We start from the raw sequence: 86668 nt of genomic DNA, 5'->3' as shown, positions 1-86668 counted from the left end.
CAGCACCAACGCTATGTGCCCGCAGAACCGGTGTGAAGGCTTTGTTCAGGGCGAACGGGTTAGTTGCACAGGTCGCGATGGGGAGCCCACAGCTTTGACGCTAACATGGCGCTGACGGCCGTGCTGCACCCGGCGCATGTCGCTGTCCACAGAAATATGTCGCAATCCGATCCATCACTTTTGCAATAGCGGCGACTACTCGCGCATTGTCAAAGGATGGGACCTCGCGGCTTGGCGGTTCCCTCCTGCGGCTTTGCACACAAAACCCAGGGAGAAAGACCATGAAGCGCATCATCGGCATTCTGGCCGCGACCACCGCCATCGCGGGCTTCGCGGCCACGGCAAACGCGCAAGAGTGCGGAGAGCTGACCATCGCCAGCATGAACTGGCAAAGCGCCGAGCTTGCCGCCGCTGTCGACCAGTTCATCCTGAACAACGGCTATGGGTGCAGCGCTGAAATCATCCAGGGGGACACCGTGCCGACCATCACCTCGATGGTGGAAAAAGGCGATCCGCAGATTGCGCCAGAAGGCTGGATCGATCTGGTCCCCGAAGTCGTGCAGGCGGGTCTGGCCGAGGGCAAGATCATTGGCGGCGCCAAGATCCTGTCGGATGGTGCCGTGCAGGGGTGGTGGATTCCGAAATACATCTCTGACGCCAATCCCGACATCAAGACGATCGAAGATGCGCTGAAGCACCCCGAACTGTTCCCCGATCCTGAAGATGCTGCGAAGGGCGCCGTTCACAATGGCCCGCAGGGCTGGGGTGGCACGGTCGTGACCTCGCAACTTTACAAGGCCTATGGCGCCGAGGCGGCTGGCTTCACTCTGGTTGATACCGGGTCCGCCGCGGGGCTGGATGGGTCGATCGCCGCAGCCTATGAACGCCAGCAAGGTTGGGTGGGCTACTACTGGGCCCCGACGGCACTGCTGGGCAAATACGAGATGGTCAAGCTTGAACACGGCGCAACGCTCGACATGGCCGAATGGAAGGCCTGCACCTCGAACGCGGATTGCGCCGAGCCGAAGAAGAACGACTGGCCGAAAGACACTGTCCAGACGCTGATCGCCAAGCCCTTCGCCGATGTCGCCCCGGCACCGGTGCTTGACTATCTGAACAAGCGGTCCTGGAGCAATGCCACGGTCAACGGTGTCATGGCGTGGATGAGCGACAATCAGGCCACTGGCGAAGACGGTGCGCGTCACTTCCTGCAAGAGAATGAAGCGCTCTGGCTGGACTGGGTCTCGCCCGAGGCCGCAGAAAAGATCAAGGCCGCCCTCTGATCGGCAGATCGCCTGATGGGGGGGCTGCTGCTGCGCCCCCTCGTCTTCGTGGCTGCTCAGGCGGCCCCCCCTCCCTGACCAAATTCGGATCCGAGACATATGGACTGGCTGACCCAGTTCCCCCAGATGGATGACAACCGTCTGCGGGACATCAAGAAGATCATCGACGAAGCCTTTCGCGGCTTCACGCGCGCCTATGGCGACAGCATCGAAACCCTGTTCGAACCACTCCGCATCTTCATGGTGCAGGCGGAGCGTTTCATGACCGGTACCCCCTGGATCATTGTCTTCGCCCTGATCATCGGCGTGGCATGGCTGGGCAGCCGGAACCCCAAGGTCGTGGCGGCCACTGCCGTGACCATGCTGCTGATCGGCTATTTCGGCATGTGGGAAGACACGATGAAGACCATCTCGATGATCTTCGTCTGCACCGTGATCTCGATCGCCGTCGGCATTCCGCTGGGCATCGCCATGGCGCGCTGGAACCGGATGCAGGCCATCGTGAACCCTGTTCTCGACGTGATGCAGACCATGCCGAGCTTCGTCTACCTGATTCCGGTCGTCATGCTGCTGGGAATCGGCAAGGTGCCGGGCCTGATCGCCGTCGTGATCTATGCCATGCCGCCGGTCATCCGTCTGACGAACCTCGGCATCCGCCTGGTGGACAAGGAAATGCTTGAGGCCGCAGATGCCTTTGGGTCGTCCGACTGGCAGAAGCTCAAGAATGTCCAGCTTCCCCTCGCGCTGCCCACCATCATGGCGGGTATAAACCAGACCATCATGATGGCGCTTGCCATGGTCGTCATCGCCTCGATGATCGGGGTGCAGGGGCTGGGTCAGCCGGTGCTGCGCGCGATTTCCAACCAGTATTTCACACTGGGCGTCTTCAATGGTTTTGCCATCGTCGGCATCGCCATCATCTTTGACCGCGTGAGCCAGTCCTTCGGCAAGCGGCTTCAGAAACACAGCGAGGTGGTCCATGGCTGATCCCATCGGCATCGAGATCCGCAATCTTTACAAGATCTTCGGGCCCCAATCCGCACAGCTCATGCAGGCCGTCCGCAACGGCATGACCAAGGCTGAGCTGAACGAAAGGCACCACCATGTGCTGGGCCTGAACGATATCAACATTTCCATGCCTGCCGGGCGGATCCAGGTCATCATGGGGTTGTCGGGTTCGGGGAAGTCCACACTGATCCGCCATATCAACCGTCTGATCGATCCGACGGCCGGTGAGGTGATCGTGGGCAACCAGAACGTGGTAACAATGTCGCCCGAGGCCCTGCGCGACTTCCGCCGCCACAAAACGGCGATGGTGTTCCAGAAGTTCGCCCTTCTGCCCAACCGCACCGTGCTGGAAAACACCTGCTACGGGCTTGAGGTGCAGGGCATCCCGCAGGGGAAGCGCGTCGCGGCGGCGATGCATTGGTTGGAACGGGTGGGCCTGAAAGGGTTCGAGAAGAAATACCCCAACCAGCTGTCGGGCGGGATGCAGCAAAGGGTGGGCCTTGCCCGCGCGCTTGCAAATGATGCCCCGATCCTGCTGATGGACGAGGCCTTCTCGGCGCTTGATCCGCTGATCCGGGTGGACATGCAAACCATCTTGCTGGATCTGCAAAAGGAAATCCGCAAGACGATCGTTTTCATCACCCATGACCTCGACGAAGCGCTGCGCCTTGGCGACAGCATCGCCATCTTGCGCGATGGCGAGATCATCCAGCAGGGCACCAGCCAGGATATCGTGCTGCGCCCCGCCGACGCCTATATCGAAAGCTTCGTGCGTGAGGTGAACCGCGGCCGCGTTATCCGTGCCGACGCCGCGATGGAACCTGCGAGCGGCCCGCTGCCCGATGTGACCGTCGGCGGTGATTGCACGCTTGAGGATGCCGGTCGGCTGATGGTGCAATCGGGCACCACGCGGCTTGCCGTGCGCGACATGCAGACCGGGCGCCCCGCAGGGACCCTGTCGATGGAACGGATTCTGGCCGCAATCACCCAGCGGGCGCCGGGCCACGCCTGACACCGGCCGGGCCGTGCAGCAGGCTGCGCGGCCCTACTCTGCCTTCGTCTTGCGGAAATGAGAAAATCGATGGGGCGACATGCCAAAACGCGCCCGGAAGCTTTTGGAAAAATGGGTCGTTGACCCGTATCCACAGGCGACCGCGACATCGAGCACGCTCATATCCGTTTCCGCCAACAATGCGCGTCCGTGTTGCAGCCGCAAACCCGCAAGATATTGCAGGGGCGTCACCCCGAGGTTCTTGCGGAACAGCCGTTCGATCTGACGGCGTGACACCCCCACATGCTCGGCGCAGCCGTCAATCGAGAACGGCTCTTCGAGGTGCTGCTCCAGATAGTTCACCGCATTCAGCAGATGCTGGTTCCGGCTTCCCAGCCGCGAGGTCAGAGACGTGACCTGTTCGTCCTCGGCATCGCGGCGGCGGGTCATCAGGCACATGTCCATCACCGCCTGAGACAAGGCTGGACCCATGTGATCGTCGATAAGCTTGAGCACCAGATCCGCCGCCGCCACCCCGCCCGCGCAGGTCATGATGCGTTCATCGACGCAATAGACTTGCCAGACCGGGGTCAGCGTCGGGAAAAGTTCGGCAAAGCTGCGGATGTTTTCCCAGTGCAGGGTAAAGCGGCGACCATCCAGAATGCCGGCGCGCGCCAAGGCATAGGCGCCGGTGCAGATGCCCCCCACCGTGCGACCGTGGCGCCATTGCGCGCGCGCCCAATCAGTCAGGGCGGGGGTGCAGGCGGCTTCGGGTTCCACGCCACCGCAGATCATCACATAGCCCGGCGGGGCCATCGCCGGCAGTGGGCCTTCGGGCGTCAGGGGGATGCCGTTCGAACAGGTGATCGGCGCCCCGTCCTGCGTATAGACATGCCAGCGGAACAGCACGCGACCGGCCAGCTGGTTGGCGACCCGCAGCGGCTCGATTGCCGAGGTGAAGGCCAGCATGGTGAATTGCCGCATCAGCACAAAAGATACGTTTACCTCGGGCATCGCCTGCATCGGCACATGGGCGATCCCGCGCGAGACATATCTGCGGCTTTCTGAACTATCCGTCATCTGAGTCTCCAACCGTCGAATTGGGCCCCTTGGGGCAGCCCCATCTCGACATAGCGGCGGGACCATGCGGTATGCTGATCGACCTTCTGCTTCGCAATCGCGACCTTCCCGGCCACAGAGTGCTTCTTCGGGCATTCCAGACCACGACTCACACCCCTGTGTGCGGCGTTCGTGCGACAGAGCCGCACACCCAAGGCGCAGCCCAAGCTCCAGTTCCTGACCTTGATGACCACGATGCCGCTTGCGCCGCCCCAGCCTCCACCACAGTGCGCGCGGGCCGGGCCAACGTCGCCCATGTTTGATCCCCGATGTAACGATCCTGTCCATATGCGCCGGAATCCGGCCACGGTTTTCGTCACGATCTGGGCGCGTCGGGGAACGCCGCCGCCGCTTGTTGCGCCCGGATCGGCGATGCTAGGGTTGCGGGGTCCAACCCGTGACCTGAGGATGCGCATGACCCGTACCCCCCTTTCCATTCAGATGCGCTTGGGCCAGATCCGCCGGGGTCGGACATGAGAGCGCTGGTCCTTGGGTCAAGCGGCGGGATCGGCCGCGCAATGATCGACCAGCTTGAGCTGCGTGGGGCCACGGTCACGGGTTTGTCGCGGCGTGACGACGGGCTGGACCTGACCGATCAGGAGAGCGTGGCCCGTATCGCCGGAAGGCTGGAGGGCGGTTTCGATCTGATCTTCAATGCAACGGGGGCTTTGCAGATCGGAGATCATCGACCTGAAAAGTCGATCAATGCTCTCGACGCGCAGGCGATGGCGCAGCAGTTTGCCGTGAATGCGATCGGCGTTGCGCTTGCGCTGCGCTATTTCTCGCCCCTGCTGGGTCGCGCGGGGCGTTCGGTCTTTGCCTCGCTTTCGGCGCGGGTCGGATCGATCGGGGACAACCGGCTTGGCGGCTGGATCAGTTACCGCGCGGCGAAGGCGGCCCAAAACCAGATCCTCCATACCGCCGCCATCGAAATCGCCCGCAAACGCCCCGAAGCGATTGTCGTGGCCCTGCATCCGGGCACTGTCGAAACCGGCTTGAGCGCAGCCTTTGCCAGCAATCACCCGACAATCACCGCAGCCCAATCTGCTGAGGCCTTATTGACGGTGATCGACAGACTGACCCCCGCGGACAGCGGGACCTTCTGGGATTGGAAAGGTCAGCAGGTGCCATGGTAAGGGTGCGGCGGTCAGATCCGCCGCCCCTCCACCATCCAAAGGGTTGATGGCCAGGCCACCGGCAGCCGCAGCCCCGCCGTCATCAGTGCCCGCCCGGTCAGGACCAGCGGCCCCTGTTGCAACGCCGCCAGTCCACGCGACTGGGGCGGGGCATCCTCGGGGTTTAGAAGTCGCAGTTCATAGCCCGCTGCGGGGTCAAGCCCGTTCAGGACAAGGGGGCGCGGCAGGATCTGGCGGCTCATCCCCGCGATACCCGCCGCCAACAGGAATTGTGCGCCATCTTCGGCCAGATGCAGTTCGGCTACCACCGCAGGGTCGGCGCTGTCGATCCGCAGGATATCGGCGCGCATTAGCCAATGACGATTGGCCTTCCACCAGGCGGTGACAGCGGCAAGCAGCCGTTCCTCATCGCCGCTGAGGGCGCGCAGGTCCATCTCGAACCCGAAATGCCGCAGTGCGGCCAGGCGGGCGCGGAAGGCCATTGGCTGCACCCGGCCCGTGGTATGGGCCCTGGCGGCGCCGACATGGCTGCCGGTGATCGCGGCGGGCAGGAACAGGGCCGCATCGGCCTGCATCCGCAGCCGTTCCGTCGGGTCGATGCAGTCCGAAAGCCAGACCCGGTGGGTGCGCGCCAGAATGCCCGCATCGATCCGCCCCCCGCCCGAGGCACAGCTTTCGATCTCGACCCCCGGATGGGCGGCGCGCAGCCGATCCAAGAGCGCATAGACCCCTTCGGTCTGCGCGGCATCGACCATCGGCAACAACCGGTTGTGATCCCATTTCAGATAGTCGATCCGGTGGCTGGCCAGCAGCCCGTCCAGCACGGTGAAAAGATGGTCGCGCACGTCCGTCCGGCCCAGATCCAGCACCATCTGGTTGCGCCCGGTGGTCTGATCGGCCGGACCAAGGATCCAGTCAGGGTGGGCGCGGGCCAGATCGCTGTCGGGATTGACCATTTCGGGTTCGACCCAAAGCCCGAAGCGCATGCCAAGGGCTTCGACATGGGCAATCAGCGGGGCCAGCCCGTCGGGCCATTTGCGGCGGTCAACCTGCCAGTCGCCAAGGCTCGTGGTGTCATCATCGCGGCGCCCGAACCAGCCGTCGTCCAGCACGAAGCGTTCCGCCCCAAGGGCTGCGGCCCGGTTGGCAATGTCCGAAAGGGTGGCAAGATCGTGTTTGAAATAGACCGCCTCCCAGCAATTGTAATGCACGGGGCGCGGGCGGGCCGGATCGGGCCAGCGCACGATCCGGTCACGCAGATCGCGCTGGAAGCTGCGGGCAATGCCGTTCAGGCCCGTTTCAGAAGCCGCGGCTAGCAACTCGGCGCTCTCGAACCGGGTGCCGGGGGTCAGATGGGCACCGGTGGCATGGCCGAATTGCACATGCCTGCGGCCATCGGGCAGCTCTTCGGCCAGCATGCGATGACCGCCCGACCAAGCATATTGCAGCCCGCGCGCCGTGCCGTGACCATAGCTGCATCCCGGACCGGAAAAGACCGCCAACGGCGGGTGTTCCTGCCCGGACCGGCCGGTCCGCGCCTCGCGCAGGCGGATACCGGGCTGCCAGGGGGTGCGGACGGGCTGCAACTCGCCCAGCCATTTCCCGGTGAAATCCATCAGTTCGGTATCGGTTTGCGGAATGGGCAGGACGGGCGCGGCCAACCAAGACACCCGCACCGGACGGTCTGCCTCAAGCCGGGTTTGCAGGGCGATGACGCCGGTCGGATGGGCCTCGAAACGATGCGTCAGCAGCACCCCCTCGCCCCCCGAGATGAGCTGCAGGGACCCCGTTCCGGTTTCGGCCCGCTGAAAGCGCAGCCGCGGGCTGAGCGGACGTCCATCAGCCTCGGCCAGCACAAGGCCCGGCTGCCCCTGCCAATCGGCACTGGGCAAGGGGCAGAGCGTCAGTTCGGGCAGGCGGTCCAGCATCCCCCCCGTCATATCCGAGGCCTCGGCCCGCGCCAGTTCTGCCAGATCCTCGGATGCAGGCAGGGTCGGCCCCCACCAGATCACGCGCGGCACCCCGCTGCTGCTGGCCAGAACAAGGGTCTGGCCCGGTGCGTCGATGCGCCACTGGCTCATGTCCAGCTCCGCGCGATGGTCAGGCCCTGCGGCGGCACAGTCGCCGACCCCAGCAGCAGGTCAAACCCTTCGGGCAGGGACCACTCGCCCGGCCCGTAGTTGAAGAAGAACCACCAATCCCCACGGCGGCGCAGGCGGATCTGCGGCGGCAGGGCCAATGTCCGCAGGCCCGCGGCCCCGGCCATATGGGCCGCCACCTGGCCTAGCAAGCCTTCCTCCGGCCAGCCCATCAGGGAATGGACGCGCCCCTTCCGGGTCAGGGCCGGGCCGCCATCGTCAAAACGGGCCAGCACCTCGGCCCCGACGGCCTCGGCATGATCGCGCCACCGCGCCACCGCGCCGGAAACCGCGCCCGTCACCCCCTGCGACAGACCGGGCCGAAGCGAGGCGACCTGCGTCACCCGCGTGCCGGTCAGCGCAGCCAGCGGCCCCGGCGGCAGGCCCTGCGGAATGGCGAAATGCCGGTCCCGCGATCCGGCACGCGGCCCGATCAGCACCAGCCCCTCGGCCTCGGCCAGCGCCTTCTGGGCGGGTTCGCTGACCTGCAGCATGGTCGGCACAACCACCAGCGCATAGCCCAGGAGCGGTGCGCCCGGTGCCACTACATCGACATTCAGACCCAGACGCCGGAAGGCCTCATACCAGCGGAAGACCAGTTCCTCATAGCGGAAGTCGCGGCCCTGCGGCTGGATCATCGTGGCCCAGTAACTTGGGTAATCAAAGACAAAAGCCACCTGCCCGCGCGTGGTTGCGGGCAATGTGGGCAGTGCGGCACGCTCGCGGGCCACCTGCGCCGCCTCGGCACCGCCGGGGGACAGTTCATCGCTATGGGGCAGGTTCAGGCCTGCGTGAAACTGTTCCTGTGCGAAGGGCGCCTGCCGCCAGCGGAAGTAGCTGACCACCTCGGCCCCGTGGGCCAGTGCCTCCCATGACCACAGCCGCACCATGCCAGGCTTCGGCACCGGGTTCCAGGCCGCCCAGTTCACCGGACCGGGTTGTTGCTCCATCACCCAGAACCTCCCGCGCCCGACGCCGCGATAGAGGTCATGGTGCCAGGGCGCGATATCGGGATGCGAGGTTTCGGCCCATCGGTTGCGCTCCGCCTCGGAGAATGGGAATTTCTCGACAAAGCCGATGGGATAGCTGTCCCAACTTGCCAGATCGAGGTTCTCGGCCACCTTGAAGTGATCGAAATCCGACACGAACCCCATGAAGTTATGCGTGATCCAGCGCCCCGGCGAATGGGCGCGCAGGATATCGCATTGCATCCGGTCATAGGCGGCGATCTGATCGGAATGGAAGCGCCAGAAATCCAGCCGCTGCGCGGGGTTCGGCTCGGTCACGGTGCCGGTGGGCAGGGCGACCTGATCAAAACCTGTCACCTCCATCGACCAGAAGACCGCGCCCCAGGCCTCATTCAGCTGGTCGGTCGATTGATAGCGGCGGCGCAGCCAGTCGCGGAAGGCGCGCAGATCCTCGGGGCCCCAGGACAGGCTGCTGTCATGGCAGCCATATTCATTGTCGGTCTGCCAGCCTGCAAGGCCCGGATGGGTGCCGTAGCGGCGGGCCAGCATCTCGACGATGCGGGCAGATTCACGCCACCAGGTTTCCGACGAAAAGGTGTAATGGCGGCGCGACCCGAAGCCTCGCACCCGCCCCTGTTCGTCGTAGGGCAGAATGTCGGGACATTCATCCACCAGCCATTTCGGCGGCGTGGCCGTGGGGGTGCCCAGCACGATGCGCAGCCCTGCCCCATGCAGCACATCCATCGCCCGGTCGAGCCAGTCAAAGGTGAATTGCCCCCGCGCGGGTTCCAGCCGCGACCAGGCGAATTCGCCGATGCGGACATAGGAAATGCCCAGCTCGACCATTCGGCGGGCGTCGGTTTCCCAGCGGTTTTCGTCCCAATGTTCGGGGTAATAGCAAACTCCCAGCATCAGCGTGTCAGATCCCCGTTGAGAAGGGCAAGCCCCGCCGCGTCAAACAGGTGGCAGGCACGCGCCGGAACCCCCACGCGCATCTCATCGCCGGGGCGTTCCGGCGCCAGACCGTCGGCCTTGACCGCGATTTCGGATCCGTCTGCCAGTTCCACGAAGAACAGGGTTTCCGACCCGAGATGTTCGGCCAGTTTGACCCGCCCTTCCAGCACGGCATCGCCCGCCCCGCCCGCCTGCGCATGTTCCGGGCGCAGGCCCAGCGTCATCGGCCCGGCGGCCGCAATCTGCCCCGGCAGGCGCAGCACCCCGCCGCCCGGTAACGTCACCTCGGTCCCGCCAGCGACGGGCTGTGCGGCGACGGTCAGGAAATTCATCTTCGGGCTGCCGATGAACCCCGCCACAAAGAGGTTGCGGGGGCGGTGATACAGTTCCAGCGGGCTGCCCACCTGCTCGATCTGACCGGCGGACAACACGACGATCTTGTCGGCCATGGTCATCGCCTCGACCTGATCATGGGTGACATAGATCATCGTGGCGCCCAGATCCTGATGCAGGCGCGAAATTTCGCCCCGCATCTGCACGCGCAGCGCGGCATCCAGGTTCGAGAGCGGTTCGTCAAACAGGAACACATCGGGGTTGCGGACAATGGCGCGACCGATGGCCACGCGCTGCCGCTGCCCGCCCGAAAGCTGCCCCGGCTTGCGGTCCAGCAGCGCATCCAGCTGCAACATCTTGGCCGCGGCGGCAGTGCGTTTGGCGATTTCGGCCTTGTCATGCCCAGTCATCCGCAGGCCAAAGCCGATGTTTTCCGCCACTGTCATATGGGGGTAAAGCGCATAGCTTTGAAACACCATCGCCACGCCGCGATCGGACGGGCCGACCTGCGTCATGTCGCGGCCGCCGATCTTCAAGGCACCGGAACTGATCTCTTCCAGGCCCGCCACCATCCGCAGCAGGGTGGATTTGCCACAGCCCGAAGGCCCGACGAAAACGCAGAACTCACCATCCGCGATCTCAAGGTCGATGCCCTTGATGATGCTGACCGCGCCGAAATTCTTGGTGACCTTACTGAGGCTGACCTCGGCCATGGGAAGCTCCTTCTTCTCAGCCCTTGGTCGCGCCAAGGGTCAGACCGGCAATGAAGTGCCGCTGCATGAGGAAAAACATGAGGACGGGGGGCAGCGCCGCGATGATCGATCCGGCCGAAACCAGATGCCAGGCGGCCACCCATTGCCCGTTGAGGGCATAGAGCCCGGCAGTCACGGGCATTGCATGGCTGCCCTGCACAAGGACCGTGGCCCAGAAATAGTCGTTCCAGACAAAGGTGAAGACCAACACCGACAGCGCGGCAATCGCAGGCCGCATCAGCGGCAGCACGATATGGCGGAAGATCTTCCATTCGCTGACGCCTTCGACACGGGCGCTTTCGATCAGCGCGAAGGGCAGGCCCTTGATGAAGTTCCGCATGAACAGCGTGCAGAACCCGGTCTGGAAAGCGATGTGAAACAGCACCAGCCCCAGTGTGGTGTCATAAAGCCCGGCCTTCAGGGTCATGTCGCGCACCGGTACCATGAGGATCTGGAAGGGGATGAAATTGCCCGCGACGAAGGCAAAGAACACCCAGAGATTGGCGCGGAATCCGTAAACCGCCAGCGCAAACCCCGTCAGGCAGGACAGCGCCACCGCCCCGATCACGGTCGGCACCGTCACCTTGAAGGAATTCAGGATATACCAGCCGATCGGGCTGTCGCGGAACACGGCGGCGTAGTTTTCGAAGGCCAGCCCCGAAGGCACGCCAAAGTAGTTGCCCGCCGCCAGATCCGAAGCCGGGCGGACCGAGGTGACGGCCACCCCGATCAGCGGGATCAGCCAGATCACCAGCGCCACCGGCAAGAGCACCTGATAACCGATCCGAAGCGCAGGCGAGGCCTTGTGAATGGGTGTGGGGAACATCAGCGGTTCCTTTCCTGCGCGATCATGCGGACGATGAACAGCGTGATGAAGACCATCATGATCAGGAACAGCACCACCGCGATGGCCGCGCCATAGCCCATGCGATAGCCATATTCCGACAGTGCCTGTTCATACATGAAATAGCTCAGCACCTGGCTTGACCCGTAGGGGCCGCCCGCGGTCATGATCGACACGAGATCAAAGCTCCGCAGCGCGCCGATCACGGTGACGACCATGGCGATGAAGGTGGCCGGGGCCAGTTGCGGCAGGATCACGTGCCACAAGAGCCGCCAGCCACGGGCATTGTCCATGCGGGCGGCCTCGATCTGTTCGGGGTTCAGGTTGTTCAGCCCGGTCAGATAGAGGATCATGCAATAGGCCGTCTGCGGCCAAAGCCCCGCTGCGATGATGCCCAGCGTCACGAAGCGTTCATCCGCCAGAATGGCGACCTCGGCCCCGGTCAGCCAGTGGATCGCCTGCGAAAACAGGCCGAAATCGGGGGCATAGAACCAGGTGAACATCAGGCCGACCACGACCTGGCTGATCACGAAGGGGAAGAAGAACAGTGACTTGTACAGACGGATGCCCCAGACCGATTGGTTGAGGAACAGCGCCGCCGCAAGGCCCATCGGAATGGCCAGAAGGTAAAGCGCCAGCCAGATCAGGTTGTTCTTCAGCGCGACATAAAAGGTGTCATCATCCAGAAGCTCGGCGTAATTGCCCAGCCCGATCCAGACCTTGGCGCCCAGACCATCCCAGTCGTGAAAGCTGATCCAGACCGATTGGACGATGGGGATCAGCACATAGATCAGGAACATCAGCGCGCCGGGCGCAAGAAACAGGATCGGCGCAATCCGGAGCTGGTTGCGTTTCCAGAATCCGGCAGAGGGGGCAGTATCGGGCATGGCCGTCTCCCATCGCAGTCAGAGGGCCGAGGCCCGGTGTCGGAAGGCCCGGGGCCACCCGAAGGCAGCCCCGGCAGGGAGGAGACTTATTTGTAGACCTTGGCGCGGACCTTCTCGAGACGCTCAAGGATGCGGTCGATCTGATCGGGCTTGACCATGAATTCCTGGAAGCCCTCCATCCCGGCCTTGGCCATTTCGGCGTCGGTATCGCGGTCGTAGAACTGCGCCAGCGCATAGGCGTTCGACAGCATGTTGAACCCGGCCTCAAGGAACTTGTCTGCGGGTTTCGCAGCCTGGTTGTTCACCGGCAGCTGGCCCAGCGTGGCGTTCATCTTGGCCTGCGCCTCGGGCGAGGCGAGATAGGCGAGGAAGACCTTCGCATCTTCCTTGTTCTTCGCCCCAGCGGGGATGTGGAAGGTATCGGTCGGGGCCTCTTCGGCCATGGGGATGCCGGGGGTGATTTCCGGGAACTGCATGAAGCCGATCTGGTCTTCTGTCAGCCCGCCTTCCTTCATCGTGGCCACGGCAAAGTTGCCCATCAGATACATGGCCGCCTTGCCCTGCACCATCTGCGGAATGGCATCCTGCCAGTCGATCGCGGCGTGGTTTTCAAGGAAATAGCCGGGCGTCACCAGCTCGGCCCATTTTTCAAAGACGGCCTTCACCCGCGGATCGGTGTAAGGCACCTTGCCGGCTGTCAGATCCATGTGGAATTCATAGCCGTTCACGCGCAGGTTCAGATAGTCGAACCAGCCGCCCGTCGGCCAGAGCGCCTTGGTGCCGATAGCGAAGGGCGCAATGCCCGCGGCATGGAGCTTCTCGCTCGCGGCCAGCAGCTCGGCCCAGGTTTTCGGCGGCTCGATCCCCTGTTCCTTGAAGATATCGGCGCGGTAATAGATGCCCCACTGGTAATAGGTATAGGGCACGCCCCATTTCTTGCCGTCGATGGTCATCGAGGCGGCGCTGGATTTCAGCTGATCATCCAAGCCATTCGCGGCCCAGACGTCGCTTACATCCTCGAAAAGACCGGCCTCGACAAAGGGGGCCATGCGGTTGCCGGCATACCAGGCCGCCACATCCGGCGGATCGGCCGTCAGGAAGTTGCGGATCGCCGCCTTGTAGCCTTCGTGGTCAAAATTGTTCCATTTGACGGTGATGTCGGGGTGTTTGGCCTGGAAATCCGCAATCAGCTCTTCCATGGCTTTCTTGGGCGCGGGGTCGGAATGGTCCGAATTGATGACGATCTCGCCCGCGAAAGCGGCCGATCCCATCAGCAGGGCCGAAATGGCCAACCCTGCGAGCGCCTTGAACATGGTCATGGTTCCCTCCCTGAAACTCTCTATGCCGGTTTTGGTCTGTCTCGCCACGCCCGGGCCTCCTCTGCCCCGGCGTCTGAAAAAGAAGATGACAGGAAATCAGGCAGGTTCTACCGTCAGATCAAGGAAATATTCCGGGATTCTAAGGTCTGCAATGGCAACACGCCCCCCCTCCCCCGGCACGCAGGACGAATCCGTCCCCGCTCACCCCGAATTTGACCCGCGTCACCCGCTGGTCGTCTTCGGCGATCACAGCTTCTGCGCCGGTGCCTCGCTTGAGGTGCAACGCATGCCCGGCCCCCATATGCATAGCCAGGTCGAGCTGAATTTCGTGCTGGATGGCGCGATGACCTATTGGTTCGACGGGCGCGAACTGACGGTGGATGCGGGCCGCCTATGCCTGTTCTGGGGGATGGTGCCGCATCAGGTGATCGACCGGCAGGACCCCACGCGGTTCATCTGCCTTTATGTGCCGATGTCGGTCTTTCTGGGTCTGCCTGCGCTGTCGCGCTTTCGGGATGCGGTGTTTCGCGGCGCGGTGATCGAGGCAACAGATCTGCGCGCCTGGGACCGCGACATCTTTCTGCGATGGCGCGAAGAGCTGTTGTCCGGCGATCCCGCCCTGACAGAAATCGTCCGCAATGAGCTGACAGCCCGGGTCTTGCGGATCCAGCATGAGGGGTGGCGCGACCTGCGCGCGGATGCCTCGGCCATCCCCTCGCTTGCGCCGCATGATGCCGCGCGCATCGATCATGTCGAACGAATGCTGCGCTTCATTGCCGAACGGGCGCATGAACCGATCTCGGCCGAGGATGTCACCGCCACCACCCCGCTGCATCCGAACTACGCAATGACACTGTTCCGCCGTTCGGTGGGCCATACGATCAATCAGGCGATCACCCGCCACCGTCTGGATACTGCCCGGTCCCTGCTGATCTCGACCGATCGCAGCATCGCCGAAATCGTTTTCGGCGCGGGCTTCGGTTCCTCCTCGCGGTTTTATGAGGCTTTCGAGCAGCGCTTCCACGAGAGCCCCGGCGTCTTCCGCCAACGCATGCGCCGCGGAACCCAGGCGGGCACGGGGCAACCCTAGCGGCGGAAGAGACCGATGGTCGTGCGGGCCAGGCGGGCCACATTTTGCACCAGCCCGGCGACAAGCGGATCCAGTGGGAAAGTATCCATCTGCTGCCGGGTCAGCCCGCCACCGGGCAGGGCGCCGTTCGACAGGACAAGGCGCTGCTGGCTGTCCTGCAAAGCGGTTGCCCCCAGACGCCCCGACCCAAGACAGGACAGGGCAAGTTCATCTTTCGCCGCGTCTGCCCGGGGTCGCGTCATCTGCTCATGCCTCAGCCACAAGGTGGCTGTCCGTCGGCGCCCAATGCGCATAGAGCGTTTCGCCGATGTCGAGCGGCAGACCGACCAGATCCTCGTGCCCTTTCTGAACCCGGATTTCCTGGCCTCTGGGCGTTTCCAGATAGATGGTCGCGGTAGCGCCTACAAATTCCTCGCCGATCACGCGGACGGGCAAGACATTGGTGGCATCGGGCGGCGGGGTCATGCTGAGATGGGTCTTGGTGTCGAGCACCGTCAGCGTGGCCGTCGCACCCTGCCGCGGCGGCTGCGCGAGCCGCGCGCCCTTCAGCACGATCGGCCCATCGGCGGTTTCGAGCTGCACCCCGCTGTCCGAGGCCGCCAGCACCTTGCCGGTAAAGATGTTCGACGACCCGAGGAAATCGGCCACGAAACGGGTGCGGGGGGCGCCGTAAATCTCTTGCGGGGTGCCGATCTGTTCGATGACCCCGCGGCTCATGATCACCACGCGGTCAGCCATGGAAAAGGCCTCGGACTGGCTGTGGGTCACATAGACGAAGGTGATCCCCGTTTCGCGCTGCAGGTTCTTCAGCACCGATTGCATCCGCACCTTCAGTGCCGCATCCAGCGCCGACAGCGGTTCATCCAGCAGCAGGATCTCCGGCTCGACCACCAGCGACCGCGCAAGGGCCACGCGCTGCCGCTGCCCGCCCGAAAGCTGGGCGATGTTGCGTTCGGAGAATTCGAGGATCTGCATCCGATCGAGCCATTGTTCCGCCCGCCGCCGCCGTTCGGCCTTGCCGACGCCGCGCATCTTCAGCGCGAATTCCACATTCTCGCGGACATTGAGGAAGGGAAACAGCGCCAGGCTTTGCCACACCATCGGCGTGTCGCGCTGCCATGTGGGCAGATGGTTGATCGGCTTGCCAGAAAGACGGATGACCCCTTCGGTCGGGGCCTCAAGCCCGGCCAGCATCCGCAACGTGGTGGTCTTGCCGCAGCCCGACGACCCCATGATGGCCAGGAACTCGCCCTTGCGGATTTCGAAATCCATCTTGCGGACAGCGGTGAAGGACCCGAAGCGCTTGATCACGCCTTCAATGGAAACCAGCGTATCGCGTTGCATTGCTTACTCCTTTTCGTCGCTCTTGGGCGCGGCGCGGCCAGACAGCAGGACCTGCGCCACGATCACCAAAGTCATCGAGATGACGAAGACAAAGGTGCCGATGGCATTGATGCGCGGGCTGACCTGACCTTGCAGGAAGCCCAGAACCTTGACGGGCAGCGTTTCATTCAGACCCGAAACGAACCAGGCGATGGCGAATTCGTCGAAGGACACGGCCATGGTGATGAACAGCGCGCCGAAGATGGCGGGTTTGGTGAAAGGCACGATCACATGCCACATCGTCGCCCATTCGGATGCGCCGAGGTTCCAGGCCGCAGGTTCCAGCGCCGGGTCCATCTGCGACAAGCGCAGCCGGATGATCGCCATGGCGAAGGGCGCACAGATCACCACATGCGAGATGATGACCGAAATCGCCCGCCCCGAGAGATCCACCCGGCTGAGGAAGGCCAGCATCGCAAGGCCCATGATGATGACCGGGATCGTCGGCGGCAGCAGCGCCAGCGCGAGGTAGGCCTGCTTGCCGAAGAAGTGGTAGCGATAATCGGTATAGGCCGCCCCGAAGCCGAGGAAGGTCGAAACCACCCCCACGATCAGGCCGATCATCAGCGTATTGCCCAGACCCTGCCAGACCAGAGGGTCGGCGGCCACCGCGCGATACCAGTCGAGAGAGACGCTCCCAAGCGGGATCGAGGGGAATCGGTCTGAGTTGAGGGAGAAGACGAAGCTCGCCGCGATCGGGGCAAAGACAAAGACATAGGCCAGCACGATATAGGCGCGCAGCGTCCAGTCCACGGTGCGGCTGCGGTTGATCTGTTCGCTGTTCATGTGCGGCTCCCCTTGGCTTGACCGGCATAGGCAAAGCGCACCGACAGGAAGGCCACGACCAGAAGGGTGGCGATCATCGTCAGGGCAATCACCGCCGCGCGGGGCCATTGCTGGCCGGATTTGGTGGTATCGGTGATCAGGATCGACAACGTTGTCGGGTCGCCTCCGCCCAGATAGACGGGGCTGACGAAATCTCCGAAGGTCAGGATGAAGCAAAAGAGCGCGGCAATCACCAGACCCACGCGGGCCGAAGGGATGACCACCTCGAACACCGTGCGGATGCGGCCGCAGCGCATGTTATGCGCGGCCTCGATCAGCGTGCGGTCGATGAAGACCAGGCTGAAAAGCTGCAGCAGGATCACAAGCGGCAGCGCCAGGGTCATATAGCCCACCATGGTCGCGCCGACGGTGTTCAGCATCGGATAGGGGCCAAGGCCAACCGCGCCCAGCATCACATTCACGATGCCCGCATCCGACAGGAAGATCTGCCAGGAATAGACCCGCACCAGATAGCTGGTGAAAAACGGGATCACCATCAGGAACACGGCCATGCGCCGGGCGCTATCGGACAGTTTGAAGGCAATCGCGTAGGAACAGGGAAAGGCCACCACCGAGGCCAGCACCGAGGCGGCGGCCGCAAGCCCGAAGGTGGTGCCATAGGCCTGCCAGAACACAGGTTTGCCGAACATCGTCACCCAGTTCACCGGGTTGAAATCGGGCCGAATGGTAAAGTTCTTCACCGTCCAGAAGCTGAGTGCCACAAGAAACACCAGCGGGAAGACGAAGAACAGAAGTTGCCAGACCAGAAGCGGCAACGAGAAGGTCAGACCGTAAAGGGAAATCGGGCGTCGCATCAGCAGCTTCACCTATGCAGGAAGGTTGGGCCGGCGGGTCTTGCCCACCGGCCATCGGTCGATCAGGCGCCCTTGTATTCCGACCAGAAGTCGTTCCAGGTTTCCAGATCCTGCTGGATCGGCCATTGCCGATACTGGATGCGGCCCGCGCGGATCATGTCGATCACATTGCCCGCGTCCTTGGTCATGCCCTGACGCTTGGCCTCTGCCGGGTTTTCGGCCTGCAGCACCTCCCACCCCTTCTGGTTGGGGATCAGCGCCGGATAGGCGGCCATCTGGGCCGATTTCGCCTGACCCTTGGCCGAGGTGATATACTGGATCCACTTCTTCGCCAGCTCGGCCTTCTGCGACCCCTTCCCGATCGAGAAACATTCCGACCATTGCAGCCCGCCCTGTTCGGGAATGACCGAGCGCACCTTGGCCCCGTTCTTTTCCAGAACGCCGGTGATCCAGTCACCGATCCCGGCAAAGGCCAGCATCTGCCCGTCATTCAAGGACGAGAAGGTGCCGCCGTAATCGAAGAACCCGCCGATCTGCGGCCGCAGCGTCAGGATCTTTTCCTTCACGGCCTCCCATGCGGTTTCGTCGATGTCATAGGGGACGGCGTTACCGTTCAGCAGGCTCATCTGTCCCAGATTGGGCAGGTGCCAGTCGAAATGCCCGACCTTGCCGGTCAGCTTCGGATCCCAGAAGATGTTGTAATTCGCAGCCTGGGCTTCGGTCAGGGCGTCGGTGTTATAGGCCACGCCCAGGAACCCGAAACGCGCCACCAGCGAGAACAGCTTGCCGTCGGCCCAGTTGCCGGGGAAGTTCTGGAATTCGGGGAAGTAATCGGCCAGCGCGTAATCTTCCGGGTCCAGCTCTTCGACAAATCCGCCCGCATTCAGGGCCTGCACATATTCGGCGTCCGACAGGATCACGTCGAACGTGCCGGGCGGCGATTGCGAGATCAGCCCCAGCATGTTGTCGCCGCCGGTATAGTATTTCGGCACGAACTTGACGTTATGCTCGGCTTCGAACTCGGCCACGATATCGGGTTCGGCATGGCCATACCAGGCCAGCATCGTCAGCTCGGTCGGGGCGGCAAAAGCGCGGCGCGACAGCATGGGCGTGGCAAGGGCTGCGGCCGAAGTCGCAAGAAAGCTGCGCCGGTTCAGAACCTGCGCCATAAAGCGGGGCTGTGTCATGGGGGTCATCCTGTTGGGTGATGTTTGTTTGTTATTGACAGGACGTTATGGGACGGATCGGGCCTTGTTAAATCCGTAATGGAAATTGATCCATTAATAGTGGAAATGCCTCTATCCGAGGCTGACCTTGGCCACCCCAGACCCCACGCTTTCCAGGCTTGCGACCAGCTCGCTCACAAGGTGCAGGCCCGCGGCGGTCAGGCGGGGATGTTTGTAGAACAGCCCGATCCGCAACGGCTCAAGTCTCGGGAATCCTTCATCTTCTGTCAGCTCGCGCATGCCGGGCAGCAGGGTCGCCCGCGTCAGCGCGGTCACGCAGAGCCGGTTCTGCACCGCGTTCTGCAACCCTGAGATGCCCGGCCCGCTGTAGACCAGCCGCCAGCGCCGCGCAGCACCATCAAGCGCGTCAATCATCCGCGATCGGTAATCGCAGCCTTCCAGATGCGCGCCCAGTGGAACCGGGCGGTCGGGATCGGGCACATACGATTCGGCGCAGGCCCAGATCGGCTGTTCCACCCAGGAGCGCGACAGATAAGGAAGGCGCGGATTGTTCATCGTGGCGATGATCATGTCCAGCTCTTCGGACCGCAGCTTCTTGTGCAATTCGCGGCTCAGATCGCAATGGATTTCCAGCTCGACCGCAGGGTTTTCCTGCATGAAGCCAGTCAGGGTATTCTGAAGGAAAGCAACGGCATAGTCGGTCGGAAGCCCGATCCGCAGCACCCCGGAACGATCAGTGCGGTGGAAGTAATTCACGGCCTCATCGTTGGTGCGGACCATTTCGCGCGCATAGCTGAGCAGCGCTTCACCGGCGGGGGTGGGCTGGATGATCCGGCCCTCCTGCACCAGAAGCTGGGCCTTCACCATCTCTTCCAGCCGGCGGATCTGAAGCGAGATCGCAGGCTGGCTGCGCCCCAGCGCGGCCCCGGCCTTGGAATGTCCCCCCAGCTCCACCACGGTGATGAAGGTTCGCAACAGATCGGTCGGCAGATTGATCAACAGGGCCATGGGTATTTGCCGTTACAATGGAACCATTGTGAGTATATATTTTCCAAATGGCCCCGGCGCAACGAATATGACGGACAGATCCACCAACCGTCGAGAACGCCATGCCCCTGCCCTCCGCCTTTGCCTCGGAACTGACCTGGCCGGATTACGACGCCGCCGTGCGCGGTGGCGATACGCCGATCCTGATCCCCATCGGGTCGATGGAACAGCACGGCCATCATATGCCGCTGCATGTCGATGTGCTACTGCCGACCGAATTTGCGCGCCGTGCGGCGCTTGAGGTGGGCGGGCTGGTCGCGCCGCCCTTTACCTATGGCTACAAATCGCATCAGAAATCGGGGGGCGGCAATCATTTCAGCGGCACCACCAGCCTGGATGGCGCCACGCTGGTCGCGGCGCTGCGCGATGTGGTGAAGGAATTTGCCCGCCACGGCGTCCGCAAGGTTTGTCTTGTGAACGGGCATTTCGAAAATTCCTGGTTCATCATCGAGGCCATCGACCTTGCCCTGCGGGAATTGCGCTGGGATGGCATCACCGACCTGAAGGTCATCGTCTTGTCCTATTGGGATTTCGTCGATCAGGCGGCCATCGCCAAGCTTTATCCCAACGGCTTTCCCGGCTGGGACATTGAACATGGTGGGGTGCTGGAAACCTCGCTCATGCTGGCGCTTTACCCGCATCTGGTGCAGCTGGAACGCGCGATCGACGTGGAACCGGCGACCTTCCCGCCCTATGACGTCTATCCGGTCAAGCCGGAATGGACCCCCTGCTCGGGCACGCTGTCCTCGCCCAAGGAGGCCTCGGTCGAAAAGGGCCATATCCTGCTGGAGGTCTGCACCCGCGGCATCGTCGATGCCTTGATCACCGAATTTGCGCTGGCGCGCGCCGAGCCGCGCCCGATGGCGCAAGCCAGCTGACCGGCTTCCCCGCCGCTCCCGACTGGGCGTCCGTTCCGGGCGCCCTTTTTTATGCGGGATCAGATGATGTTGTGTTCGGGGCCGACCGGAACATCGGTCAGGTTTTCCGCCCCGTCGGGGGTGACGATCAGCAGATCATGTTCGCGGTAGCCCCCTGCCCCCGGCAGACCCTGCGGCAGCATGACCATCGGCTCCATCGAGACGACCATGCCCGGTTGCAGTTCCGTCACCACATCCTCGCGCAACTCGACCACCGCCTCGCGGCCATAGTAATGGCTGAAGATGCCGAAGGAATGGCCATAGCCGAAGCTGCGGTATTTCAGCAGGCCCATCCCGCGGTAAAGCTCATTCAGCTCGGCTGCGATTTCATTGCAGCGCGCGCCGGGGCGGATCAGGCCAAGCCCGCGGCGATAGACGGTCAGATTCTGTTCCCAGATCCGCAGGCTGGCCTCATCCGCCGTGCCGCAGAACAGCGTCCGCGCCACTGAGGTGCCATAACCGAAAAGCATAGGACAACAGCTGAGCGAGAGGATGTCCCCCCGCGCCACGCGCCGGTTGGTCACGGGGTTATGCGCGCCATCGGTGTTGATCCCCGATTGGAACCAGGTCCAGCTGTCCATCAGCTCGACCTGCGGGAAGGTGGCCGCGATTTCGCGGATCATGGCGCTGGTGGCAGCGATGCTGACCTCATATTCCGGCACGCCTTCGGCGATCCGGTCCATGGCGGCCACAGCCCCCAGTTTAGAGATGCGCGCGCCGGTGCGGATCAGGGCAAGTTCCTCTTCGGATTTGAGCGTGCGGGTCCACATGGCATGCAGCCCGACATCCATCATCTCGACCCCGGGCAGCGCGGCCTCAAGCAACCGGCGATAATCGAGCGAGACCTGGTCAAATTCGATGGCAAGACGCCGCACCCCGGCACAGAGCTGCCGCACCGCGCGATAGAAATTGTCGCGCCGCCAGTCGGTATAGGTGACGTTCTGTCCAAAGCTGCGCCGCCAGCCTTTGCCGCCGTCCACGCCCGAGGAAATCGTCGTGCTGGCCGTGGGGGTGATGACCATCCCATAGCGGCGCCCGAATGCGCAATAGACCCAGCCCGAGTAATAGGTGATGCAGTGATGCGAGGTGAACAGCACCGCATCCACCCGGTTCTGCGCCATCCAGCTTCGCAGCAAAGTCTGGCGGCGGGTCATTTCGGAATCCGAAAACGGCGAGAATTCTTTCTCGCCGTTATGCCATTCCATGACATGCAGCATATCGTTGGTCATCGCGCACTTCCGGCAGGTCCTTGTCGTGCGAGACTACGTTGCCGGGGGGATGAGACTGAAATTTGTAGTGGAAATCCACCTATTTGGGGAACGGCGGGGTCAGGCGCCGGATTTGGACTGGAACGGCGAATAGCGCGAGGGCGCGATGCCGAACCTTTCGCGGAACAGTTTGGCGAAAGTGCCGGTGGCGGTATAGCCACAGGCCAGCGCCACATCCTGCACCGACATTTCGGTCTGCGCCAGAAGCGCGCGGCCCTGATTGAGCCGCACCTCCGTCAGGTATTGCGTGGGTCGCACCCCCAGATGCACCCGGAACAGCCGCTGCAACTGCCGGGCCGAGGTGCCTGCCTCATGAACCGCCTGTTTCAGGCAATCAGGCTCGGCAAAGTGCTGTTCGATCCATTGCACCGCGCGGTGCATGCTGGGGTTGCGGGTCTGGGTGCGCGGCGCGACCGAGGCGGTCTGCGGTGTATCTTCGCCCCGCGGCGCGGTGACAAGGCAGGCATGCATCGCCTCATGCGCGGCGGCCTGACCGACGCTGTCATGGATCAGCCGCAGGCTCAGATCCGCCATCGCGATCCCGCCCGCACAAGTGACGACGCGGCGATCCATGCAATAAAGCGTGGCCACCGGCGCCAGATCGGGCCATTGCGCGGCCAGAACCGGCAGATGGTCGCGATGTGCAGCAAAGCGGTGCCCACCCAGAATACCTGCCTGCGCCAGCGCGAAGATGCCGCCATGCACGGCGCCCACCCGCCTGCCCTGCCGCCAGAGGCGGCGGAGCGCCCCGGTCAGCGTCTGGGGCAGCTGGGGGCAGATCCCCTCGCCGCCGACGACCAGCGTCAGATCGGCATCGGGATGGTCGGTAAGGTTGCCTTCGACCGGCATCGCCACGCCCTGGGCCGACATCACCGCCGCCCGGTCCAGCGACAAAAGCCGTGTGTGGACTTGCCCCCGCGGGCCAAGCCGGTCGGCCAGCCGCAAGGGTTCAAGCCCCGCCATCAGTGCCAACAGGTCAAAACCCGGCAGCAGGACAAAGGCCAGCTCAAGTCCCGCCTGACGGCGCGGCGGGCGGGCCGGGGTGGCCCGCAGCGCGCCGGGCCGGCATGAACGGGGCAGCAGCGCGTTCATCGGGGTCTGCATCCTTGAAGGGGGAGGTGGCGGGGCGGCCCGGGCGGGCCACCCCCTTTTCATCCGCCGGGCGGGTTATTCCGCCGCCTCGGCATAGCTCTCCAGCGGCGGGCAGGAACAGATCAGGTGCCGGTCGCCATAGACATTGTCCACGCGGTTCACGGGCGACCAGTATTTATCCACCCGGAAGGCCCCGGCGGGGAAGCACGCGGCCTCGCGGCTGTAGGGGCGGTTCCAGTCGCCCACGAGGTCTTCCACCGTATGCGGCGCGCGCTTCAGTGGGTTGTCCTCGGCGTCCAGCTTGCCCTCGACGATCGCCTCGACCTCGGCCGCGATGCCCAGCATGGCGGCGATGAAGCGGTCGAGTTCGGCCTTGGGTTCGCTTTCGGTGGGTTCCACCATCAGCGTGCCTGCAACAGGCCAGCTCATCGTCGGGGCGTGGAAGCCGCAATCGACCAGACGCTTGGCCACATCATCCACCGTCACCCCGGCGCGGTCCTTCATCACTCGGGTATCGAGGATGCATTCATGCGCCACCCGGCCCCCGGCCGAATAGAGGATCGGATAGGCCGCCTTCAGGCGGCTGGCGATGTAGTTGGCGTTCAGGATCGCCACCTTGGTGGCCTGCGTCAGCCCCTCGCCGCCCATCAGCAGGCAATAGGCCCAGCTGATCAGCAGGATCGAGGCCGACCCATAGGGCGCCGCCGAAACCGCACCACCATCGGCCTGCATCGGATTTCCGGGCAGATAGGGCGCCAGATGCGCCTTCACCCCGATCGGCCCCATGCCGGGACCGCCGCCGCCATGCGGAATGGCAAAGGTCTTGTGCAGGTTCAGGTGGCTGACATCGGACCCGATATCGCCGGGGCGCGACAGGCCCACCATGGCGTTCATATTGGCGCCATCCAGATAGACCTGCCCGCCGTGCTGATGCGTGATCTGGCAGATCTCGCGCACGGTGGTTTCAAAGACACCGTGGGTCGAGGGATAGGTGATCATGCAGGCGGCCAGGTTCGCGGCATGGGCCTCGGCCTTGGCGCGGAAATCGTCAAGGTCGATATCGCCATTGTCGGCCACGCGCACGACCACGACCTTCATGCCCACCATCTGCGCCGAAGCCGGGTTGGTGCCATGGGCCGAGGTCGGGATGAGGCAGACATCACGATGCCCCTCGCCCCGCGCACGGTGATAGGCCTGAATGGTCAGAAGGCCCGCATATTCACCCTGCGCGCCGCTGTTGGGCTGCATGGAAAACGCGTTATAGCCGGTGACAAGGCAAAGCTTCGCCTCAAGATCGCGCAGCATTTCGGCATAGCCTGCGGTCTGCGTCTCGGGGGCAAAGGGGTGGACATCGGCGAATTGCGGCCAGCTCAGCGCCATCATTTCGGCCGTGGCATTGAGCTTCATGGTGCAGGAGCCGAGCGGGATCATTGCGCGGTCAAGCGCCAGATCCCGGTCGGCTAGACGGCGCATGTAGCGCGTCATTTCCGCCTCGGCCCGGTTCATGTGGAACACCGGATGCGTCAGATAATCCGAGCTGCGCACCAGCGCCTGCGGCAGGCGATAGTCATGGCTCAGGTCGTCATCGCGGCGATCAATGCCGAAGGCGCGCCAGATGGCCTCGGTGTGCGCGCGGGTGGCGCGTTCATCAAGGCTGATGCCGATCTTCGTGGTGCCGACGCGGCGCAGGTTGATCCCCTCGGCCTCGGCGGATTTCAGGATGGCGCCCTGCACGGCCCCGACCTCGATGGTGATCGTGTCGAAGAAGGCCGCCGGTTCCACCTTGAACCCGGCCGCTTCCAGGCCATTGGCCAGACGCACCGTCTTGCGGTGGATGCGTTCGGCAATGGCCTTCAGACCTTCGGGTCCGTGGAACACGGCATACATGCTGGCCATGACCGCCAGCAGCGCCTGTGCGGTGCAGACGTTCGACGTGGCCTTTTCGCGGCGGATATGCTGTTCGCGCGTTTGCAGCGACAGGCGATAGGCGCGGTTGCCCCGGGCATCGATCGACACGCCCACAATGCGCCCCGGCATGTTCCGCTTCAGCGCATCCTTCACCGCCATATAGGCCGCGTGCGGACCGCCATAGCCCATCGGCACGCCAAAACGCTGGGTGGTGCCGATGGCAATATCGGCGCCCATCTCGCCCGGCGCCTTCAGCACCGTCAGCGCGAGCGGATCGGCCGCCACGCAGGCCAGCGCGCCCGCCGCGTGCAGCTTGGCGATGACATCGGTAAAGTCATGGACATGGCCATAGGTCCCCGGATACTGGAACAGCGCGCCAAAGACGGCGGCGGGGTCCAGATCTGCAAAGGGATTGCCTGTGACCACGGTCCAGCCCAGGGCCTCGGCCCGGGTTTTCACCACGGCGATGGTTTGGGGGTGGCAGTCCTGATCGACGAAGAAGGCCGTGGCCTTCGACTTGGCCGACCGCTGGCACAGGGCCACGGCCTCGGCCGCCGCGGTGCCCTCATCCAGAAGCGAGGCATTGGCCACGTCCAGCGCCGTCAGATCGGCGATCATGGTCTGATAATTCAGCAGCGCCTCAAGGCGGCCCTGGCTGATTTCCGGCTGATAGGGGGTATAGGCGGTATACCAGGCCGGATTTTCAAAGATATTGCGCTGGATCGGCGGCGGGGTGACGGTCCCGTGATAGCCCTGCCCGATGAACGAGGTCATCACGCGGTTCTTGTCAGCCACCGACCGCAGCTTGGCCAGCACGCCCTGTTCCGACAGCGCCTTCCCCCAGGTCATCGGGGTTTTCAGACGGATGTCGTCGGGCACGATCTGGTCGATCAGCGCATCAAGGCTGGGCGCCCCCACGGCTTCCAGCATCTCGGTCATTTCGGCAGGCGACGGCCCGATGTGCCGACGATTGGCAAAATCATAGGGCGCGTAGGCGGTTTCCTTGTAGGTCATCGCAGGCCCCCTTCAGCCGACGAGGGCGAGATAGGCGCCCTCATCCATCAGACCCTCGGCCTCGGCCGGGGTGGCAAGCTTCAGCTTGAAGAACCAGCCCGCGCCCTGCGGATCGGAATTGACGATCGAGGGGTCGTTGCGGATGGCGTCATTGACCTCGACGATCTCGCCTTCCAGCGGGCAATACACGTCAGAGGCCGCCTTGACGGATTCCACCGTCGCTGCGGCATCGGCGGCGGCCAGGGTGGCGCCCACTTCGGGCAGATCGACAAAGACCAGATCGCCCAGCTGTTCCACCGCGTGATGGGTAATGCCGACCGTGGCAATCCCGTCCACGACGTTCAGCCATTCATGATCATCCGTGAATTTCAACATCTTGCGTTTCCTTAGCGCTTGTAGCGGGGGGTGATGAAGGGAAGGTCCGCGACCGTGACCGGCAGGCGTTTGCCGCGCAGATCGGCAAAAAGCCGCGTGCCGATTTCGGACAGCGACCGGGGGACATAGCCCATGGCGACGGGGGCCTCGACCGTGGGGCCGAACCCGCCCGAGGTGATCTGGCCCACGGCCTCGGTCGCGGTTTCCGAGAGGTAAAGCGCGCTGCCCGCCCGGATCGGCGCGCGGCCCTCGGGGGCGATGCCCACGCGGCGGCGCGCGGCGCCCTGTTCGAATTCCGGCAGAATGACATCCGCACCGGGGAAGCCGCCCGCCCGCGCGCCGCCGCTGCGGCGCACCTTCTGCACCGCCCATTCCAGGGCGGCGGCCACAGGCGTGGTGGTGGTGTCGATGTCATTGCCATAAAGGCACAGCCCGGCCTCCAGCCGCAGGCTGTCACGCGCGCCAAGGCCGACCGGTTCGACCGCCGGGTCCGACAAAAGCGCCCGTGTCACCGCCACAGCGGCGCGCGCGGGAACCGAAATCTCAAACCCGTCCTCGCCGGAATAACCCGACCGCGACACGATGCAATCGGCCGAAAGGATCGTCACATCCCGCACATCCATGAAGGCCATCCCGGCGACCTCGGGGGCAAAGCGGGCCAGCGCCGCCTCGGCCGCCGGGCCTTGCAGCGCGATCAGCGCGCGGTCGGTCAGCTCGGTGACTTCGCAGAGGTCTGACAGATGCGCCGTCATATGCGCCACGTCCTGCGCCTTGCAGGCGGCGTTCACCACGACGAACAGATGGTCACCCCGGTTTGCGACCATCAGGTCATCCAGAATGCCGCCCTGCGGATCGGTGAACAGGGCATAGCGCTGCCGGCCCGGCTTCAGCCCAAGAATATCGACCGGCACCAGCCGTTCCAGCGCCAGTGCGGCATCTTCGACCCGGCCCGAGCGCGCGCGCAGGATCACCTGACCCATGTGGCTCACGTCAAAAAGCCCCGCCTTTTCACGGGTGTGCAGATGTTCTTTCATCACGCCCAGCGGGAATTGCACGGGCATCTCATAGCCCGCAAAACCCACCATCTTGCCGCCGAGCTCAATGTTCAGCGCGGTCAGCGGGGTCTGTTTCAGGGTGGCGGTTTCGTCACGCATGGGGGGTGTCCTCGGGTTGGGCGGCGGCCTTGCGGCTGGCCTGAAGGCGGGCGAAATCGTCGCCCGCATGGAAGGATGACCGCGTCATCGGCGTGGCCGAGACGGCAAGAAAGCCCTTGCCATGGGCCATGTCCGCGATCCGCTGGAATTCATCCGGGGTGAGAAAGCGGTCGATCTTGTGATGCTGGGGAGTGGGCTGCAGATATTGACCCACGGTGATGAAATCGACACCGGCAACGCGCATGTCATCCATGACCTGCCGCAGCTCTTCCAGGGTTTCGCCCAGACCGACCATCAGGCCGGATTTGGTGAAAATCTCGGGGCGATGGCACTTGGCCTCATCCAGAAGGCGGAGCGACTGGTAATAGCGCGCGCCCGGCCGGACCGAGGGGTAAAGCCGCGGCACACATTCAAGATTGTGGTTGAACACATCGGGGCCCGCCTCGACCACCTGCTGCCAGGCGGTTCCTTTGTGCAGGAAATCGGGGACCAGAACCTCGATGGTGGTGGCGGGGTTCTGATGGCGCACGGCGCGGATGGTCTGGGCGAAATGGGCAGCCCCCCCATCGGCCAGATCATCACGGTCCACGCTGGTGATCACCACATGCCGCAGGCCAAGCTTGGCCACGGCCTGCGCCACCCGGCCCGGTTCAAAGGCATCCAGCGCATCGGGGCGCCCGGTGGCCACGTTGCAGAAAGAGCAGCCGCGGGTGCAGGTGTCGCCCATGATCATCATGGTCGCATGGCGCTGCGACCAGCATTCGCCCCGGTTCGGGCAGGCCGCTTCCTCGCAGACGGTGGAGAGCGCATTGTCCTTTAGGATCTGCCGCGTCGCGCCGAATTCGGCGCTGCCCGCACGCGACACGCGGATCCATTTGGGCTTGCGCAGGGTTTCCTGCGCGGGACGATGCGCCTTTTCGGGGTGGCGCGGCTTTTCGACGAAATCCTTCATCTCGGGCCTCCTCAGGCGTGCAGGGGTTTGCCAAGGGCGGCGAGGCAGGCTTCCTTCACCGCCTCGCCCATGCCCGGATGCGCGTGCGACGATGCGGCGACCTGCGCCAGCGTGGCCCCGGTGGACATGGCCAGAACCAGCGGTTGGATCAGCTCGCCCGCGGTGCGGCCAAGGATATGCGCACCAAGGATGCGGTCCGTGTCGGGGCAGCGCAGCACCTTGACCAGACCATCCGTCGCCCCCATCGCGCGGGCGCGGCCATTGGCGATGAACTGGAACTTGCCCACCACATGCGGGCGATCCGCCTCTTTCAGCGCCTCTTCCGTAGCGCCGAGGCTTGCGATTTCCGGCGCAGTATAAACGACGCCCGGCACCAGCGCATAATCGGGCGCGGCATGGGGATGGCCCGCCAGCGCCTCGACCGCGGCGATGCCATCCTCTTCGGCCTTGTGTGCCAGCATCGGGCCGGGCACGGCATCGCCGATCGCCAGAATGCCCGAAACATTGGTGCGGAACTGCGCGTCCACGCTGACGAAGCCGCGCGCGTCCATCGCAACGCCAAGCGCCTCAAGTCCCAGCCCCGCGGTATTCGGGCGGCGCCCAATCGCTACCAGCACGGCATCGGCCTCAAGCGTGTCCACCTTGCCGTTGTCGCGGCGTTCCACGGTCACGGTGGCCCGGTCCCCCTCGCGAAGAACCGAGGCAACCTTGCGGCCCAGCTGGAAGGCCAGCCCCTGCCGCTGCAGCAGGCGCTGCGCGGTCTTCGCAATCTCGCCATCGGCACCGGGCAGGATGCGGTCCTGATATTCGACGACCGTGACCTTGGCCCCAAGCCGCGCCCAGACCTGACCCAGCTCCAGCCCGATCACGCCCGCCCCGATCACCACGAGATGTTCCGGCACACGGGAGAGCGCCAGCGCCCCGGTCGAAGACAGCACCACCTCTTCATCCACCGCAACGCCCGGCAGACCGGCCGAGACCGATCCGGTGGCGATCAGGATGGTTTTCGCACCGACGATCTCTGCGCCGACCTGCACCTGCCCCGGCGCCGGAATGGTGCCGCGGCCGTTCAGCCATTCGACACCGTTCTTCTTGAACAGATGCGCGATCCCCTTTGTCAGGTCGCCCACGACCTTGTCCTTGCGCGCCATCATGGCCGAAAGATCAAAGCGGGCCTCGCCGGGCGTGATGCCGTGGGCGGCCAGATGCTTCATCTCGGCCCAGTGGTCCGAGGACGACAGCAGTGCCTTTGACGGGATGCAGCCCACATTCAGGCAGGTGCCGCCCAGGGTGTCGCGTTCCTCGACGCAAGCCACGCTCAGGCCAAGCTGCGCGGCGCGGATCGCGGCCACATAGCCGCCGGGCCCGGCACCGATGACGACAAGATCGAAATTCCGCATTTCAGGCTCCTCAGGGGGCGGGGAAGAAGGGGGCGGCGCACCGCCCCCGACGGGATCATTCGGTTTCGGCCAGCTCGTGCTGGAAGGCCTCGTATTGCTTGAGGTGACGGGGCTGCCGGCGCACCACCAGCCAGGCCAGACCCAGCGCGATGAACCAGACCGGGGTCACGATCAGCGCCTGCAGCGTGTCGGCCTGCTGGGTCAGCGCCCAGATCAGGAAGCCGAAGAAGCCCAGCACCACCCAGCACATCGCAACGCCACCCGGCATCTTGAACTTCGACGCCGCGTGCAGGTGCGGCCGCTTGCGGCGATAGGCGATGTAGCTGACGAGGATCATCGTCCAGACGAACATGAACAGCAGAGCCGAGATGGTCGTGACCAGCGTGAAGGCCGCCAGCACCGTTTCACCCGAGAACAGCAGGAACAGCGACGACAGTAGGAACATGCAGGAAAAGAGCAGCGCATTGACCGGCACGTGGCGGCGGCTCAGCTTCCCGAACAGCGACGGCGCGTCGCCCTCTTGCGCCAGGCCATAGACCATGCGCGAGGTCGAATAGATCCCCGAGTTGGCCGAGGACGTGGCCGAGGTCAGCACCACGAAATTGACGACCGAGGCCGCAATGCCCAGACCCGCCAGGGCGAACATCGACACGAAGGGGCTTTGGCCCGGCACCATTTCGCGCCAGGGCGTCACCATCATGATGGCAACCAGCGCGCCGATGTAGAACAGCATGACCCGGATCGGGATGGCGCGAATGGCGCGCGGCAGGGTCTTTTCGGGGTCTTTCGCCTCGGCCGCGGTGGTGCCGACCAGCTCGATCCCGACAAAGGCGAAGACCGCGATCTGGAAGCCCGCGACAAAGCCGGTAAAGCCGGTCGGGAAGATGCCGCCGTCATTCCACAGGTTCGACACCTGCGCCACGGCCCCGTTCGGTGCCACGAAGCCGCGCGCCACCATCGCCAGACCCACGATGACCAGCGCCACGATGGCGACGATCTTGATGATGGCAAACCAGAATTCCAGCTCGCCAAAGGCCTTGACCGAAGGCAGGTTCAACACGAGCAGCAGAAGGATCGTGGCCAGCGCCGGAATCCACAGCGCCAGATCGGGCCACCAGAAGGCGATATAGCCGGTGATCGCCACGATATCGGCCACCCCGGTGACGATCCAGCAGAACCAGTAGGTCCAGCCCACGAAGAACCCCGCCCATGGCCCGATCAGATCGGCGGCAAAATCAGCGAAGGATTTGTAGTGCAGGTTCGAGAGCAGGATTTCGCCCATCGCCCGCATCACGAAATAGAGGAAGAACCCGATGATCGCATAGACCAGCAGCACCGAAGGCCCGGCCAGCGAGATGGTCTTGCCCGACCCCATGAAAAGGCCCGTTCCGATGGCGCCGCCGATAGAAATCAACTGGATGTGGCGGTTGGTCAGGTTGCGCTCCAGATGGTCGCCGCCTGTGGTCGCCCCCCCGTGGCCGTTGCGGCCCTGTGAGGTAGTCATGTTCTGGTCTCCTCTCTCATTCATTGTCCCCCGTGCACCGGCAACGCATGCGTCACCGGTCCCTGGCGTTCCCTGCGCCATGGTTTTTGTTGAAGTGTCAGTCGCCTCTCCTCGACGGCCCGCATGGGGCGGGCGGCCGCTGATCCGGCGGATAGATCCTGTGATCGCCAAGCCGGATTCGCAGAGCGGCCGCAGACCTGCCTGCAGACCAGGTCAACATAGGCCGCGTTTGACATTTGTGAATTTCATAGTTCAAATGCTTTTGTGAGTTTTGTTAAACATAGGCTTGCAATGCAAAACATCCCGATGGACTTGCTCCGCACCTTTGTGAAGGCGATCGACAGTGGCAGTTTCACCCGCGCGGCCGAGGCGGTCGGGCGCACGCCATCGGCCGTCAGCCTGCAGATCAAGCGGCTGGAAGAGACGGTGAATTCCGTTCTTTTCCAGAGGGATGCACATAAATTGCAGCTGACGGCGGAAGGCCGGATGATGGCGCAGCATGCCCGCCGGATTCTGGCGCTGAACGACGAGATCCTCTCCAGCCTGCGGCAACCCAACGTTGCAGGCAGGGTTCGGCTAGGCGCGCCGCATGAATACACCGCCTCGCTGCTGCCTGACTTTCTGGGCAAGTTCGCACAGTCGCACCCGAACGTGATGCTTGAGGTGACGAGCGACCTGAGCAAGAATCTGTTGCGCCGCCAGCAGGCCGGAGAGTTCGATCTGGTGATCGCGCTGCACGATGGTGCGACCGCGGAAGGCGGCCGCTCAATCCATACAGAGCCGCTGGTCTGGGTCGGCAGCGAGGACCATTCAGGCCATCTGCGGACCCCCTTGCCGCTGGTCTTGGCCCCCCCGCCCTGCATTTACCGCACCCGGATGCTGAATGGTCTGAACCAGATGGGGCGGTCCTGCCGGATCGTCTATCTCAGCTCCAGCTACAACGGGATTTCGGCGGCCGTGCAGGCCGGGATCGGCGTTACCGTCATGGCGGGCAGCACCATTCCGCCCGGCACCAAGATCCTGTCCGAACGCGAGGGCCTGCCCGCACTGGGACAACTGGAGCTGCGCCTGCACCGTGGCATGGCCAGCAAATCCGAGGCCCTGTTCCGGCTTGAGGATTACATCGCCGGCAGCTTCGCCAGATCAGCGCCACAACGGGGCCAAATGCGGACGGGTGATTGACGGCCAGGGTCAGAAACAAAGACGCCACGCCAAAACTGGCGTGGCAAAGTTGCCCAAGGCGCGTTTGGAACGGCAAGTTGGCGTTTCACCTTGGGAAGGCGTCGCCACCTTACCCTGTGGCTGTGGCGGGGAAAGCTGCCCACAGGTCGCGAGATCGCTATCATTTGATCATAATTTCGTCCCGTGATAACAATCGGTTCAGTCGCGGCGGGCCATCAGCCACAGGAAAAACACCCCTCCCGCCAGCCCGGTGACGACACCGACCGGAAGATCCTCGGGCGCGATAACCAGGCGCGCGGCCGTGTCCGACCAGATGAGGAGCAAAGCCCCCAGCACGGCTGCGCCCGGCAGAACCCGCGCATTGGCATGACCCAGCCCAAGGCGCACCAGATGCGGCACCATCAACCCTACGAACCCGATCAGGCCGGAAAAGGCGACCATCACCCCGGTCATCAGCGCGGCCGCGACAAAGACAGAAAGACGGAATCGTCCGGGATTAAGACCAAGTGTCGCCGCGGTTTCATCGCCCAGCGACATCGCATCCAGCGCCCGCGACTGCCGCCAAAGCCACACCCCGCACGGCACAAGCACCGCGAGCGGCCATATCAGATGCGACCATTGTGCAAGGCCCAGCCCGCCCAGCATCCAGAACACCACGGTATGCGAGGCCCGCGGGTCGCCCAGAAACAGCAAGAGATTTGCCGCGGCCATGATCACGAAGCTGACCGCCACCCCTGCCAGCACCAGCCGGTCAGCCGATTTCAGCCGCGCCATCTGCGCAAGGCCCAGCACCAGCAGTGTCGCCCCCAGCGCGCCTACGAAGGCAAAGGCGGGCACCGTCAGCGGGCCAAGGACCATCCCCGTATGCATCAGCGCAAAGATCGCGCCAAAGGCACCGCCCGACGAAATCCCCAGAAGATGTGGATCGGCCAGCGGATTGCGCGTCACCGACTGAAGCGCGGCACCCACCGTCGCCAGCCCGGCCCCGACAACGCCCGCCAGCAGCACGCGGGGGAAACGGATTTGCCAGACGATGTTTTCCCGCCCGGCTGACCAGTCCACCCCACCCCAGCCGAACAGATGATGCGCCGCAATACGCCCGACCGTGCCCAACGGGATCGACACCGCCCCAACCGACACGGCCAGCCCGACCGACAGGATCAGGACCGCAAGCCCCAGCGCCAATTTCATGGCGCAGCAAAGCCCGCGACCAACTTGACAATGGCGCCGATATTGCGGGGGCCGGGTGTGGCTTCGACATAATCCAGCACGACGAAACGCCCTTCGCGGATGGCCGTCACCCCGGCAAGGGCAGGATTTTCCTGCAGGCTGGCGATCTTCTGCTGGGCGGTCTGCGCGCCATAGTTGACGATGACGATCACCTCCGGGTCGCGCTCAACCACCGGCTCCCAACCGACTTCAGCCCAGGATTTACCAAGATCATCCATGATGTTGCGGCCACCTGCGGCTTCGATCAGGGCCGTGGGCATGGCATATTCGCCGGCGGTAAAGGGCTTTTCCATGCCCGAGTCATAGACAAAGACCCGCAGCGGCGTCACTGGCCCGGGGGGCAAGGCGGCAAGTTCGGCCTTCCACCCGCGGATCAAGGTCTCTGCCCGGTCAGGCACACCGAAGATGGCACCAAGATTGCGGATGTCGGTGTAAAGATCCTCCATCGATGCACGCGCCTTCGGCCCGGTGAAGATGCAGCTTTCGGACAGCTCATAGGTTTTGATGCCGAGGGGTTCCAAGGTTTCGGGCGTGACCTCGCCACCGGGGGTGAGTCCATAGTTCCAGCCAGCAAAAAGGAAGTCGGCCTCGGCCCCGGCCAGGATTTCCTTCGTCGGATAGTCGGGCGACAAATCGGCCAGCCCGCGCGCCTCATCTGACAGCTGGGCATCCTTGGCATAATCATAGCCCGAAAGACCCGTGTAGCCGATCATATGATCCTGCAGGCCAAGCGCCAGCATCATGTCGGTCAGGTTGATGTCATTCGAGACAGCCCGGCGGGGCGCAGCATCGAAGGTGACGCTGCGGTTGCAGCTCTGGATCGTGACGGGATAGGCCGAGGCGGCGCTCGCCAACATCATGAAGGCAGCGGCAAGTTTCAGCATGGTGACGGGTCCTCAGAGATGGAAATCAAAGCGCGGTCGCGCACCTGTGGCGTCGACGTGGGCGCAGATGTCAAAGGCGGTGGACAGATGTTCGGCGGTCATCACTGTCTCGGGGGGTCCGTCCGCCAATACCATCCCGCGGTGCAGCAGGATGATCCGATCTGCAAAGCCCGCCGCCATCGAGAGATCATGCAGCGTGGTGATGACCGTCAGGCCCAGTGTGCGCAGCAGCGCCAGGAGTTCAAGCTGATGGCGGATGTCGAGATGGTTCGTCGGTTCATCCAGCACCAGGATTTCCGGCTCTTGCGCGAGCGCCCGGGCCACCATGGCGCGTTGACGTTCTCCGCCCGACAGCGTCGCAAGCTTCCGCTTTGCCAGCGCGGCCAGCCCCATCTGCTCCATCGCCTTGGCGCAGATCTCATGGTCCCGCTGTGATATGCGCGGGCCCCGCTGATGCGGCAGACGCCCAAGGCCCACGATCTGTTCGACCGTCAGTTCCAGATCGCTGGGCTGTTCCTGCAAAACGGCCGCGATCCTGCGGGCGACTTCAGGGCCGTCGAGCGCCCAGATGTCCTGCCCAAGCAGCCGCACCGTTCCTGAAATGGGACGCTGATAGCGGTAGATCAAACGCAGAAGCGAGGATTTGCCCGCGCCGTTCGCCCCGCAAATCCCCACAACCTGTCCTTCGGGAATGGCAAGACTGATGCCCTGCAGGACGGTCGCCCCCCCACGCGGCGCCCAGGATACCTGGTCCAGAACCAGCAAGGCCGCCCGCGCCGGACGGGCAATGGCATGGCAGGGAGAGGCAGTGCCGAACCGCCATCGTGTGATCATCATCAAAAGCTCCTTCCGGGGCACCCCGCCCGGTGTGGTCTGTGTGATGACGGCAGGTCTCCTGACTCGCGGGTCGTGGCTCTCCCCGCCTTCCCGGCCTGAAAGGGCCAGTGGCATCGGGGGTCGCTCACCGCTTACAGTTGCGGGGGCAGTCACGGATTTGGCGCCGTTGCGGCTCTTCCTCACCGTATTCCCTTTTCACCCGACCGCGCTTTGCTTGGTCAGGACCATCCGGTTCAAAGTGACGGAGTTGCGCCGACGGGTCAACGCGGAAAACGGCCCGACAGCGCGGAAACGCGACTTGCGCCCAAGGGTGCCGCGCGTCTCTCGACGGTAAAAAGGGCACCCCGCTTTGCGGGATGCCCAAGGTAAGACAGGCAAAAGCCCATCAGGAAGGTCCTATTCAGCGGCCTTGCGGGCCTCGGCCAGCCAGCCGTCATATTGGGCCTGGTGCGCGGCGATCCAGTCAGCGACATGTTTGTCGATCGCCTCAGACGTATCTTCGCCGTCTGCGATCAGCTTGTTTTCAGCCGAGACATCGTTGATGTCGATGGTGGCCACTTCAAAAAGCTTGGCCGCGGCCGGGTTGGCTTCAAGGAAATCTTTGCGCGCCACGACGCGGATCGAATCCACCGCGAAGCCAAGGTTCTTGCCTTCGAATTCGGTGACGCCGGTTCCCCCGTCGGGAAGCGAGGTGTAAGGCACCGAGAGCCATTCCACATCCTTGCCCGGAACGAGGGCGCCGGACACCCAATAAGGCGTCCAGGTGTAGTAGAGCACGGCATCCCCATTCCGTTGGCGGGCAATGGTATCGGCAATGATCGCGTTATATTCACCCTGGTTATGGGTGACAGTATCGCGCAGGCCATATTCGGTCAGGTGATGTTCAATCACGCGCTCGCAGCCCCAGCCGGGGACGCAGCCGGCCAGATCGGCGGTGCCGTTGCCATCCAGGTCAAAACGCGCAGCCTTGGCAGGATCCTTCAGATCGCCGAGGTTGGTAATCCCCGCATCGTAGCTGGCCTTGTCAACAAGATACCCCTGCAGGGCCCCGTTGATCAGCGTTCCGACCTTGGTCATCACGGCGTCGCCACCAGATTCCTTGACGAAAGCGTCGTGCAGGGTGTTCCAGCTCGAAGGGAAGAAATCTGCGTCCCCTGCGCCCACGGCCATATGGGCGGTCTGGGCAGTGGCCTCTTGTGGCTCGGCGACCGTATAGCCAAGATCGCCAAGCGCGCGCATCAGGACGCGCGACTGGAACATCTCTTCCATCAGCGGCTGGATGACGGGGCGCACGGTCACGCCTGCGCCGGGCGTATCATTGGCCAGCACGGGCGAGGCCAGAAGGATCGCCATCGCGGTGGTGAGGGTCAGGTGTTTCATTGGGGTCTCCTGGTTGGACTTGGTTACAAAACGGGTGCGTTTGCCGCACCTCTGGTCAATGGGGGCCGCCCCGCGGGGCGACCCGCCTTGTCTGTGGATCAGGCGGTCCACCGGGCGACGGGGTCGCCCAGAACGTCGCGCCGGACGGTGATGCCAAGGCCGGGTGCGCGGGGCGCAAGCACACCGCCATCGCGAACCGGGGCATCGAAATCGGCGGTGACCAAGGTCACCATGTCGCGACAATCGAGGATACAGCGCAGGAACCGTTCCGGCACCGTCGCCCCCAGATGCACGATTCCGGCAAAGGCGATGGCCGACCCGACCGTGTCCTGCACGCTGATCGTCAGCCCTGCGGCGCGACAGATGTCGCGGTGGCGCCGCCCACGTGTCAGACCGCCGGCCTTCGACACCTTGAGGCCGATGCCATCCGCAATATCCTCGGCCACGATCCGGCTGATGTCGGCATCAAGTTCGGCCAGCTCATCCATGATGATCGGCACAGGGCACCGCTTGCGCAGGCTTGCCGTCTCGCGCCAGCTGGCACAGGGCGCCTCAAGCACGAAATCCATGCCATCGGGCAACATCCGCAGCATCCGCAGGGCGGTTTCGGGCAGCATCCCCCCATTGGCATCAACGATGAAATATTCCCCCGGCTTGCGATCTGCGAGACAAGCCGCAATCCGTTCGGCATCAAGCGCAGGGCCGCCTTCGCTATCCAGCGCACCGATCTTGACCGAGTGCCCTCGATAACCCATCTGCCGGTGCCGCGCCACGCGGGATCGCATATCTTCGGGCGTGCCGGCGTAAATGGACGAGATCGTCGGCATCCGGAACCCGGTCGTCCCGCCCAGCAATTCGCAGACCGGCATATTCACCGATTTGCCAAAGGCATCCCAACAAGCGATGTCGAGGGCGGTCTTCGCGTGATGGTGGCCGACCAGCGCCTCATCCATGGCGTCATTGATGCGGTCCACCTGCCGGGGATCACGCCCCAGCAGATAGGGCGCAATCTCCTCGATCCCGGCGCGGGCGCCCTTGGCATGCGAGGCGATGTAGGTCGATCCGAATGGGGTGCTTTCGCCCCAGCCTTCGATCCCGGTATCGGTTTCGATCCGCACGATCGACGCCTCAAACGCGCGATATTCACGGCCACCCGACAGCAGATAGACCCCCCCGGAATAGGGCAGTTCTACCTGAAACAGCTCGATCGTCTTGATTTTCATTCCGTCACCTGCGGCGGGATCAGCACCAGTTTCCCGGTGTGGGATTTTGACAGGAAGTCGCGCTGTGCCTGCGCGATCTGGTCCAGCGGATAGGTCTTGGCGACCACGGGGCGGATTTCACCGGCCTCGATGTAGCGGACAAGGTTTTCAAAGACCGCGTCCTCCTGGAAGGTGCAGCCAAAGAGCGTCAGATCCTTGAGGTAGAGCGTGCGCACATCCAGTTCGGTGATCGGCCCAGCGATGGCACCCGCACAGGCATAGCGCCCGCCAAGGCGCAGCAAATCAAGCAGCGCAGGCCAGACCGGCCCCGCCACGATGTCGATCACCACATCCACCGCATTGCGGCCAAGGGTGGCCACCAGATCCGCGTTGCGATCAAGGGTGCGGTCAGCGCCAAGGCCGCGCACCTCATCTGCCTTGGACGGGGCGCAGATGGCAACGACTTCGGCGCCGCGGCGTTTGGCCAATTGCACCGCGGCCGACCCCACCCCGCCCGAGGCGCCGGTGATCAGCACGCGCTCGGCCCCGACGCCAGCCCGGTGCAGCATGTTTTCAGCCGTCGAGTAGGCGCAGGGAACAGAGGCAAGCTCGGCATCGGTCCAATCGCAACGCACGGCCAGCGTCTCACGCGCAGGGGCCACGGCGAACTGAGCAAAACCCCCGTCGATCTCACTGCCGAAGGTCCAGCATTCATAGGGCCGGTAATCGACGTAGCTGCGCAGCATGTTGCGCACGATCACGCGTTCGCCGATGCGGGCCGGATCGACATTCCGGCCCACGGCCACGATGCGGCCGCAGACATCTGCACCCTGGATGCGCGGAAACTGCATGGCAACGCCCGACCAGGTTGCATCGGCGTCATCAACCTGGGCAAAGCCCGAAGCCCCGCCCTGTTCCGTCGCAGCATCAACCTTTTTGGAATACCACCCGATCCGGGTATTGATATCGGTATTGTTGATCCCTGCGGCCGCGACCTGGATCAGCACCTCGTTGTCCCGCGGCGCGGGCCGCGGCACATCGGTGCGGTAAGACAGCACATCAAAATCCCCATGCCCGGTCAGGAGCACGGCAGCCATGGTTTCGGAAGTCATTTCAGGCTCGTTTTCTCTTGTTCTTGCCGCAAGACGGGCGGTGTTTCTGCCCCGTGCAGGGCGTGCCGAACCGTCATCGGACACCCCCAATGGACCCCGTCAGACCGTTTCGATCAAGCGAACAAGTTGCCGCCGCGCCTTGAGGAAAACTCAACGCGCCTGGGCCAGCAGCCAATCCTTCAGGATCTGCGCCTCACGGCTGGGCGGGCGGCGCTCGGGCCAGGTCACGTAGAAAGAATTCGGGTCGGCAAGCTGGGCATCCGTCACCTGCTGAAGGGCGCCGGACGCCAGCAGCGGGGCCACGAGGCTCATCCAGCCCAGGGCGATACCCTGTCCATCGCGGGCCGCCTGCAAGGCGATGACATAGCTGTTGAAGCGCCGCACATTGAGCTTGCGGAACATTGCCCCGGCTTCGGTCAAGAAGCGGGCCCAGGTCATCCAGACCCAATCGGCCCCTTCGACCGACAAAAGCGGCGCCGCGGCAAGGTCGGCAACCGATGTGATCGGCTGCCGGGCAAGGAATTGCGGAGACGCCACCGCAACCACGCTGTCGCCCTGAATTTTCTCGGCCACCTCGCCCGGCCAATGCCCATCGCCATAACGGATGCGCAGATCGATATCGGGGCGCGGCACATCCTGCAGGCGGTCCGAGATGATATGTTCGACCACGATGTCCTGATGTTCCGCCCAGAAAGACCCCAACCTCGGCATCAGCCAAAGCTGCATCGTGGCCATGGTGGTGACAATCGATACCGGCGCCTTTTCCCCCGCCGCCCGCACACTCTTCAATGTGGCAGAGATGCGGTCAAAGGCGTCATGCAGGCTGGTGGCCACCGCCTCGCCCTCGGTTGTCAGCGATACGCCATTGGAATGGCGGCGCAAAAGTTGATGGCCCAATTCGTCTTCAAGATGACGGATCTGCTTGGAGACGGCCCCCGGCGTCACGTTCAACTCTTCCGCGGCACGGGTCAGGTTCAGATGTCGCGCCACGGCCTCAAAGGCCGCCAGCGCGTTCAGCGAGGGCAGATTGTAATGGCGCCGTGTCATGGCCGCAGTCTAGCGCGGGGGCGCGATGGCGCAAAATCGATTATCCGGCATGCGGTCGATGAAAGCCGACGCCGCGCAGCCAAGGCTGAATTCACGACAACCCGAATTTGTGCCCATAGCATCAAAATCACCCAAGACTTGCAGGCCCGGCTTGCCTGCCCATGTCGCATTTGCCCGATTGTTGGTCGGGATTCGTCGCAGATAACGCCTCTTTTCTGCGCTGCGGCAGAAGAATCCGCCCCATTTTCCGGCAAAACATAGCGGTCCGAGGCATCCTGTCAGCGGCGCCGTTGCGTGCCGCGACCTGCTGCCGCCAGCTTTCTCTGTCCGGGGAAATCTTCGGATTGTGCGGTGGCGACAAGTGTCCAAGCCGATCACCACCGCACGGGTGCAACCAATGGCTGCCTGCCCAATATGGGTGGTTCATTCCCGACAGGGAAGAGCCCGAAGGCCGCTCTGACAGGGGAAAAAGAATGAAGCTTACGCGTCGCATGATTCTGGCCGGAGGCGTCGCCTCGATTGCGGCCCCGCTTTTGAACCGTCCGGTCTTTGCTGCCGAAGACACGATCAAGGTCGGCATCCTGCATTCGCTCTCTGGCACCATGGCCATTTCGGAGACCACGCTGAAAGACACCATGCTGATGCTGATCGAGGCGCAGAATGCCAAGGGCGGCCTGCTGGGCAAAAAGCTTGAGGCGGTGGTGGTTGACCCCGCTTCGGACTGGCCGCTGTTCGCCGAAAAGGCGCGCGAGCTTCTGACCGTGGACAAGGTGGCGGCGATGTTCGGGTGCTGGACCTCGGTCAGTCGTAAATCGGTGCTGCCCGTGATCGAGGAACTGAACGGCCTGCTGTTCTATCCTGTTCAATACGAAGGCGAGGAATCTTCGAAGAACGTGATCTATACGGGCGCCGCCCCGAACCAGCAGGCCATCCCGGCAACGGATTACTTCCTGAACGAACTGGGCATCCAGAAATTTGCACTTCTGGGCACCGATTACGTCTATCCCCGCACGACCAACAACATTCTGGAAGCCTATCTGAAATCGAAGGGCATCCCGGCTGAAGACATCTTCGTGAACTACACCCCCTTCGGCCATTCCGACTGGGCCAAGATCGTGGCCGATGTCGTGGCCCTGGGGGCCGATGGAAAGAAGGTGGGCGTTATTTCCACCATCAACGGCGATGCCAATGTGGGCTTCTACAAAGAGCTGGCGGCAGCCGGTGTGACCGCCGACAAGCTGCCCGTGGTGGCCTTCTCGGTCGGCGAGGAAGAGCTTTCGGGCCTCGATACATCGAACCTCGTGGGGCATCTCGCGGCTTGGAACTATTTCCAAAGCGCCGAAACGCCGGAAAACAAGGCATTCATCGACCAGTGGCATGCCTTCATCAAGGATGACAAGCGCACCACCAATGACCCGATGGAGGCGCATTACATCGGCTTCAACATGTGGGTGAATGCCGTGACCGCAGCGGGAACGACCGAGGTTGATGCCGTTCTGGATGCGTTGGTGGGTCAGAAATTCCCCAACCTGACCGGCGGCATGGCCGAACTGTTGCCCAACCACCACCTGACCAAGCCGGTGCTGATCGGCGAAATTCGCGCAGATGGCCAGTTCGACATCATCAGCCAGACCGACCCCGTCCCCGGCGATGCCTGGACCGACTACCTGCCGGAATCGGCGGTGCTGGAAGCGGATTGGAAAGATCTCAAATGCGGCATGTACAACAAGGACACCAAGACCTGCGTGCAGTTGAAATCGAACTATTGATCCACCAATCAGGGGGGGCCTGCCGGTCCCTCCTGCCCCTTCCGAAGTGGAATCCCCATGCGCGCCTTTCTTCTGGGGCTGGCGATGGCCTTCCTGGGCCTGACCGCCCATGTCGGGCCAGTGCTGGCCGAAACCGTGGCGAAGATTGTCGCCACACATGCCCGCGACATTGAAAAACCGTCCCGTCAGACCATCGGGCCGGTGATTGCGGATCTTGCCGGTTCGGGCGATCCGATGGCCGCCCGGCTGCTTGAGGCCTGGGGCGGCAAGCTTCTGGGCAAACGCAAATCGGATGGCGCCATCTTCCTGCTGGCGCCGGACGCGGCGGGCTATGCCTTGACCGATCTGCAAGGCGCATCTGCCGGTATTGCGGCCAATGCCGAGATCACGGTGCTGAAACCCAACGCCGGGGTGCGGGGGCTGATTGCGGCAGCGCTGGTGCAATTTACCCTGTCGGACCCCGACCCGGCAAAACGGGCCGAGGCGCTGAATTCCATCGCCAAAGACCCCAATGTCGAAGCGCTGGCCGCCCTGCGGGGCGCGACCGCAAACGAAACCGATCCGGCCTTGTTGGCGCGCAAGCTGCGACTGGAACGGTTGCTGACGCTGCGCTTTGATCCCGACCCGAAGGCGCGCGTCGCCGCTATCGAAGGGTTTGGTGCAGACGCAGGCCTTGACCTGCGCGCGGCACTGACGCCGTTGCTTGCCACCACACGCATCGCGGCAGTCACCCGTCCCGAAGGCGCGAATATCGCGCGCAGCCTGACGGTGGGCACGGATCTTTCCGCGGCCGATGCCTATGCACTTTTGGTGACAAGCGGGGCCGCGCCGGCCCGCATCACCCGCGAGGACCAGAAACAGGCCCTGGCCGCCCATATCGCCGCGGGGCAGGTTGCCGGGGTTCCGCTGTCTGAACTGGGTGATCAGGCAACCCGCGACCGTGCCTATACCGCACTTGAAGCCGCGGGGCAGGTGCCGTCTGCCGCAACCGACGACGAGGTGGCCAAGGCCATCGCCGCACATGGATTTTACGACGTTTACACCGAAGCGGATGCGACCGTCACAGCGGCTGCCCGCAGCGCGCTTGACCGGATTGCGCTGAAGGTGGCCGCTATGCAGGCGGCTGATCTGTCGTTGGACGGGCTGAGCCTTGCTGCAATCTACTTCCTTGCCGCGATCGGCCTTGCAATCACCTTTGGCGTGATGGGCGTCATCAACATGGCCCATGGCGAATTTATCACCATGGGGGCCTACACGGGTTATGTGGTGCAGCAAATCGTGCCGGGATACACCGCTTCGCTGCTGGTGGCCTTCCCGCTTGCCTTCGCCGTCACTTTCGCCGCCGGGGTCGGCATGGAGCGGCTGGTGATCCGCCATCTCTACAAGCGGCCTCTGGAAACGCTGCTGGCGACGTTCGGCATCTCGATCGCGCTGCAACAGATCTTCAAGAACATCTTCGGCACGCAGGCCCGGCCACTGACAGCACCGGATTGGCTGGGTGGGGCGCTCACGCTGAATGATGTCATTTCGATCAGCTACATCCGTCTTGCCATCATCGTGCTGGCGCTGCTGTTCCTGGGGTTCTTTCTCTATCTCATGAAACGCACGCGTCTTGGCCTTGAGGTGCGCGCCGTCACCCAAAATCCGGCGATGGCAGCCAGCATGGGGATCAATCCCGACCGCATCAACATGCTGACTTTCGGTCTTGGTTCGGGCATCGCGGGTATCGCTGGCGTGTCGATCGGGCTTTACGCCAAGGTCACATCCGAACTTGGCAGCGACTACATCGTCCAGAGCTTCATGACCGTGGTCGTGGGCGGCGTGGGCAATATCTGGGGCGCACTCGCCGGTGCGGGGATGATCGGCGGGCTTCAGAAGGCGATCGAGTGGCTGAACCCCTCGAACACGCTGGCCGCACAGACCTACATGATCATCTTCATCATCCTCTTCATCCAATTCCGCCCCCGCGGGATCATTGCGCTCAGGGGCCGTGCGGCAGGTGACTGACATGACCGAAACCACCCAAAACCCGGTGACGGCCCCGGCCAACATCCTGCATCCGTCCGGTTATCTGCGCCGCAATCCTTCGGTACTTTGGTTCCTGCTGGGCCTTGCGGTGCTGACGCTGGCGGTGACGCTGCTCAGCCCGGCCTATGGCGGGGGCGGGATCAGCACATCCTTCGTCAAGACATTGGGCAAGACGCTGTGTCTCTGTCTCGCCGCCCTCGCGATGGATATCGTTTGGGGCTACACCGGCATCCTGTCGCTGGGCCACATGGCGTTTTTCGCACTGGGCGGTTACATGATCGGGCAGTGGCTGATGTATGCACGGACGCAGGAAATCGTCCTGCAATCGCTTGTCGCAGGCCCCCTGCCCCCCACGGCCGAAGAGATTGCGCAAGGCGTAGGCAGCCAGATCTTTGGCGTGGTCGGCGGGTCGGACATTCCGCTGATCTGGGGATTTGCCCATTCCCTGCCCCTGCAGCTTGCGCTGGTGGTGCTGGTGCCGGGGCTGCTGGCTCTGATCTTCGGATGGCTTGCCTTTCGCAGCCGCGTGACCGGCGTCTACCTGTCCATCCTGACGCAAGCCATGACGCTCGCACTGTCGCTGTACCTGTTCCAGAACGACAGCGGCCTGCGCGGCAACAACGGCCTGTCGGGGCTGCAGAACCTGCCCGGTCTTGCCGATGTGTCCCAGGATTTCCTGTCGGTCTGGTTCTTCTGGGCCTCGGCGCTGATGCTGGCGCTGGCTTATCTGCTGCTGTCTGCCGTGGTTTCGGGCAAAATGGGTTCGGTGCTGCGGGCCATCCGCGACGATGAGGCGCGGGTCCGTTTCCTTGGTTACCCGGTCGAGGGCTACAAGCTGTTCGTCTTCGTCGTGACGGCGATCCTCTGTGGCATCGCCGGGGCGCTCTACTACCCGCAAGCGGGGATCATCAACCCGGCCGAGCTTGCTCCCATCGCCTCGATCTATCTTGCGGTCTGGGTGGCGATCGGCGGGCGCGGCAGGCTTTACGGGGCCGTGATCGGGGCAGCCTTCGTGTCGCTGTTGTCGAGCTGGTTCACAGGCGGGCGGGCACCATCCATCCCGCTCGGGGTCTATACCATCGACTGGGTCGATTGGTGGCAGGTGCTGCTCGGTCTGTCCTTCGTGGCGGTAACACTTTGGGCGCCAAAGGGGATCGGCGGAGTGTTCGACCGGTTCCAGGGCCTGCACAGCCCCGACCGCAAGGGACAGCCCCTGGGTCCGGATGCCGGATCACTCCAGGAAAGCGAGGCCGTGGAATGACTGCCCTTCTCGAAGTTTCTGGCGTCTCGGTCAGCTTTGACGGGTTCCGCGCCATCAACAACCTGTCTTTCTCGATCGGGGCGGCCGAACTGCGCGCCATCATCGGCCCCAACGGGGCGGGCAAGACCACCTTCATGGACATCATCACCGGGAAGACCCGCCCTGACAGCGGCAGCGTGACCTGGGGGGAGCGCGCGATTTCGCTTCTCAATCTGTCCGAGGCCGCCATTGCGCGCATCGGGATCGGGCGGAAATTCCAGCGCCCGACGGTGTTCGAGGACCAGACCGTTGCCGAAAACCTGATCCTTGCTCTGAAATCGCCCCGTAACCCCTTTGCTGCGCTGGCCTTCGTGCTGACTGGCGAAGGGCGCGCGCGGGTGGCCGCCCTGGCGGCGCAGGTGGGGCTCGGGGCGCATCTTGCACGCAAGGCGGGCGAGCTTTCGCATGGTCAGAAACAATGGCTCGAAATCGCCATGCTGCTGGCGCAGGAACCCAGGCTGCTGCTGATTGATGAACCCGCTGCGGGCATGACGCTGGCCGAACGGGAACAGACCACCGCGATGCTGGTCGGGATTGCGCGCACCCGCGCCGTGGTGGTGGTGGAACATGACATGGAATTTGTCCGGCGGCTGAATTGCCGGGTCACGGTGCTGCATGAGGGGGCGGTTCTGGCGGAAGGATCGCTCGACCATGTGACGCGCAATCCAGCCGTCATCGAAGTCTATCTCGGACGCGGATAAGGAGCGGGCGGATGATCGAAACCAAGGGGCTGACCCTGCATTATGGCGGCAGCCAGATCCTTCACGGGATTGATTTCATGGCGGCGGCAGGCGAAGTGACCTGCATCATGGGCACCAACGGCGTAGGAAAAACGTCGTTTCTCAAGGCATTGGCGGGGACGCATCCTCGCTCGGGCGGAGAGATTGTGCTTGATGGCCGGGTGCTGCCCCGGCTGCCACCACAAGAAATGGCCGCGCGCGGACTTGCCGTGGTGCCGCAGGGCCGGATGATCTTTCCCCTGCTGACCGTGCAGGAAAATCTGGAAACCGCCTATGCGGTACTGCCGAAATCCGAGCATTGCATCCCGGATGAAATCTATGACCTCTTCCCCGTGCTGAAAGACATGTCGCGGCGGCGCGGCGGCGATCTGTCGGGCGGGCAACAGCAGCAGCTGGCCATCGCACGGGCCATGCTCATGCGTCCCAAAGTGCTGCTGCTCGATGAACCGACCGAGGGGATCCAGCCCAATATCATCCAGCAGATCGGCAGGGTCATCACCTATCTGAAATCGCGGGGCGACATCGCGATCGTGCTGGTCGAACAATATTTCGACTTTGCCTATGGGCTGGCCGACCGGTTCTACGTCTTGCGGCGCGGGACGGTGGCGATGCAGGGCAGCCGCAGCGAATTGACCCAGGCCGAATTGCGGGCCGAGGTGTCGGTCTGATCTTCTTCCCCGAAGGGACCCCGGGCCGCGCAGATGCTGCGCGGCTTTTTCGCATGACCTCAAGGGGCTGATGGATCAAGCGCGCCAAGGCACCGACCGGGGCGCTGAAGGATCACAAGACCCAAAGAAAGCGCACGCGCCTTGAGCAGGATCGGGGCGAATGACGCACACACTCAGGCACGCTGCGTTCTGTGCCTTGTCGTCCCCAGAGAGGACTCCGCCGCAGTGGGGTTCCGGGGCCGATGATCGGTCGCGCGGCGGGGGCGGGGCCAGGGCCCCGATCTTCCCCCTAGACCGAAACGCCGAAAAGCCGCCCGACCCCTGCGGTAATGGCCATGGCGGCCGCTCCCCAAAACAGAACGCGGGATGTCGCCCGCAGTTTCGGCGCCCCGCCCGCATGGGCGCCCAGTGCACCAAGGCCCGCAAGGCTACCCAGGGTGGCGATCACCACGGTCGGGACGATCATGCCATCGGGCGCCAGGGCCGCGGCGGCGAGCGGAACCGCGGCAGCAGCTGTGAAGGTCAGCCCCGAGGCCAGCGCCGCCTGCAACGGGTTCGCGGCATGGACCTCGGAAAGACCCAGTTCATCCCGGACATGGGCCGCAAGCGCATCTTTTTCGGTCAGTTCCCGCGCGACCAGCGCAGCGGTCTGCGGTGACAGCCCACGCGATTCGTAGATTGAGGCCAGCTCGCGTTCTTCGGCCAAGGGTGTGTCGATCAACGCCTGGCGTTCCCGGGCGATATCGGCGCGTTCCACATCGGATTGTGAGCTGACAGAGACATATTCCCCCGCGGCCATCGACATGGCCCCGGCAGCGAGGCCAGCTGCCCCCGCGACCAGGATGGAGATGCGGCTGGGATCGGCGGCGGCCACCCCCACAATGAGGGATGAGACGGAAACAATCCCGTCATTCGCGCCCAGCACCGCGGCGCGGAGCCAGCCCGCGCGATCCAGATAATGCAGTTCCTCATGGGCGGATTCGTAGGGCAAGCTCATGGTTCAGTCCGTCAGTTGGGGGATTTGGGGGAGGAAGGAGAGAGAGGCCTGGAAACCATCGGCTCGGCCGGGGACAGGCGAATGCAGAACCAACTGCGAGCCGATGCGACCGGCGATGGTCTGGACGATGGCAAGGCCAAGCCCGCTGCCATCGTCGACACTGTTTCCGCGCACGAACCTGTCGGTCAACGACAACATCCGATCGGCGGGCACGGTCGGGCCGCTGTTCTCGACCGTCAGGGTCGCGTCTGCATCCAGCCTTACGGAAATGGTACCGCCATCGCCATGGCGGATGGCGTTCTCGATCAGGTTGCGCGCCACAATGGCAATGGCATCCAGATCGACGCGCGCCAGCACCGGCTGGTCTGGCAGGTCAAGACGTATCTCTCGAGCACTGGCGGCATGGGCAAAATCCCGAACGACCATATCCAGAACGGGCCGGATATCGGCGGCTGCATCTGTCAACAGACGCGCACCTTCGGCACGGGCCAACTGCATCAGCTTTTCCGAGAGGCGGATCAGGCGTCGCAGCGTATGTTCCACCTCATCAGCACGTCTTCGGGTTTCGGGGTCTTGCGACTGATGCCGCAAACGCTGCAGTTGCCCCAAAGCCCCTGCCAGGGGTGTGCGCAGTTCATGCGCGGCGTTGGCTGCAAAGCTGCGTTCGGCGGCAAAGGCCCGCTCCAGCCGCATGAGAAGATCGTTGATGGTATCTACAATGGGACCAAGCTCTGACGGAACACCGGTACGGACAAGCGGGGCAAGCCGGGTCGCGCCCCGTTGGGCCAGCTGGTCGCGCAGCCGGTTCAACGGGCGCAGACCGAAACCGAGACCATAGAAAATCGCGATCAGGCTGAGGGGGACCGTGACCAGCAGGGGCAGAGCGAGCGAAAGCGCCATGTTGACTACCGCTTCGCGACGATGCGACAGCGGCTCGGCAATGGTCAGGATCACGGTGCCGCGGACCGCCATTTCCTGGTAAAAGCGCATGTCGCCGGTATCATGAAAGCCGGAGTCGGGAAAAAGTGGAAAATCTTCCGGCCGCGCGCGGTGCGAGGTCAACAAAAGACGCCCCTCAGGATCGCGGACCACATAAGTGAAATGCTCCTCATGTTCCGCGAGCCCGGTCACTCGGCGGTTCACTCCCTCTTCATCGCGGTTCAGCACATCGACCACAGCCAGCTGCAGGATGCGCTGACCCGTTTCCTGCAGGGCAGAGTCGAAGACCTCGGCCATCTCTTCGGAGACAAGGCGCAGCGTGGCCATGGCAGTGCCAAGCCAGAGCAGGGTCACGATCCCCGACAGCAGGAAGGCAGAGCGCAGCCGGATGGAGTTCCCCTTCACGGCCGGACCAACCGGTAGCCGAGGCCCCGCTCCGTCGCGATCACATCCGCGCCGAGCTTTTTTCGCAGGCGGCTGATGTGCACTTCGATCGTGTTGCTTTCGACCTCGGCGTCAAAGGAATAAAGCCGCTCTTCGAGCACAGCTTTCGACAAAAGTTGACCGGGTTTTTGCAGAAAGGCCTCAAGCAAAACCCATTCCCGCGCCGTCAGCGGCACCGACTTGCCCGCCCGCGTCAGACTGCGCGCCGCGATATCTATGGACAAATCCCCCAAGGTCACGCGCGGATTTGGGTTCCCGGCATAGCGGCGCGAGACCGCCCCGATGCGGGCGGAAAGTTCGCTCAGATCAAAGGGCTTGACCAGATAATCATCGGCACCGGCATTCAATCCGTCGATCCGGTCTGAAATCTGGTCGAGGGCCGTCATGATGATGACCGGGGTCGTATTGCCCTTGGCCCGCAGTCGGCGCAGAAACGGCAACCCGCGCCCGTCAGGCAGCATCAGATCCAGCAGGATCAGATCGAAATGTGCCGTCGCAAGTGCATCTTCCGCAGTGTCCAGCCGGGCGGCGTGATCGACCGAATGGCCCTCGCCCTCGGCCTGTTCGCGCACCGCAGCTGCGATGACACGATCATCTTCGACCAGCAGAATCCGCATTCCGGACCGTCCTCTCGGTTTCACCCGCCCTTGCCCTACAGCCCCAACCTGACGCGGACCTGAACCAGATTCTGGCACCGCTTCAGGCAGGCGTCAGCTTTGCCGCGCAGAAAGACAACATCAGAAGCACGACGGAGTGTCACGCATGGTCCGCATGTCAACAAGCCTTCTCATTGCCTGCCTGCTTTCCGCCGCACCCGCCCGTGCGGATGACGATTGCAGCGTGCCGATGGCCGATTGGCAGCCGCGCGACGCTGTCGAGCAATTTGCCATCGCCAAGGGGTGGCACGTGGGCCGCATCCGGCTGGACGACGGCTGTTATGAGGTGAACGGTCGGGATGCCAGCGGGCGGCCGATCGAAGTGAAGCTGGATCCTGCGACGCTGACCATCCTCGAAATGGAGTTCGAGGATGAGGACAGCGACGCGGATGACGACTGATCCCGACAAACGAACTGGAGAAGATTATGAAATACGCCCTTGCCATTGTTCTGGCAGGCGGTGCGCTTGCGGCTGTGTCTGAAGCGCCTGCAGCGACCGTCCCCGCCACGGCCCATGCCGTTGATTTGGATCGTGAAACAAAGAGCCGGCCCGCCCATCCACTGCTTCTTTTGGCAGATAGCGATGCCGACGATGACGACGATCACGATGATGGCCGCTGGTTCAGCTGGAATGAGGACCACGATGACGATGACGATGACGATGACGATGACGATGATCGCCAAGCCTGCGATCGGATGAAAGATCCGTCATGCCGGGGCCAAGGCAACCCTGCCCCCGCCGGAACGGTCGCCCCGCCCAACAACAATCTGTTCACCAATGGCACCGCACCTGCGGTCAAGTCGAACTGACAGGAGCGCGTGATGAAACGCATAATCGCCACCTTGGCCCTGACCACAGCCCTGATTGCGCCCGGATTGGCCCTTGCCCGCCCCGTCACCCTGACGGTCAATCTGTCACAATATGGCGGACAAGGCGCATATCTCGCACTCTATGTCACCGATCCATCGGGCGCCTACGCGGGTAGCCTGTGGATGGCAGGTGGAAAATCCAAGTATTACAAGCATCTCTCTGACTGGGCAAAGTTCACGGGCGGGGATGTGTCGCAGGTGGACGGCATCACCGGCGCCAGCGTCGGCGCCGGGCGCAATCTTGAACTGACGATGGACCTTGCGGATGCGCTGTTCGATGCAGGCTATACCCTGCATGTCGACGCGGCGGTCGAGGATATGCGCGACAGCCCCAATGAGATTGCCATGCCCCTGACCAGCGAAGGTGCCGGACAGCCGGTTCGGGGACGTCGCTACATCGCCGATCTTACCTACACCTTCTGACAGGTCCCCGCATGATCCGGCTATTCCATCGCTGGCCCGCGCTTCTGGCCACTGTTCTTCTGCTCGTGCTGGCGGTCAGCGGCACGATCCTGTCGGTTTTCCCGGCGGTGGAAAGGACCACCGCCCCTGCCCCTGTGGCGGGGCAGACGGTCGCGGATCTCGCGGGCAAGGTGATCGCGGCCTACCCCGGTGTCGAACAGATCCGTCGGGCACCATCGGGCAAGATCACGGCGTACTGGTTCGATGGCAACACCCCCGGCGCGGCGGTGATCGACCCGGCCACCGGCCTTGCGACAGGAAATGCCGATCCATCCGCGCTTCAGGGGTGGCTGACCGACCTGCACCGCGCCCTGTTTCTGCAGGATTTGGGGCGCTGGATCACGGCGGCGGCCGCCTTGGCGCTTCTGGTGGTTGCCCTGACCGGGGCGGCGCTGATTGCACAGCGACAGGGCGGATGGTCCTTGTGGTTCTCGCGCATGCGGGGACCCACTGCCGGACGATGGCATGGAGAGTTGGCGCGTGTGGCGGTCGTGTCGCTGGTCTTGTCCTCGGGAACGGCGCTGTGGATGACGGCGGCAACCTTTGAGCTCTTGCCCGTCGACGAGGCGAGCCCTGCCCTGCCCGCCGAAACCAGCGGTCTGGTTGGACTTGCGCCGGGCGATATGTCCGCCTTGGCCGCAGTTCCCGTAACGGCGCTGCGGGACCTGACCTTTCCCTATGCTGGGGACACGACGGATGTCTTCACCCTGACCACCACCGCCGGGATGGGCTATGTCGATCAAGGGACCGGTACCCTGCTGGCCTGGCAGGCGTCAGGTCCCTGGACACGGGCCGGCGAGTGGATCTACCTGATGCATACGGGTGAGGGGGCAGCCCTTTGGGGATTGATCCTCGGCCTGCTGACGCTGTCCATTCCGGCACTGGCGATTACAGGAATTCAGGTCTGGCTCAAGGGTCGCAAGGCCCGTCTGTCCCTGCCCGGTATGGTTCACGCCGAACATGCGGAAACCATCCTTCTTGTCGCCAGCGAAAGCGGCAGCACCCTTGGATTTGCCCGCGCACTCGGCCTTGCGTTGCAAGAAGTCGGCGGCAGCGTTCATCTCGCCCCACTTGCCGCCTATGCGCCAGACCGATATGCGGCCGCAAAACAGGTGCTTGTCCTTGCCGCCACCTGGGGCAATGGCGATGCCCCTGTCGCTGCCCGCGGCCTCGACGCACGGCTGGCGGCAACGCCACCCCACCCGCGCGCCAAAATGGCCATTCTGGGCTTTGGCGATCGCAGCTTTCCGGCCTTCTGTGCCTTTGCCGAGCGGCTGGATCATGCGGCCCGTCAGGCAGGTTGGTCGATGCTCTTGCCGCTGGAACGGATCGACCGGCAATCCGCGCAGGCCTTTGCCCGCTGGTCGCGCGATCTGGGACAGGTGATCGGCTATCCGCTCGACATCCTCCACCAGCCCGAAATGCCGCGCAGCACCCCGCTGCGGCTTGTGTCGCGCCAGGATTATGGCGAGGCGCTGCAAGCCCCAACCGCAATCCTGACCTTCGCCCTGCCGCAGGTTTCACTGCGGGACCGACTGGCCGGACGGGGGTTTTCGCGCTTTCACGCGGGTGACCTTCTTGGCATCCTGCCGGTGGGCAGCGCAATCCCGCGGTTCTATTCGCTTGCTTCGGGAACTGCCGATGGGTTTGTCGAAATCGTGGTGAAAAAACAGTCGGGGGGCCTTTGTTCAGGTCAGCTGATGGATCTGGAACCGGGCCAAATGGTACGGGCCTTCATCAAACCGAATCCCGGCTTTCGCCCTGACCGCAGCAAAGCGCCGCTTCTTCTGATCGGCGCCGGAACAGGCATTGGGCCTCTTGCAGGCTTCATTCGGGCCAACAGGGGCAAGCGTCCCATCCATCTTTGGTTCGGTGCGCGGCATCCGCAGGCGGATTTCCTTTATGCGGATGCGCTTGAGGGCTGGTCCAGCCAGGGCCACCTCGCATCGCTGAACACGGCATTTTCGCGCACGGCAGCGCGCCAGCATGTGCAGGACCGCCTGCGTACCGATGCCGACCGCGTCCGCCATCTGGTCGGACAGGGTGCGCGGATCATGGTGTGCGGCGGCCGCGACATGGCAACCGGCGTTCGTGAAACACTGGCCGAGATCCTTGCACCTCTCGGGCTTTGTCCCGATCAGCTCCGGGCAGGAGGGCGCTATGCCGAAGACACCTATTGACGCCTTCACCCTGTCCGGCAGAACGATGGGGACCTTCTGGCAAGTCCGGCTTGACACCCCGCTGGCGGCTGAAGAGCGCCACAGCCTGACAGCCGCATTTCAGGCCGCGGTGGGTGAGGTTGATCAGCAGATGTCCACTTGGAACAGGCAAAGCGCCCTCATGCGCTTCAATGCAGCACCCTGCGATGAATGGCATCCCCTGCCCGCGCCCTTGATGACCGTGCTTGAGGCTGGCCTCGCAGTCAGCGCCCTGAGCGGACAGGCCTTCGAGATGAATGTCGGCGCGGCGGTGCGCGCCTGGGGGTTCGGACCGGATGCCATAAACCTTGCGGCCATTCGTCAGGCCAGTGCCGCCGCGCCGGTGCGTGCCGCCGATGCGCTGACGCTTAATCCGGCGGCAGGCCTGGCCCGCAAAGCGGCGCCCCTGACATTGGACCTGTCCGGGATTGCCAAAGGCTATGGTGTCGATCGACTGGCGGAAACCGCGCTTGGACATGGCCTTACGCGGGCACTCTGTTCGATTGACGGTGAGGTTCGCGCCCTGGGACGGCGGGCTGACGACAGCCCCTGGTGTGTCGGGATTGATGCTCCTGATGCCGGGCACCGGCGCGGCAGCCATTCCATCCTGATGCTGGAAGATGGGGCTGTTGCCACCTCGGGCGACTATCGCCACTTTGTCGAGGTGCGCGGGACGCGTCTGTCCCATACGATCAACCCGTTGACCCAGGCCCCGCTGCTCGAGGCCCCGGCTTCTGTCACAGTCATGGCGCAGAGCTGCATGATGGCCGACGCCATGGCGACCGCGCTGATGGTTTTTGGGCCGGATCGCGGCCGGGTATTGGCCGAGGCACAGGGGCTGAGCGCGCTTTTCATCCGGCGCGACGGAACAGTGACGGGGACGGGCCACTTTTCCGAAACCGAAACGGCCTGACGCCCGCCGACCTTCGGCAGATCCGGCGTGGTTCGGGTGTATCCAGCTGATTTTATGGCTGGAAGCCCGCGAGAGGCAAAGGCCGCCAGCTTTCACCCGCGCAGCGACGCACAGCTTCTGCGCGGGGATGCGCGGTTGGTGCCGGCTGACAATCGCGGCGCAGATGTTAGCTTCGCGCCGCATGTGCGGACCTGATCCGCTGTCCTTCTTCGGAGATGTCATGAAGCTTTTCTACTCGCCCGGAGCCTGTTCGCTGGCCTGTCACATTACCCTGGCCGAAACCGGCTCGGCCTTTGCAATCGAACGTGCAGATCTGCGCAGCAAGACCACCGAAACCGGCGCCGATTACAGCACCATCACCCCCCGTGCCGCGGTGCCTGCGCTTCAGCTTGAAAGCGGCGAAGTGCTGACCGAGGGCGTGGCGATCATGCAATATGTCGTAGATCACCTGACGCCGGGCGTGCTGCCCGCTCAAGGCACGCTGGCCCGCGCCCGCCTGCAAGAGATGCTGAACTTCGTCTCGACCGAGCTGCATCAATCCTATGTGCCCTTTTTCCGCGGGATTTCGGGCGAGGCACGCGACGCGCAGGTCGCCCTGCTGAATGCGCGTCTGGCACTGGTCGAAGCGCGGCTGGCAGATGGGCGTGACTGGGTCCTTGGCGACGAATATTCGCCCGCCGACGCCTATCTTTTCACGGTGACCAACTGGTCGGCCTATATCGGCCATGACCTGTCGCCTTTCCCGTATCTAAACGCCTGGCGCGCCCGCGTCGCCGCACGCCCCGCCGTGGTGGCCGCAATGCGCGCCGAGGGCCTGCTGGGCGAAGCCGCCTGAGGCATTGGTCGATCGGGGGCCGCCCATCCGGTGGCCCCTGTATGCGATCAAATCCGCGTTGCAGCGCCGGTGTGGCCATTTATGGTGCAGGCTATACATCTGCGGAGGCAGCATGAAAGAGCGGCTGATCGAGCTTTATGAAGGGGAGACCCCGCGCGGCGTGCGCTTCCGCTATGCCCTGCTGATATTCGATATCACGACCATCCTGTTCTTGGTCGGGTCATCCTTCACCCATCACGGGCTTGCGGTCGAGATTGCAGATGCGGTGATCGGACTGGCAATCGTGGCAGATTTCACCGCGCGGCTTTGGATCAGCCGGAACCGCCTTGGGGAACTGCTCCATCCTGCGGGGGTGGCCGATCTGGTGGTGATCGCCTCTCTGCTTGCGCCCCTGGCGGGTGAGGGGCTGGCCTTCCTGCGTGTCGCGCGCATGCTGCGGCTGCTTCGGTCCTATCGGTTACTTTCGCGCCTGCGACAGGATTTCGCGTTCTTTCGTCGGAATGAACAGACCATCGTCGCCGTCACCAATCTTGCAGTTTTCGTCTTTGTGATGACGGCGCTGGTCTATGAGACGCAGCACCAGACCAATGACAAGATCCAGAACTATGTCGACGCGCTTTATTTCACTGTCACCACGCTGACAACGACGGGCTTTGGCGACGTCACCCTGAACGGATCGGCGGGCAAGCTGATCTCTGTGCTGATCATGATTTTCGGCGTTTCGCTGTTTCTGCGTCTGGTGCAGGTGCTGTTCCGTCCCCGCAAGGTCGAATTCGAATGCCCCGGCTGTGGCCTCAACCGTCATGAACAGGATGCGGTGCATTGCAAGGCCTGCGGTCGCCTGCTGCACATCGTGAATGAAGGCGAGGATTGAGGGCGGCTCCCCGGGGCAATGCGGGCCGCAAAAAGCGGCCCGCATCCGCGTGGTCAGCGATCAGGGAAAGACGAAATCCGCCGGAACCATCTGGGTTTCCACGCTGAACGTGACCTCATCGCCAAGCTCGGGGATGCCATAGTCCAGCCCCCAGTCGCTGCGGCGAATGACGCCCGTGGCTGAAAAGCCGATCTTTGCCACGCCCATCATCGGATGTTCGGCCATCGATCCGTTGAAGGTGACATCCAGCCGCGCCGGATGGGTCTGGCCAAGGATGGTCAGAAGACCTTCAACGACGCCGGTGTTCGGGCCGGTGACGCGAATGGACTGCGACACGAACGTCATCGGTTGTGCGTCGAGGAAATTTTCACCACCCCCGATTTCGGCATCGAAATCGCCCATCTCGGCCCAGGGAAAATCCGTCCGCACAGACAGCGGGTCGATGGTCACTGTCAGGGCAGACTGCTCGGGCTTCTCCGGTTTCCAGTCGAGCCGGGCATAGACGCCGGTAAAGCGCGCCGTATAGCGCGACAGGCCCGAGTGATTGAGCGACCAGACCAGGCTGGAATGGGAAGGATCGGTCTTGTAGGCGCCGCCGGGGGCTGGATCGGTGGCAATTGCATGGGCAGCGCCGGCGCACGAAAGAAACAGAAGTGAAGCGATCAAACGAAGCATGGTCAATTCCTTGTTGTATCAGAAGGGTCAGGCGGCCCGGCTTTGACGCAGGGTCTCGATGCGATCCCAGATGGCATCCGGGCGCGGCACGTCGATCTGGAAGGTGGTGTGCAGAATATCGGCCAGATGATCGGCGCCCGTGATCTGATGTTGATCCAGGCTTCCCGCCGTCACATGGCGCAGGCTGTCATTTTGCAGCGCAACATAGCCGTCTTCGGTGTGCCGCATGATGGCAAGCGCCCCGGTGAAGGGCGATCCCGCGTCTTGCAGCAGCCAGCCTTGTGCGGCGGCCAATGCAGTCTCGTCACTGTGATCGGGGCGAAAATCGAAACTTCTGGCGACACCCAGTGCGTGGTTGCGAAAGCGCATCCAGCCCTGATCGGCCGCCCCAATCGCAAAGTCGAACCCACGCTGGCAGATCGGGCCCGGTTCCATCGGCACAGGCGCGATGATGGCATCGGCCACACCGACCTCTGCCAGATAGGGGCGGTCCAGGTCGACGCGCAGCGTCAGATGGTTGCCGATGGCCAGATCGCCCAGGACTTCGCGGTTCACGCCGCCGCAAAGGCGGGTCACCCGGAACCCCAGGGCCGAAAGTGCAGCCCCGAAAAGGCCATTCATCTCATAGCACCAGCCGCCGCGACGGCCAGTGACCATCTTGGCAAAGGCCGCTTCCGGGCCAAAGCCTTGCGGCCATCCCATGAAGGCATCCAGCGCCTCCCAGGTGAAGGACAGAAGATGGGCGCGGTGCAGCGCCGTCAGGCTTTCACGGTCGATCCGCCGGGGCCGGTCTTGGCCAATTCGGGCGAGATAAGCCTCCAGCTGATCCTGGGTCAGGGGTGTGGCTTGCATGGGTCTGTCTCCGATTTAGGGGCAGCCGCGCGCAAACCCTCTCCGGCCCCCCCCGATGTGTCGGGGTGGCATGGATTGCAGCCTGATGGCATGTGCCGTCCGGCGGTCTGTCAGAGGGGTTGGGCGTTGCCGCCGGTGTGACCCCGGTATAGCCCGCCCCGAAAATGCGCGTTCCTAAATGGATGTAAAAACGGTGCCAGATATCCTAAAAGGTTGTTAAACCCGCCACGCGGCGATGGCAGAGGAAAATGATGCGGATCGACGAAAGGCTGGTCGCCTTCTTCCACCGACCCTTGATGAGCATCATCGCCGCGACGGACGCCTGCGGCAAACCGGCCGCTGGCCGCGGCATCGGCTTTCACCTGATGGAGGATCGCGAAGGCATGGATGTGATCTTTTCGGGCTGGCAGTGGCCGGGCCTTGTCGCAGCCATTGCCGAGCGCGGCAAGCTGGCCGTCACCTTCGTCAGCCCCGCAGATTACGTGAGCTTTCAGATCAAGGGCAGTGCCAGCCTGCGGCCCACCGAGGCCCGCGACGTGGCAGAGGCGGACCGCTTCATCGCCGCCGCCATGACCGAGCTTGAGGGGCTGGGGGTGCCGCGCGGCGTGATTATGCCCTGGCTTTGCCCGCAGGAGCCGCGGGTGGCCCGCCTGCGGATTTCGGAGATTTATGTCCAGACGCCCGGCCCGCTGGCCGGGATGCTGGCGGGGGCCGCCGCAGGATGACCTGGCGCCTTTCAGATCTGGCCCCATGTTTCGAAGGGGTAATCCCCTCGATCATCGCAACCGCCGCGGCAGACGGGATGCCCAATGTCTCTTACCTGTCGCATGTGGTGCGCGTTGATGACGATCACGTCGCGCTTTCAAACCAGTTCTTTGCCAAGACCGCCGCGAATGTGCGGGCCAATCCGCAAGTCACGCTGATCTTGGTGGATGGGGTGACGGGCGCGCAATTCCTGCTCGATATCCGCTTTGTGCGTTCGGTCGATGCCGGGCCCCTGTTCGATCGGATCGCTCTGCAGCTGAAAGCCAGCAGCGCGCAGGTCGGCATGGCCGAGGTGATGCGCCTGAAAAGTGCTGATATATTTCGGGTTTGCGCGATAGAACGGGTGCCCTCGCCCTGCGAAACCCCGACATCCGCCCCCACACCCGCGCCGGACCTCTGCGCCCTGGCAAATGTGCTGGCCGCGATGGATCGACAGCCTGGCGCCGAAGAGATTATCGAGACGCTGTTGCAGGCTGTCCGATCCGTCTTGGGCTATGATCACGCGCTGGTGCTTGACCATGATCAAGCCCGCGGCTGTCTGACCACGACAGGAAGCCTCGGCTATGCGCCCTCGGGCCTTGGATCAGAGATCGCACTTGGCGATGGTTTGATCGGTGCTGCCGCCATCAGCCGCCAAACGATCAAGGTCAGCGACATGAGCCGCGTCCGCCGTCTGGGCGAGGCCATCCGACCCGAAGGCCCCGGCGCAGAAAACGTCACGCGCACCGTAGCCTTTCCGCATCTGCCCGCTGCGATGAGCCAGATCGCCGTGCCGATGATCGCGCGCGGGGCCGTCGTCGGGGTGCTGTTCGTCGAAAGCCTGCGACGGCTCGCCTTTCGGGAAGAAGATGAGGCCGCGCTTTCAATTCTGGCAGGGCAGGCCGCGGCGGCGCTCCGCGCCAGCGAAATGGAGGAGGCCGAGGCCGAGCCGGGGGCCCCCCTTGGCAGGCCCGCCCCGGTTTCGATGGCCGACGTCCGCGTCGTGCATCATTGCTATGACGACAGCGTCTTTGTCGATGGCGTCTATATCGTGAAGGGGGTCGCCGGGGCTTTGTTGCGTCTGATGGTCGATTGGCAGCTGACCGAGGGGCGGCGCGAATTTACCAACCGGGAGCTGCGTCTTGCCGCCGGAAGCCGGATGCCCGACTTCAAGGACAATCTGGAAACCCGGCTCTTGCTCTTGCGTCGCCGTCTTGAAGAAAAACAGGCCCCGCTGCGGTTGGAGCGGATCGCGCGAGGCCGCCTGCGGCTTGACGTGGCAGGCACTATGACACTTGAGACGGGCGGGGACGACCGGACGGCCTGAGGCCGAGGTCGCCCCTGCCCCCGTTCACTTCACACTGGCAAGGTAAGCCGCGACATCAGCGCCGCCCTTGGCGAGCTTGAAGGTCATTTTCGATCTGGCGCCTGCATCCCCGGAGGCAGCCTGCACCCAGGCGGTGGGATCTGCGACATAGGCCGCAAGCGAAGCTTCGTCCCATTGCGTGCCCTTGGCCCCGATGGCGGTGATCGCAGGCCCGTAACCCTTGAAATCGGCACTGCCGACTTTTCGCCCGATCACGCCATAGAGGTTGGGCCCCGTCTTGCCGCCCTTGACGATCTCGGTGCCGTCTGCGGCGATGATCGAGTGGCAGGCCTTGCATTTCTTGAACTCGGTCGCGCCGACGGCTGCATCACCCGCTTGGACGGCGGACGCGACGGTCAGGGCAAGGGCGAAGCTCGCGACTGCGGATTTCAGCATGTTGGTCTCCTTCAGGTCAGATCAGAGAGTGGTCCAGTGCCCGCAAGGCACCAGTTGGAAACTGCGCGTGGGTCGGCAGGCAACGTCAGCGAAAGGCCGTCTGCAAAGGCAAGATATTGCGGCAGGTTCAGCCCGTTCACGCCCACGAGCACCCGGATGCCCCGGCCAAGTGCCTCGGAAATCACCGGGATCAACCCCTGCCCCTCGGCCTCGGCCTTGCCGAATTTGTTGACGATCAAGAGATCGGCCCCATCCAGGCGCCGGGCGACCTCGGCCACGGTATCGGCCAATGCGCCGTGATCCAGCATGCAGCCCCGCGCCAGCGCCCCGCGGTCCTCACTGATGCGGATCACAGGACCATCCGGCAGGACGCGCAGGTCCATGTCGCATTTGCGCCGATCCGCGCGGGCGATATTGGTTTGAACCGTTCCGGCAAGGCGCAGACCCGAGGCTTGCAGGCTCTCCGCCACGACGGCAAGGAAGCGGTTGGTTTCACCGCGTCCGGCGATACTGACATGGGCAAGTGTCATGGCGTCACCCCGGCCTCATACCGCCCTGATTTTCCGCCATCCTTGACGCGCAGGTGGACCGCGTCGATCACCATCGACTTCTCGACTGCTTTCAGCATGTCATAAACGGTCAGGGCAGCCACGGTTGCGGCCGTCAGCGCCTCCATTTCAACCCCGGTTGTGCCGGTCGTCTGCACTGTGGCGCGGATGCGCACGCCGGGCAGTGCGGGGTCGGTGTCCAGATCCAGCGCGGCATGGGTCAGAGGAAGCGGATGGCAGAGCGGGACAAGATCAGCCGTTCGTTTGGCCGCCATAATCCCGGCAAGGCGGGCCACTGCCAGCACATCGCCCTTTTTGGCCCGGCCTTCGGTCACAAGGGCAAGCGTTTTGGCCTGCATCCGCACCACGGCCTCGGCAATGGCGATGCGCGGCGTCACGGGCTTGTCCGAGACATCCACCATATGGGCATGCCCCGCGGCGTCGAAATGGGTCAATTGCATGGGGTGTCTTCCTTCAGGCTGTGACAGACAGGGCAATCCCTCCGGCGATGCACGGCGATTTCGCGGGTTTCGCCCCAAAGGACATCTTGCAGGATCAGCCGCCCCCGCAGGCTGCGCCCCGCCCCGGTGATCAGCTTGATCGCCTCGGCCGCCATCATCGACCCGATGATGCCCGGCAGGGCGCCCATCACGCCCGCGCGGGCACAATCCGGTGCGAGATCATCGGCGGGGATGGTCGGGAACAGGCAGGCCAGACAGGGCGCGCCGCGCGCCGGATCATAGACCGTGATCTGGCCTTCCCACTGGCTGATGGCACCCGACAAAAGCGGCACACCCGCCGCGACGCAGGCCGTGTTCAGAAGATGCCGCGTGGGCAGGTTGTCGGTTGCGTCCAGAACCACGGTTTGCCCTGCGACAAGCGCGCGCGCATCCTCGGCCCCCAACCGTGTGGCAATCCCCGTGACCTGCACGAAAGGGTTGATCCCGGCCAGCGTAATCTCTGCCGACGTGACCTTGGCCATGCCCAGCCGGTCCTGGTGATGGATCACCTGCCGCTGCAGGTTCGACAGCGAGACCGTGTCATCATCGACCACGGTAATCTGCCCGACCCCGGCTGCCGCAAGATACATGAGGATCGGTGCCCCCAACCCACCGGCCCCCACCACAAGAACCGAGGCCCGTTTCAATCGCCCTTGCCCCGGACCGCCGATTTCGCGCAGCGCGATATGGCGGGCATAGCGGGGCAGTTCATCGGGCGCGTAAAGCGGCTTTGACGTCGGCATCACCTCAGCCTCCCGTCATCGGTGGAAAGAAGGCCACCTCGGCTACCCCGGCCAAAGGTGCGTCAAAGCACGACAGCACCTGATCCAACGCCACCCGGACCGAAGTCGGGTCGGCAAAGGCCGCGGCGTGGCGGTCGCTGCGGGTGACGAGTTCGGCCACCAGATCGGCAACCGTCACCGCCGCTGTTTCCACCCGCTCGCGCGGCGCGTCGATGCGTTCGCGCAGCCAGGCAAAATACAGGATCTCTACCGTTGCCATCGCTCAGCCCCCCGTGTGGTTCATGCCACGCGACATCACCCCTTTGGGGATGCCGCGGGTGTAATCAAAATCGTGACCACGCGGTTTTTTCGCGATGGCCGCTCGGATGGCCTGTTCGAGCGGGACGCCACTCTCTGGCGCGCGCAGCACATGGCGCAGATCGCTTGCGCCCTCTTGCCCCAGACAGGGGTAAAGCTCGCCGGTGCAGGTCAGCCGCACGCGGTTGCAGCTTTCGCAGAAATTATGGCTCAGGGGCGTGATAAAGCCGATCTTCTGGCCGCTTTCCTCCAGTCGGACATAGCGGGCCGGGCCGCCGGTCGTCTCGGCCAGCGGCTGCAGGGTGAAGCGGGCAGCCAGACGCGTGCGGAGATCGGACAGGGGCAGGAATTGCCCGATCCGTGCTTCAGCGCCCTCCTCACCCATTGGCATCAGCTCGATGAACGTCAGTTCATGCCCCTCGGCGGTGCACCAATCGACAAGCGGGAAAAGCTCGGTTTCAGTCAGGCCCCGCAGGGCGACGGTGTTGATCTTGACCCGCAGACCCGCGGCCTGTGCGGCGCGGATCCCCTCCAACACAGGGGCAATCTGGCCGCGGCGCGTAAGCGCGGCAAAGCGCGAGGCATCCAGCGTATCGAGCGAAACATTGACGCGCCGGACCCCGCAGGCCGCCAGATCCGCCGCATGGCGGGCCAATTGGCTGCCATTTGTGGTCAGCGTCAGTTCCCGCAGCGCCCCCGTTTCCAGATGACGGGACATCGCGCGGAAAAAGCCCATGATGTCGCGCCGCACCAGCGGCTCGCCCCCTGTGACGCGCAGCTTGGTCACGCCAAGGCCGATGAAGGCGGAACACAGGCGATCAAGCTCTTCAAGGGTCAGCAGATCCTTGCGCGGCAGGAATTGCACCCGCTCTGCCATGCAATAGCTGCAGCGAAAATCGCAGCGGTCGGTGACCGACACGCGCAGATAACGCACAGACCGACAGAACCCATCCATCAGCGGGCCACAGACAGGCTGGGCCGTGGCGCGAAAATCAGACGGGGCGTTCAGCATTGCACAGCCCTCCGCCAGGCGCGGGCAGAGTGGCGCATGGTAAAGCCAATCAAGGGTCGGGATATCGGCTGGGCTGTCATGAGTCGGGTCTTTCAAAGGGGGATCTGCGGCCGGATCAGACCGGCCGCAGACAGTTCGTGTCACTTCTTGGCGTCGGAAGCGTTCGCCATCAGGAAGTCCATGATCGTTGCGGCCTCGGCGTCATCGAGACCCGCGCGCGGGAACATCGAGGGCGTGATCGCCTTCCATTGCAGCTGGGTAAAGGCGCTGACATCGCGCGGACCATGGCAGACGGTGCAGCGTTCGTAGAACAGCTTTTCGCCCGGGCTCATCTCGGCATAAAGCGCCTCGATCACCGCATCCAGACGATCCAGCCCCAGATCGGCATCATCGATCGCAGCCAGTTCGACCCCTTCCAGGATCGGCGGCTTTTCATAGGCCATATTCGGTCCTTCGGGATCTTCGCATTTGCGGATCGAGGCAAGGCAGGTATTGGCCGTCGTCGCCTGGCTGAGCCCCGAAGATTTCTGCGTCGAGGTCAGGAAGTTCACCAGACCCGAGTTGCACCGCCCCTTGCTGTCAAGGCTGGGCCAGCACCCCTCATAGATCGAGATCACGCCCGGCATGATGTCATCCGACACGACAGCCCCGGCAATGACGGTGCCGCGGTCGTTGTAGATTTCCACCAGATCGCCATCGGCGATGCCGCGCTTGGCGGCGTCTTCGCTGTTGATCCGCACCGGTTCGCGCCCCTGCACTTTGTAGAGATCGCGCAGCGAGGCCGATTGGTCCATCTGGCTGTGCAGGCGGAACCACGGGTGGGGGCTGACGACATGCAGCTGCCCGTCCTTGGCATTGCCAAGGTATTCTGCCGGTTCCAGCCACATGGGCATGCCGGGGCAGTCTTCCAGACCCATGTTCGCGATGGTGTCGCAGAACATCTCGATCTTGCCCGATTTGGTATGCAGATGGTTCGCCTCGGGGTCGGTGTAGAAATCGCCATGCCGCACCCAGGCGCGGGCCTCTTTCGGAATGGGCTGGAAGGCGTAGCCGCGTTCCCAGAAGTCCTCGAAGGGCGTGGTTTCAGCGGCGGTGGTGCCGTTGTAGGCCTTTTTGATGATGTCGATATATTCCGGGTAGGCCTGATCTTCGATGAATTGCGACTGACGATAGAACAGGTCCGCCAGCCCGGCGAAGATTTCGAAATCGCTGCGGCTTTCCCCCAGCGGCTCGATCACCTTCTTCATCGCGTAGATGCGGTCATTGGAATAGGTCCCGCCGACCGAAATGTCATCACGTTCCAAAGGCGAAGACGCGGGCAGCACGATATCGGCCCAGCGGGTCGCGGCCGTCCACCAGACATCCTGGCTGACGATGGTCTTGACCTTTTGCAGCGCCTTGATCAGCCGGTTCGTGTCCTGCTGGTGGGACATGAAGTTGTTGCCGGCGTTGTAGATCATCTGCACGTCCGGGTATTTGCGGACGTTGCCGTTATAGACCACCTCAGCCCCAGGGTTTTCCAGCGCCTCGGTCAGGCGCGAAGCCGGCACAACATATTCCGTGACAAAGTTCTTGCCCTGACTCAGCCCTGCGGGCGTCTTGCCGCCCGATTGCGGCATCCCGCCGCTGCCATAATGCCATGAGAAGCCGACACCCTGGCCCGGTTTGCCGATCTTGCCGGTCAGTGCGGCGAAGTTGATGATGGCCCAGTGGGTCATTTCGCCGTGGTGGGCGCGCTGCAGCGACCAGGCCCCGGCAATTTCGGTGCGTGACTTGGCCAGCAGTTCTGCCAGTTCGCGGATCTTGGCCGCGTCGATGCCGGTGATGGCGGCCGCCCATTCCGGGGTTTTGGGCGTCTTGTCGTCGCCCTCGCCCTTCACATAGGCAATCCACTTGTCGGACCCGACGGTATATTTCGCAAGGTAATCCTTGTCGTCCAGACCTGCCTCGATCACGTGGTAGGCCATGCCGAGGAACAGCGCCACGTCGGTGTTGGGGATGATCCTGATCCAGTCCGACCGCAGCACGGTATCCGAGGCGGTCCGCTGCGGGTTGATCGAGATGAATTTCGTGCCGTTGTCGCGGATCTGTTCCCATGGCGTATACATGCCGTGGTCGGCCACGGTGTATTCGACGCGGTTGTTCTTGACCGGGTCACAGCCGACCAGGACGAACACTTCGGTATTGTCGCGGATCACCTCCCAAGAGGTTTGTGCCGAATAGACCTCCATGTCGCCGATGACATGCGGCAGCGAGATCTGGCTGGCGCCGCCGGACCAGTCGCCCACCGTATTGGTGCAGCCGCCGATCATGTTGAAGAATTTGCCCTGCAACACATTGGGCCGCATGATCCCGGCATGGCTCCAACCACCATAAGAGGTCGACAGGATCGACTGGTTGCCGAAATTCGCCACCGTATCGGTGATCGCCTTGGCGGTCAGCTTCAGGGCGGTATCCCAATCGACGCGGACATATTCCTCTTTCCCGCGTAGTTCGGGCTTCACATCTCCGGTCTTCCAGTTCTCCAGATAGGATTTGCGGACCATGGGATAATCGATGCGCGTCTTGTCATAGACGCGGTCCAGCAGGCCATAGGTCAGAAGTTCGGTCGGGCGCTGGTCAAGCTCGATCATGGGGGAAATGCCGACGATCTTGCCATCGCGCACCACCGCCTCGAAGGGGCCATAATGGCTGGCGCTGAAAATGCGCCCGCCAAAGGAATTCGGGTCAACGGCGGCCAGCGCCGTCGAGTTCAAAAGCCAGCCGGACCCCAGAAGGGCGGCACCGCCCGTCAGGAATCCCCGTCTGGTCGGATTGATCATGTTCATGGCGGACCTCCGTCTTGTTTGCGCCCGCACCATGCGCCTCCGCGACATTCGGCGACTTGACAGCCGTCAACGCAGACGGTGAAGAAGTGTAAAGAGATGTAAAGGTCGCCAGCCATGAGCGCGCATATCCTCATCGTCGAAGACGACCGCGTGACGCGAATGCGGCTCGCGGGGTATCTCCGCAGTCTGGGCCACCGCGTGACCGAGGTCGGCGATGCCGAGGCCATGCAAGAGGTCATCGATATCGATCCCCCCGAGGTGCTGGTTCTGGACATCGGGCTTGAGGGCAAGGATGGTCTGACGATCACCCGCGAACAGCGGGCGAAATCGCGCGTGGGGATCATCCTGCTGACCTCACGCGATGAACAGGTGGACCGGATCGTCGGGCTGGAAATGGGGGCCGACGACTACGTGACAAAACCCTATGATCGGCGCGAATTGGCGGCACGGATCAAGAACCTGCTCTTCCGCATCACTGACATTGGCCGCAGCGCCCCGGTCACGGATGCGGTCGAGGATTTCGGGCCATGGCATTTCGACCGCATCCGCCGCCGTCTGGTTTCTGCCGCACGGATCGAAACGCTCAGCGCGCAGGAATTCGATCTGCTGGATGTGCTGACCCGCAACCCCGGCGTGACCTTCGGACGCCCGCGGCTGAGCGAGATCATCGGCCGCGGTGATTTGCGGCCGGGGGACCGCACCATCGATGTGCTGATCGGCCGTCTCCGCAAGAAGATCGAGGCGGACCCAACTAAGCCCGACCACATCCTGACCCGCACGGGTGAAGGTTACTGCTTCGCCGCAGAAAGCTGAGGGCCAAAACCTGCCTCCTCGGCGCCCGCCCGCAGCGCAAGCATTACCTCTGCGGCCACCGCTTCCAGATCGGAAAGGGCGGAAAGGTCGTCTTCCTGCACCCGCTGCATCAGGGCGCAGAACGTGCTGAGCCCGAAATTCGACGCGGCGCCCTTCAGCCGATGGGCCAGTTTGCGGCGCAGCACAGGGTCTGTTGCAGCCCGCAGGTCCGGCACCGCAGTTTCCAGATCTGCCAGCAAGGCCAGCACGATCTCGGCAGTCTGGTCTGCGCCCATCACCTCCATGTCATCCCGCAGCACAGCCGCTATGCCTTGGGCCAGGGGCGGCAGAGGAGACGCGGGCTGCGCAGAACCGAACAGGAAATCCGCCAACGCACGGGGAGAGATCGGCTTGTTCAGGATGCGGTCCACCCCGAACCGAGAGCGGGTTCCGGCATCGTCGCGCACCAGATCGGCGGTGAGGATGGCCACCCTGGCGCCCTTGCGGTTGATGCGCTGCGCGACCTCCTCTCCATCCAGATCGGGAAGGCCCAGATCGATCAGCAGCGCGTCAAATCTGCTCTGCCCGGCAACATCAAGCGCGGCCTGCCCGGTTTCAGTTTCGGTGACGCTGCAGCCCAACCGTTCCAGATACCCCCGCGCCACCAAACGGTTGACAGGATGGTCATCCACCACCAACACGCGCTTGCCGCTGCCCGGCTGCAACATCGGCTGTGGCATCGAAATCTCGGCCAGAGAGGCTTCAGCCAGTCGCAGGACAAGCGTGAAGCAACTGCCCTGCCCCGGCCGGGTCGAAACATGCAGCGCGCCCCCCATGGCATCGGTCAGCTGTCGCACGATGGCCAGACCCAGACCCACCCCGACCACCCCATTCTGCCGCGCGCTCCGGCTGCGCCCGTAGATGTCAAAGGCATGCCGGGTTTCCTCGGCGGTCATGCCTGGGCCGGTGTCGCGGACGGCAAAGGCGATCTCATGTTGGCCATCCGGGGCAGGATGCGCGGTCACAGACAATGTGACACCACCCTGAGCCGTGTATTTCACCGCATTCGACAGCAGGTTCATCATCACCTGCCGGATTTTCGGCGCCGCACCCAAAAGTGCGGGCGGCAGCGCGGGGTCAATTTCGACCTCGGCCCGAAGCCCCTTGTTTGCGGCCAGAACCTCAAGATGGGCACCCAGACCACGGGCAAGGGCCACCGGATCGAACGGATCACGCTCTGCCTGGTCCTGTCCGTCTTCTGTGACCGAAAAGGCCAGAATATCCTCGGTCATCGCTTGGAGATCGCGCGCCGAGGTCAGCGCCACCTCGAGGCGCGCCCTGCGCTTCGCATCCCTTTCGTCGCCCGCCAGCAGATCCAGCAGCCCGATCAAGCCGTTGAGGGGCGTGCGGATCTCGTGGCTCATGCGGGCGAGGAAATGGGTCTTGGCGCGACTTTGCGCTTCGGCGTCGGCGCGGGCGGCATTGGCCGATTGCATCTCGGCCACCACATCGGCGGTGCGATCCAGAACCGCCGCCTCCAGCCGGTTCCGCAGGTCGGCAGCCTCAATCGCGCGGGCGCGCAAGATGTTCAGCGCCTGCTCGAGACCGCCGATTTCATCCTGCCCGCTGATAGGCATCTGCGGACCAAAATCCCCCTCGGCGACCGCAACCATGCGTTCGGCCACATGCCCGAGCCGGAACACGACCTTTCGTCGTGTCCGTGCCCAGACCAGCGCCCCGATCAGCAAAACCAGCAGGATGAACCCTGCCAATGCCAGCGACAACACGGTAGCCTGCCACCCGGCCGAGGCGACGCCCAGCTGCATCCGCGCCCGCGTTTCGTCACGCCCCAGCCGCGCCTCGGTGATAAGCTGCTGCAACGCGAGATCCAACTGGGCAAACAGACCATCGAGCCGCGTCCGTGCCGCGACCGCGGCAAGACGGCTGGCAAAGATCCCATTGGGTGCAAGGGCTTGTGCCAGCTGGTTCACCTCATCGCCTGCCCGGCTCTGCGCGGTTTTGGAAAGCATGAACCCGACCCGATCCCGGGCAAGGGCCAGCGCCGCCTCAAACTCGGTCTGCAAGGCGGCTAGCTCTTTCGGGTCTGTGGCCGTTGCGATACGGGGCAGCAGACGGTCCAGTGCGGCAACGGCCTCAGCCATCTCGGCAAGACGTTCGTAGGCAAAGAAATCGGCATCTGCCAAACGATCAAGTCCGGGTCGCGGGTCGTGACCCGCCGGCAGGGCATAGAGATCCCAGATACCCGCCGTGATCCGCAGTCGGGCCAGATCGGCCTCGGTGGAGATCAGGGTGGCAAGGCGCGCATCCGCATCTGCCAGGTGCGCGGCCTCATGCTGCAAGGCTATATCCGCCGCAATCAATTGGCGGACAGTGTCCTCCATCTGGCGGATCAGCGCCGCTGAGCCACCCGTGGCCTCCGGCCCACTCGGCCGCCCCAGAAAGACGCGCATTGCGGCCATGTCTTCTGTGATTTGGTCAAGCCGCTGTCCCAGCGCCGCTGCGACCGTCCGGGCCTGCGCGCCGCTCTCTGCCGCTGCCAACTGCGCCGCAAGCGAAGCCGCGAAATCTGCATCCTGCGCCACCCGTTCGGTCCGTTCGATCACGGCGATGCTGGCGGCCAAGACATGCTGCTGGCTTTGGGCAAGGAAGCGATTGACGCCGAACGATACGAGGCCGACAACCACCATCAGGCCGGAGAGGACCATGAAGACCGATTGCAGCTGCTTGTCGAACCGTCTGGGGTGCATAGCCCCTGTCTACCGCCGCTTTCTCGGCGCAGCAATCGTTGCGCTGGGGGGCCTGTCAGCGGGTGCGGCAGCTGCGCAAGCCGATTTGCTTTGCGTGCTGGTCCCGCATTTCAAGGATGAATACTGGCTAAGTGTGGCCTATGGCCTCGAACAACGGGCAGCCGAGTTGGGCCTTTCGCTGCGGTTTTTCGAAGCGGGCGGTTACGACGCGCTGCAAACGCAGGTCACGCAGCTGTCGGAATGCGCCGATCTTGATCCCGGCGCCATCCTGATCGGGGCCGTGTCGTCCGATGCACCCGCGCTTTTGGTCGCGCTCGACCGCGCGGCCGAGGCGCATCCGGTGATTGGTCTGGTGAATGAGCTGCATTCCGATGCGCTGGTCGCGCGCATCGGGGTCGATTGGGCCGAGATGGGGCGTTTGCTGGGCCAGAGTCTGGCGGCGCGGTTCCCGGCGGGTGGGCCGATGCAGCAGGCAATCCTGCTGTCAGGTCCTGCCGAAGCCGGCTGGGTTGCACCCACCGAACAAGGTCTACGCGCAGGCCTCGACGGGTCTGCGATCACGATCACAGCCACCTATGGCGCCGATACAGGCACAGCTGAACAGTTGCGGCTTCTGGAACAGGCCTGGGCCGAACATCCGCAGACCGATCTGGTCATCGGCAGTGCCCCGGCAATCGAAGGGGCCATGGCGCTGTTTCGCGCAGCCCCCCACCCCCCGGCCCTTGCTGCAACATATATGAGCCACAGCGTCGCAAGGGGGCTGGTGGGGGGCAAGGTCCTGGCCGCGCCCTTCGATGACCCCATCGAACAAGGGCGGCTCGCTGTTGACGCCGCGCACAGGGCGATCGCCGGCAGCCTCGGACAGCCACAGATCGGTCCTCAGATCACCGTCTTTACGGCTGGCATCGCGGCGGAGGGCCTCTCCCTGTCGCCATCCAACTACTTTCCAGACCTTGATTGATCATCGCGCGGCGCAAATGTGCCATTCATCGTTGGCTTCGAACAGCACCGCGCCGATCAGGCGCATGATCGGGGCCTCGTGGGGGAAGATCCCGACGACATCGGAGCGCCGCTTGACCTTGTTCAGGCGCGCGATCGCGGTGGTGTCCGCCCTTGCAGCTCTGCGCTAACGGCTTGGCGGCATATGGCGTGATCCGACCTGCTTGGCGACCTCGACAAAGGCCTTGACCTGCGGCGACCGGTTCGACCGCTTCCAGGCCAGAATGGTCTTGCTCCGAAAGCCGGGGTGCATGATCTGGCGGACCTCGACATTGCGGCCCAGAAAGCCGATCAGGCTTTCGGGGTAGATCGTCACGCCCAGGCCCGCCGCGACCAGCCCCAGCAGCGCGAGCGTGTTTGACGCCTCAAGCGCCACGCGCAGGGCGATACCTTCGCCCGAGAACATGTCGTTCAGACGCCAGCGATATTCCTCCCATTCGCGCATGTCGCCCAGGATGATGTCCTGATCGGCCAGATCGGCGGGGCTGACCTTGGGGCGCAAAAGCAGCGGGTGGTTGCGCGGCGTCACGACATAAAGCGGCTCGGACGACAGTTGCAGCGTCTGGAAATCGGGGTGGTCGAAGGGGCCGATCATATAGCCGATATCGACTTCGCCATTGGCTAGCGCGATCTTCTGGCCCTGCGTGCGGATATATTGCAGCTTCACGTCGATATGGGGGTGGCTGTGGCGGAATCGCGTCATGGCCGAGGGCATCAGCTCGGTCGCGGCAAAGGCCATATAGGCCACGCGCAGCACGCCCGACTTGCCTTCGGCAATGCGGCGGGCGGAAAGAACCGCCTCCTCATAGCCGCGCATCAGATGGGCATTGTCGTGGTAGAACTGCTGCCCCGCCTGGGTCAACGAAACCTCGCGCGTGGTGCGTTCCAGAAGCCGGAAACCAAGGCTCTGTTCCAGCTTCTGAATCCGTCGCGTCAGCGCCGATTGGTCAAGGTTCAGCCGGTCTGCCGTGCGACGGAAGTTCAATTCCTGGGCAAGCGCCAAAAAGGTCTGCACATTCTCAAGGCCCGGCAGGTTTCTCACCGTTTTTCGTCCTTTTTGATTGATGCGCCAGGCGCAATAATAATTGCTGACACGCCATTTCCCCTTGGTCAATTCTGCAGGCAGATTTCCTGACAGAGCCGCCCCAAACCCTTGTAGAAAAGGCACGGACGGGCGCTCGCATCGCAGGCGCTTCGCATGGACGGCGCTGCAATAGACAAGGACAGGAGAACGAAATGAGCGACGTCGACACCAAGGAACTGGACCGGCTGCTGCAAGAGGCCTTTGATACCGCAAGCAAGCTCTATCAGCAGCGCGGCTTCCAGCGCCGGGTCGGGTTCGGCAAGCGTCCGGCACTGGTCAGCGTCGATCTGGCCAATGCCTGGACCCGTCCGGGCAACCCCTTCACCTGCGATCAGGAGAAGATGGACAACGAAATCATCCCCGGCATGCAGAAGCTGCTCAAGGCCTTCCGCGCGGCGCATCTGCCGGTGGTGCATGTGACCACCGCCTATGAGATCACCGACCGCAACGCCGATTTCACCGACATGGGTCTGTGGCACAACAAGATCCCGGTGGATGTGGTCGATCTGAAGAACAAGGATCTCTGGGCCATCGACAGCCGCATCGCCCCGGTGGAGGGCGAATACACGCTGCTGAAAAAGCGCGCCTCGTCCTTCCACGGCACCGAACTGGCGGGCATCCTGCGCGCGAACAACGTGGACACCATCCTTGTGACGGGCGTCACCGCCTGCGCCTGCGTGCGCCAGACGATCTGTGACGGCATCGCCGACGGCTTCCGCACCATCGCTGTCAAGGAATGCATCGGCGACCGCGTGCCGGGCGCCGTGGCCTGGAACCTCTTCGACATCGACGCCAAATTCGGCGACGTCCACACCGTCGATGAATGCGTGGCCTATATCGACAGCCTCGCCGCGCAGAAGATCGCTGCGGAATAAGCCTTCCGGCCGGGCCTGTCACCGGGCCCGGCCCCTTCATTCCGCCCGTCAGAGGCGGATCGCCAACAGGAGAGATGACAATGGCCAGAATTGGCGTCGATGTGGGGGGAACGAATACCGACCTCGTGCTGGAATGTGCGAAGGGGGTGTTCTACCACAAAGTTCCGACCACGCTGAAAAACCAGTCGATCGGGGTGGTTGACGGGGTGCAGGGCATCTGCCGCAAGGCCGGGATCGCCCCCTCCGAGGTGGAGACCATCGTGCATGGCACCACCACGGCCACCAATATCACCATTGAACATAATGGTGCCGAATGCGGAATGATCACCTCTGAAGGCTTCCGCGACATCCTGCATATCGGGCGGCACAAGCGCCCCTATAATTTCTCGCTGCATTTCGACGTGCCCTGGCAGAGCCAGCCGCTTGTGAAACGCCGCAACCGCATCTCGGTGTCCGAACGCATCCTGCCGCCGTCGGGCGATGTGGCAACGCCGCTGGATGAACAGGCGGTGCGCGATGCCTGCGCCCTGTTCCGCAAGCGCGGGATCAATTCGGTCGTCATCGGCTTTATGTTCGCCTTCCTGAACGATGCCCATGAACGCCGCGCCAAGGAAATCGTGCTGGAAGAGATGCCCGACGCCTATGTCACCCTCTCGTCCGAGGTGGCCAAGGTCATGCGCGAGTATGAACGCTTCTCGACCGCGGCGATGAATTCCTATGTCGGGCCGAAAACGGCCTTCTACCTGCGCGATCTGGATGCCCGCCTGCGTGAGGCCGGGGTTACCTCCAAGCTGCGGATCATGCAGTCGAATGGCGGTGTTTCGACCGTTGAAGCCTGCGCCAAACGCCCGATCCGCATCCTGATGTCAGGGCCTGCAGGGGGTGTGATCGGCGGGGCCTCGGAAGGCGCCATGGCCGGCGAGGCGAACATCATCACTGTCGATATCGGCGGCACTTCGGCCGATATCTCGACCATTCCGGGCGGCAGCGTGAAGATCATGAACCCGCGCGATACCTATGTCTCGGGCCATCCGGTGCTGACACCGATGATTGATCTGGTCACCATCGGCGCGGGCGGCGGGTCGGTCGCCTATATCGATGAGGCCGGGGCCTTCCACGTCGGCCCGCGGTCGGCCGGGTCCGAGCCGGGACCGGCCTGCTATGGCCGTGGCGGCACCGAACCCACCGTCACCGATGCGCAGATCGTGCTGGGGCGGCTTGACCCCGACATGGCACTGGGGGGCGACCTCAAACTGGATGCGGCGCTGTCGCACAAGGCCATCGAAGAAAAGATCGCCCGCCCGCTGGGCATGACCGTCAAGGAAGCGGCGCTGGGGATCATCAAGATCATCAACAACAACATGGCGCTGGCGATCCGGTCGAATTCGGTGGCCCGCGGCATCGACCCGCGCGAATTCTCCATCATGCCTTTTGGCGGCGCAGGTCCCCTGCATGGCGTGGCCCTGGCCGAGGCAATGTCTTGCAAGGATGTCATCGTGCCGGTGGCGCCGGGCATCACTGCCGCCGTGGGCCTTCTGAAGACCGACCTGCAATATGAACATACCGAGGCCGTCATCGTCGAATTGATGAAGGCAGGCCCGGCTGATTACGCCCGCATCAACGCCGCCGTGGCCACGCTGCGCGACCGGGTGCAGGCGGAACTGGATGGCGATGACATCCCGCGCGATCAGCAGACCATCACCGTCATTGCGGAATGCCGCTATCACGGTCAGGGGTTCGAACTGCGCGCCGCCATGCCCGAAGGTCCGGTCACGTCCGAAAACCGCCATGTCATCACCGACAGTTTCCACGACCAGCATCAGCAGGATTACGGCTACAGCTATCGCACGGCCGAGGTGGAGCTGATCACGCTGCGCGCCATTGGTTCGGCCGCGGTGCGGCGGATCGAGATCCCGACCATCGCCCCCACCGATGGCAGCAGCATCGACCGCGCCCTGATGTTCGTGCGCCCCACCACCTTCGACGACGGCCGCACGCTGGAAACCCCGCGCTATGACCGCACCAAGCTGTTCGCGGGGGATCGGGTGCCGGGTCCGGCACTTCTGCACCAGCACAATGCCACGACCCTCGTGCCGCCCGGCTATGTGGCCGAGACGCTGGACTACGGCAATACCCGCATCCGCCCGGTCGGCGCGTAAGGAAGGGACAGACCATGAACCTGATGACCAACCCCGCCGCCGCCGCCGTCACCGTCGATCCCATCACCCTGCAGGTGATCCGCGGCAGTTTTGAAACCATCGCTGAGGAGATGGGCCATGTGCTCTATCGCATGTCCTTTTCGTCGATCATCCGCGAAAGCCAGGATCTGGGCGCGGGCCTGTTCGATGTGAACTTCAACACGCTGTGTGAATCGGAATCGACGCCGATGCACATCGGATCGATCCCCGGCTATCTGCGCGGCATCGCCCAGACGCTTGAGGATGACGAATGGTACGAAGGCGATGTGGTGGTGCATAACCACCCCTATTACGGCGCCTCGCATACGCCGGACCTCGCCATCGTCGTGCCGGTCTTCTTTCAGGGGCGGCTCGTGGGCTTTGCCGGGAACACCGCCCACCATGTCGATATCGGGGCGGCGACACCGGGCCTGATCATCGATGTCCCCGATGTCTATGCCGAAGGGATGCTTTTTGCCGGGACCAAGCTTTACCGCAAGGGCCAGCCCAATACCTCGATGTGGAACTACATCCGCCGCAACAGCCGCGCGGCGCAGCAGCTGGTGGCCGATATCGAGGCACAGGTCGCCTCGGCCCGCCTGGGGGCGAAACGCTTTGTCGAATTGCTGGAGAAATACGGCGAGGACATGGTCTTTGCCGCCGCCAATCAGCTGATGGACTATGCCGAACGCATGACCCGGCAGCGGATCAGCGAAATCCCCGACGGCGATTATGTGGCCGAAGGCTGGCTGGATGATGATGGCCGCAACCGCGACAAGCAGCTGAAGGTCAAGGTCACTGTCCGCGTGCGCGGCGATGAGGTGGAGGTCGATCTGACCGGATCGGCCGACCAGACACCCACCGCCTATAACGTGCCGTTTGAAGGGTCGACCAAGGTGGCCGCCTATGCGGGCTTCCGCAAGCTGCTGCTCGATGCCGCGACCTCGGACACGCGGGTGCCATCGAACGAAGGGTCCTTCCGCCCGATCAAGGTGACGGCGCCGCTGGGGTCGATCTTCAACCCCAAGGCCCCCGCCAGCGCCGAGGCCCGTTTTACCCAGTGCAACCGCATGATCGACCTGATCCTCCGGGCGCTGGCGCCGGTGATGCCCGATCGGGTGATCGCGGGCTCTTCGGCCTCGATCAGCTTTGCGGCCTATTCGGGGGTGCGACCCTCGGGCGATTACTGGGTTTTCCTTGAGGTGAATGAGGGCGCCTATGGCGGCCGACCGCGGTCGGACGGGCCCGATTGCATCGACAACCTGATGGCCAATACCCGCAACAACCCGCTGGAAGACCTGGCGATGCATATCCCCATGATCTGCGATCGGTATGAGCTGCGCGACGACCTGCCGCCGGGTGCGGGCGAGTTTCGGGGCGGGATCGGGGTGGTCAAGGCGCAGCGGGTGCTGACGCCCGCCTTCATCACCCATGAATCCGAACGCCATACCGATGCGCCATGGGGTATTTTTGGTGGCCATGACGGGGTGGTCGGGCGCTGCACCATCACCAATCCCGCCAAACCCGGCGAGCTGCGCGAGATGCCCTCAAAATTCTCGGGTCTCGCCGTGCAGGCGGATGATGTGATGACCTATTACAGCCCCAATGGCGGCGGCTATGGCGATCCGCTGAACCGCCCGCCGATCAAGGTGCTGGAAGACGTGCTGGACGGGTTCTGCACCCTGTCCCACGCGCGCGAGGTCTATGGCGTGGCCATCGATCTTGACGCGGAAACTGTGGACATGGCCGCGACGGAAAAACTGCGCGCCAACCTGCGGAAACATCGCTGACAAAACCGAAAGGGCCGCTTCTGCGGCCCTTTCCATACCAAGGACGAAAGCGGGCGCCTGAAACCACGGGCGCACGACAAAGACGTTCATTCCAACAACAGGGACTTCAACATGACCGTGATCGAACAGACCGGCGAGAGGGCCGGCGCCCGCACCGCCCTGATCGAAGACAGCATCCTGCCCACAAGGGCCAGCCAGCGTCCGATCGGCTGGCTGGGCTATGCCTGGATCTGGGTGGGCATCGCCGTGATCATCGCCACCTATTCACTGGGCGCCACCGGCATCGGCGGGGGCTTTTCGCTGGCAACCGTCATCCTGACCATCTTTCTGGCCAACCTCGCCATTGGCGCCTTCATGATCCTGACGGCCGATATCGGCACCGAACACGGGCTGTCTTTTGCCGTTTATCTGCGCGCGCCCTTCGGCATCTACGGCACCCACCTTCCCGCCGTGTCACGCGGGGTCGTGGCGGCAATGTGGTTCGGCATCCAGACCTATCTGGGGGCGCTGGCGCTGAACGGGATCGGGGAATATTTCTTCGGATTTTCCAACTGGTTCGTCTGGTACCTGGCCTTCGGCGCGATGCAGATCGGCAATACCATGCTGGGGATCAAGTCGGTCGAACGGCTGGCCGCGCTGGCTGCCCCGGCGATCATCGCGATTTCGGTCTGGATGTATTTTTCGCTCGATGGCATCGCCCAGACCAAGGGGCTGAACATCTGGACCTTCCGGGCCGAGGGGCAGATGTCACTGCTGGTGCTGTTCATCGCCAATATGGGCTTCTGGTCCACCATGGCCATCGACATCCCGAACCTGACCCGCTTTGTCAAAACCCGCACGCATGAACGCGGCTTCTTCCAGCGCAACCGCAATATCTTTGCGGCGCAGCTGGTGGCGCTGCCGGTGACGCAGGCCATGATCGCGGGCATCGGGGCTGTCTCATTCATTGCCACCGGCAACTGGAACCCGATCGAGGTGATCCAGGCCGATGCGCAGGGCCTTGTGCTGGTGGTGCTGCTGGCACTGGTGGTTCTCGCGCAATGGTCCACCAACAATTCGGCCAACCTGATCCCGGCGGCGCTGACCTTCATCAACCTCGCGCCGCGGTCGGTCAGCTACAAGACCGGCGTCGCGCTGGCGGGGGTTGTCGGCACACTCTGCTTCCCTTGGGAGATCCTCGATAACCTCTTTGTGTTCCTCGGCTATTATGGCGCGTTCCTGTCGGCCATCGGCGGCATCATGGTGGCGGATTACTATGTGATCCGTGGCCGCAAGGTGAATGTGCCGGAACTGTTCAATCCGCAGGGCCAATACCGGTATACCGGCGGCGTGAACGTGGCCGGGATGCTGGCCTGGGTCATCGCGGGCGGGCTTGCGGCGATGTGGTCGCAATATGCCTTCGTCATCGGTTTTCCCTGTGGTTTTGTTGCTTATCTGATCCTGGCACGCATGCTGGTTCTGCCGCACCATCCGCAGGCCGAACTGGCCCGCGGGGCCGGGGATGAATTCCTCGCGGCTTCGGTTGGCAAGGACTGGGTTCATCTGGGTGGCGGTCGCTTTGACCGGGTCGATTGCGGCCTGCGTCTGGGCGACGGCGGACGCGAGGATCTCTGACCCTACGCAGCAAGGCTCCCCGCTGGCTGCGTTCAACTCCGGCCCGTTCTTGCGGGCCGGTTCTTTTTTGTCCGGATGCGCCAAGGGGTGATTGGCGATGCCTGCCGTCTGCCCCCTTGCGCCGCATCGTCCGCCCTCTGCATCCCACAATACTGTGGGGCGATGGGGTCAGCCCCCCAAAATGATCGAACTGAGCAGGTTCAGGTTCAGCCCGATGATGGTCAGCGCGACCAGCGCACAGACCGCCGTCAGCCATTTCGGCGCCACCATATCGCCCATCTTCGCCCGGCTTGCGGTGAACATCACCAGTGGCACGATGGCAAAGGGCAGCTGGAACGACAGGATGACCTGGCTGAGGATCAACAGCTTGCCGGTTTCCTGGCTGCCATAGATCAGGATCACCGCAACCGCAGGGGCAATGGCCAGAACGCGGGTGATCAGGCGGCGCAGAACCGGGCTGATGCGGAAGGCGATGAAGCCCTCCATCACGATCTGGCCCGCCATGGTTGCCGTGACCGTGGCATTGAGCCCGCAGGCCAGCAGCGCCACCCCGAACATCATCGGCGCGATTCCTCCGCCCAGCAGGGGCGAAAGCAACGCATGGGCCTGATCGATCTCGACAATCTCGGTATTGCCGCTGGTGTGAAAGGCCGCCGCCGCAAGGATCAGGATCGAGGCATTGACCCCCAGCGCCAGCATCAGCGCCAGCGTGCTGTCCCAGGTGGCCATCCGCAGCGCATCGCGTTTCTGGTCGGGGTGGGTGCCGAAGGCCCGGGTCTGCACGATCCCGGAATGAAGATAGAGGTTATGCGGCATGACCGTCGCCCCGATGATCCCCAGCGCGAGATACAGCATCTCGGGGTTGGTGGCGATTTCGACCGAGGGCGCAAAGCCGCGGATCACGGCGCCCCAGTCCGGATCTGCCAGCCCGATCTGCACCACGAAACAGGCAGCTATCACCCCCAGCAGCGCGATCACGAAGGCCTCGACATAGCGGAAGCCCCGATTTTGCAGCCACAGGATCAGGAACACATCTGCCGCAGTAATGAAAACCCCGATTTCCAGCGGGATCCCGAACAGCAGGTTCAGGCCGATCGCGGTGCCGATCACCTCGGCCAGGTCAGTTGCAATGATCGCAGCCTCGGCAAAAATCCAGAGCGGGAAAGACACCCAGCGCGGATAGGCATCCCGGCAGGCTTGCGCCAGATCACGCCCCGAGGCGATGGCCAGCCGCGCGCAAAGCGATTGCAGCAGGATCGCCATGATGTTCGACAAGAGCGCAACAAAGAGCAACGTATAGCCAAACTTCGCCCCCCCGGCGAGCGACGTGGCCCAGTTGCCCGGGTCCATATAGCCCACCGCAACCAGATAGCCCGGCCCGACAAAGGCTAGAAACCGGCGGAAGGGCGAGGCGCCACTGGGAACGACGACAGAGCGGAACACCTCGGACAGGGAGGGTTCGTCGCGGTTTTGCCGCCAGGCATTGCTGGTCATCTTGGATCGTGCCCCCGTCAATGGGTCGAGTTGTTGGTTGATGCATGAAAAGTTAGACGGTGCTAACTTGATACCGCCCCCCCTTTCGTGTCAAGAGTGTTCTTCGACCGGAGTGTGCCATGAAACCAGTTCCCGCCCCCCTTTCCGCCGAGGACGATCTGCGGAGCGCCGAAACGCAGGCTGGCGCCTTTCAGGCCGTGCGCGAAGCCCGGCGGAGCGAGCTGGCCGAAGATTACGTCGAACTGATCGCCGAGCTGATCGCCCATTTCGGCGAGGCCCGCCCGGTGGACATCGCATCGCGGCTGGGCGTGACGGCGCCGACGGTGGCCAAGACGTTGGACCGGCTGGCGCGGGACGGGCTGGTGATGCGCGCGCGCTACCGTTCGGTCTTTCTGACGGATCAGGGCCGCGCCCTGGCCGAGGAATGTCGGGTCCGCCATGACATCGTCGTGCGCTTTCTGATCCGGCTTGGGCTGGATGCCGAAACCGCGGAACAGGATGCCGAGGGCATCGAGCACCATGTCAGCGCCCGGACGCTGGCCCTGTTTGCGGCCTTTGCCGAAAGGCGCGGTCAGCCCGAAACGCGCTGAAGACGGGGAACTGCCAAGTCCGACGGTGTTCCGGTCAGATCCGGCAGGTCCAGTGTCAGAATGGCGAAATCATCCTCGATCTGAAACCTGGCAGACCCGCCCAAAGCCTTTGCAACCTGGCGCACGATGAACAGCCCCAGCCCGCTGCCGCTTGTGGCAAGAACATGCGGGTCACGGTAGAACTTGTCGAAGACGCGCCCGGCATCGGGTGCAGGACCGGCCAGCCGTTCATTTCGGACAGTGATCCTGACCCCCGCCCGATCGGCCAAGGGCGCGATCTGCAACTGGATCGGGGTATCTTCTGGTGAATATTTTATCGCGTTTTCAAGGATATGCGTCAGCGTGACCCGGATCAGGTCGGGGTCTGTCGTCAAGAAGATCGGCTCTTGCAGCCCGTCATCCGCGATCCGGCGCTGGCCGTGGAACTGTTCGCGCAGGCCCAGAACAACCTCTGTCAAATCGAGCTTCCGGGGGCTGATTGCCAACTGCCCGGCCTGAATGCGGTCCGTATCAAGGCAATGGCGGATCACGCGATCCAGCCCATTGATTGCCTTGTCGATGCGGCGGGCATTGCGATCGGAAATCGTCTCGCGCGTCAGGGCAAGCCGGATGATGGCAAGCGAGGTTCCCACCTCATGCGACAGCATCCAGGTCAGATTGCGCTGCGCCTCGAGGCTCTGGCTTTGAACGCGACGTTCGGTTTCCGCATCGCGCATGCGTTCGGACGCCACCTCGGCCAGCCGCCGTTCCCGCAGGGTCTGATAGGCGAGCATCGCCATGATGAGCGCAAGGTTCACCGTCCCTTGCAACATGATGGCCTGAAATGAGATCGACAGAGGCGCGGTCCAGCCCAACATGGGCAATAGCCAGATACAAATGGACAATACGAGCGCGCTATAGACCGTGCGCAACATGCCGACCGATACGACCGAGGGCGCCTTTGCCGTCCAAGCCATGACGGCCATCAGTACGACAAAGATCGCCGACAGGATGGTGCGGAACTGCATCGCCAGCATCACGTCCTGAAAAAACAGGATCGGCACGGCGAAAAGGCCCAGAACCGCCACCCCCGTCGCGGTCCAGAAGGCCCATGCGGCGGGACGGAACCGACGGACCAGCGCAATGTGGAAGAACATGTCCACAAGAAAGCTTGCTGACCCGAGGACTGAATAGATGCGGTCCGTCGGGGTGCCCGGCAGCAGAACCGAAGTATAGCCGTTGAAGGTCACTGCCTCCGCCAGCCAGAGCATTTGGGTCAGGCAAAAGCCCAGAAAAATGCGCTGACGCGAAACGGCATAGAGCAAAAGGCACAACGCAATCGCCATCAGGACCAAGCCGAAAATCGCCGCATCAAGGATCATGTGCCGGTGTTCCGACAAAAGCCCTTGTTCAATGGGACGGGCGGCGATGTTGATCCCCGTGGTTCCGGTCGTCAGGATCCGCAGATAAAGCGGTTGGCCGGTCTGCTCGGGCTCGATCCGGAACGCCAGAAACGGAGATCGCCAGGGCCGCTCGGCATAGGGGACGGTGTCACCGCTTTCGGTGGTGTGCCAGACACCGGCCTTGTCACGCCGGAGGAGACGGACGTGGTCCAGGTTCGGAATCTCGATCGACAGCAGCAAGGGCACGGCCGAGGGGCGCAATTCGACCCGAACCCAATGGGCGGCCCGCGAAAACCCCAAGGCCAGCTGATGGTCATAGGATTGGAAAGGACCGGCGCGGACGGAATCGGGTGTAAAATTCGCGGCCGGATCTTGCAGCAGGCCGAGCCGCTCGATCCAGTCATCGGCGGCCTGCAGCGGACCGGCGGCCAGCCCGAGCCAGAAGGCCAGGGCCAGCAGGATGCGCTCAAGATCCGCGACCAATGCTTTGCGCACCGGAACTGCCATGCTGTCTTCGGCCTCTGTTACTCCGAACGTCTGGCCCGCCGGGGCGCAGACAACATGCCTCCGGTAATCGCTTCGCAGCCCTGTGTCACCCCGGGGTTGGGGATCATAACCATAAGATAGTCGTGGCACTGCGACGGTGTCCGACCAAGCTGGCCGGGCAGGAAGCGGCGCCCCTGCCCGGCCAGCCATGGCGATCACATCCCCGCAAGCGTAAGGTAGAGTGGCAGGCCGAATGTGATGTTGAAGGGGAAAGTCACCCCCAGCGAAAGGGTCAGATAGACCCCCGGCTGCGCCTGCGGCAGGGCGATCCGCATGGCCGCCGGAACCGCGATGTAAGAGGCAGACGCAGCCAGAACGGTCAGCAGGAACAGGCTTCCCGGTTGCAGCCCGATCAGATGCCCGGCCGCGCAGCCCATAAGCCCGCCGGTCAGCGGCATGACCACGCCGAACCCGAACAGGCCGGGCGTCAGCAGATGGCGGTTCTTCAGAAGGCTGCGCCCGGCGGAAAGCCCCATGTCGAGCAGGAAAAGGCAAAGGATGCCGGTGAACGGTGTGACGACGAAGGGCGCGATCATCTTCATGCCCTTGTCCTGGGTAACGAAGCCGATGGCAAATGCGCCCAGAAGCAGCAGGATCGAACCATTTGCTAGAAGTTCGCGCATCGGCACCGAACCGCTTTTCCCCTGCCCCGCAACCCGGTGGGCGATCCAGAGTCCGGACAGGATGGCCGGAACCTCCATCGCGGCGGCAACGGCGACCATATATCCATCCGAGGCGATCCCCCGCAGATCCAGGAGGCTGGTCGCGGCAACGAAGGTCACGATCGACACCGATCCGTAATGCGCCGCGACGGCGGCGGCATTGGTGCGGTCAAGCTGCGTCATGATCCGCAGCAGCGCGAAGGCAATGAAGGGAATGGCAAAGGAAAGCAGCACCCCCACGCCGATGGCCGCGAAGAGATCGGGCTTCAGCCCATGATCGGCAAGGCTGTGTCCACCTTTGAACCCGATCGACAGCAGCAGGTAAAGCGACATGAACCGGGCCGCGCCTTCGGGAATGGACAGGTCGCTGCGGATAAGGGCGGCCAGCAGGCCGAGAACGAAAAACAGGATGGTCGGGACCAGAAGGTTCCCCGCCAACATGTCGAGAGCATTGGGCATTTGCGCACTCCTAAACGGTTGGCGTGCTGTTGCCCCAAATTTGGCCATAGGATAAATACTATCACCAGCCATAAAATATAGGATAAAACTATAGATGCGGCCTAGCCTTCGGCAGCTTGAATATGTCGTCACGGTTCATCGTCTCGGCCGGTTCAGTCTGGCCGCCGAAGTCCTGCATGTCAGCCAGCCCAGCCTTTCGGCGCAGATTGCCCAGGTTGAGGCTGATCTTGGCGTTCGGCTTTTTGAGCGCGGGCGCGCAGGCGCCGTAGCGACTGCCAAGGGCGAGGAATTTGTCCGCCGCGCGCAGCGCATTCTCGCCGAGGTTGAAAATCTTCGGGGCGCGATGACTTCGGCCCTGCCCTTTGCGGGGCGGCTTCGGCTTGGGGTTCTGCCCTCGATCGGGCCTTATCTTCTGCCGCAAGTGGTGCAACGGTTGCACGGCACCCTGCCTGACCTGCGTATTCTGGTGCGCGAAGAAAACACCCGCAATCTTGAAGACGGTCTGAAGACCGGGCGTCTCGACGCGATCATTTCCACGCCCGAAGACCATCCCAACACCATTCAGAAGCGGCTTTTCAACGAAAAGCTCTGGGTTGCCGTGGCAACGGACGATCCGCTGGCCGGGCAGGCCGAAATCGGCCCCGAAGCGCTGACGGGGCGCCGTTTGCTGACGCTTGACCGCGGCCATCGGCTGTCACGGATCGTCTACGCCTTGGCTGCGGCTTGTGGCGGCGTGGTGTCGGACGATTATGAAGGCACAAGCCTCGATTCCATTCTTCTGATGGCGGCGACGGGCACAGGCGTTGCCGTCCTGCCCGAACTTTTCGCCCGCAGGCAGGCGATCTACCGCGAAGAGGTGGTGGTTGCGCCGCTGCGGATGGTCGATGCTCATCGGGATATCGCCCTGCTTTTTCCGGTCGGCACCGATGAGGAGGCGGGCTTTGCCCAGTTGACCGAGGCGTTGCGGCGTGCGGCGGCCTCTTTCGGGCTGCAACCCTTGGCGGGTTGAAACAGATTCGTGCCGAAGTGCGGCTGTGTCTGTTCCCCTCCGGCGGGGCGATCCCCCGCCCGGAGTTCAGTTAACTCTTTGATCTTTTGGTCTTTCCTGCGATGGAAATCCGCGCAACAGTCGCTAAATGAATTTGTTGCAAAATAATACTATTGAAAGTAACAATTTGGTCAGGCGGCAGGTCAGGAGGACGTTGCCGCGCGGGAGGGATATACCATGACGACGACGATCGGCGCCAAATCGGCACCCGCCGTGGGACGCCTGCGCCTTATCAGCGCCTGCACCATCGGCAATGCGCTCGAATTCTACGATTTCGTGATCTACAGCTTCTTTGCGGCCACCATCGGTGCCCTGTTCTTTCCGGCACAGGATCCGACGGTGCAGCTACTGTTGTCCTTTGCGACCTACGGCGTAGGCTTTTTCCTGCGCCCGCTCGGGGGGATGATCCTCGGCTCTTACGCTGATCGGCGGGGACGCAAATCGGCCACGCTTTTGACCCTGTTCCTGATGGCCATTGGTACCGGCATGATCGGTCTTGCCCCGACGTATGACCAGATCGGGCTTTTCGGACCGGTCATGTTGGTTCTGGGCCGCCTGATCCAAGGCTTCTCGGCCGGGGGTGAGATCGGTGCTTCGACGACCCTGCTGGCAGAATATGCGCCGCCGCAGGAACGCGGCTTCTTCGGCAGCTGGCAGATGGCCAGCCAAGGTGCCGCGGTGATGCTTGCGGCTGGTCTTGCGCTGACGCTCAACACCAGCCTCTCCACGGAACAGTTGCAATCCTGGGGCTGGCGCGTGCCTTTCCTTCTGGGTGTGATGATCGTGCCGGTTGGGCTGTGGCTGCGCCGCGCCCTGAAGGAAACCCATGCCAATGAAACACAGCCCAAGACCCGCGAGGTGAGCTCGCTCGGCCTCGCCCTGCGGTCGCATCTGGGCAAAATCACCCTTGGGACAACGCTGATCATTGGTGGCACCGCGGCGAATGCGGTGGTGGTGCTCTACATGTCGACCTATGCGATCCGTCAACTCGGCATGGCGCCGACCACCGCGCTGATGGCCGGGATTACCGCCGGCTGCGTGACCTTCCTTGTGTCGCCGATTGCAGGCATGCTGTCGGATCGGCTGGGCCGCCGCACGGTGATCGGGGTCAGCTACGCCCTTCTCGCGCTGCTGATCTGGCCGGGCTTCCTGATGCTGAATGCCGTGCCGACGGTCGGCACCCTGCTGACCGTGGTTGTCGTGCTGGGTGCGCTGAACGCAGGTGGTGCGGCGCCGGTGATCCTGACGGTTGCGGAAATCTTCCCGGTCGAGGTGCGCGCCACCGGCATGTCGCTGGTCTATGCCCTGGGTGTCGCGGTGTTCGGCGGTTTCGGGCAGTTCATCGTGACCTGGCTGATTGCCGCGACCGGCGATCCCCTCGCCCCGGCGTGGTATGTGATCGTCTGCTGTGTAGCGACGCTTCTGGCCCTGCGAAAGATACCCGAAATGTCGGGCGTCCGTCTCACCTGAGAAAGATCTGAAACGGCGGGGGCTTCCCCGCCGTTGGTTTTTCTGGGCCTGCTATCGGCCGCCCTCCGGGGCGGCTTTGTCATTTGTGCATCACCGCAGACCTCGTCATCTTCAATGTCGCAATCGCGCCGAAATATGCAAGGCGGGTGGCAGTCTGAATCTATCCGAACGGAAAATAGACACTTGTGTTTACTTCATTGACCATAGTGTCTTTATCCGATAGATCATCACGACGAAGCCCGAAGATTCGGGTTGCCCCTGTAAATGACCTCGCATCGCCACTGTCCGAATTTACTGCCATGATTTCGCTGCTGTCAGACGACCTGAAAGAAAGTCCTTGGCTTGGGCAATCGTCAAAGCCCGGAAGGGGTTTATTGTGTGTGCCGAGGCTATCATCAGGCAGGATTTGTTTGTCGCGGCCAGGTCGCCGGGGCTTTGCGTCAGAGGCTGCAAGACAAACCGGCCATCTGGCGCATTTGCCGCCCGTTCAAAATCGCACCTCGAAGCGACACCGCCCTTCAACGGGTCAAGCGCTTTTGCGAGCAACTCTAACCCGCCGCGAAGCTACATGCTCTATGTGGCGTACCCCTGACACCCTAGCTGTGGAGACCGCCTTATGAAGGTATTGGTGCCTGTGAAGCGCGTGATTGACTACAACGTGAAGGTTCGCGTGAAGGCGGACGGGAGCGGGGTTGATCTTGCGAATGTGAAGATGTCGATGAACCCG

Annotated in this window: 75 protein-coding genes, 2 pseudogenes and 1 riboswitch; of the genes and pseudogenes, 31 read left to right on the top strand and 46 right to left on the bottom strand. The window is 63.5% G+C overall.

All coding sequences use genetic code 11. The features are described 5' to 3' along the window. Positions 1-281: 281 nt before the first annotated feature. The 3 genes from IE101_RS18360 to IE101_RS18350 all read left to right on the top strand — a co-directional run bounded on the left by IE101_RS18360 (position 282) and on the right by IE101_RS18350 (position 3303). Positions 282-1283 (top strand): glycine betaine ABC transporter substrate-binding protein, encoded by a 1002-nt coding sequence (locus IE101_RS18360; RefSeq protein WP_189635308.1) that lies wholly within the window; start codon positions 282-284, stop codon positions 1281-1283. A gap of 99 nt (positions 1284-1382) precedes the next feature. Continuing rightward, on the top strand, positions 1383-2270 hold the full coding sequence (locus IE101_RS18355) for an ABC transporter permease (protein ID WP_189635307.1): 888 nt from the start codon (positions 1383-1385) through the stop codon (positions 2268-2270). After that, positions 2263-3303 (top strand): quaternary amine ABC transporter ATP-binding protein, encoded by a 1041-nt coding sequence (locus tag IE101_RS18350; RefSeq protein ID WP_189635306.1) that lies wholly within the window; start codon positions 2263-2265, stop codon positions 3301-3303. Before IE101_RS18355 ends, IE101_RS18350 begins: the two co-directional genes overlap by 8 nt. 33 nt (positions 3304-3336) lie before the next feature. Here IE101_RS18350 and IE101_RS18345 read toward each other — a convergent pair whose 3' ends face one another. Further along, positions 3337-4362: a GlxA family transcriptional regulator gene (locus IE101_RS18345; RefSeq protein WP_189635305.1), complete on the bottom strand. Its 1026-nt coding sequence runs from the start codon at positions 4360-4362 to the stop codon at positions 3337-3339. Between the two features lie 512 nt (positions 4363-4874). Here IE101_RS18345 and IE101_RS18340 point away from each other — a divergent pair. Next, the gene (locus tag IE101_RS18340; protein WP_189635304.1) at positions 4875-5537 is read left to right on the top strand and encodes an SDR family NAD(P)-dependent oxidoreductase; all 663 of its coding nucleotides are present in this window, start codon (positions 4875-4877) and stop codon (positions 5535-5537) included. An 11-nt stretch (positions 5538-5548) separates the two neighbouring features. Here the strand turns inward: IE101_RS18340 and IE101_RS18335 are convergent, their stop codons facing one another. The 6 genes from IE101_RS18335 to IE101_RS18310 all read right to left on the bottom strand — a co-directional run bounded on the left by IE101_RS18335 (position 5549) and on the right by IE101_RS18310 (position 13732). Next, complete coding sequence (locus tag IE101_RS18335; protein WP_189635303.1) at positions 5549-7618, bottom strand: alpha-galactosidase; 2070 nt, start codon at positions 7616-7618, stop codon at positions 5549-5551. Further along, entirely contained in the window at positions 7615-9555 is a 1941-nt protein-coding gene (locus IE101_RS18330) for a beta-galactosidase (RefSeq protein WP_189635302.1), read from the bottom strand. The genes IE101_RS18335 and IE101_RS18330 overlap by 4 nt, the downstream gene beginning before the upstream one ends. Next, a complete protein-coding gene (locus IE101_RS18325) occupies positions 9555-10643 on the bottom strand; it encodes an ABC transporter ATP-binding protein (protein WP_189635301.1) in 1089 nt (362 codons plus the stop codon). The genes IE101_RS18330 and IE101_RS18325 overlap by 1 nt, the downstream gene beginning before the upstream one ends. Positions 10644-10659: 16 nt before the next feature. Continuing rightward, a complete protein-coding gene (locus IE101_RS18320; protein WP_189635300.1) occupies positions 10660-11508 on the bottom strand; it encodes a carbohydrate ABC transporter permease in 849 nt (282 codons plus the stop codon). Beyond that, on the bottom strand, positions 11508-12413 hold the full coding sequence (locus tag IE101_RS18315; RefSeq protein WP_189635299.1) for a carbohydrate ABC transporter permease: 906 nt from the start codon (positions 12411-12413) through the stop codon (positions 11508-11510). The genes IE101_RS18320 and IE101_RS18315 overlap by 1 nt, the downstream gene beginning before the upstream one ends. 86 nt (positions 12414-12499) lie before the next feature. Further along, entirely contained in the window at positions 12500-13732 is a 1233-nt protein-coding gene (locus IE101_RS18310; RefSeq protein ID WP_189635298.1) for an ABC transporter substrate-binding protein, read from the bottom strand. A 151-nt stretch (positions 13733-13883) separates the two neighbouring features. Between IE101_RS18310 and IE101_RS18305 the strand changes: the two genes are divergently transcribed. Further along, positions 13884-14822: a helix-turn-helix domain-containing protein gene (locus IE101_RS18305; RefSeq protein WP_189635297.1), complete on the top strand. Its 939-nt coding sequence runs from the start codon at positions 13884-13886 to the stop codon at positions 14820-14822. On the opposite strand, the gene IE101_RS18300 is transcribed toward IE101_RS18305, so the two are convergent. The 6 genes from IE101_RS18300 to IE101_RS18275 form a co-directional block, all read right to left on the bottom strand. After that, entirely contained in the window at positions 14819-15064 is a 246-nt protein-coding gene (locus tag IE101_RS18300) for a hypothetical protein (RefSeq protein WP_189635296.1), read from the bottom strand. The two genes, IE101_RS18305 and IE101_RS18300, sit on opposite strands and share 4 nt — an antisense overlap. Before the next feature lie 4 nt (positions 15065-15068). Next, positions 15069-16166 (bottom strand): ABC transporter ATP-binding protein, encoded by a 1098-nt coding sequence (locus tag IE101_RS18295; RefSeq protein WP_189635295.1) that lies wholly within the window; start codon positions 16164-16166, stop codon positions 15069-15071. Positions 16167-16169: 3 nt separating this feature from the next. Further along, positions 16170-16991, bottom strand: coding sequence for an ABC transporter permease (locus tag IE101_RS18290; protein ID WP_189635294.1), 822 nt, complete (start codon positions 16989-16991; stop codon positions 16170-16172). Beyond that, positions 16988-17845 (bottom strand): ABC transporter permease, encoded by an 858-nt coding sequence (locus IE101_RS18285; protein WP_189635293.1) that lies wholly within the window; start codon positions 17843-17845, stop codon positions 16988-16990. The genes IE101_RS18290 and IE101_RS18285 overlap by 4 nt, the downstream gene beginning before the upstream one ends. 62 nt (positions 17846-17907) lie before the next feature. After that, the gene (locus IE101_RS18280) at positions 17908-19032 is read right to left on the bottom strand and encodes a polyamine ABC transporter substrate-binding protein (protein WP_229804302.1); all 1125 of its coding nucleotides are present in this window, start codon (positions 19030-19032) and stop codon (positions 17908-17910) included. Between the two features lie 111 nt (positions 19033-19143). Beyond that, positions 19144-20040, bottom strand: coding sequence for a LysR substrate-binding domain-containing protein (locus tag IE101_RS18275; protein WP_189635292.1), 897 nt, complete (start codon positions 20038-20040; stop codon positions 19144-19146). A 101-nt stretch (positions 20041-20141) separates the two neighbouring features. Here IE101_RS18275 and IE101_RS18270 point away from each other — a divergent pair, with 101 nt between their 5' ends. Beyond that, positions 20142-20957, top strand: coding sequence for a creatininase (locus tag IE101_RS18270; protein WP_189635291.1), 816 nt, complete (start codon positions 20142-20144; stop codon positions 20955-20957). A 59-nt stretch (positions 20958-21016) separates the two neighbouring features. Here the strand turns inward: IE101_RS18270 and IE101_RS18265 are convergent, their stop codons facing one another. The 8 genes from IE101_RS18265 to cycA all read right to left on the bottom strand — a co-directional run bounded on the left by IE101_RS18265 (position 21017) and on the right by cycA (position 31663). After that, complete coding sequence (locus IE101_RS18265) at positions 21017-22225, bottom strand: M24 family metallopeptidase (protein ID WP_189635290.1); 1209 nt, start codon at positions 22223-22225, stop codon at positions 21017-21019. 99 nt (positions 22226-22324) lie between these two features. After that, positions 22325-23356 (bottom strand): GlxA family transcriptional regulator, encoded by a 1032-nt coding sequence (locus tag IE101_RS18260; RefSeq protein ID WP_189635289.1) that lies wholly within the window; start codon positions 23354-23356, stop codon positions 22325-22327. Positions 23357-23431: 75 nt separating this feature from the next. Next, positions 23432-26278 carry an aminomethyl-transferring glycine dehydrogenase gene (gene gcvP / locus IE101_RS18255; RefSeq protein WP_189635288.1) on the bottom strand — a complete coding sequence of 949 codons (2847 nt, stop codon included), beginning with the start codon at positions 26276-26278 and terminating at the stop codon, positions 23432-23434. Between the two features lie 12 nt (positions 26279-26290). Next, positions 26291-26653: a glycine cleavage system protein GcvH gene (gene gcvH / locus IE101_RS18250; protein ID WP_189635287.1), complete on the bottom strand. Its 363-nt coding sequence runs from the start codon at positions 26651-26653 to the stop codon at positions 26291-26293. Positions 26654-26664: 11 nt separating this feature from the next. Continuing rightward, complete coding sequence (gcvT, locus tag IE101_RS18245; protein WP_189635286.1) at positions 26665-27807, bottom strand: glycine cleavage system aminomethyltransferase GcvT; 1143 nt, start codon at positions 27805-27807, stop codon at positions 26665-26667. Further along, complete coding sequence (lipA, locus tag IE101_RS18240) at positions 27800-28759, bottom strand: lipoyl synthase (protein WP_189635285.1); 960 nt, start codon at positions 28757-28759, stop codon at positions 27800-27802. The genes gcvT and lipA overlap by 8 nt, the downstream gene beginning before the upstream one ends. An 11-nt stretch (positions 28760-28770) precedes the next feature. Then, complete coding sequence (gene lpdA, locus IE101_RS18235; protein WP_189635284.1) at positions 28771-30159, bottom strand: dihydrolipoyl dehydrogenase; 1389 nt, start codon at positions 30157-30159, stop codon at positions 28771-28773. A 55-nt stretch (positions 30160-30214) separates the two neighbouring features. Further along, positions 30215-31663 carry a D-serine/D-alanine/glycine transporter gene (cycA, locus tag IE101_RS18230; protein WP_189635283.1) on the bottom strand — a complete coding sequence of 483 codons (1449 nt, stop codon included), beginning with the start codon at positions 31661-31663 and terminating at the stop codon, positions 30215-30217. Positions 31664-31969: 306 nt separating this feature from the next. Between cycA and IE101_RS18225 the strand changes: the two genes are divergently transcribed. Further along, on the top strand, positions 31970-32845 hold the full coding sequence (locus IE101_RS18225; protein WP_229804299.1) for a LysR substrate-binding domain-containing protein: 876 nt from the start codon (positions 31970-31972) through the stop codon (positions 32843-32845). A 198-nt stretch (positions 32846-33043) separates the two neighbouring features. Here the strand turns inward: IE101_RS18225 and IE101_RS18220 are convergent, their stop codons facing one another. The 7 genes from IE101_RS18220 to IE101_RS18190 form a co-directional block, all read right to left on the bottom strand. Beyond that, positions 33044-34036 (bottom strand): FecCD family ABC transporter permease, encoded by a 993-nt coding sequence (locus IE101_RS18220; RefSeq protein ID WP_189635281.1) that lies wholly within the window; start codon positions 34034-34036, stop codon positions 33044-33046. Then, complete coding sequence (locus IE101_RS18215) at positions 34033-34959, bottom strand: ABC transporter substrate-binding protein (protein WP_189635280.1); 927 nt, start codon at positions 34957-34959, stop codon at positions 34033-34035. The genes IE101_RS18220 and IE101_RS18215 overlap by 4 nt, the downstream gene beginning before the upstream one ends. Before the next feature lie 12 nt (positions 34960-34971). Next, on the bottom strand, positions 34972-35796 hold the full coding sequence (locus IE101_RS18210; protein WP_229804298.1) for an ABC transporter ATP-binding protein: 825 nt from the start codon (positions 35794-35796) through the stop codon (positions 34972-34974). Between the two features lie 31 nt (positions 35797-35827). After that, positions 35828-36040, bottom strand: a riboswitch (cobalamin riboswitch). 152 nt (positions 36041-36192) lie between these two features. After that, a complete protein-coding gene (gene proX / locus IE101_RS18205; RefSeq protein WP_189635279.1) occupies positions 36193-37176 on the bottom strand; it encodes a glycine betaine/L-proline ABC transporter substrate-binding protein ProX in 984 nt (327 codons plus the stop codon). A gap of 98 nt (positions 37177-37274) precedes the next feature. After that, on the bottom strand, positions 37275-38399 hold the full coding sequence (locus tag IE101_RS18200; protein ID WP_189635278.1) for a mandelate racemase/muconate lactonizing enzyme family protein: 1125 nt from the start codon (positions 38397-38399) through the stop codon (positions 37275-37277). Further along, on the bottom strand, positions 38396-39490 hold the full coding sequence (locus IE101_RS18195) for an alcohol dehydrogenase family protein (RefSeq protein ID WP_189635277.1): 1095 nt from the start codon (positions 39488-39490) through the stop codon (positions 38396-38398). Before IE101_RS18195 ends, IE101_RS18200 begins: the two co-directional genes overlap by 4 nt. A 150-nt stretch (positions 39491-39640) precedes the next feature. After that, positions 39641-40537 carry a LysR substrate-binding domain-containing protein gene (locus IE101_RS18190; protein ID WP_189635276.1) on the bottom strand — a complete coding sequence of 299 codons (897 nt, stop codon included), beginning with the start codon at positions 40535-40537 and terminating at the stop codon, positions 39641-39643. 491 nt (positions 40538-41028) lie between these two features. On the opposite strand from IE101_RS18190, the gene urtA reads away from it, so the two are divergent. Genes urtA through urtE form a run of 5 tightly spaced genes read left to right on the top strand, consistent with a single transcriptional unit; the run spans position 41029 to position 47042 of the window. Next, on the top strand, positions 41029-42306 hold the full coding sequence (gene urtA / locus IE101_RS18185) for an urea ABC transporter substrate-binding protein (RefSeq protein WP_373296137.1): 1278 nt from the start codon (positions 41029-41031) through the stop codon (positions 42304-42306). A 57-nt stretch (positions 42307-42363) separates the two neighbouring features. Continuing rightward, positions 42364-44313 carry an urea ABC transporter permease subunit UrtB gene (gene urtB, locus IE101_RS18180; RefSeq protein WP_189635274.1) on the top strand — a complete coding sequence of 650 codons (1950 nt, stop codon included), beginning with the start codon at positions 42364-42366 and terminating at the stop codon, positions 44311-44313. Position 44314: 1 nt separating this feature from the next. Next, on the top strand, positions 44315-45595 hold the full coding sequence (gene urtC, locus IE101_RS18175; protein WP_189635273.1) for an urea ABC transporter permease subunit UrtC: 1281 nt from the start codon (positions 44315-44317) through the stop codon (positions 45593-45595). After that, positions 45592-46335: an urea ABC transporter ATP-binding protein UrtD gene (gene urtD, locus IE101_RS18170; RefSeq protein WP_189635272.1), complete on the top strand. Its 744-nt coding sequence runs from the start codon at positions 45592-45594 to the stop codon at positions 46333-46335. Before urtC ends, urtD begins: the two co-directional genes overlap by 4 nt. Positions 46336-46346: 11 nt before the next feature. Beyond that, a complete protein-coding gene (gene urtE / locus IE101_RS18165) occupies positions 46347-47042 on the top strand; it encodes an urea ABC transporter ATP-binding subunit UrtE (protein WP_189635271.1) in 696 nt (231 codons plus the stop codon). Between the two features lie 289 nt (positions 47043-47331). Here the strand turns inward: urtE and IE101_RS18160 are convergent, their stop codons facing one another. The 3 genes from IE101_RS18160 to IE101_RS18150 are packed head-to-tail and all read right to left on the bottom strand — an operon-like array spanning position 47332 to position 50039. Beyond that, positions 47332-48039 carry a VIT1/CCC1 transporter family protein gene (locus tag IE101_RS18160; protein WP_189635270.1) on the bottom strand — a complete coding sequence of 236 codons (708 nt, stop codon included), beginning with the start codon at positions 48037-48039 and terminating at the stop codon, positions 47332-47334. A gap of 3 nt (positions 48040-48042) precedes the next feature. Further along, on the bottom strand, positions 48043-49383 hold the full coding sequence (locus IE101_RS18155; protein ID WP_189635269.1) for a sensor histidine kinase: 1341 nt from the start codon (positions 49381-49383) through the stop codon (positions 48043-48045). Then, the gene (locus IE101_RS18150; protein ID WP_189635268.1) at positions 49380-50039 is read right to left on the bottom strand and encodes a response regulator; all 660 of its coding nucleotides are present in this window, start codon (positions 50037-50039) and stop codon (positions 49380-49382) included. The genes IE101_RS18155 and IE101_RS18150 overlap by 4 nt, the downstream gene beginning before the upstream one ends. Before the next feature lie 154 nt (positions 50040-50193). On the opposite strand from IE101_RS18150, the gene IE101_RS18145 reads away from it, so the two are divergent. The 7 genes from IE101_RS18145 to IE101_RS18115 all read left to right on the top strand — a co-directional run bounded on the left by IE101_RS18145 (position 50194) and on the right by IE101_RS18115 (position 56230). After that, entirely contained in the window at positions 50194-50478 is a 285-nt protein-coding gene (locus tag IE101_RS18145) for a PepSY domain-containing protein (RefSeq protein WP_229804303.1), read from the top strand. Positions 50479-50504: 26 nt separating this feature from the next. Further along, positions 50505-50888, top strand: coding sequence for a hypothetical protein (locus IE101_RS18140; protein WP_189635266.1), 384 nt, complete (start codon positions 50505-50507; stop codon positions 50886-50888). Between the two features lie 12 nt (positions 50889-50900). After that, entirely contained in the window at positions 50901-51371 is a 471-nt protein-coding gene (locus IE101_RS18135; protein ID WP_189635265.1) for a DUF2271 domain-containing protein, read from the top strand. A gap of 11 nt (positions 51372-51382) precedes the next feature. After that, positions 51383-53590: a PepSY domain-containing protein gene (locus IE101_RS18130; protein WP_189635264.1), complete on the top strand. Its 2208-nt coding sequence runs from the start codon at positions 51383-51385 to the stop codon at positions 53588-53590. Then, positions 53571-54521 (top strand): FAD:protein FMN transferase, encoded by a 951-nt coding sequence (locus IE101_RS18125; protein WP_229804297.1) that lies wholly within the window; start codon positions 53571-53573, stop codon positions 54519-54521. The genes IE101_RS18130 and IE101_RS18125 overlap by 20 nt, the downstream gene beginning before the upstream one ends. A 220-nt stretch (positions 54522-54741) precedes the next feature. Further along, the gene (gene gstA, locus IE101_RS18120; protein WP_189635263.1) at positions 54742-55356 is read left to right on the top strand and encodes a glutathione transferase GstA; all 615 of its coding nucleotides are present in this window, start codon (positions 54742-54744) and stop codon (positions 55354-55356) included. 112 nt (positions 55357-55468) lie between these two features. After that, on the top strand, positions 55469-56230 hold the full coding sequence (locus IE101_RS18115) for a potassium channel family protein (protein ID WP_189635262.1): 762 nt from the start codon (positions 55469-55471) through the stop codon (positions 56228-56230). A gap of 60 nt (positions 56231-56290) precedes the next feature. On the opposite strand, the gene IE101_RS18110 is transcribed toward IE101_RS18115, so the two are convergent. Further along, positions 56291-56905 carry a YceI family protein gene (locus IE101_RS18110; protein ID WP_189635261.1) on the bottom strand — a complete coding sequence of 205 codons (615 nt, stop codon included), beginning with the start codon at positions 56903-56905 and terminating at the stop codon, positions 56291-56293. A 27-nt stretch (positions 56906-56932) separates the two neighbouring features. After that, entirely contained in the window at positions 56933-57757 is an 825-nt protein-coding gene (locus IE101_RS18105; protein WP_189635260.1) for an arylamine N-acetyltransferase family protein, read from the bottom strand. Positions 57758-58008: 251 nt separating this feature from the next. On the opposite strand from IE101_RS18105, the gene IE101_RS18100 reads away from it, so the two are divergent. Next, the gene (locus tag IE101_RS18100; protein ID WP_189635311.1) at positions 58009-58482 is read left to right on the top strand and encodes a pyridoxamine 5'-phosphate oxidase family protein; all 474 of its coding nucleotides are present in this window, start codon (positions 58009-58011) and stop codon (positions 58480-58482) included. Beyond that, a complete protein-coding gene (locus IE101_RS18095; protein WP_189635259.1) occupies positions 58479-59828 on the top strand; it encodes a GAF domain-containing protein in 1350 nt (449 codons plus the stop codon). Before IE101_RS18100 ends, IE101_RS18095 begins: the two co-directional genes overlap by 4 nt. A gap of 24 nt (positions 59829-59852) precedes the next feature. Here the strand turns inward: IE101_RS18095 and IE101_RS18090 are convergent, their stop codons facing one another. The 7 genes from IE101_RS18090 to IE101_RS18060 all read right to left on the bottom strand — a co-directional run bounded on the left by IE101_RS18090 (position 59853) and on the right by IE101_RS18060 (position 66191). Further along, a complete protein-coding gene (locus IE101_RS18090; protein WP_189635258.1) occupies positions 59853-60263 on the bottom strand; it encodes a c-type cytochrome in 411 nt (136 codons plus the stop codon). Between the two features lie 11 nt (positions 60264-60274). Further along, positions 60275-60793 carry a DUF2478 domain-containing protein gene (locus IE101_RS18085; protein WP_189635257.1) on the bottom strand — a complete coding sequence of 173 codons (519 nt, stop codon included), beginning with the start codon at positions 60791-60793 and terminating at the stop codon, positions 60275-60277. Beyond that, positions 60790-61272, bottom strand: a complete 483-nt coding sequence (moaC, locus tag IE101_RS18080) for a cyclic pyranopterin monophosphate synthase MoaC (RefSeq protein ID WP_189635256.1) — start codon at positions 61270-61272, stop codon at positions 60790-60792. Before moaC ends, IE101_RS18085 begins: the two co-directional genes overlap by 4 nt. Next, entirely contained in the window at positions 61263-62054 is a 792-nt protein-coding gene (locus IE101_RS18075; RefSeq protein ID WP_189635255.1) for a HesA/MoeB/ThiF family protein, read from the bottom strand. The genes moaC and IE101_RS18075 overlap by 10 nt, the downstream gene beginning before the upstream one ends. 4 nt (positions 62055-62058) lie before the next feature. Beyond that, positions 62059-62313, bottom strand: coding sequence for a MoaD/ThiS family protein (locus IE101_RS18070; protein WP_189635254.1), 255 nt, complete (start codon positions 62311-62313; stop codon positions 62059-62061). 3 nt (positions 62314-62316) lie between these two features. Continuing rightward, on the bottom strand, positions 62317-63363 hold the full coding sequence (moaA, locus tag IE101_RS18065; RefSeq protein ID WP_229804296.1) for a GTP 3',8-cyclase MoaA: 1047 nt from the start codon (positions 63361-63363) through the stop codon (positions 62317-62319). Between the two features lie 140 nt (positions 63364-63503). Next, positions 63504-66191: a molybdopterin-dependent oxidoreductase gene (locus IE101_RS18060; RefSeq protein WP_189635253.1), complete on the bottom strand. Its 2688-nt coding sequence runs from the start codon at positions 66189-66191 to the stop codon at positions 63504-63506. A 114-nt stretch (positions 66192-66305) separates the two neighbouring features. Between IE101_RS18060 and IE101_RS18055 the strand changes: the two genes are divergently transcribed. After that, positions 66306-67004: a response regulator gene (locus IE101_RS18055; RefSeq protein ID WP_189635252.1), complete on the top strand. Its 699-nt coding sequence runs from the start codon at positions 66306-66308 to the stop codon at positions 67002-67004. On the opposite strand, the gene IE101_RS18050 is transcribed toward IE101_RS18055, so the two are convergent. Next, the gene (locus IE101_RS18050) at positions 66980-69751 is read right to left on the bottom strand and encodes an ATP-binding protein (protein WP_189635251.1); all 2772 of its coding nucleotides are present in this window, start codon (positions 69749-69751) and stop codon (positions 66980-66982) included. The genes IE101_RS18055 and IE101_RS18050 overlap by 25 nt on opposite strands. On the opposite strand from IE101_RS18050, the gene torT reads away from it, so the two are divergent. Next, positions 69708-70712: a TMAO reductase system periplasmic protein TorT gene (gene torT, locus IE101_RS18045; protein WP_189635250.1), complete on the top strand. Its 1005-nt coding sequence runs from the start codon at positions 69708-69710 to the stop codon at positions 70710-70712. The two genes, IE101_RS18050 and torT, sit on opposite strands and share 44 nt — an antisense overlap. 15 nt (positions 70713-70727) lie before the next feature. Here torT and IE101_RS18040 read toward each other — a convergent pair. Together IE101_RS18040 and IE101_RS18035 are read right to left on the bottom strand one after the other, a co-directional pair. Beyond that, positions 70728-70856: pseudogene (locus IE101_RS18040) on the bottom strand (transposase); the annotation flags it as partial. A gap of 21 nt (positions 70857-70877) precedes the next feature. Further along, positions 70878-71792 (bottom strand): LysR family transcriptional regulator, encoded by a 915-nt coding sequence (locus IE101_RS18035; protein ID WP_189635249.1) that lies wholly within the window; start codon positions 71790-71792, stop codon positions 70878-70880. Positions 71793-71986: 194 nt separating this feature from the next. Here IE101_RS18035 and IE101_RS18030 point away from each other — a divergent pair, with 194 nt between their 5' ends. The 4 genes from IE101_RS18030 (at position 71987) to IE101_RS18015 (ending at position 78290) form a co-directional block, all read left to right on the top strand. Then, positions 71987-72709, top strand: a complete 723-nt coding sequence (locus tag IE101_RS18030) for an isochorismatase family protein (RefSeq protein WP_189635248.1) — start codon at positions 71987-71989, stop codon at positions 72707-72709. An 80-nt stretch (positions 72710-72789) separates the two neighbouring features. After that, positions 72790-74868 (top strand): hydantoinase/oxoprolinase family protein, encoded by a 2079-nt coding sequence (locus IE101_RS18025; protein ID WP_189635247.1) that lies wholly within the window; start codon positions 72790-72792, stop codon positions 74866-74868. A gap of 14 nt (positions 74869-74882) precedes the next feature. Continuing rightward, positions 74883-76676, top strand: a complete 1794-nt coding sequence (locus IE101_RS18020; protein ID WP_229804295.1) for a hydantoinase B/oxoprolinase family protein — start codon at positions 74883-74885, stop codon at positions 76674-76676. 111 nt (positions 76677-76787) lie between these two features. Further along, entirely contained in the window at positions 76788-78290 is a 1503-nt protein-coding gene (locus IE101_RS18015) for an NCS1 family transporter (RefSeq protein ID WP_189635246.1), read from the top strand. 168 nt (positions 78291-78458) lie between these two features. Here the strand turns inward: IE101_RS18015 and IE101_RS18010 are convergent, their stop codons facing one another. Then, positions 78459-79784, bottom strand: coding sequence for an Nramp family divalent metal transporter (locus IE101_RS18010; protein ID WP_189635245.1), 1326 nt, complete (start codon positions 79782-79784; stop codon positions 78459-78461). Positions 79785-79903: 119 nt separating this feature from the next. Between IE101_RS18010 and mntR the strand changes: the two genes are divergently transcribed. Beyond that, a complete protein-coding gene (mntR, locus tag IE101_RS18005) occupies positions 79904-80374 on the top strand; it encodes a manganese-binding transcriptional regulator MntR (protein WP_189635244.1) in 471 nt (156 codons plus the stop codon). On the opposite strand, the gene IE101_RS18000 is transcribed toward mntR, so the two are convergent. Both IE101_RS18000 and IE101_RS17995 read right to left on the bottom strand, forming a co-directional pair. Further along, positions 80356-82263 carry a sensor histidine kinase gene (locus IE101_RS18000; protein WP_189635243.1) on the bottom strand — a complete coding sequence of 636 codons (1908 nt, stop codon included), beginning with the start codon at positions 82261-82263 and terminating at the stop codon, positions 80356-80358. The genes mntR and IE101_RS18000 overlap by 19 nt on opposite strands. 194 nt (positions 82264-82457) lie before the next feature. Beyond that, positions 82458-83423 (bottom strand): sodium-dependent bicarbonate transport family permease, encoded by a 966-nt coding sequence (locus IE101_RS17995; RefSeq protein ID WP_189635242.1) that lies wholly within the window; start codon positions 83421-83423, stop codon positions 82458-82460. Between the two features lie 94 nt (positions 83424-83517). Between IE101_RS17995 and IE101_RS17990 the strand changes: the two genes are divergently transcribed. From IE101_RS17990 to IE101_RS19870, 3 genes and pseudogenes are all read left to right on the top strand, one after another. Next, positions 83518-84432, top strand: a complete 915-nt coding sequence (locus IE101_RS17990) for a hydrogen peroxide-inducible genes activator (RefSeq protein ID WP_189635241.1) — start codon at positions 83518-83520, stop codon at positions 84430-84432. A 216-nt stretch (positions 84433-84648) separates the two neighbouring features. Continuing rightward, a complete protein-coding gene (locus IE101_RS17985; RefSeq protein ID WP_189635240.1) occupies positions 84649-85941 on the top strand; it encodes an MFS transporter in 1293 nt (430 codons plus the stop codon). A gap of 616 nt (positions 85942-86557) precedes the next feature. Continuing rightward, positions 86558-86668, top strand: a pseudogene (locus IE101_RS19870) (electron transfer flavoprotein subunit beta/FixA family protein); the annotation flags it as partial.

The sequence above is a fragment of the Gemmobacter lanyuensis genome, assembly GCF_014652355.1.
Taxonomy (GTDB): domain Bacteria; phylum Pseudomonadota; class Alphaproteobacteria; order Rhodobacterales; family Rhodobacteraceae; genus Gemmobacter; species Gemmobacter lanyuensis.
Note: the sequence above shows the minus strand (reverse complement) of the source record. Positions and strands in the feature narration are given on the sequence as shown.

Coding starts and splice junctions, on each gene's coding strand:
- IE101_RS18350 (WP_189635306.1), top strand. CDS start 2,263: ATGGCTGATCCCATCGGCATCGAGATCCGCAATCTTTACAAGATCTTC.
- urtE (WP_189635271.1), top strand. CDS start 46,347: ATGATCGAAACCAAGGGGCTGACCCTGCATTATGGCGGCAGCCAGATC.
- IE101_RS18315 (WP_189635299.1), bottom strand. CDS start 12,413: ATGCCCGATACTGCCCCCTCTGCCGGATTCTGGAAACGCAACCAGCTC.
- IE101_RS18100 (WP_189635311.1), top strand. CDS start 58,009: ATGCGGATCGACGAAAGGCTGGTCGCCTTCTTCCACCGACCCTTGATG.
- IE101_RS18010 (WP_189635245.1), bottom strand. CDS start 79,784: ATGACCAGCAATGCCTGGCGGCAAAACCGCGACGAACCCTCCCTGTCC.
- urtC (WP_189635273.1), top strand. CDS start 44,315: ATGACCGAAACCACCCAAAACCCGGTGACGGCCCCGGCCAACATCCTG.
- IE101_RS18050 (WP_189635251.1), bottom strand. CDS start 69,751: ATGCACCCCAGACGGTTCGACAAGCAGCTGCAATCGGTCTTCATGGTC.
- mntR (WP_189635244.1), top strand. CDS start 79,904: ATGAAACCAGTTCCCGCCCCCCTTTCCGCCGAGGACGATCTGCGGAGC.
- IE101_RS18260 (WP_189635289.1), bottom strand. CDS start 23,356: ATGAACGCGCTGCTGCCCCGTTCATGCCGGCCCGGCGCGCTGCGGGCC.
- IE101_RS18290 (WP_189635294.1), bottom strand. CDS start 16,991: ATGAACAGCGAACAGATCAACCGCAGCCGCACCGTGGACTGGACGCTG.
- IE101_RS18210 (WP_229804298.1), bottom strand. CDS start 35,796: ATGATGATCACACGATGGCGGTTCGGCACTGCCTCTCCCTGCCATGCC.
- IE101_RS18030 (WP_189635248.1), top strand. CDS start 71,987: ATGAGCGACGTCGACACCAAGGAACTGGACCGGCTGCTGCAAGAGGCC.
- IE101_RS18305 (WP_189635297.1), top strand. CDS start 13,884: ATGGCAACACGCCCCCCCTCCCCCGGCACGCAGGACGAATCCGTCCCC.
- moaC (WP_189635256.1), bottom strand. CDS start 61,272: ATGCAATTGACCCATTTCGACGCCGCGGGGCATGCCCATATGGTGGAT.
- IE101_RS18135 (WP_189635265.1), top strand. CDS start 50,901: ATGAAACGCATAATCGCCACCTTGGCCCTGACCACAGCCCTGATTGCG.
- IE101_RS18000 (WP_189635243.1), bottom strand. CDS start 82,263: ATGGCAGTTCCGGTGCGCAAAGCATTGGTCGCGGATCTTGAGCGCATC.
- IE101_RS18095 (WP_189635259.1), top strand. CDS start 58,479: ATGACCTGGCGCCTTTCAGATCTGGCCCCATGTTTCGAAGGGGTAATC.
- IE101_RS18360 (WP_189635308.1), top strand. CDS start 282: ATGAAGCGCATCATCGGCATTCTGGCCGCGACCACCGCCATCGCGGGC.
- IE101_RS18340 (WP_189635304.1), top strand. CDS start 4,875: ATGAGAGCGCTGGTCCTTGGGTCAAGCGGCGGGATCGGCCGCGCAATG.
- IE101_RS18125 (WP_229804297.1), top strand. CDS start 53,571: ATGCCGAAGACACCTATTGACGCCTTCACCCTGTCCGGCAGAACGATG.
- IE101_RS18140 (WP_189635266.1), top strand. CDS start 50,505: ATGAAATACGCCCTTGCCATTGTTCTGGCAGGCGGTGCGCTTGCGGCT.
- IE101_RS17990 (WP_189635241.1), top strand. CDS start 83,518: ATGCGGCCTAGCCTTCGGCAGCTTGAATATGTCGTCACGGTTCATCGT.
- IE101_RS18075 (WP_189635255.1), bottom strand. CDS start 62,054: ATGCCGACGTCAAAGCCGCTTTACGCGCCCGATGAACTGCCCCGCTAT.
- IE101_RS18105 (WP_189635260.1), bottom strand. CDS start 57,757: ATGCAAGCCACACCCCTGACCCAGGATCAGCTGGAGGCTTATCTCGCC.
- gcvH (WP_189635287.1), bottom strand. CDS start 26,653: ATGTTGAAATTCACGGATGATCATGAATGGCTGAACGTCGTGGACGGG.
- IE101_RS18145 (WP_229804303.1), top strand. CDS start 50,194: ATGTCAACAAGCCTTCTCATTGCCTGCCTGCTTTCCGCCGCACCCGCC.
- gcvT (WP_189635286.1), bottom strand. CDS start 27,807: ATGCGTGACGAAACCGCCACCCTGAAACAGACCCCGCTGACCGCGCTG.
- IE101_RS18025 (WP_189635247.1), top strand. CDS start 72,790: ATGGCCAGAATTGGCGTCGATGTGGGGGGAACGAATACCGACCTCGTG.
- IE101_RS18070 (WP_189635254.1), bottom strand. CDS start 62,313: ATGGCAACGGTAGAGATCCTGTATTTTGCCTGGCTGCGCGAACGCATC.
- IE101_RS18110 (WP_189635261.1), bottom strand. CDS start 56,905: ATGCTTCGTTTGATCGCTTCACTTCTGTTTCTTTCGTGCGCCGGCGCT.
- IE101_RS18325 (WP_189635301.1), bottom strand. CDS start 10,643: ATGGCCGAGGTCAGCCTCAGTAAGGTCACCAAGAATTTCGGCGCGGTC.
- IE101_RS18300 (WP_189635296.1), bottom strand. CDS start 15,064: ATGACGCGACCCCGGGCAGACGCGGCGAAAGATGAACTTGCCCTGTCC.
- IE101_RS18285 (WP_189635293.1), bottom strand. CDS start 17,845: ATGCGACGCCCGATTTCCCTTTACGGTCTGACCTTCTCGTTGCCGCTT.
- IE101_RS18060 (WP_189635253.1), bottom strand. CDS start 66,191: ATGAACATGATCAATCCGACCAGACGGGGATTCCTGACGGGCGGTGCC.
- IE101_RS18270 (WP_189635291.1), top strand. CDS start 20,142: ATGCCCCTGCCCTCCGCCTTTGCCTCGGAACTGACCTGGCCGGATTAC.
- IE101_RS18220 (WP_189635281.1), bottom strand. CDS start 34,036: ATGAAATTGGCGCTGGGGCTTGCGGTCCTGATCCTGTCGGTCGGGCTG.
- IE101_RS18115 (WP_189635262.1), top strand. CDS start 55,469: ATGAAAGAGCGGCTGATCGAGCTTTATGAAGGGGAGACCCCGCGCGGC.
- IE101_RS18195 (WP_189635277.1), bottom strand. CDS start 39,490: ATGACTTCCGAAACCATGGCTGCCGTGCTCCTGACCGGGCATGGGGAT.
- IE101_RS18295 (WP_189635295.1), bottom strand. CDS start 16,166: ATGCAACGCGATACGCTGGTTTCCATTGAAGGCGTGATCAAGCGCTTC.
- IE101_RS18225 (WP_229804299.1), top strand. CDS start 31,970: ATGGACTTGCTCCGCACCTTTGTGAAGGCGATCGACAGTGGCAGTTTC.
- lpdA (WP_189635284.1), bottom strand. CDS start 30,159: ATGCGGAATTTCGATCTTGTCGTCATCGGTGCCGGGCCCGGCGGCTAT.
- IE101_RS18310 (WP_189635298.1), bottom strand. CDS start 13,732: ATGACCATGTTCAAGGCGCTCGCAGGGTTGGCCATTTCGGCCCTGCTG.
- IE101_RS18055 (WP_189635252.1), top strand. CDS start 66,306: ATGAGCGCGCATATCCTCATCGTCGAAGACGACCGCGTGACGCGAATG.
- IE101_RS18085 (WP_189635257.1), bottom strand. CDS start 60,793: ATGACACTTGCCCATGTCAGTATCGCCGGACGCGGTGAAACCAACCGC.
- proX (WP_189635279.1), bottom strand. CDS start 37,176: ATGAAACACCTGACCCTCACCACCGCGATGGCGATCCTTCTGGCCTCG.
- urtA (WP_373296137.1), top strand. CDS start 41,029: ATGATTCTGGCCGGAGGCGTCGCCTCGATTGCGGCCCCGCTTTTGAAC.
- moaA (WP_229804296.1), bottom strand. CDS start 63,363: ATGCTGAACGCCCCGTCTGATTTTCGCGCCACGGCCCAGCCTGTCTGT.
- IE101_RS18015 (WP_189635246.1), top strand. CDS start 76,788: ATGACCGTGATCGAACAGACCGGCGAGAGGGCCGGCGCCCGCACCGCC.
- IE101_RS18200 (WP_189635278.1), bottom strand. CDS start 38,399: ATGAAAATCAAGACGATCGAGCTGTTTCAGGTAGAACTGCCCTATTCC.
- IE101_RS18320 (WP_189635300.1), bottom strand. CDS start 11,508: ATGTTCCCCACACCCATTCACAAGGCCTCGCCTGCGCTTCGGATCGGT.
- IE101_RS18215 (WP_189635280.1), bottom strand. CDS start 34,959: ATGCTGAAACTTGCCGCTGCCTTCATGATGTTGGCGAGCGCCGCCTCG.
- IE101_RS17985 (WP_189635240.1), top strand. CDS start 84,649: ATGACGACGACGATCGGCGCCAAATCGGCACCCGCCGTGGGACGCCTG.
- IE101_RS18355 (WP_189635307.1), top strand. CDS start 1,383: ATGGACTGGCTGACCCAGTTCCCCCAGATGGATGACAACCGTCTGCGG.
- IE101_RS18335 (WP_189635303.1), bottom strand. CDS start 7,618: ATGAGCCAGTGGCGCATCGACGCACCGGGCCAGACCCTTGTTCTGGCC.
- IE101_RS18275 (WP_189635292.1), bottom strand. CDS start 20,040: ATGGCCCTGTTGATCAATCTGCCGACCGATCTGTTGCGAACCTTCATC.
- IE101_RS18190 (WP_189635276.1), bottom strand. CDS start 40,537: ATGACACGGCGCCATTACAATCTGCCCTCGCTGAACGCGCTGGCGGCC.
- IE101_RS18160 (WP_189635270.1), bottom strand. CDS start 48,039: ATGAGCTTGCCCTACGAATCCGCCCATGAGGAACTGCATTATCTGGAT.
- IE101_RS18150 (WP_189635268.1), bottom strand. CDS start 50,039: ATGCGGATTCTGCTGGTCGAAGATGATCGTGTCATCGCAGCTGCGGTG.
- IE101_RS18020 (WP_229804295.1), top strand. CDS start 74,883: ATGAACCTGATGACCAACCCCGCCGCCGCCGCCGTCACCGTCGATCCC.
- IE101_RS17995 (WP_189635242.1), bottom strand. CDS start 83,423: ATGCCCAATGCTCTCGACATGTTGGCGGGGAACCTTCTGGTCCCGACC.
- IE101_RS18130 (WP_189635264.1), top strand. CDS start 51,383: ATGATCCGGCTATTCCATCGCTGGCCCGCGCTTCTGGCCACTGTTCTT.
- gcvP (WP_189635288.1), bottom strand. CDS start 26,278: ATGACCTACAAGGAAACCGCCTACGCGCCCTATGATTTTGCCAATCGT.
- IE101_RS18265 (WP_189635290.1), bottom strand. CDS start 22,225: ATGACCAACGATATGCTGCATGTCATGGAATGGCATAACGGCGAGAAA.
- IE101_RS18280 (WP_229804302.1), bottom strand. CDS start 19,032: ATGACACAGCCCCGCTTTATGGCGCAGGTTCTGAACCGGCGCAGCTTT.
- IE101_RS18090 (WP_189635258.1), bottom strand. CDS start 60,263: ATGCTGAAATCCGCAGTCGCGAGCTTCGCCCTTGCCCTGACCGTCGCG.
- IE101_RS18330 (WP_189635302.1), bottom strand. CDS start 9,555: ATGCTGGGAGTTTGCTATTACCCCGAACATTGGGACGAAAACCGCTGG.
- cycA (WP_189635283.1), bottom strand. CDS start 31,663: ATGACTACCTCACAGGGCCGCAACGGCCACGGGGGGGCGACCACAGGC.
- IE101_RS18345 (WP_189635305.1), bottom strand. CDS start 4,362: ATGACGGATAGTTCAGAAAGCCGCAGATATGTCTCGCGCGGGATCGCC.
- lipA (WP_189635285.1), bottom strand. CDS start 28,759: ATGAAGGATTTCGTCGAAAAGCCGCGCCACCCCGAAAAGGCGCATCGT.
- torT (WP_189635250.1), top strand. CDS start 69,708: ATGAAGACCGATTGCAGCTGCTTGTCGAACCGTCTGGGGTGCATAGCC.
- gstA (WP_189635263.1), top strand. CDS start 54,742: ATGAAGCTTTTCTACTCGCCCGGAGCCTGTTCGCTGGCCTGTCACATT.
- urtD (WP_189635272.1), top strand. CDS start 45,592: ATGACTGCCCTTCTCGAAGTTTCTGGCGTCTCGGTCAGCTTTGACGGG.
- urtB (WP_189635274.1), top strand. CDS start 42,364: ATGCGCGCCTTTCTTCTGGGGCTGGCGATGGCCTTCCTGGGCCTGACC.